Here is a 115,343-nt window from a genome sequence, read left to right as displayed (position 1 = left end):
AAAATGATGAGTATTTCGCTTATTTTAAAGAATATGTTGATAAGCTGATTGATGAGGAAGGGAATTTCTATTTTGAACGTGACCAGCTTGATGCGATCCAGCCTGGGCTTCTACTTCTTCCTTTATATCAATTGACAGGAGAAAAGCGTTACAAGGTTGCAGCTGAGAAACTACGTAACCTATTAAAAACAATCAATAAAACATCGGAACAAGGTTTCTGGCACAAGGATAAATATCCATATCAAATGTGGCTAGATGGGTTGTATATGGCTGGTCCGTTTACACTTCAGTATGGTCAGCAATTTGATGAGCCAGAATTAGTTGATTTGGTTTTATATCAAGAATCATTAATGAGAAAACATACAAAGGACGAAAAATCAGGTCTTTATTTCCATGGCTGGGATGAAAGCAAAAAAGCGCCATGGGCGAATCCTGAGACTGGCGCTGCACCTGAAATTTGGGGCCGTGCATTAGGCTGGTACGGGCTTGCGGTTGTTGATATTATCTCGTTACTACCAGAAAATCATCCGAAGCGCGCGGAATTAATCACTGTGATTGAGGATTATGTGAAGAGTCTCGTAAAATATCAAGACGAAGAAACAGGATTATGGTATCAAGTTGTTGATAAAGGAGAGCGTGAAGATAACTGGTTAGAGACTTCTTGCACAAGCTTATACGTTTATACGATTGCTAAAGCAGTAAATGAGGGCTATATTGATGAATCTTATTTCGCAGCTGCCAAAAAAGGCTATGAAGGGATTATTAATCATAAAATTGAAGAACAGGAAGATGGATCACTCTCACTTACCGGCATTTGTATCGGAACGTCGATTGGCGTTTATGATTATTATGTAGAAAGAGAAACGAGTGAGAATGACCTACATGGTGTCGGAGCTTTTGTTTTAGCAAGCATGCAAATTCACAATCATAAAGGATAATATCGAGACCTTCTTCTAAATTTTACCTTGGAAGACGAGAATCCTAGATTTTTCGTCTCCCAAGGTATTATAATTATAGTAGCAAAAGAAGAGAAGGTGAAAGTATGGTTTGGAACTGGAAATATGCTTTAGTCGTCGTCGTTTTCATTGCCCTTAGCGGATGTAGCAAACAAGAGAGGGAAACCTTTGATATATTTTTCTATTCAGAGCTATCAAGTCAATTACAAGAAGATACGAAAGAGCTTGTTTTCGATAGTGTTCACGGGCTAGGGGAAGAGGATGTTCAATTGTTTTTTCATCCAACGGTGCTTGAAAAGATGATTGTCGATATTGTTGCTCATGAAGGGGATGTTTTTGTCGTTGATCAGGCATTAATTAATGCTGCATTTGATGAGGAAGGGCTTATCCCTTTGGACGGAATTATTGATGAGGCCGATTTAGAGTCAATTCCGACTCAATATAAAAGTGAAAATGATGAAACGGGTGACGTTCATGTTCATGTTCTGCCCTTAGATAATGATTCGCTGTTATTACGCCATCTACAGGTCGAAGTGGAGGAGCAGCTGTTAGCATTTGTTCCAATTTACAGTGATAATCAGGAGCAAGCTTTACAGTTTTTACAGCATGTTTCTAAGAGAGAGGAGTAACTGCAATGGAAATGAGAGGAATCATGGGTGGCTTCTATCGGATCAGTATTTGGATCGCTAGATTCGCCTACGTTAATGTCCTCTGGGTGCTCTTTACTCTAATGGGACTTATCATTTTTGGGTTTATGCCAGCAACAGTAGCTGTTTTTACGATTACTAGAAAATGGGTACTTGGTGATTATGAAATTCCGGTTTATCGAACATTTTGGATGGAATATAAAAAGGAATTTGTTAAATCAAATGTAATTGGGATCGTGTTAATGCTATTAGGAATAATCCTTTATATTAATTTTATGTTTGTGCAAGAACCAGGAACGATTATGCTTGTCGTTCGATATTTCTTGTTAATTGTAAGTCTTTTCTATCTTGTTATGGTTTTATTCCTTTTTCCAACCTATGCAACTTATGAATTGCGAGCTCCCGTTTTGTTGAAAACAGCCCTTTTATTAGGACTAGCTTATCCACACTATACTCTATTCATGGTCGTAGGAGTTTTATTATTGCAAACGATTCTCATGTACGTGCCAGGGCTTATCCCTTTTTTCACTGTGAGCGTGCTGAGCTACATTTTAATGTGGATTGGTCAGAGAGTATTTAATCAAGTAAAGAAAAAAGAGGAAGCATTCGAACAAAGCTGATTTTAAAGGGCCTGTCTCAAAAGGGGAAATGGCTCCGTTCGTTACGCGCCTGTATGAGGAGCAAACCGCTCCTAACTACACACATTACTTCGGAGGTGTCCCAAATGGATTGGGGCACCTCCTTATTTGTGTTAGAAATAGCATTACGGTTTGTTAATAGAGAAAATGTGAATTATTGTTATTGAATAATTTGGAATAAATTCGTCGAAAATGGAGGTGTACATTTATTCCCTAAAAGTAGGAGTGAAATCATTGAGTAAAAATGAAAAGGATCTGAACTCTCGCCCAAAAGCAAAATCTGAAGAAGAAACGTTAACGAATCGGCAAGGTCATCCTGTTACAAATAATCATAATGTTCGTACCGTTGGGAATCGTGGCCCAACAACTCTTGAAAATTATGATTTTCTTGAAAAAATCAGTCATTTTGACCGTGAACGTATACCTGAGCGTGTCGTACATGCACGCGGTGCAGGAGCTCACGGTTATTTTGAAGCTTACGGAACAGCTGGTGACGAGCCGATTGCAAAATATACTAGGGCAAAACTATTCCAAGAAAAAGGGAAGAAAACCCCTGTTTTTGTGCGCTTTTCAAGTGTAGTGCATGGTGGTCACTCACCAGAAACACTCCGTGATCCACGTGGGTTTGCGGTCAAGTTTTATACCGAGGACGGGAACTGGGATTTAGTCGGAAATAATTTGAAAATCTTTTTCATTCGTGACCCACTAAAGTTTCCAGATTTAGTTCATGCGTTTAAGCCAGATCCTGTTACGAACGTACAGGACGGTGAACGGATTTTTGACTTTATTTCAAATACCCCTGAAGCGATGCATATGATCACATTCTTATTCTCACCTTGGGGAATTCCAGCAAATTATCGGATGATGCAAGGTTCTGGCGTGAATACATATAAGTGGGTAAACAAAGAAGGGAAAGCGGTCCTCGTTAAATACCACTGGGAACCAAAGCAAGGAATTCGCAATTTAACACAAGAACAAGCGGAACAGGTTCAAGCGAAAAACTTTAACCATGCAACACAAGATTTATATGAAGCGATTGAAAATGGTGATTACCCTGAATGGGAATTATTTGTTCAAATCATGAGTGATGATGAACATCCAGAATTAGATTTTGATCCACTGGATCCGACAAAGCTTTGGTATAAGGATGAGTTTCCTTGGATTCCTGTTGGTAAAATGGTGCTCAATAAAAACCCGGAAGACTATTTTGCTGAAGTGGAACAAGCTGCTTTTGGTACAGGTGTAATAGTAGATGGACTTGATTTCTCAGATGATAAGCTTCTGCAAGGAAGAACGTTCTCTTATTCAGATACGCAGCGGTATCGTGTTGGTTCAAACTATTTACAGTTGCCAATTAATGCTCCGAAAAAGCATGTTGCGACGAATCAACGTGGTGGTCAAATGGAATATCATGTAGACAAAGGAAAGAACCAAAATCCTCACGTCAATTATGAGCCTTCTGTTTTAGGAGGTTTAAAAGAAGCGGAAAATGGTGGCGAAGAATACACACCTCGTATTGAAGGTAATTTAGTACGAGAAACGATTGATCGTCGAAATGATTATGGACAAGCAGGAGAAACGTATCGTCGTTTTTCAGATTGGGAACGGGATGAATTAATTAAGAATTTAGTGGATACATTGAAGCCGTGTGATCAAAAGATAAAAGATATCATGGTGAATCATTTAATGCAATGTGATAAGGATTATGGGACTCGCCTGAAAGAAGGCTTAGAAAAAGCTAATCAAGCAATGCCTTCTCAAAATCCAATCGGTTCTGATGATGCACAAAAGGCAGTACAGCAGGCAGTAGAGCTTAGTCAGCCTTCAGATCCGTATTAATCTTTATTTTAGGTATTCTTTAGTCAGGGGACTAGAGAATACCTTTTTTATTCACGCAACGTCTTATGATGTTTAGTTTTTTAAACTTGGACTATAGTTTTTAGGGTCCTGACAACGTATCAGTAAACTATATAATGAAAGGGCTTACATGTAAGGGTTTTCACGTGAGCGACACAATATGAGAGGGGTTGTCGATTTGTTAAAGAAAAAAAGTTTATTCTTTATTTTTGCCCTATTACTCTTTGTCATTGTAGGTTGTACTAGTAATAATAGTACGACGGAAGAACCAGCCGAATCAGGAGATGACGCAACAACAGAAGTTGATAAATCACCGATTACGTATACGTATTTTGATGCTGGTAGTGCTGGAAACGATATTGAAACAAATCAAACGCGAATCGGTAAAATTTTTGAAGAAGAAACGGGTGTGAACTTTAGAATTGAACATCTGGTTGGTGATATGAATACAAAAATTGGGACAATGATTGCAAGTGGTCAATATCCGGATCTTCTTTCACCTGATGCCGCAATTGATAAAGTCCTTGACGCAGGAGCATTTATCCCATTAAATGATTTACTTGAGGAACATGGTCCAAACCTATTGGAAGCTTACGGTCCTCATTTAGATGCTATGAAAAAAGAGGATGGAAATATTTATTACCTTCCTTTTTCAGTAACAAAGGACTATATTCCAAACCCCAATATTGACCAAGGTGCATTTTGGATTCAACGTGGAGTTCTAAAGGAATTTGGCTATCCAGAAGTAAAAACACTTGATCAATATATGGACCTAATTGAGCAATATGAAGCAAAATATCCACAAATTGATGGAGGCAATACGATCGGTTTTACAGCTTTAACATATGATTGGAGATTTTTTGCTTTCTCTAATACACCAATGCATTTAGCAGGATATCCGAATGACGGTGAAGTGATAGTTGATATGGAAACGCATGAAGCAAAGGTTTATGCTAACAGTGATTATGCAAAGAGATATTTAAAGAAGCTTAATGACTTAAATGCTAAAGGACTTTTTGATAGAGAAGCCTTTGTTGCAAACTATGATGAGTATTTAGCAAAGCTTGCCTCAGGTCGTGTGTTAGGATTTTTTGATTATGGTTGGCAAGTAAACCAAGCACTCGTTAATTTACAAGATGCTGGTGATGATGATCGTCGTTTTGTCGCTTTACCAATTACGTTTGATGAAAACATTAAGGATCAATATTTGGATCCTAATTCATTCATCACAAACCGTGGTGTCGGGATTACAGTAAGTGCAAAGAACCCAGAGCGTATTATTCAGTATTGGGATAATATGATTAAAGAAGAGAATCAACGTTTAATCATGTGGGGATTTGAAGGTGAGCATTACGAAGTCGATGATAATGGCCGCTTCTATCGCACAGCGGAGCAAATCGAACAAGTGGCTAAAACAGAGTATCAGGAAGAATTGGGCATGGCTTATTTCGACTGGAGCTGGCCGCGTCTAAATGGAACGTTCTCTGATGGGAATGCTGTTGAACCAAGAAGACAAGCAGAGGTTGCTCGTGCTGCGTATACAGACGGCGATAAAGTTCTTTTAGAAAAGTACAATATTGAAGTATTTGCTGATTTATTTGCAGAGCCAGAAGAGCGTCCGTGGTACCCGACGTGGAGTGCAAATGTTGAGCAAGGCTCACCAACGGATTTATTTGCTCAAAAAGCAGGGGATTTAAAGAGAAAGTATTATCCAATGATTGTTTTAGCTTCTCCAGATGAGTTCGAGAGCAAGTGGGAAGAGTTTGTAACTGAGTATAATAAATTGGATATTGAAGGATATGAGCAATTCTTTACAGAGGTTGTTGAAAAGAGAATAAATAATGAATGGTAAAAAGAGCGGAAAGAGAGTGTGCAATGCCACTCTCTTTTTTTGTGTTTTTTTAGAGTAAGTAAAGAGGAGCTGGTGTAATGAAGATCGATGCAAGAACAAGGTTACTTGAATTTAAATTATATTAGTTATCTATTGATAATTATTATAATTAAGATTATAATAGGATTATAGAAAAAAAGGGAGTGAATCTTCATGACTTTAAAACAAGCATTAAACAAGCAATTAGCAAACTGGAATGTTCTAAATACAAAGCTTCATAACTTTCATTGGTATGTCAAAGGACCTGATTTCTTTACGCTGCATACTAAGTTTGAAGAGTATTATACAGAAGCGGCAGGCTATATTGACCAAATTGCCGAACGAATTCTTACTATTAAGGAAAGACCTATTGCTACACTAAGTGAATATCTTGAACTAGCAACGATTCAAGAGGCAACGAATAATGAAAGTCCTGCTGATATGGTTAGAGCCATTGCTGCAGATTTTGAACAAATTATTAATGAATCGTCGGAATTAATCCAAATTGCTTCTGAACAAGAAGACGAGTCAACTGCTGATATGTTTATCCAAATCAAAACATCACTTGAACAACATGTTTGGATGCTAAGAGCATATTTAGGATAGCCTTTAACGTTCCCTCACTTAAGAGAGGGGACGTTTTTCCGTTATTGTAAAGGCAATTATAGAAGGGGATTAGAAGAGAGAAGGCGAAAAAGTAGTTAACTAGAATGAGAGAGGAGAATCAATGTGGAGATGTTAATTAATGGTCAATGGATAGGTGGCAATCTTCCAGTTATAGAGGTTATTAATCCAGCCAATGGTGAATTAGTAGGAACCGTTCCAAATGGTCGTACAGATGAAGCTATTGCAGCTGTTGATGCGGCTTACGCTGCTTTTACAGACTGGTCACAAAAAACAGCTGGAGAACGTAGTGCAACTTTGATGCGATGGTTTTACTTAATTCAGGAACATGAAGAAGAAATTGCGAAGCTGATGACGAGAGAGCAAGGAAAACCTTTGAAAGAAGCACGGGGAGAAGTTGCATATGCTAATTCTTTTATTCAATGGTATGCAGAAGAAGGTAAGCGGGTATATGGAGAAACGATTCCTGCTTCGGCTGCAAATAAACGGCTTTTTGTGCAAAAGCAACCTGTTGGCGTAATTGCAGCGATTACTCCTTGGAACTTTCCGGCCGCTATGATTACAAGAAAGGTTGCGCCTGCTTTAGCCGCTGGGTGTACAGCCGTTGTGAAACCAGCAGAACAAACGCCATTAACAGCTCTGCGAATTGCAGAATTGGCTGTTGAGGCTGGTTTGCCAAATGGAGTGTTGAATATAGTGACAGGGGATGCGAGAGGAATTGCTGAAGCTTGGCAGCAAGATGAAAGAGTTCGGAAGCTAACGTTTACTGGCTCAACGGAGGTTGGCAAATTACTTATGAGTGGGGCGGCTCAAACGGTGAAAAAGATTTCACTTGAATTAGGTGGACATGCTCCGTTTATTATTATGGATGATGCTGATCTAGATGTAGCTGTCTCACAAGTAATAGGCTCTAAATTTCGTAATGCAGGCCAAACCTGTGTTTGTGCAAATCGGATTTATGTCGCTGAATCAATTGAGGAGGCGTTTTTAGAGAAATTTGAAAAGGCTGTTCATGCGTTGAAACTAGGAAACGGATTAGAAGACGGAGTGGAAGTTGGCCCCCTTATTGATGAAGAGGCGATAAAAAAGGTGGATCGACATATTAACGATGCGAAGCAAAGAGGAGCTAAAATAAGATTTGGTGGTAATCATGTAAAAGGGCTGTTTTTTGAACCGACCATTATTCATAACGTAAAGGATGACATGCTTTGTATCCAGGAAGAAACATTTGGCCCATTAGCACCTGTCCTCACTTTTAAGACAGAGGAAGAGGTTATCGCGCGGGCCAATAATACACCGTATGGATTAGCTGCCTACATAATGACTCGTGATATTGGTCGAGCGATTCGTTTAAGTGAAAAGCTTGAATATGGAATTGTTGGTGTCAATGATGGGTTGCCTTCTGTGCCACAAGCCCCTTTTGGTGGTTGGAAGCAAAGTGGGATTGGACGCGAAGGAGGACATCATGGCTTAGAGGAATATTTAGAGGTCAAATATATATCTGTCGCGTTCTAGTTTTACGCTAGGGGCAGAAAATAAGAAAAGCGGCATAGCCGCTTTTCTTATTTCAAAAATGAACGTAGCATCCAATTATGTTTCTCTAATGATTGATGAATCGCTAGAAGCATGTCCGCAGTTGTTTCATCACCAAGAGCATCAGCTGCTTCCATCCCTTCTTTTAGCTCGTCAATAAGGATGTTAAAGTCGTCTACAAGTTGTGAGACCATTTCTTCAGCTGTCTGCTTTCCACTTGCCTCTGAAATGGAAGCTGTTTCTAAAAACTCTTTCATCGTAGCAACAGGACTTCCCTTTAGTGCTAAAAGTCTTTCTGCTAATTCATCGATATGTGTCGAGGCTTCGTTATATAATTCCTCAAATTTTGTGTGTAGCGTAAAGAATTGTGGCCCCTTTACATACCAATGAAAGTTATGAAGCTTAATAAACAGTACACTCCAGTTTGCAATTTGCCTATTTAAAATGCCGGAAACTTTTTCTTGACTCACGTACCTTCCTCCTTTAATGGTTTCATTTTACTAATTCCCTATTAGAAGGAAGAATAAACACAACTAAAAAAATAGTCAGTAAGGAATTCTACTATAGAGTTAAATGATATCGCTCGAAGCATTTCCACCATGTATTTGCGTAAACATTTTTGCTACGGCCTTCACTAACTGCTCTGCTTCTTCTTTCGTCATTGAAGGACGTAGATAAAGAATGTGAACGGCATTGGTCGTTGTAGGGGTTACACTAGTTCTTAGCGAATCAACGATCGGGCTTCCGAAAGGACCTTGTAAGTCGGATGTGATGAGTTTTCCCTCAAGTGAGTTTTCACGTCCATTTATACCTTCGTATGCTTCATGTTGTCGACCAAGTCGTAGGCTGATATTTCCATCAATTAAATCTAAATCATAAATACCGAATGGGATTTCGTATTGCAAGGAAAAAAATGTATTCAAATCGACTGCAGAATGGACAAGCGGAAGACTATCCCCTTTTTTTATTCGTCGATAAAGCGATTCGACTGAAGGGCGATATTTCGATGGTGAGATATGAAAAGCTTTAAATACTTCTCTCCATTCGGCAATTCCTTTAAACTCAGATAAGTCTTTTGACTCAAGCTCAACTTTTAATGTTTCTTGAAAAAATTGTAAACGCCCCTTTAACATTTGTGGAGAATCGCTAATCACGATATCATGATAAGTAATAAGGCCAAGCTTTAATTTAGGTACGACAGAAGAAATAAATGGATCGATTTGGATGTGAACCAATGTTTTGCGCCTCCTCCGTTAATTTCTGTTTATTTTAGCATAAAAAAAAGAAAAGTTTGAAGAAAGGTGATGGGCTTAATGACACTCGCCCAATTAAAACAGGAACTGGTTGCATATAGTAAGACTATCGGAGTCGATAAAATTGGTTTTGCTTCTGCAGACCCGTTTTTACAATTAAAGGATCGACTAAAACTACAACAACAGCTCGGGTATCAATCAGGCTTTGAAGAACCAGACATTGAAAAGCGTGTCTACCCACAGAAAAAACTAGTGGAAGCGCGTTCAATCATATCGATTGCGTTGGCCTATCCATCTAAAATGGAGAACCCACCAAAAAGTACGCGAGAAGAACGAAGGGGGATTTTTTGTCGGGCATCTTGGGGGAAAGACTACCACGATATTCTCCGTGGGAAATTGCAACTACTCGAGGCATTTCTTAAAGAAAAAGCTCCAGAAGCTAGAACGGCTTCAATGGTTGATACAGGGGAGCTTTCAGATCGAGCGGTTGCAGAACGAGCGGGAATTGGTTGGAGTGGGAAAAACTGTGCGATTATTACACCCGAATTCGGGAGCTATGTTTACCTAGGTGAGATTATTACTACACTTCCATTTGAACCGGATCAGCCACTCACTGAACAGTGTGGAACCTGTAATAAATGTGTGGAGGCATGTCCAACTGGAGCACTTGTTCAAGGGGGGCAATTAGATTCTCAGAAGTGCATCGCCTATTTAACACAAACAAAAGGGTTCTTACCTGAACAATACCGAATAAAGATAGGAAATCGTCTCTATGGATGTGATACTTGCCAGCAAGTGTGTCCAGAAAACAAGGGGAAGGACTTCCACCATCATCCTGAAATGGAGCCAGATCCTGAACTAGCAAAGCCGAAGTTGATCCCGCTCTTAACGATAGGAAACCGTGAGTTTAAGGAAAAGTTCGGTCATGTATCGGGATCGTGGCGTGGAAAAAAGCCTATTCAACGTAATGCCATTATTGCCCTTGCCCACTTTAAGGATAAACAGGCATTGCCAAATTTATCACAAATCGTAAAAAGTGATCCTAGACCTGTCATTAGAGGAACTGCAGCTTGGGCAATTGGCAAAATTGGTAGCAAAGAAGAGGAATCGGTGCTTATTTCTGCGAAAAAGCAGGAAAAGGATGAGGAAGTACTACGAGAAATTGATAGAGGGCTGAAAATGCTCGAAAATAAGCATTAATTAGTTGGAAAAAAGGTCTTTGTCTAATGTAAGATGATGAAAAAGACTGGACAATCGGAAGGAAGGGTTGACATGACAACGCAATATTTTTTTGTTGATGAAATGGATAGTCCCCTTGGAACTCTTACGATCGTTGCAACGGACCATGGCGTTTGTCATATTCATTTCGGTTCACTCCAAAAGTGTACCGCTACGTTAAAGGCAAAATTGAAGAAGCAAGGGATGAAAGGTGAACTTATACGTTGTAACCATACCGTAACTCCAGTAAAGCAACAGCTGACAGAATATTTTAATGGTCAACGCTTCTCGTTTGATGTGCCAATTGATTTATATGGTACAGCATTCCAGAAAAAGGTTTGGGAGGCGCTACGAAAAATAGGATATGGAGAAACGCGTTCTTATAAACAGGTTGCTCAAGAAATCGGGGCACCAAAAGCGGTTCGGGCAATCGGAGGAGCAAACAATCAAAATCCGATTCCGATTATCATTCCATGTCACCGTGTAATAGGTAGTAATGGTGCGATGGTAGGTTACGGCGGTGGACTTGATAAAAAAGAACAGCTTCTTTCATTAGAAGGAGCTATAGAGAAAATCTCATAAACGAATCAACCAGGAGATGTCCAAAAGGTTAAGAACGAGCCTTTTAGGATATCTCCTTTTTTATTTGCTTGTAATTTGTAGTTGTATCATGTTTGCCAAGCTCTATGTCATAGACTGCTTAGGAGGGGAGAAAGGAGGAATTGAAATGAATGCTAAAATGATTGAACAAATTCATGAATTAGTTAAGCAGAGAAACGCTTCTTTTGTTGGTCATAGAAATGCCTTTTTTTGTCGGCAGGATGAAAAAGCGTGTATAGAACGGAAGCAGAATTCTTTAGAAAAACGCGGAGCTGAAGTTGTAAAATCGACTGTGAGGGGCGATGTTATACGTTCACAGAATATGAATCATACAACACAGATTGATTATGTAGTCCAGTATGAGCAGTTAATCGGGATAAAAGGGAAACTATACTTAGAAGAAACCGCTCAGCTTCGGCGGGCTACGTTTCAAGACGGTGAGTTAAAGGATGACAAGGAATTAATTGATAAGCAGTCATCTGAGCGCGAAGTCATTACCCCTGAGCCATGGCTTGAGTCAAGACAGCAACCTTTAAGAAATCAAAGTTTTCGTTCTGGGTATGATCGGCGCGAGGCTGTTCGTTATGCGGAGCGGTGGTGGAATGATTATAATCCAGAATATAAAAAGTTTACTGATAATTGCACGAATTTTATCTCGCAATGCCTACGAGCAGGTGGGGCTCAAATGACGGGATATCCAAATCGATCTAAGGGCTGGTGGTATCGTGGAGAAAATTGGAGTTTTAGTTGGTCAGTGGCTCATTCCTTACGTTGGTATTTAAGTGGAGCACAGCAAGGGTTAAAAGGAGAAGAACGAGATAGCGCAATGGAGCTTGAGCTAGGAGATGTCATTTGTTATGACTTTGATGGTGATGGTAGATTTCAGCATTCCACGATAGTCGTCGCAAAGGATGGAAATGGAGAACCGTTAGTCAATGCCCAAACCGCCAATAGTAGAATGCGCTACTGGAAATATGAAGATTCAACAGCCTGGACACCAAATATTAAATATAAATTTTTTCACATTGTAAATGCGTAGATTGTAGGAGGGCACTGAAAAAGGGTGGGTTTCCCTTTGATGTGACCCCCTAAAGTTAGAGTTTTATATTAAGCTGCTAATTGGCTGGTATGAATACGGTATTGAACCGGATTCATGCCTGCCAATTTTTGCTTTATGCGTTTGTTATTATAATAATTGATATAGTCTTCAATTCTCTTTTTTAATTTCTCAAATGAGCAGAGTGCCTCACCATAATACATTTCTTGTTTTAATAATCCGAAAAAGCTTTCCATAGGTGAATTGTCTAAGCAATTTCCTTTTCGTGACATACTCTGGAACACCTTATGTTTCTTTAGAGTTTTTACCCATTTTTTATGTTGATAATGCCAGCCTTGATCAGAATGAACAGTCGTTCTATACCTTGAATCTTTTACTATTTCTAAAGCTTCCTCAAGAGGTTTAAGAGCCAATTCTAAGGTTGGACGCATATTTATCTCATAAGAAAGAATTTCGCCATTAAACAAGTCCATAATTGGATTTAGGTACAGTTTTACACCATCTGAGCACTTGAATTCTGTGATATCTGTTGTTAATTTCTGATGACACACACTTGTGTGAAACCGACGATTGATAAGGTTCTTGGCAACAGTTCCAATTGTTCCTTTGTAAGAACTATATTTTCGTGACTTTCTACTAAATTTCTTGCATTTAAGCCCAAGTTTATTCATGATGCGTTGAACCTTCTTGTGATTCACTTTGAGCCCATCTTGTTTTAACTCCAAACAGATACGACGATACCCATAATTCCCATTATGTTCCTCAAACTTGGATTGGATGCATTCCTCGAGTTTCTGATTCGGATTCTCCTTCTTGATCTCTTTTATATGATAATGGTAGGAGGAATCAGGAATTCCGACTCTTTGTAGAACATCTTTTAGTTTGAACTTTTCTTTGAGTTCGAATGATAACGCTGCTTGTGCTTTTCGAGATAGCCCTCCGGATCCATCTGAAAAGCTCGCAACTTTTTTAAGTATTCTACCTCTAAACGTAGGAGCTCGTTCTCTCTTTCAAGCTTTTGTTCATACGTCATTTCTTTTTCTGTACGTTGTTTTTTTATATTTTTAGCTTTATCAGACATGGGTAGTCTTCCTTTCGTTCTATCCAGGGCTTCAGCACCATCTTCCAAAAAAACTTTCTTCCATGCACCTATCATCGAAGGGGTGGACAATCCAAAGTAAATAGCGGTATCCATCTCTGAAGATCCTGTTCTTTTCATAAAGCTTAATACATCGAGTTTGAATTGGACAGAAAAAGTTTCCCTCTTACTCTTTTTCATCAAACCTGTCGTCCCAAATTTATCGTAAACTTTCACCCATTTTTTTATGGCAGTGCTGTCATTCATACCGTGTTTTTTTGCCAACCTGTCAAACGATAAATGTCCTTTTTGATACTCATGTACTATCATTAATTTAAATTGGTCACTATATTTAGCCATAAAAAACACACCCCAAAGTCAGATTGTTAACTCTAACTTTTGGGGTGCAGTTCACTTTTTCAGTGCCCTTTAAGTAATGTGTGGAGCCATTACTCCTTCTTTGAGTTACAAGAAGTAGTTTTTCAGTGGGCTCGATTGTAGAGGCGTTTTCTACCCTATATTGGTAGAGACGCCTCTTTGTTGCTATAATAGAACATGCGAGGGCACTGAAAATTCAGTGCCCTCGATGACAAGTAATTTTTATACTAGATAATGAGGTGCAATTGTGGGATTACATATTGTTTTATACCAACCAGAAATTCCAGCAAATACAGGGAACATCGCTCGGACATGTGCTGGAACAAATACAGCATTACATCTAATTCGCCCTTTAGGCTTTTCAACAGACGATAAAATGTTAAAGCGTGCCGGATGTGATTATTGGCCAAATGTGAAAATTCATTACTATGACTCAATGGACGAGCTTTTTCAAACGTTTCCAGACGGTGAATTTTATTATATTGAAACCGTTGGAACGAAAAATTATAGTGAATTTGATTATACAGATGAGCAAAAGGATCATTTCTTTGTATTTGGCCGTGAAACGACAGGGTTACCACAAGACTTAATAGCAGCAAATGTTGAACGTTGCTTTCGAATTCCACAAACAGATAAAGTCCGCTCATTAAATGTGTCGAATACGGCTGCGATCATTATATATGAAGCGATACGCCAACAAGGATTTAAAGGTCTTTCCTAAATCAAAAAAGCGACCTTCTCTAAGAGATAGGTCGTTTTTTTGATTAGTTCTTATGTGGATTGTCTTCGTAGCCAGCTGTAAAAATAGCACATAAAAAGGCTACACAGATACCAAGGATAAGTAAAAGGTTCATGTTAACATCCTCCTTGTGGTACTCTAACGTATATTATAAAACAAAGCGCCTAAGAAAGAAATCAAAAGTACAAGAAAATCGTGACAAGGTCATGTCAATTCTTTCGTATTATTGATGAAGCCTGCAATTTTTATTCTAATAGTACATGCTGTATAATTTGGATAATAAAGAAAATGGGAGGTTACGAACGATGTATGTTGTTATGAATGAATTACACGTACCAAAAGAAGCAAAGGAACACTTATCAGGTCGATTTGGGAAAGCAGCAGATAATATGAAAAAGGTGCCTGGGTGCTTAGAGTTTATGTTTTTAAATAATGAAAATGAAGATGGAAAGCAAGTGGTTTTTACAAAGTGGGAATCGAAAGCAGATTATGAAAACTGGTTACATAGCGATGCATTTAAACGTGCTCACCAGGAGAAACGAGAATCAAAGGAAAAAGGACCGGCAACAGGCAATGAGTTAAATGCATATACAGTACTTTATCACTCAAAACCAACAGGAGAATGAGCCCTTTGGTTTTCATGCGTTTGCTTAAGGGTTTACGATTTAAGAGGGCACTGAAAAAGGGTGCTTTTCCCTTTTTCAATGCCCTCCGATTTAATTGCTTTTTGTAAAAGAACAGGAGACGCAGTATCATGTCTAATCGGTATATCACAAGTCATTTTCCACTTATATCAATCGTTTTATTTAGCCTAGCTTTCGCTTTATACACGCAGCTTTTTCTTCTTCAACAGCTTATGGACTTAGGTTTATATGAAGGGATGCGTGAGTTTTTTTCTGAGAATGGAATAAAGCTAACACTGTTATTTTTATTGCTTCTCTTTTTCTTTATGGTGTTTTCAGCCTTAAAATTAATTGCGGATACGACGATAGAGTTGTCGATGCTCTTTTTTTCAAAGGATGAGGAAGGTCTCGAACTAAATAAAGTAAAGGCAGGTTCATGGATTTATTTAATAGCCAGCATTCTGGCTCTTGTTCTTTCACAAGAAATTGTTTTGCTTTGTATTGCTTTTGTTGTTGCAAGTTTAATCTATTTTATTTACTTTGTTTATAAAGTAAGTGATTCCCTTTCAGCATCCGGCTTAATAGGCCTTGTCTTCTTCCATACGATCTTTTGGAGTACGTTTATTCTAGCTGTTATTTATGCACTTGTGAAACTTTACAATAGCTTAGTGGCAAGTTTACCTTTGTAAAAAAGAGGGAGGCTGTGCCAAAAGGTTGTTTTTTAACCTTTTGGCACAGCCTTCATGCAATGAGCGTAGCGGACGAAGCCATTGCTGTGCACGTTTTATGCTTTTGAGACAACCCCTCTTTGCTGCTTTATTATTGCATAATCTCTTTCCAAATTTGTAAATGAGGTGCTTGCTTATAAAGTGAGGATAATTCACTAGGAGTATCTTTTCCGATCCAAACACCTGCTGTAAAACGGTCGGTCAACCCAACAAACCATAAATCATGAAAGTCATTCGTTGTCCCAGTTTTACCGCCAACGTATGGGGCAGATATACGTGCCTTTGTTCCAGTACCACTATCAACAACCGTGCTTAACAAGTGGCGCATTTTATCATTTGTCCCTTGTGACCACATGGTAACAGCGGTTTTATCCCACGAATAAAGAATGTCCCCGTTTCGATCTTTGACTTGTCGGATCCCATACGACGGAATAAAGCTCCCATTATAAGCAAACGTCGTATAGGCACGAGTAAGCTCAAGTGGTGAGAAGCCATGGGTTAATCCTCCGAGAGCAGCTGGGAGCTGATAATCAGTTGTACTTATACGTTTAAAAGGCAGCTTTTCTAAATAGGTAAATGCCGTTTCAATTCCGACACGGTCAAGAATTCGAATAGCTGGTGTATTATACGAGTTTTTAAAGGCTGTCGAAATCGAAACCATTCCATACTGACCTCCACCAAAGTTCTTTGGACAATAGCTTCCTTGGCAGAAGTTATTTGCATTAATTTTACTTTGAATGGGAATGTCTAATTCTTCAAAGTAAGGAGCGTAAACGAGTAATGGCTTAATTGCTGAGCCAGGTTGGCGATAGCTCTGAAACCCGCGATGAAAATCAAACTTCTTAAAATCTTTCCCTCCAGAAATCGCAATGATTTCGGCGTTTTGATTATCAATGACGACCCCGGATCCTTGAACATCGCTCCGTAAATGATGATTAAACGATTCAATTACTTTTTGTTGCATCGATGGTTCGAGTGCTGTTTCAATTTGTAATCCTTGTTCAAGTAAGGATTGGACGCGAGCATCTAGCCTTTGCTTAATCGCTTGTTTAGCATCCTCTGATGCGGCTTGTGATAATTGAAGATCAAAACCTTCTGATACGGAAACAAGCTCGGTTAACTCATAGTGAATGTATGTCACGTAATCAGGATACTTATCGACACGCTTTTGAATGTTTAACACAATTGGTTCAGCAATTGCCTTATCATGCTCGTCAGCTGTAATTTTTCCTGCTTCAAGCATTTTATTTAAAATCCATTGTTGCCTTAATTTCGTTTTCTCACTATTTTTTAAAGGATCATAGTGGGTAGGATTATTAGGAATGGCACTTAAAAACGCAATTTCAGCTAAGGATAAATCTTTACTTTTCTTATTAAAGTAAAAATGGCTTGCTGCTCCAAATCCGTATACTTGATTATTAAAATAAATCGAGTTGACATAAAGCTCAAAAATTTCCTGCTTTGAATAATGTTTTTCTACTTCATGTGCATAGAGGAGCTCACTCATTTTTCGATTATAGGTTTGCTCATGCCCTAAGAAAACATTTCTGACAAGTTGCTGTGTCATTGTACTGGCACCTTCTTCAATTGTGCCTTTTTCGGCATTGATTAAAAAGGCACGGACAATTGCAGCAGCATCATATCCTTTATGTTCAAAAAAACGCTTGTCCTCCGTTGAAATAAAAGCATCAATCACCGATTTAGGGATTTCATCATAAGGTAAGTAAATTCTATTTTCATCTTTATAGATTGTAGAGATAAGACGACCATTCCGATCATACATCGTACTATTGGTAGAGAGGGTAATATCATTAAGTTTGACATGTCCATCTAATACTTCAGAAAGTGTCTGAACGTCTTTTACTTCAGCGGTAACCTCCACAATTAGAAACGAAAAAAATAAAAAAAGCAGTCCAATAAATAACCAGCCTGTACTAGTTTTTATCATCAGCAACACTCTCTTTCTACAATTCAATTTATTGTACCACTGATAGAAGCCCTCCGGATAGATTTTGCGTGTACGAAAATCAGTAGTTTTTTCTGGAAATAGTACGATTTTCATTACAATAGGAATGGATTATATATGAAACTAATAGACTGAACAGAGGTTAAGATTCCTTTGAAGTTTCTGAAAATTCAAAAGAGACGCATGTTCAACCAATCTTTCGCATAGGTTGTAATAATCTCGCGGTTGATCACGAGAATGGAGGTACGTCACATGGATATTTTAAAAAAGGTTGAAAATTACAGAGAAGAAGAAGAAAGATTGAAGTGGGAAGGGACTTTTAGGGAGTATTTGGAGCTATTAAAGGAAAAACCTTATGTTGCTCAGACAGCGCACTCTCGTGTCTATAATATGATTAAGGATGCTGGCGTTGAAGAGGAGAATGGTAGTAAGAAATACTCGTTTTTCAGTGACCAAATATATGGCTTGGAAGATTCAATTGAAAAGCTGGTAGAGGAGTATTTTCATTCAGCTGCCAAACGATTAGATGTGCGTAAACGGATTCTATTATTAATGGGACCAGTTAGTGGCGGGAAGTCTACACTTGTGACGATGCTAAAACGAGGCTTAGAGCAATATTCACGTACAGATGCCGGTGCGGTTTATGCGATTAAAGGTTGTCCGATGCATGAGGATCCGCTTCATTTAATTCCGCAACACCTGCGTGATGACTTTTTCGAAGAGTATGGCATTAAGATTGAAGGGAATTTGTCTCCATTAAATATGATGAGATTGGAAGAGGAATACGGTGGTCGAATTGAAGACGTCATTGTTGAGCGAATCTTTTTCTCAGAAGATAAGCGAACAGGGATTGGTACCTTCAGTCCATCTGATCCAAAGTCCCAAGATATTGCCGATTTAACAGGTAGTATTGATTTTTCGACGATTGCTGAGTACGGTTCAGAATCAGATCCGCGGGCGTATCGTTTTGATGGGGAATTGAACAAGGCGAATCGTGGAATGATGGAATTCCAAGAAATGCTCAAATGTGATGAGAAGTTTTTATGGCATTTATTATCACTTACCCAAGAAGGAAACTTTAAAGCAGGAAGATTTGCTTTAATTAGCGCTGACGAATTAATCGTAGCCCATACGAATGAAGCGGAGTATAGATCATTTATTTCAAATAAGAAAAACGAAGCCCTTCATTCACGAATAATTGTAATGAAAATTCCTTACAATCTTAAAGTTAGTGAGGAAGAGCGTATTTATAAGAAAATGATCCAAGAAAGTGATCTATCACATGTCCATATTGCCCCTCATGCCTTAAAGGTTGCTGCAACCTTTACGATTTTAACCCGCTTAGAGGAGCCGAAAAAGCAGGGCATTGATTTAGTGAAAAAGATGCGCTTATACGATGGCGAAAGTGTGGAAGGTTTTAACGCCCAAGACTTAGAGGAGTTAAAGAATGAGCACCCAGATGAAGGGATGAAGGGCATTGACCCGCGTTATGTCATTAACCGAATCTCCTCAGCAATTATTCGAAAACAGCTGACGTCTATTAACGCATTAGATGTACTCCGTTCCATTAAAGAAGGTCTTGACCAACATGCGTCTATTTCTCAAGAGGATAAAGAAAGATATATGGACTTTATTGCAATTGCAAGAAAAGAATACGATTCAATTGCAAAGAAAGAAGTTCAAAAAGCCTTTGTGTACTCGTATGATGAGTCAGCGAAAACGTTAATGAATAATTATCTAGATAATGTTGAGGCTTACTGCAATAAGAATAAACTTCGTGATCCATTAACAGGGGACGAATTATCTCCAGACGAAAAGCTGATGCGCTCAATTGAAGAGCAAATCGGAATTTCGGAGAACGCCAAGAAAGCGTTTCGTGAAGAAATTCTCATTCGAATCTCCGCCTATGCACGAAAAGGGAAGAAGTTTGATTACAATTCACATGAACGCTTACGTGAAGCGATTCAAAAGAAATTATTTGCCGACCTGAAGGACATTGTCAAAATTACAACGTCCGTAAAAACACCTGATGAATCTCAATTGAAGAAAATCAATGAGGTTATCGCACGATTAATCGACGAACATGGCTATAATTCAACGTCTGCAAATGAATTGCTTCGATATGTTGGCAGCTTGTTAAACCGTTAATTAGCTCAAAAGCACAAACGTGCTTGCAATGGCTCCGTTCGCTACGAGCCTTACGATGAGAAAGACCTCATCGTAAGGCCACTGAAAAACTACTTCTTGTAACTCAAAGAAGAAGTAATGGCTTCGCACATTACTTATAGGGCACTGAAAAAGGGAAACCCACCCTTTTTCAGTGCCTCTCTCATCGTAAGGCTTTTACAACATGTAGCGACTTCGCACATCCACTGTCAAATAGAATCATATAAAGCATCGGGGTTCGTTTGTCAAAACAGAATCTCTCTTTTTGTCTAGTCACTAAAAGACAGTCGTCCTTTTGACTTGTAGATAAGAGGGAAGAATGGTAAATTATAAAAAAAGAACCCGGAGGAAATAAAGTGGAAACAAACCAGAATGAATGGTTAGAATGGATCAAGGCAATCGTGATTGCTTTAATGCTTGCCCTCATTATAAGAACGTTTTTTTTTACGAGCTATGAGGTTCAAGGCGAATCAATGATGCCTAACGCTCATGATGGAGAACGCTTTATTGTAAATAAAGTTGGCTACGGATTCTCTAAGCCTGAACGCTTTGATATGATTGTATTTAATGCGACCAATGAGGATGATTACATCAAACGTGTGATCGGCTTACCTGGTGACCTTATTCGTTATGAGAATGATATTCTTTATGTAAATGACGAGCCTATTGAAGAACCTTTTTTAGACCAAAGAAAAGCCGAATACGGTGAAGGGCTTTATACAAATGATTTTGTCTGTTCGGATGTTGTCCCCGAAAACCATGTATTTGTATTAGGGGATAATCGCCCAAATAGTTTAGATAGCCGAAGAATCGGTTTTGTAAGTGAGGAACAAATCGTCGGAAAAGTTGACTTGCGATTCTGGCCACTTAAGGAAGTAGGGCCTGTTCACTAACTGAAGAATAAACATATAAGAAAGCAGTCACACCTTTTTTGTGGCTGCTTTTTTTGGTATATGATTCAATACACGGAAAAAGCCTGTCCCGTTAAAAAGTAAACAATTTGTCAGAATTTATTAGCAACTCTCTCCCCTGTCTGCATAGGATAAAGTAAGCTATCCTAAATGGCACTTCTTACATCACACGGCTCGAAACCATTATATGCACTACCCAGTCTAAATGTGAATCGCATAATCGAACTTTTATAGGTTCCGATACGTGCAATATTCAACTAGAATAGGGAGGGAAAACAATGGAAAAAAATAACAGACCTACCTTTGTCGTGTCCCAGGAGAATTGGACCCTCCATCGCAAGGGGTACCAAGACCAACGTCGTCACCAAGAAAAGGTCCAAGAAGCGATAAAAAAGAATCTCCCAGACCTGATTAGTGAAGAAAACATTGTCATGTCAAATGGACGTGATGTAATAAAAATTCCAATTCGTTCGTTAGATGAATACAAAATCCGTTACAACTATGATAAAAACAAGCATGTTGGCCAAGGAAATGGTGATAGTAAGGTCGGAGATGTTGTTGCGAGTGACCCAAACGCAAAGCAGCAACAAGGTCCTGGAAAAGGCCAAGGAGCTGGAGACCAAGCTGGAAAGGATTATACTGAAGCGGAAGTATCGATTTTAGAGCTTCAAGAAATGCTATTCCGTGAGTTAGAGCTACCAAACCTGCAAAAGAAAGAAGAAGATGAAATTGTGATCGAGGATATTTCATTTAATGATATCCGCAAAAAAGGCTTAATGGGCAATATCGATAAGCGTCGTACAATTCTCTCTGCAATTAAACGTAATGCACTAGAAGGAAGACCAGGGTTAAACCCAATTTATAATGATGACCTACGCTTTAAAACATGGAATGAAGTCACCCGCCCTGAATCAAAAGCAGTCGTACTAGCGATGATGGACACGAGTGGAAGTATGGGACGCTGGGAAAAATATATGGCACGAAGCTTTTTCTTCTGGATGACGCGCTTTCTCCGTTCAAAATATGAAACAGTCGAAATCGAGTTCATTGCCCATCATACAGAAGCAAAGGTCGTTACAGAAGAAGACTTCTTTTCAAAAGGGGAAAGCGGTGGAACCATTTGCTCCTCAGCCTACCGAAAAGCCCTTGAGCTAATTGAAAAGAAATACGACCCAAAGCGCTATAACATCTATCCCGTTCACTTCTCAGATGGCGATAACCTCACATCCGATAATGCACGCTGTTTAAAGCTTGTCGAGAAGCTAATGGACGTATCAAGTATGTTTGGGTATGGTGAGGTGAATCAATACAGCCGCCACTCCACATTAATGAGTGCATACAAAAACATCGAAGATCCACGCTTTCGCCATTACATCCTGAAGGAGAAAGGCGACGTGTACCATGCGATGAAGACGTTTTTTAAGAAGGAAGAAGAGGGCGCAATGGTGTAGCCAAAAGTGGCGCTTACGTTTAAAGAAGCAGTACTGTTATCACGGTACTGCTTTTTTTGTGTGCATTGTCCCAACGTAAGCGTTAAAGAACCCCACCTATATGTTAGGTGGGGGGGCATGTATGTTTTATTTATTTCCAAATTCCTTCTCAACCGTAGCTAAAGCAGCTCCGATGACCTGATGCATGTCAAAATATTTATAAGTAGCCAGTCTACCGCCAAAGATCACATCTTTTTCATTATCAGCTAACGCTTTGTATTTTCTATACATTTCATTGTTCTTATTATCATTAATTGGGTAATAGGGTTCATCACCTGGCTTCCATTCGGAAGGGTATTCTTCTGTAATCACGGTCTTATCTTGTGTACCAAATTCAAAATGTTTATGCTCAATAATTCGTGTGTATGGAGTATCTTTATCTGTATAGTTGACCACAGCATTCCCTTGATAATTATCTGTTTCAGCCAATACCTTTGTTTCAAAGTGAAGGCTTCTATACTCTAGTACACCGAATGTATAATTGAAATATTGATCAATCATCCCTGTATAAACGACTTTGTTTGCTAATGCTTCTAATTCCTTACGTTGTTCAAAAAAATCAACATTTAACCTTATATCAATGCCTTCTAACATTTTTTTAATAATACTTGTATAACCACCAATTGGAATTCCTTGGTAGCGGTCATTAAAGTAATTATTATCATAGGTAAACCGAACGGGTAGTCTTTTAATGATAAAAGCAGGTAATTCTTTAGCTGGCCTTCCCCATTGTTTTTCGGTGTACCCCTTAATTAATTTTTCGAAAATATCTGTTCCGATTAGGGAGATGGCTTGTTCCTCAAGATTTTTCGGTTCTGTGACACCAGCTTCTTTTTTTTGTTGTTCGATTTTCGCTTTGGCTTCATCAGGACTAACAACACCCCACAATTTATTAAATGTGTTCATATTAAATGGGAGGTTATATAGTTCGCCTTTATAGTTTGCAATTGGCGAGTTCGTATATCGATTAAACTCCGTAAATCGATTAACGTAATCCCAGATTTTTTTATCATTTGTATGAAAAATATGAGCACCATATTTATGGACGTTTATCCCTTCAATCTGCTCTGTATAGACATTGCCTCCAATATGGTCTCTTTTATCAATAACTAAACACTTTTTTCCTCTTTTATTTGCTTCATAAGCAAATACTGATCCAAATAAACCAGCACCTACTATTAGATAATCGTACATGTAGAATCTCCTTACTTACTGTATTATCTAAAATGAATTTCCCTAAGTTCAAGCAAAGATAAAGCAGGGATGGAAGCATTATAACAAAGGAAATCTAATAAATAAAGATTAGGAAAAAGTCATTAATGTTATTAGTTATTTGTTAGTAGTTCTATCAAACGCTAGATTTAGAGTTTATTGCAAATTGATTTAATAAAGTGCTATACTGAATTTTAAAACGGATTTACAATGTAGAGGGAATACAAAAAAGGTGAAATTATGAATATAGAAGCACTGCAACATTTTAATAAGGTGTATCAGATGAATAGTATCAACTCTGCTGCTAAGGAACTATTTATTACCCCTCAAGGTCTTAGCAAGACGATTAAACAGCTTGAATTGGAATTAGAGACTGAGTTATTTGATCGTGGCCCTAGAGGAATGGTCGCAACAGAGGCTGGCGAATTACTATATGCCAGAGCTCAGCATATCGTTTATCTGATGGAGGATCTAAAAAAAGAAATCAGTATTATTAGCGGTAGTAAAGGAACGTTAGATGTTGTAGTCACGTATTCATCCACAGCTGTGATACCTATTGAACTTTTATATGATTTTTCTAAGGAGTATCCTGATATCCAAATTAAGATTAGGGAGTTGCCAGATGATTCTTACCTAAATCAAATATTTCAAGAGGAAGTAGATATTGGATTAGTCACGGATTATGAAGATATTGAAAACTGTGAACATGAGTTAATTGTTTTAGGAGAAGCTGTAGCTGTTGTCTCGGAAAATCACCGTTTGGCCGATAGAGACGAAATTTCGATTGAGGATCTGAAGGAAGAGTCTTTAGTTGTCAAATCTGTTGGTAAGGGGAAGGACCATAGTTTTGTTGATATGTGCTTAGATAAAGGCTTTACACCAAATGTGGTTCATGAATTTGGCAGTATATTATCAGCTCACAGGTTATGCGAATTGAATGGATTTGTAGCCATATCGGTTGATTTCGTTGAAGCAACCTTGAAACAAAATAACTTAAAGGTCATTAAATTAGCAGAGAAAATTCCACAAAATATCTACTTAGTTTCTCGAAAAAGAGGTATTCAATCAAAGGCTATTTTATTATTTAAAAGTTATATTAAAGATAAAACAGAGAATAAGTAAGTCGATTTGATGTGCTAAAAAGCCCGTTAAATCGACTTTTTTCGTGACGACAAACGAAAAGTTACTACCCCTAAACTTTTGGTTTATAGTGCAATCGACAAATGTGAAGTAAGTTTAATGTGTAGTTATTAAACGTTTTCAATTTTTCTTTCCAGATTGTTAGCGCTTTTACTTGATGAAGGAGGGGGATTTTTAAATCGTTTGCAACAAAATATATTATTATCTAAATTATTGATTTAACTGGGGGTTAGAAGAAGCATGGCTAGAAAAAAAATGAGCAAGAAAAAATTTCGTATTATGTGGAGTTCGATTTTAACTGTTTTGCTAGTGATCGCAATTGGTACGAACATTGCATTAGCTTATTACTCAGATGTCATTACGTCGTATTTTACTAAAATTGACGTAACGAGTAATGAGTCAGTTGCAGCACGTGAATATTCAACAGAAGTTGCAGAAAATATTGCTGATGAAGGTATTATTCTTTTGCAAAATGAAGAAAACGCTTTACCTCTTCCTGAAGGAAGCAAAGTTAACGTGTTTGGTTGGAGCTTTACTGCACCGATTTATGGTGGAACTGGTTCCGGTGGGACAGATGCATCAACTGCCATTACACCTAGAGCAGGGTTTGAGGCAGCTGGAATTGAGATTAACGAGGAATTATATAATGCTTATACAGAAACAGATTTAACAAGACCAGTACTCGGAATTGAAGGTCAAGACTGGACAGTTCCAGAGCCTAAGCCAGAAGAATTTTACACAGACGAGTTATTAACTCAAGCGAAAGAATTCTCTGACACAGCTGTTCTCTTTATTGCTCGTTCTGGTGGTGAAGGTGCGGATCTTCCACAAAGCTTGTTTGGACCAGATACGTATGACCCAGAAGGTAGCCCACATTCACCTACTGGACAAAGATTTGGTTTTGAAGACGACCAAGATCCGAATAAACATTATCTTGAACTTACGAACAGAGAACTAGGAATGCTAGAAACTGTTACTGATAACTTTGAAAATATTATTGTCGTTGTTAACAGTGCAAATACATTTGAACTTGATTGGGTTAACGATTACGACCAAATCAAAAGTGTAATTAATATCGCAGGACCAGGACAAAGTGGATTTGGTTCTCTAGGTCAAGTGCTTGCTGGTGATTTGAATCCGTCTGGTAAAACAGTTGATATCTTTGCAAATGATCTTCAAGATGCACCTGCAGCAGCCAATTTTGGTGATTTTGATTACGTGCTTGAAAATGCGGATGGAACATTCTCAACTGCAACAGACGCTAAAGGTGTTCCACTCAAATATGTGGATTTAACTGAAGGGATTTATGTAGGATATCGTTACTATGAAACAGCAGCCGCGGAAGGCGTCATTAATTACGATGAAAAAATTCTTTATCCATTTGGTCACGGATTAAGCTATACAACGTTTGAACAAGAAGTGGTAGCTGACAGTGTCACTTGGAATGAAACAGAAATTTCTGTTGATGTAGAGGTTACAAATACAGGTTCTGTCGCAGGGAAAGAAGTCGTACAGCTTTATTACTCTGCACCGTACACTGGAAAAATCGAAAAAGCATCTGTTAACCTTGCTGCATTCGGAAAAACAGGTGAAATTGCACCAGGTGAATCAGAGGTTGTTACGTTATCCTTCCCAGTAGAAGAGATGGCAGCATACGATCACAACAAATTATTCAGTGACAACGGTGCGTATGTACTTGAAGCAGGCGAATATAACCTGATGTTGATGAAAAACTCTCACGAAAAAATCGCTGATGTAGCATCACAAACTCTTTCAGAAGTAGTTTATGACGAAACTGGACGTTCTTCGGACCAGCAAATTGCGGTTAACCAGTTTGATGAAGAAGTGACGGGTGAAGGAAGTATTGAAACCTATCTTTCTAGAGCAGAAGGTTTTGCAAATTTAGATACGATTGCTCAACATGAAACATTTACTGTTACGAATGAAGATGGCAGCACGAGAGAAGTGCAAGGTACATTAGTCGATGCGGCATTTGTTGATATGGTAAATAGCAAGCGTTATGATGTACCAGCTGATACACATGAAACTCCGCCTACGACTGGTGCAAAAAATGGTTTAGTGTTAAAAGATTTTGTAGATGTACCTTATGAGGACGAAAGCTGGGAACCGTTGCTTGATCAATTAACGGTAGCTGAATTAGTCGATGTCTTTAAACACGGTGGGTATAAAACGGCAGAAATTGCATCTGTTGAGAAACCAGTTACTAGGGATTACGATGGTCCATCAGGGATTAGTAATTTCATTTCAAGTACGCCATTCTCAGGTATTCCATTCCCTGCAACCGTGATGCTTGCTTCTACTTGGAACCTAGATCTTGCGACTGCAATGGGTGAAGCGATTGGTGCAGAAGCACAAACTTATGGTGTGACTGGTTGGTATGCTCCGGCAGCGAACATCCACCGTACGGCTTTTGCTGGAAGAAACTTCGAGTATTACTCTGAAGATCCGTTGCTTTCTGGTAAGATGGCAGCTGCAACGACTGAAGCGTATCAAGGTCAAGGTGGATTCGTTGTGATGAAACACTTTGCATTAAATGATCAGGAAGATAATCGTACGTATGGTGTCTTAACATGGGGCGATGAACAAACGATTCGTGAAATTTACTTGAAACCATTTGAGATTGCAGTAAAAGAAGGTGGAGCATTAGGAATGATGTCTTCATTCAACAGTATTGGAGACGTATGGGCTGGTGCTGATGAGAGTCTTCTTACAGAAGTGTTACGTAACGAGTGGGGCTTTAATGGTTTGGTTAACACGGACTTCTTTATCCAAGATGCATATCCTTACATGAATTCGGAACTTGCGGTTCGTGCAGGTAACGATATCCTTCTTACGGGTGTTGCACCATTCGGCGCACCAGAAGTGAATACAGAAAGTAATGACACTTTATGGGCGATGAGAGCTGCTGCTAAAAATGTACTTTACACAGTAGCAAACACGAATGCAATCGATGATAGAATGAGCACAGATAAACCACAATGGGTTGTCAACACAATTATTATTGATGTACTTGTAGGTTTAGCTATTCTACTTGGTTTCTTCTTTACCTTCCGTAACAGCAGGAAGAGAGACGAAGAACAACTAGCATAAGTAGCATCAGGAATCTTAGATTGTAAGTCTTGTAAACTTAATGAACAAAAATATATTTTAGCGGTACTCCTGTTAGGAGTGCCGCTGAAATTGCAAATGAGGCATCGACATGAAATATAGAGAGATAATTGAAAAAATGACATTGGAAGAAAAAGCATCCTTAATGTCTGGGAAAGATTTTTGGACAACGCAAGAAATCGATCGACTAGGAGTTAATAGTATCTTTCTTGCGGATGGACCCCATGGAATCAGAAAGCAAGCGGAAGCAGCTGACCACTTAGGTCTAAATGAAAGCATTCCGGCAACTTGTTTCCCAACTGCAGCAACCGTAGCGAATAGCTGGAACACCGATTTAGGAGAGAAAATCGGACGTTATCTTGGTGAAGAGGCAGTTGCTCAGAAGGTTAATGTTTTACTTGGTCCTGGTATTAACATGAAAAGGGATCCTTTGTGTGGAAGAAACTTCGAATACTTTAGTGAAGACCCATACCATGCAGGGAAACTAGCGGCTGGTTATATAAGAGGGATTCAATCACATGGCATTTCAGCATGTGTGAAACACTTTGCTGCAAATAACCAAGAAGAAAGACGGATGTCGATTGATACCATCGTTGACGAACGAGCATTAAGAGAAATTTACTTAACAGCTTTTGAAATTGCCATTAAAGAAGGAAAAACAAAGACAGTGATGTCGTCCTATAATATGTTAAATGGCGCCTATACAAATGAAAGCATTCATTTAATGAGAGAGATTCTTCGTGATGAGTGGAATTTTGATGGAGTGGTTGTCACGGACTGGGGCGGAAGTAATGACCGTGTTGCAGGATTACTAGCAGGCAACGAGCTAGAAATGCCAACAACAGCTGGAGAAACAAATCAAGAAATTATTCAAGCAATTAAAACAGGAAAAATTAAAGAAGATGTATTAGATGAATGTGTTGATCGATTACTTGATTTAATCTTTTCAACAGAAGAAGTATATAGCAAGCCGCATCATACAACATTTGATCAAGATGAGCACCATAAAGTTGCGCAACAAGTAGCGGAAGAATCAATTGTACTCCTTAAAAATGAAGGAAACGTACTACCGTTAAATAAAGGGATTAAGGTTGCTACAATTGGTGATTTTGCCAAAAATCCAAGATACCAAGGTGCGGGTTCATCGATCGTTAATCCTACTATTTTAGATAATACGTTGGAAAGCCTAGATGGAGCTGGATTAGTGAGCATTGGGTACGAACCAGGATTTGAACGTTACGGAAAAAAGAGCAAGAAAAAAATAGATCAAGCATGTGCACTAGCGAAAGAAGCAGATGTTGTTCTTTTATATATTGGTCTAGACGAAGCGACTGAAGCTGAAGGTCTTGATAGACAAAATATGCAGTTACCAGCAAATCAGATAGAGTTAATACATGCTTTGTATGAAGTGAACCCGAATATTGTAGCGGTTCTTTCAAGCGGGGCGGCAATCGAAATGCCATGGGTCGATAAAGTAAAAGGGTTATTACACGCGTATTTAAGCGGCCAGGCAGGAGCTAAGGCCATTCTACGGGTCTTGACAGGAGAGGTAAATCCTTCTGGGAAATTAGCAGAAACATACCCGATTCGATATGAGGATACACCGGCTTACCACCATTTCCCTGGTAAAGAAGTGAGTGTTGAATATCGAGAAAGCATGTATATCGGATACCGTTATTATGATAAAGCTGATATCAATGTTCGTTTCCCATTTGGATTTGGATTAAGCTATACTACGTTTGGGTACTCTGATATTCAAGTTACAAAGGACGGCGTGACATTCCAATTAACGAACAAAGGCGACGTCGCTGGTATGGAAATTGCACAGATGTATGTAGCTTGCCAATCTGACGCTATTTTCAGACCGAAGAAGGAATTAAAAGGATTTACAAAAGTATTTTTAAATCCAGGAGAAACGAAAACAGTCACCATTTCTTTTGATGATAAGACATTCCGTTACTTTAACGTAAAAACAAATCAATGGGAAATTGAAGAAGCAACCTATGACATTATTATTGGGGCATCAAGTGTGGACATGCGACTAGAGGATTCGATCTTTGTTGAAGGTACAAATGCACCACTTCCTTATGACAAAGAGAAGCTACCTACCTATTATTCTGGTAAAGATAATAACGTAAGTGAAGCTGAATTTGAAGCTCTTCTTGGGCGTAAAGTTCCTGTTTCTACTTGGGACAGAACGAAGCCTCTAGGCTATAACGATACAATTGCCCAGTGCCAGTATGCAAAGGGAGGATTTGCAAGATTTGCTTTTCGTTTTATATCTTTTGCCCATTGGTTCCTAAGAAAAATTGGAAAAAGAGAATTAGCGAACCTCATCATGATGTCCGTGTATCATATGCCATTTAGAGGAGTGGCTAGAATGACGGGTGGCGTGATTAATATGCCTATGCTTGATGGGATCTTATTGATTGTAAATGGAAATTTCTTTAAAGGCTTGCGTCACGTATTAAGAGAAAGAAGTAAGATGTTGAAAGTTGCTAAAGGCAATAATTAACACAGCCGTAAGTGACAAAGGAGAGGTAAAATGGGTATAGAAAAAGTAACAGAAAAAAAGCCAGCTTCAGGGCCTCTTAGGTTCTGGGCAAACTATAAAGAAAAGCATCCTACTATTGCACAGTTTCTCGTATTCTTTGTATTGAGTAATGGGATAACTGTGCTTCAACTTGTGTTAATGCCAGTATTTAAAAGTATCTTTGCACAAACCTCATTAGTAGACACGAGTTTCCGAATCTTGCAGGTTGGGCAAAATTTCGATGGCAGTCCTTATTATGTTTTCGATTATGCAGCAGGTGCCCTGTCAGCAGGTGGTGGAGGTGGGTTAGCCTACTTCCTAGCAGTCCAAATCACGATTGCGATTGCACAAATTATTAACTTTTTTGCCCAAAGAAGCATTACGTTTAAATCGAACAGTAACATTTGGAAGGCTGCTTTCTGGTATTTTATCGCTTATATCTTAATCACGATTGGTGCTGCTGTAGCTCAAGGCTTCTACAAGGCTCCTATCTATGATTTGTTTATGAATACGTGGGGAATGGGTTCATTTGGTGAGACTGCAGCGGATGTCATTACGATGATTATTAATAGTGCAATTGCCTTCTGGGTATTCTTCCCAATATTTAAAATAATTTTTAAACAAGAGCCTGAAAAGCAGGACTAGAAAAGGTAGTGTGAAAATGAAATTATTATCAGTAGTTATACCTTGTTATAATTCACAAGATTATATGAGTTATTGTATAGAATCCCTATTGCCTGGTGGAGATGACGTGGAAATACTGATAGTGAATGACGGCTCAGTTGATCAAACAGCAGCGATTGCTGATGAGTATGCATCAAAGTACCCCAACATGGTTAAGGCCATTCATCAAGAAAATGGTGGACATGGGGAAGCTGTCAATGCAGGAATACGACATGCATCCGGACTGTATTTTAAGGTTGTAGATAGTGATGACTGGGTTGATATCAGGGCCTACATGAAGGTTTTAAAAGCGTTACGAGAATTAAGTACGGACGGTAATGTGGTCGATATGGTCATAAGTAATTTTGTTTATGAAAAAGAGGGTGCGAAATACAAGAAAATTATGAAATATGATAATGTCCTTCCACAAGATGTTATTTTTGGTTGGGATGATATTAAACAATTTCGTAAAGGTCAGTATATCTTAATGCACTCTGTTATCTACCGAACTCAACTATTGATAGATTGTGGATTAGTCCTTCCAAAGCACACGTTCTATGTCGACAACTTGTATGTCTATGCACCACTGGAACATGTGAAGAGAATATACTATGTTAATGTTGATTTATATAGGTATTTCATCGGAAGAGAAGATCAATCGGTTCAAGAAAATATTATGATAAAACGTATCGACCAACAGATCAAAGTGAATAAGCTAATGATTGAGCATGTAGATATCGATTCGATTCATAACGAGAATTTAAGACACTACATGTTACGACATTTGGAAATTGTCACAGTTGTATCATCGATCCTATTAATCCGTTCTGGGACGGCGGAAAACCTTCAGAAGAAAACGGAGTTATGGAAGTATATTAAAGAGAAAGACGCCCGACTGTATCGTAGTTTGAAATACGGGTTTATGGGGAATTTAATTAACCTTCCAGGGAGTGCAGGTCGAAAGGTTTCTGTTGGAGCATATAAAATCTCTCAAAAATTAGTTGGATTTAATTAAACGACGGACTTAAAAATCTAATATAAAAACAATGAGAATATCATCATGATGTTCTCATTGTTTTTATATGAAAATTAGCAAAGAAAAGACGCTCCCTGGAAATCACTATTCCAGGGAGCCTAATTTGAGGTTTTCTGTTTTAATTATGGATATTAAGTGTTTATCTCTGTTAATATATGGGTGGGTAAAAAAGATCAAATGTAATCTCTTGTAAATTTTAATATTAGAAAATAGCTAGAATCTATTGTAAAATAGCTCTATCGTGGCTAAATGGTAAAACAAAAAAAGGCTTTCGGAAGTATCTCTTTGGTGGAGTGCCGCTGAAATTTAAATGAGGAATTGAAATGAAATATCAAGAATTAATTGCACAAATGACGTTAGAAGAAAAAGCATCTTTGATGTCAGGGAAAGATTTTTGGCAAACAAAGGATATAGAGCGTCTTGGAATTAATAGTATGTTTCTTGCTGATGGACCACATGGAATTAGAAGACAAGAGGTAGCAGCGGACCAATTAGGATTAAATGCTGGTATACCAGCAACATGTTATCCAACGGCGTCCACAGTAGCCAATAGCTGGAATACTGAATTAGGTGAAAAGGTTGGAGATTATCTTGGTGAAGAGGCCATTTCCCAAAGTGTAAATGTTTTACTTGGACCAGGAATTAACATGAAAAGAAACCCGTTATGTGGACGGAATTTTGAGTATTTTAGTGAAGATCCTTACCATGCAGGGAAAATGGCTGCTAGTTATATAAAAGGAATTCAATCTCATGGGGTATCTGCCTGTGTAAAGCATTATGCAGTGAACAATCAGGAAGAAAGACGAATGTCCATTGATACGATCGTTGATGAGAGAACGCTTAGAGAGATCTACTTAACCGCTTTTGAAATCGCAGTTAAGGAAGGAAAAACAAAAACGATTATGTCTTCCTACAATCGATTAAATGGTGATTATACGAATGAGCACCAGCATTTAATGAAAGACATTCTTCGAAATGAGTGGAAGTACAGTGGGGTTGTTGTCACCGACTGGGGAGGAAGTAATGATCGGATAGCAGGTTTGCTCGCAGGAAATGAACTTGAAATGCCCACAACAGCAGGCGAAACGGATCAAGAAATTATTGAAGCGGTTAAATCCGGAAAAATTGAAGAAGTACTACTTGATGAAAGTGTAGATAGACTACTTGATTTAGTTTTTTCAACGAGTGAAGTATTTGAAAGACCGTATAAAAAAGAGTTTGACATCGAGAAACATCATCGAGTAGCTCAAAAAGTAGCGGAAGAATCGATTGTCCTGCTAAAGAACGAGGATAATTTGTTACCACTTAAATTCGGTAAAAAGGTCGCCGTTATCGGTGATTTTGCCAAGGATGCGCGGTATCAAGGCGCAGGTTCTTCCATTGTGAACCCTACAATACTTGACCATACAATGGATTGTTTTGAGGAATCAGGTATTGTTAGTATTGGGTATGAGCAGGGCTTTGACCGATATGGAAAGAAAAACGCAGAACTAATCACTAGAGCGTGTTCACTTGCTGAAAAAGCAGACGTTGTATTTCTTTACATTGGTTTAGATGAAGTGACAGAGGCTGAAGGCTTAGACAGACAAAGTATGAAGATCCCCTCTAACCAGATTGATTTGTTACATGCTTTATATGAAGTGAATCAAAACATCGTTGCTATCCTTTCCTGTGGTTCTGCAGTCGAAATGCCATGGATCGATAAAGTGAAAGGATTATTGCATGGATACCTTGGTGGACAAGCGGGGGCACGGGCTATTTTAAGAGTTCTCTCAGGTGATGTGAATCCTTCAGGTAAATTGGCTGAGACGTATCCACTCAGCTATGAGGATACACCTTCCTACTGCAACTTTCCTGGTAACGAAGCAAGCGTGGAATATAGAGAAGCAATATATATAGGCTATCGTTATTATGATTCGGCGGATGTAGATGTCCTCTTCCCATTTGGTTATGGACTTAGCTACACCACTTTTGAATATTCGAATATACGTGTTGATAAAGATGGAGTCACATTTAAATTGACGAATACTGGGCATGTTGCAGGCATGGAGATTGCTCAGTTGTACGTTGGTTGTAAATCGGACGCTATCTTCCGCGCTAAGAAGGAATTAAAAGGGTTCGATAAGATATTTATCAATGCCGGCGAAACAAAAACAGTGGCTATCCCGTTTGATGATAAGACGTTTCGGTATTTTAATGTTAAAACCAATCAATGGGAAATTGAAGAGGCAGAATATGAAATCATGATTGGTGCATCGATCGCTGATATTCGTTTGAAGGAGACGATTTTTGTTGAAGGAACAGGGGCGCCACTCCCGTATAATAAAGAATTGTTACCTTCCTATTATTCGGCAAAAGCAAACAATGTGAGCCAAGATGAATTTGAGACGTTAATTGAAAGAAAAGTGCCAGTAGCGACTTGGGACCGAAGTAAGCCACTTGGGTACACAGACACGATTGAACAGTGTCAGTATGCTAAGGGATTATTTGGGCGACTAGTGTATTACTCAATTGTTTTTGCTCATTGGCTTCTATGGAAGGTAGGGAAGAGAAGTACGGCAAACCTGATTATGATGTCCATCTATCATATGCCGTTTAGAGGAATTGCAAGATTAACAGGCGGTATCGTGAATATGCCAATGTTAGATGGGATATTAATGATGGTAAATGGACATTTCTTTAAAGGTTTGCGTTATGTACTAAAGGAAAGAAAAAAGAAAGTAAAGTTGGCAAAGCTCCATTCATAGTTGAGCATTGACTAAAGCCGTTTTGATGATGAAGCATCAAAACGGCTTTTTTGTCTATAAACAATTTGTTTATCCTTTGAACTTTTGGTTCATTGTGATGTCTTGATAGTATTGTAGAATAAAATATAGAACGTGACAATGGTGGGGAACTTTATCTATTTGGAGAACGAATGTATATGTACGGAATCCACCTCTATATTACAGGAGTGCATTCATCATAGTCTAGCAAAGAAAAAAGGGGAACAGAGTATGAAATCAATTAAAACTAGGATGCTTTTATTTTTTATAGGGCTCATTTTATTAACGGTTATGGGCGTAGGAGGATTGTCTTTAATCGTAAGTTCGAATATCGTTCATGACGATGCGAACAAAGGATTGAAAAGTGCTGCAGTGCAAGGAGCAAAACTTATTGAAGCCCATATATCACAACAAAAGTCATACATCGAGACTTTGGCAGCAAATCGATTTGTCTTAGATGAAAGCGTTCCCTTAGAGGAGAAAATTGCATTTTTTGAAAGTGAAGCAGAAAGAACCGGTTTTGATTCTTATACTGTTGGTGATGTTAACGGAGATGTTCAAACGTTAAATAGTGATAACGCAAAATTCAGTATGGCGGGGTTCCCTCAATATGATCAAACTTTGGCTGGTGATTCAGTTGTTTCGGACGTAGTCATTATTGAGGACAAACCGTACTTGATCTTTTCAGCACCTTTGAAGCAAGGGGATGAAGTGGTCGGAGTCATTATGGGAACTAGAGAAGCGGTTAATCTAACAGAAATTGCTAAAAAGATAGGATATGGAGAAAGCAATTCAGCAAAAACATTTATTCTTAACAATGCCGGAACGTATCAATATCATGTAGATCCTTCTTTCATCGCAAATCAAATAAATCTACTTGAGCTAGTAAATCCAGAATCGCAAACAGGACAAGTTCAAGAAATGGACCAATCATTGAAGGAGTTAGCTACATTATTTGAAGAACGTATTAGTCAAGGGGAAGAGGGATTTGGATCTCATTCCTTTGGTGGTGTTCATACTCTAGTTGGCTATGCACCTATATTAGGGACTAACTGGGTAATGACGATTGAGGTGGATGAAGGAGAAGTGATGTCTTCTTTAAATACTATGAGAACTGGACTAATCATTGTAATCACCTTATTCTTACTAGTTGGAGTTGTTGCAACCTACTTGTTGAGTAACTCGTTAAGTAAACCATTAGTAGTCGTTTCTAAAGAAATTGATAAACTATCAAATTATGATTTAACCGAAACGAAAGATGGACGTTTCAAAAAATATTCGGAACGAAAAGATGAAATTGGAAAAATTACACTTGCGCTAGAAAAAATGCGAGAAAACTTTAAACGCTTAATTCAATCGACTGGTGATATTGCAAGTCAGGTCTCCGCGTCTTCTCAGCAGTTAACATCTACAAGTCAACAAACGGTGAATGCTGCGGGGGAAGTGGCGAGTACGATTGAAGAAATTGCATCTGGTGCAACTAGTCAAGCAAATGATACCGAAAAGGGTGCCGCTCAAATACAAGATCTAGCAGGTTTGATTGAGCAAGATCAGCAAATTGTCGCTAGTTTAGTTGAGTCTACAGACCAAGTTAGCTCACTGAAGGATGAAGGGTTGGCGAGCTTAAAAGAATTAATTAATAAAACGAATGTGAACACGCAATCCATTGAGGAAATAAAGGATATTATTACGACGACGAACCAAAGCGCTGAGAAAATTTCCTCTGCTAGTCAAATGATTAAAAGTATTTCTGAACAAACGAATCTTCTCGCCTTAAATGCAGCGATCGAAGCCGCTCGAGCTGGTGAAGCAGGAAAAGGATTTGCGGTAGTTGCGGATGAAGTCCGTAAGCTTGCGGAACAATCTAACGAGTTTACCGAAGATATCGTTAAAATTATTCAAGAATTAACGACTAAAACGGAAAGTGCCGTGACGACAATGAATCTTGTTGTCGAGAATACAAGCTCCCAAGTGGAAAGCTTAGAAGCGACGAATACGAAATTTGTTGGTATTGATGAAGCCATTGAAATCATGAAGGAAGCGATGGCTAGCATTACGGAATCGGGACAAGGAATGCAAGTGAAAAAAGATGAACTCATTGGACTCATTGATAGTCTTTCCGCTATTGCCGAACAAAATGCTGCAGGTGCAGAAGAAGCGTCTGCATCAGTGGAAGAACAAACCGCATCGATGCAAGAACTAGCAACATCCAGCCAAGAATTAGCGAAGCTGGCAGAAACGATGCAGGAAAGCATTTCTAAGTTCAAACTTTAACATGTATCTAGAGAGACGATTAAATGTGTTAGAAACCTTTAAACTACGAGGGCACAGAATAAGGGTGGGTTTCCCTTTTTTTGTGTCCTTTAAGTAACGTGCGGAGCCATTACTTCTTCTTTGAGTTACAAGAAGTAGTTTTTCAGTGGCTTCTAAACTACACCTTAATTATATGAAATGAAGGTGTAGTTTTTTATCCTGCATTCTCATCCAGGAGGTCAAATTATTTGAAAGAATAGGGGATATTAATCAATGAAAAAACAAGCTTTTAATCCATTTTTACCAAGCTATGAGTATATTCCGGATGGTGAACCTTACGTATTTGGAGAACGATTATATGTCTACGGTTCTCATGACAGGTTTAACGGAAAGCTATTTTGTATGAATGATTATGTTTGTTGGTCTGCCCCAATTGATGATTTAACGGATTGGACATACGAAGGGGTCATCTATCGAAAGGTTCAGGATCCTAAAAATCGATTAGGGCTTTATCAAATGTTTGCTCCAGATGTCACGAAAGGAGTAGATGGAAGGTATTATTTGTATTATACACTTGGCTTCCGTAGTATCATGGCCGTTGCTGTTTGTGATAAGCCGAATGGAGCATTTGAGTTTTATGGTTATATCAGTCTACCAAATGGAGAACTTTTATGGAATAAAAAAGGGGACCCGTATTTGTTTGATCCAGGCGTCTTCGTTGACGATGATAAAAAGGTCTACTTGTATTCAGGGTTTGCACCAAAGAAAGGAGTTCCTAGCATTCTTACTAACTTTAAAAGGAGAACCTTTAGTGGTGGATACGTCATCGAGTTAGAACCTGATATGAAGACAGTGAAAGGTGAGCCCAAACTGATTTTTCCTAAAGTAGGGGAAGCGGAAGGGACTGGTCTTGAAGGACATGAATTTTTTGAAGCCAGCTCCATAAGAAAAATAGAAAATACGTATTACTTTATCTACTCATCGATAAATGGACATGAATTATGTTATGCAACGAGCAAAAGTCCTATTGGGGGATTCGAGTATGGTGGAACGATTATAAGCAATGGCGATTTATTTATTAACGGTTTTTCAGAAGATAACAAGGCTTATAATTATATAGGGAATAACCATGGCAGTATTGTTTGTATTAAGGGGCAATGGTATGTGTTCTACCACAGACAAACGAACAGACATCATTTCTCCAGGCAAGCACTTGCGGAACCTATTGAAATAAAAGAGGATGGTTCAATCCCACAGGTGGAAATGACGAGTAGCGGGCTGAATAATGGTCCTTTATCCGGAAACGGTGAGTATGAGGCACGAATTGCATGCCACCTCATGTCAAAAAAAGGGGCAGGAAGATATGGTACATATTTCGGGAATATAACATTTAAGAACCATCCTTATTTTACACAAACGGGTAAGGACAGAGAACATCATCCGACACAATATATCGCCAACATGAAAGATGGAGCTGTTGCAGGTTTTAAATATTTTATGATCAAGGATGTAAAGGGAATGGCTGTACAAGTTAACGCAACAGGTGTTGGTGAAATGCTAGTGTCAACCGAACTCCATTCAGAACCGATTGCCAGCATAAAAATTACGAAAACCAAAGGCTATACGTATTTTCAAACGCGTGTAACTATGCCAAATGGGAAACAAGCATTATATTTCACTTATAGAGGGTCTGGTAAGATCGATTTTAAGTCGTTTATTTTAAGCAATAATATGCCAAGTGCCGGACCCTCAGAGGAGAAGGATTAAAATAGATGTTCCTTCAAATAAGTTGCCATTGACGAGGATGACGGTTGTCAATTTATTCCTATAGGGAAAGGGCGATGTGTAACGTCTGTGACACGGCTATGCGACGGTTTGTTCAGGTAGCGAAACCGATGGCGAAGAGGGGGAGGAACTTCCGCAATGTATCGCCATTGATCGGTATATCTACTGACCTTTAGAGAGTGTTCGCCTAGAAAGAAGCTAAGTACAAAACAGGAATGGTATCTCGAACGGTGCTTAAGGATGTCTTCAGAATTGCGGGAAGCGTATCAGTTAAAAGAGTCATTTCGAGAACGGTTCTCTCATTCAAAGGAATTAGGGAAGCAGGGTCGGATGGTGGAAAAGGGACTCTACGCTTTCTATCAAAAGGTCGAGGCGATTAGAGTTAAGGAATTTCATCGAGCGATTCAAACGTTGAAGAATTGGCAAAAGGAAGTATTGAATAGCTTTGCCTTTGGAATAAATAATGGGTTTATTGAAGGGCTAAACAATCAAACTAAAGTTAATAAGCGAAATGCTTTTGGTTTTCGACGATATGATCGTCTACTTCATCGGATTTTATTGCATCATCAATACAAGCATTATCAATTCGGGGTAGGATAAGAAAGCAATCCTCTCCTCACTACCCCAACATTTGAACCTCTATTTCGGTCGTTGATAAAATGTTCACCAACTTAGCGCATATATATTCATCAATCTCTGATTTAACTCGGGATCTGAGGTAACATTAAAATAATCATTAATTGTTCTTTTATCTTGATAAACATTAAAAATGTAATCTTCACCATTATAACTTACCTTATAAATTTCACTGGGACCATTAGTTTCTTTGCCTACGTAGTTAAGTTCAAACTGTTCCCACTGTGTTTCACTTTGTATATTTGCAATTAAATCTCTCTCATGTTGAATAATGCTAAACCAAATTAGACATGAAATAAAAACCAATAATATTGCTATTACAATAACAAAATCTCTTGTAAATGTATCCATGTAAGTAATCCTACTATGTTCTGTTTGTGTTTTAGAAATATTCGAAACCACCTAATCACTTCCTTTTTTAACTTTTTTTACTATTATGATTAGATTATACAATTTTTTATCTCATTACAAGGTACTAGTTGTAAAGCTTTTAACAAATTATTGAACAAAGAGGTCGGATAATGGAGGAATGTGACCGTCAAGTAGAAAGAAACAATTTTTGCTCATTGAAAATGCTTTAAATAATTTAGTTGATAACTAACAAATTATCGTTTGAAATAACCCCAATTAAAACTAAAGAATTGGGGTTATTCGTTGCTCAAATATTGTGTACGCTTAAATTTAATTAATTCACAAAATACATGTCTAAAGACTACCAGTAGCTTTCTAATATGCATGGCCGAATTCGCCTTCTCATAAGATAAGGCAGACTACGATTTTCTTGGGAGGGAAAGCAAGGGGTGAGATGGGATAATCCATTACTGTAATATGTGGTTAGATTGGGTTAGGTAAGAAAATGGAATGTCACCGGTAAATTAAAGGGGAAATAAAACTTAACCAAAAAAAGAGGACTGAAGAAACACTTAAAGCGGATGGATATGACGTAAATAAGGAAAACAAAAACATATATCACTATGTAAAACTAAAATAGTGATATATGTTTTTCTATTATTTGGTCATCTAATAAGACTTCTAATCGGGAAGAAATATATAAAGACTTTGCGGATGCGAAAGTAAAGCCTTATAAAAAACAAGCACTTAATGAATTGATAAAAAGTATTGGATGGATTGCAATTCCGTTGCCAATTTTTATTTACCCAAAGACAACTACATAGACGAAAAACAATACCAAGTTGAAGCTGAATATATAAATTTGTTCAGCTTTTTTATTAAGGTAAAGGGTTCTTTTCTTGAAGAAGGGATACATTTTGATCAAACTTTTATCAAAACACGCTCTTTTCTTTTAATTGTTTATCAAGGTTCTTGGTAAGTTTTTGATTAAACTTTATTCCAAGCCAATATCAAAATGAGCATGCAGAGATTATGTAGGTTTTTCTTTAGAATACAGGGGTGGAAACTTTACAAAACGTAATTGCTAAACCATTCTAGATTGGCTTACGATAAATAGGTGATTTTTTTTAATGTTAACCTTACTTTTCTTTATTAAGATGTAAGGGCTTACATAATAAGATAATACTATCTTAACAGAGAGGAGATGTATCATGAAAAAATCATTTTTAGCCCTTTGTACTCTTATTCTTATGTTTATGTTTGTTGGATGTAGTTCAAAAACGGAGGAAACAGGAGCAAAATCGGATACCAGTCAAGAACCTCAAAGTGAGAATGAAGAAAACATCGAATTACGCATGGCCTGGTGGGGTGGGCAGGAACGCCATGATCGGACCTTAAAAGTCATTGAATTGTATGAGGAACGGAATCCAAATGTCAAAATTGTAGCGGAATATTCCGGGTTTGATGGATATTTTGATAAACTATCTACTCAAATTGCAGCAGGGAATGCCCCTGATATTGTTCAGTACGGTGGAAACTTAAATGATTTTGTCAATCGTGGTGTAGTCTTACCATTAGATGAGTATGTCGGGAATTCACTAGATTTAAGTAAACACGATCAAAGTATGATTGACGCTGCAACCTTTGATGGCAAGTTCTATGGTGTCACACTTGGGACTAACGCTAGAGGGGTGCTTCTTAATAAAACATTATTTGAAGAAGCCAATGTCCCTTTACCAAGTGAAGAGTGGACTTGGGAGGACTTTAAAGAAATAGCGAATCAGCTTTCTGCTAATTTAGATGGTATTTATGGAACGAGCGATTTCCAAGAGGATGGCTTTGGAACATTTTTAGCACAGCAGGATAAGTATACGTACCTTGATGGAGAAGTAGGGTTTGAAGCTCAAGATACAGCGGATTGGTTTCAAATGTGGAAGGAGTTAAGAGAAAGTGGTGGAGCAGCTCTTGCAGAGATTCAAGTATCCGCATCGCAAACACCAGAACAGTCGCTTATTGTCCAACGAACTGTGGCAATGGAGGCCATTGCAAGCAATCAATTAGGAGCTTACACAAATGCAAGTGAGGACGAATTTGTTTTATATATTAATCCTTATCATAGTGAAACTGGAAAAAATGGTGTTGGCTTAAGACCGAGTCAATTTTTAGCGGGAACTGCAGACACGAAACATCCGGAAGAAGTAGCTAAGTTTTTAGACTTTTTTGTTAATGATTTAGAAGCAACGGCCATTTTAGGAAATGATAGAGGTGCACCAGTGAACTCGGAAGTGAGAGCATCATTACTTGATTCAGGAGATGAAATCGATCAGGCCATTTTTGCTTACATTGATTGGGTAAGTAGTACATCGGATGCTCCTTATATTCCAAATCTACCAGGATACAATGAAAATACGCAACTATTTAAAGAAACAAGTGAGAGAATTTATTTCGACCAAGCAACTGTTGATGAAGCAGCAGAAGCCTATTATAAAGAGTTACTAGAAAATATAGAAAAGTTTTCCGAGTAAGGATGAGAATAGTGACTCGTGATTGCTTATTTAAGTGAATGTGAGTCACTTTTCTTATCATCATCAGATGATGATGCCGGCTTTTTTAACCTTTAATAGGAGGGGTGGACGTGGATAACTATACGGAGAAAAGCAATACCGTGCTTGAAATAAAGCCTAGTCAAAGCAAAGAGAAAAGAATGAAGAAAAACGTTGTGATTGCCTATATGTTTCTTCTGCCATGGCTATTTGGTTTTTTTGGATTAGTATTAGGGCCAATGATTAGTTCGTTATATTTATCATTTACACGTTTTGATTTAATGAATCCACCTAAATGGATTGGTCTATTAAATTATCAACAAATGTTTTCGGACCAACGTTTTTGGGATGCGGTTCACGTGACACTAACCTTTGTCTTTATTGCGGTACCCACTCAATTAGTGGCTGCATTATTGGTAGCTCTGCTTTTAAATCGTGGAATGAGAGGGATCGGAATATATAGAACGGTTTATTATTTACCATCTTTATTAGGCGGAAGCGTGGCTATTGCCTTACTCTGGAAAAATCTATTCGGGTTTGATGGATTGGTTAATCAAGTATTAGCGTTTTTCGACATTGCTGGGAAGGGCTGGGTATCTCATCCTGACTATGCACTAAATACGTTAATCATTTTAGCAACATGGCAGTTTGGTGCTTCGATGGTTATTTTTTTAGCGGGGTTGAAACAAATTCCAACAGAGTTATATGAGGCTGCTTCTGTTGATGGGGCTAGTAATATGAGAAGGTTTTTCAAAATTACACTGCCTTTATTATCTCCGGTTATTTTCTTCAACTTAGTCATTGAATTAATTAAATCAATACAAGTGTTTACATCGTCATATATTGTTAGTGAAGGGACAGGCGGACCGATAAATTCAACCTTGTTTTATACCCTATATTTGTATCAGAAAGGATTTTCTCATTTTGAAATGGGGTATGCTTCTGCAATGGCATGGGTTCTTGTCATCGTGTTAGGGACGATGACAGCTATTCTATTCGTGACATCAAAGTACTGGGTTTACTATGAAGACGGGGGGAAATTATAATGAATCGGCAATCTACCTTTAAAAAAGTGAGTAGTCATTTACTTATAATTTCCGGCGGTATACTCATGCTGTACCCAGTGCTGTGGATGATTTCAAGTTCTTTAAAGCCAGAGTATCTTATATTCTCATCTCCAGGCTTGTGGCCAAAGGAGATGACGTTTGAGAACTATACTAAGGGTTGGAACGTTGTACGCGATATTACATTTGGTTCCTTTTTTAAAAATTCGTTTATGATTAGCTCCATTAGTGTGATAGCAAATTTGATTACATGTTCAATGGCAGCCTATGCTTTTGCTAGATTAAAATTCCCACTAAAAAAACTATGGTTTGCCTGTATGCTTATGACGATTATGCTACCGGCACATGTTACATTAGTTCCGCAGTATACAATCTTTCATCAGTTAAATTGGATAAACACCATTCTTCCATTAACTGTCCCAAAGCTGTTAGCAACGGATGCCTTTTTCATTTTCTTAATGATTCAATTTTTCCGTGGGATTCCAAGAGAATTAGATGAAAGCGCGACAATGGATGGCTGTGGTATCATCCAAATTTATGCTCGGATTATTATGCCTTTAGCCGTACCTGTTTTGATAACAACCGCAATCTTTACTTTTATTTGGACTTGGGATGATTTTTTTAGTCAAATTCTTTATTTAAATACTGTTGATAAATTTACAGTACCTTTAGGACTTCGTTTATTTTTAGATTCGCAAGGTGATTCCTCGTGGGGCTCTGTATTTGCGATGTCTGTCCTATCGTTATTGCCTATAACAACTGTTTTCTTTATTTTCCAAAAGTATATTGTTGAAGGGATTGCTACTACAGGGTTAAAAGGGTAAAATGCTAGCAACGTTTCTACAACTATATTGATAGAAAGGCCATCTACTATGTTTAGAAAATTAACCACAATTATGGTTATCAGCTTTGTTATGGTCAACGGACTTTTCTTATCTGGCCTCAGCTTTGTATCGTATAAGTATTTCTTTAATTTTACGTCGGAGGAAATCAGTGAAGCGAGGCTAACGCTGTTAAATGAAAGTGCAAAGAAGCTGTCGGGCTTTATTACAAGTGTAAGCGAGGCAGGGATGTATATTGCGATAAATCGAAACGTCATTCAAATGTTTTCGGATGAACCTGCTAGCTCTTATGAAGCCATTGCTGAACAGCGCGAATTAACACAGCTAGTAAATGGTGTGACAAGCTTAAAGACATATATTCATTCCATTGATATTTATACGGATCGTTATGAGAACTATCCTAAAATTCCTGGAAAAATCGTTCAGTCCAAAGAGAACATTGAGAATGAAAGATGGTTTAAACAATTATTTAATAAGATGGATGATGGGTGGGTTCCTAAACATCAATCCGCATTTTCTAATCAGGAGTTCATTAGTTATGTTCATCGAATCCTAAATCAACGTGGCCAGACTGTTGGCTATATAAAAGTAAATGTTTTGGCAGAGACTTTCTTTGACTATATGTCTAATAAAGAGTTATTAAAAGAATCGGATGAACCATTAATCCTTTTAAATACAGGGAGAAAGATTATTGCTCAAACCCACTCTCCGGAAAGTTTTCAAGTATTAGATGAGATCACGATCTCAGCACCTTCAGAACCGTATATGATGCTAACGGAAACTTATAATCAGTATTCTAATCACCATGAATTAATTAAACATGAGAATGAGTTCTTTCTCCTATTAATTTCGGAACCGAATTATGAGCAATGGAGCTTAGTGCAATTAATACCAGTTGACCCTTTATATCAAGAAACTAGAAAAATCGGCTTTACTATATTATTAATGGGTCTTTTAGGATTAGTTTTATCCGTTCCTATCGTTTATTGGGTAGGGAAGCGATTTACTGGACCGATTTCAAAGCTGATCACAGGAATGAAATATGTAGAAAAAGGGCGCTTTGATAAAAAGGTCGGTCCTTATTACATTGAAGAATATGATACATTGGCTAATAATTTTAATCATATGACAAATCAGTTAAATGAAACATTAAACAATCTAAAAAAAGAAAACGGTTTCAGAAGAGAGGCTGAAATACGCGCTTTGCAAAGTCAAATAATGCCTCACTTTCTATACAATACGTTAGATATGATCCGGTGGAAGGCAATGGACCACCGTGCTGATGATATTAGTCATATGGTCAATCAGTTAAGTAGGATGTTAAGAATTAGTTTAAGTGGGGGCAGGCAATTTATTCTACTAAGAGACGAATTAGAGCATGCGAAAAGCTATGTTGATATTCAGCGTGCGAGATTAAAGGAAGAGTTTATCTATGAAGTGAAAATACCAGCTTCGCTCAAGGATTTATATGTTCCAAAAATCATTTTACAGCCATTTATCGAAAATAGTATGAAGCATGGCTATATTGACCTGTCTAAAAAGGTTGTCCGCATTATCATTTTTGCGAAAATCGTAAAAGAAACGAATAATGACTGTCTTGAAATTACAGTGACTGATTTCGGATGTGGATTACCTGAAAATTGGAATTTGCACGATTCTAAAGGGATTGGTATAAAAAATGTTCAAGAAAGAATTTGGATGTATTGTGGACATCCGTACGGAATTAAATTATTTAATCATCAAGACGGAGGGACTGCTGTCCGCATTGTTCTTCCAATTATTAAAGAGCAAGCAGAGCTAGACGTTTGGATTAAAAAACAGCATAAGTGGTTTGATGGTACGAAGGGGGAAGGTCAATCATGAAGTCAGTATTAATCATTGATGACGACCAAGAAATAAGGAATGGTCTTATCAACCATGTACCATGGAGGAAATTAAATCTAACCGTTAAGGATACGGCATGTGATGGGCTTGAAGCGTTAAAGAAGATTAGGTTAAGTCCTCCAGATATTTTGATTACAGACATTTATATGCCGAAAATGACTGGTTTGGAATTAATTAAACGACTATATGAAGAATTTCCAGATATCCATATTGTTATCCATAGTGGCTATGACCACTTTGAGAATGCAAGAGAAGCGATTCGATATGGAGTGAAGCATTTCTTTTTAAAGCCATCCCCTATCCAGGAAATTGAGACCGTCTTACTCGATATTAGTCAAGAAATTGATATACAGGAAAAGCAAAAAACATTAATAAAGAACTATGAAACTCAAAGAAATGAGTACTTACGTTATACGAAGGATGCACTAGTAAGAGAACTGCTTAATACAAGGTATAAAGCCTCTGACATTCCTAGTGAAAAGTTAGCATTACTTAATTTGTCTAAAGAGCAAAATGTTATTGTAAGTACACTTACTGTGATCCGACCTCCATATTTAACGAAGGCCCATGAACGAGACTGGCAGCTTATGAAATTTAGTGCCGGAAATATTATTTTAGAAATGATCGAAACTCATGAGAGGTTTTCCGAGGTTGATATTCACGTTGTCGATTACTCGGATTCAACATTTGTACTCGTTTTTTTTGAAAATGAAAACACGAGCCATTTACGCGACGTAAGCTATGAACTATCAAGTGAGTTAATGAGGACGATTCTTTTTTTCTTAAAACTTTCAATCGTTGTAGGTATAGGAAGAATGAAAACGGGTGTTCATGAAATTATCGATTCATATCTTGAGAGTCAACGTGCTTTAGAAGCTGCGGAATATCAAGAATTTAATCGTGTTTATACATTCGAGGAGGTTCAAGAGCAAAGTGAAGTTGAATGTTCTTATTATCCTTTTGAACTGTTAAAAGACATTCATGAAGCTATTCTACTAAAGGATTATGAAGGATTAGTAAACATTTGGGGATGTTTTGTTAAAACTATTGAGACAGAGAAAAACATGTCTCTCTATATCGTTCAAACCATTTGTATAAGTACACTAAATGCTATTTTGATGAACTCTCACTCGAAAGAGCAACTAATGAATGAAACACTAGATATGTCACAGCTATTAACGAAGGTTTATTCACAGCGAACGATAAGGGAATTAACGTCTTGGATGGGGGAGCGAATAGATACTTGGGTCGGTCAAACGAAAGAAGAGTTAAATGGGAAAAAGAGTCACAAGTTGATAGTAGCTGTGAAAGATTACGTAAAAGAAAACTATGATCAAGAAATTACGTTAGCTGAAATAGCAGATACGTTATATGTCAATCGTAACTATTTATCACAATTATTTAAGAAGGTGACTGGTGAAACCTTTGTAACGTATTTGAATCGCTTTCGAATAGAGAAAGCAAAGGAGCGTTTAAGGGAAAAGAAATATATGGTTTACGAAGTGAGTGAGATGGTTGGATATCAAAACTCAACTTATTTCAGTCAAGTTTTCAAATCAGTAACAGGTATGAGTCCTTCAGAATTTTATTAAAAGATTAACTTATGAAAGGATGCGGAGAATGGTAACGAACGACCAAATCCAAATAAGAGATCCCTTTGTCTATGTTGATGAAGCAGAAGGAAGATACTATCTGTTTGGTAGTACCGATAAAAATATTTGGGGACCAGGTACCGGCTTTGATATGTACGTGGGGACAGATTTAGAAACGTGGGATGGACCCTTTCCCGTGTTTCGTCCAGAAGAAAGCTTTTACTCAGACGAAAATTTTTGGGCGCCCGAAGTCCATTACTATCAAGGGAAATATTATATGTTTGCTACATTTTTGCGGAAAGATAATCAAAAACGAGGGACAGGAATATTAGTTTCAGATAAAGTTACAGGACCCTTCGTTCCTCACAGTCCAGAGCCTGTGACTCCAAGAGAGTGGTTCTCTCTTGATGGGACATTATATGTTGATGAGGAAGGGGACCCTTGGATCGTCTTTTGTCATGAATGGGTTCAAGTTAGCGATGGAGAGGTTTGTGCCCAAAGATTATCAACGGATTTAAAGAAAGCAACTGGTGAACCGGTCGTGTTATTTCGAGCATCTGATGCACCATGGCCGACTTCGTTCAAACATAAGAGATTTCCAGATTCAGAGAACTATGTTACGGATGGAACGTTCATGTTTAAAACGATGAATGATGAACTCGTTATGCTTTGGGCTAGCTTCGTAAACAATGTATATGCCCAAGGGATTTCAAGGTCGGTCTCTGGAAATGTCACAGGACCGTGGGTACATGAAGAGCATCCGCTCTACTTAAATGATGGTGGACACGGGATGATATTTAGAACGTTCGCTAATCAATTAATTTTAACGTTGCATACCCCAAACAAAACACCGTTAGAGCGGCCGATTTTTATAACACTGTCTGAAATGAACGGAAAATTGATTACAGAGTAACTGTATCAATATGTGAGGAGTGAAGCAATGAGTATTGATAGACGGAAGCTTGTTCATCGACATTTTCCTAGACTAACGGAGGTTGATCCACTTTCGCCACTAAGTGTTGGGAATGGAGAGTTTGCTTTTACTGTAGATGTTACTGGATTACAGACATTTCCTAAAGCCTATGATGTACCTTTAGGAACACAATCTAATTGGGGCTGGCATTCTACGAAAAAGCGAAATTTATTTGATTTTAATGATATAACATTACAATCGCTTGACACCTATGGAAGGGCAATCGACTATCCACTTCATCCTAAAGAAAAATCAGAGGCTTATCATTGGCTTAGACAGAATCCACACCGATTACAACTAGGTCAACTCTCCTTTCGATTACGTAAAGAAAATGGACAAAATGCTGAAATAGTAGATATTCAAGATATTAAACAAACGCTTAATTTATGGGAGGGCTATGTATCTAGTCATTTTTCATTAGAAGGTAAGCCTGTGTTTGTAATCACAGCTTGTCATTCGAACAAAGATGAGATTGGAGTGAAAGTCGTTTCCCCTTTAATAGAACAAGGACGTTTACACGTTCAATTATCATTTCCGAACCCTGACATCGTTTCAGACGAGTGGGATGAGGCAACAGACCTGAATTGGCAATTTCCATTTCGTCATAAGACGTCAACTGTTAGGAAATCGAGTAATTCAATAACATTACGCCGAACCCTTGATGAGGATCAGTATAATGTAGCATTAACTTGGGATAATGGCGATATCGTGGAAACCGCAACACATGAGTATACACTCATACCGAGCAGTGGCGAGCATTTAACTTTTTCTATTTCATTTGCAGCAGATGAACCAATTCCTAGTAAGTATGAAGACATCCTGCAAGATAGTTGTACGTTTTGGAATACGTTTTGGATAGATGGTGCTGCAATTGATTTTTCGGAAAGTAGAGATGTGAGAGCACATGAACTAGAACGGAGAGTCGTTTTATCACAATTTTTAACAGCTATTCATTGCAGTGGCTCTGTTCCGCCACAAGAAACTGGCTTAATGTATAATAGCTGGTTCGGAAAATTTCATTTGGAAATGCATTGGTGGCATGCTGCACATTTTCCGATTTGGAATAGGACTAAGCTTTTGCAAAAGAGTCTGGACTGGTACAATTCAATCTTACCTAAGGCAAAGGATTTAGCAGCTTCTCAAGGATATGAAGGGGCACGTTGGCCGAAAATGGTCGGACACGATGGGGAACAAAGTCCTTCTACTATTGCTCCTGTATTAATTTGGCAGCAACCACATCCGATTATGTTAGCCGAACTTTGCTACACTTCTGAGCCAAATGAGGAGTTCTTGATGAAATTTAAAGAAATGGTGTTTCAGTCTGCAACGTTTATGGCTTCTTACGCGGTTTGGAATCAAGAAAGAAAAGAATATATGTTAGGACCTCCTTTAATTCCGGCACAGGAATGTCACAAGCCAGAGGAAAGTTTAAATCCGCCTTATGAGCTGGAATATTGGAAATATGGTCTTGAAATTGCGAGTGAATGGGCAAAACGTCTAAATGAACCAATTCCACAGAAGTGGCTAGAGGTAGCTCAAGGGATAGCGAAGCCTCGGCATGAGCAAGGTGTGTATTTGGCCCATGAGAATTGCTTAGATACCTTTACACTGTATAATCATGATCATCCTTCTATGGTGGGGGCTTTAGGGTTATTGCCGGGGACATTGATAGATGAAACCATTATGAGGCAAACATTACGAAAAGTAAAAGCGGAATGGGATTGGGAAAGTGCCTGGGGATGGGATTTTCCAATGTGTGCAATGACAGCAGCTAGGTTAAATGAACCAGAGTTAGCTGTAGAATTTCTCTTAATGGATGCAACGAAAAATACTTATTTACAAAATGGTCATAACTATCAACGTCAAGGGTTAACTAGTTATCTACCTGGTAATGGTGGGCTGCTAACGGCAGTAGCGATGATGGCTTGTGGCTGGCAAGGGAAGGAGACCGATTACTCACTTTTTCCAACGGATGGTAGTTGGAATGTGAAATGGGAAGGGCTTAAGAAGATTTTGTAGGTATTCGTTATTAACAGCATGACACGGTAGCGAAATGTTAGAATAGCTACCGTTTTTTCTATGACCTAAATAATTTAGGCTCGTTATAGCAATAGAAGTGGTTTAATTGCCATTGTTTATTGACAATCGTTTTAGCAAATTCTAATATTAACGTAATAATGAAAAATATTTCACAATGATTTAGTCAAATAGGGCTGTTTAAGATTATTTGTGGATATAATTGGTCATAATGATAGTTAAATTTAATTATAGAAGAACAGCTTGAATAATGAAAAGCGAGTGGGTGGGTTACTTGAAAAATGTAACGATGCGAGATATAGCAGATAAACTTGGGGTTAGTAGTGTAACAGTTTCTAAAGCTTTGAATGATAAAGAAGGCGTGAGCATCGAATTAAAAGAAAAAATTAAAGAAGTTGCCAAAGAAATGGGGTATCGCTTCAACACGGCAGCTAAATCAATGAAGGAAGGCATTTCTTATAATATTGGTATAATTATTCCTGAGCGCTTTACAGGGGATGCACAATCCTTTTATCTGAAGTTTCATCAGCATATCTCGAAGATGTTAGAGCAGTATCACTATTATGGGATCCTTCAAATCTTATCTGAGACGGATGAGAAGCAACTTAATCTGCCAAGAACGTATTATGAGAATAAGGTAGATGGCTTTATTATTTTAGGACAGGTTAGTAATGAATATATCAATTTGTTAACAGAAAATGAAATTCCTAAAGTTTTCTTAGATTTTTACACGGATTCGACCGATATTGACTCAATTGTAACGGATAACTTTTATGGAGTTTATGAGTTAACCAATTACTTAATAAACTGTGGACATCGAGATATTGCCTTTGTTGGGAATATTTATTCAACAAGCAGTATACAGGATCGCTTCTTAGGTTTTTATAAATCGTTATTAGAGCACAGAATATCTTTAGATCAAGAATACATTATTAGTGACCGGGATGAACGTGGGAAATTCATTGAACTAGAGATTCCAGAACGGCTACCGACAGCCTTTGTTTGCAATAACGACCAAATTGGCTACGAATTAATACGAAAGCTACAAAGCATGGGTTACTCTGTACCAGACGATTGTTCGGTTGTAGGATTTGATAATGATATTTATTCAACACTTTCTAACCCTCCAATGACAACAGTACAAGTGGATATTGAAGAAATGTCAAAAGTAGCTGTAAAGTTTATTATTGAAAAAATAAAAAATAGTAAAAAACATTATGGACGAGTATTAATTAAAGGTGAGATTATTCATCGTGGTTCAGTTAAACAAATTCAAGTAAACAACGAAAAATAAAAAAAAATTATTTCAGCCATCTGAACGGTATTCAGGTGGTTTTTTTATGTGAAGATAAATGGCTCACTAGATTTAAACAGATTACACAATTTATTAAGTAATCGTAAACTTTAAAATAAATATTACATAAACTAATCTATATTTAATTTTTACCTAAATCAGGTATACTGAATTTATCAAAGCGCTTCCAAAGGGAAAATTTAATCAGATTGGAGTGAAACCAGTTATTTTATGGATGCGTTTTCAAAGAAAAGGAGGGTTCATAATGAACAGGTTAAAGAAGTGTTTTATATGTTTTTTAGCAATATTACTAGTATTTCCAGCTGTATCTTTTACTGATCCTATAAGTACTTCTGCTGCTGAAGTCGAGCTTAAGATGGCCGATCCGAATGCTTCAAAGTATACGAAAGAACTATTTGCGTTTTTACAGGATGTCAGTGGTCAACAGGTGTTATTCGGTCAACAGCATGCAACAGATGAAGGGTTAACTTTACAAGAAAGCGGGAATCGAGTAGGGTCTAGCTGGAATTGGAAATGTATCAATGACATACGATGAAATTATGGAAGATTTAAATAAAAAATGGGCTGAGGGTAGAGCTCGCGTTGTTCAATAATTATAAGAAATAAGGGGGATGTCCCAAAAGGTTAAAAATGAACCTTTTGGACATCCCCTTTCTAACGTCTTGTTAGCTCAGGTATTAAAGTTTTTAAAGTATGTTTTTAACTAATAAACTCTGTTTAATTAAGTAAAAACAATTTACAAAAACATGATTTTGTTATATTATTTTAATAACAATAAAATAACAAAAATAACTAAAGTGAAGCATCTTATTCTAAAGCGGGAGAAGGAGAGTAAATATGGAACAGAACTTTTTGTATTTGGAAGATTGGAAGTTTAAAGCTAAAGAAGATAAGGAATGGATGACAGCTAAAGTTCCTGGCTGTGTTCATACGGATTTACTATCGAATGGAAAAATAGTAGCTCCTTTTGAGGGGACGAATGAGCGTGAGCTACAATGGATAGATAAGAAGGATTGGGAGTATGAAACGACATTTAATGTAACGGAAGAATTTCTCCTCTTTTCTCATGCAGATTTAATATTTGAAGGTCTGGATACGTATGCTGATGTCTATTTAAATAATAAATTGATTCTTTCAGCAGACAACATGTTTAGAACGTGGAAACGAGATGTTCGTGACTTACTTAAGCTAGAAAACAATCATTTAAAGGTTGTGTTTCGATCACCGATTAATGAGGATTTACCAAAGCTTGAGAAATTAGGATATCCTCTCCCAGCTACAAATGATCATTCAGAAGATGGTGGTCTTGGTGATAAGAAGGTTAGTATTTTCGCGCGTAAAGCCCCTTATCATTATGGTTGGGATTGGGGACCGCGTTTTGTAACAAGTGGAATTTGGAAAAAGGTGAAACTAGAGGGATGGTCCGACTATCATATAGAATCTCTTTTTATTAAGCAAAATCAGCTTTCCTCTGAATATGCCGAAGTAACGGCAGTCGTAGAAATAAAGGCTGCAGATATAGGTCAGGAAACGATTAAATTAACTATTGGCGAGCAGGAGATCGTGAGAGAGGTCGAACTTCAAAAAGGGATTAATCAGATTGAGGTTGATGTGAAAATCCTAAACCCTAAACTTTGGTGGTGTAGAGGGTTAGGTGAGCAGCATACGTATACTTGTAAAGCTGAACTTATCAAAAATAGTCGAGTACACAGTGAAAAAAAAGTACGAACAGGTCTTAGAACGGTAAGGGTAGTAAAGGAAAAAGACGAACAAGGTAAGACCTTTTACTTTGAATTAAATGGTGTTCCAGTGTTTATTAAAGGGGCAAACCATATTCCGAACGATAGCTTTCAAACAGAAGTGTCATATGAGCGTTACAGGCATGAAATTGCAAGTGCTGTTGAATCAAACATGAACATGCTTCGAGTTTGGGGTGGGGGAATATACGAGTACGATGAATTTTATGAGCTATGTGATGAATATGGGATTCTTGTTTGGCAGGACTTTATGTTTGCATGCAGTATGTATCCTGGGGATGAAGCTTTTTTAGAAAATGTAAAATATGAAGCTGAACAGAATATTAAGCGTCTTAGAAATCATCCAAGTATCGTTTTATGGTGTGGAAATAATGAAATTGATGCAGCATGGGCTCATTATGATGAAGACGCAGGCTGGGGCTGGAAGCAACAGTATACGCCAGAAATACGTGAGAAAATGTGGAGTGATTATGAAAAGATCTTTCATGATATTCTTCCTAACGAGGTTACGAAACATGCACCAGGTGCAGAATACTGGCCTTCCTCACCGATGGCTGAAATAACAGGGGATAAGAGTCAGCATTCAAACTCAAACTCGGCAACTGGCGATATCCACTACTGGGATGTTTGGCATGGATTAAAGCCGTTTGAGGAATATACGAATCATGTAGGAAGATTTATGAGTGAATATGGCTTTCAATCATTCCCTGAAGAAAAAACGGTTCGATTGTTTGCGGATAAGAAGGAAATGGAACTAGAATCTGAAGTGATGCTATGGCATCAAAAAAATGGTCGTGGAAATCAATTAATTAAAGACTATATGGATATGTATTTAAAGGAACCTAAAGACTTCCCGGCATTTTTATATATGAGTCAAATTCTTCAGGCTGAAGGAATTAAGGTTGCGATTGAGGCACATCGAAGAAATAAACCTTATTGTATGGGAACGCTATATTGGCAAATGAACGATTGCTGGCCAGTAGCATCTTGGTCAAGCATGGACTATTATGGAAGATGGAAGGCACTTCAATATTACACGAAGAAATCTTACAAAGATAAGTCATTATCGATTACAGCTACTTCTGATTCAACAGAAATTTACGCAATAACGGATGTACTTGAACCAATTCAAGGAACGCTACATGTCCAAGTACTTGATTTCAATGGCGAACAGCATTTCTCTAAAGAACAGCAAATAGATGTTAAGGCGAACTCAAGTCAGCTTGTTGCATCATTTTCTACAAAGGAGCTACTTCGAGAGCAAACGCCAAATAACATTGTCCTTTATGTAACTTTAACGGAACAAGGTGAAGTAATTGATAGCAAGGAGCACTATTTTAGTTCGCTAAAGGACATTTTGCTTTCAGTGCCAACGATTTCAGTACAGGAAATACAACAAGGTGAATACACGGAATTCGTATTTGAAACGGATGTTTTGGCTAAAAATGTGTGGCTTGATACCGATATTGAAGGGATTTTTACTGATAACTACTTCGATATCATTCCAGGTATTCCGAAAAAAGTACATTTCTTAGCAAGAGATTCTCACGGTGTAAAACCATTTACTGCTACCCGTCAACCGAAACTTTCTGTTCAATCAATGGCTAATTTTATAAACTTGTAGTAAAAGAAAAGCCCCCTAAAATAAAAGGAGGGCTTTTCTTTTATTGTATTACCTTCTTATAGGTCTGTTTATCACAAATAATAAATAGCTCTGCTTGATCAGGGATTGGTTCTTGTAGCTTTGAGAGAATAGTAAAATCGTTTCGGTCTGAAATCAGGGTTGCACCAAGATTTTTCAAGTCTTCAAAGGCATCATTGTACGTTTTCCACATTTGGTTTTTCTTAATTTTCCATAAGTCGACGCCGCTTTTTCGGCTTAACAGCTTCATAATAAGCTTACTTGACCCTTGGTGGACGGCCGACTTAGCCATTAAGTCTGATAAGGCTTCATCCGCTAGTACAAATTCATCGACGTTCGCATGTTGAAAATTTGTAATATGCTTTTCCTTTAATATTTCGACTATTGTATAAATGTCCTTTTTCATTTCTGTTGCATAGCTTTCAATTGCTGATACAAGTAGTAGTGATTTTCCATCGGCGGATATAGGGTCGAGTTCATGGTCTTTCGTGAAAATTAATACAGCTTTTGCTTGAAGAACGTTAGCTTTTTCAAGTGTCTCTTTATCTGTAACATCACCATTAATATAATGAAGCTGGTCCTGGTCATCTGGTGATGTGGGAGCCTGATCAATTAAGACAATGGCTGCTTTATCATCAATAGCCTTTATCTCATGTAATGTATGTTTTGCTTTACTGGACCAACCGATAATGACATAATGGTCTTTTCCTTTAAACCGCAATTTTCCTTCCTCCTTTAACCTCCTATAAACCCCAAACCCCTCCACAACTTTGCCGATAACGATACCAATTAATCCAATCCCAATAAAGTAGAGAAAGAGTCCATACAATTTTCCGATGGTTGTCTGTGGAACAAAGTCGCCATAACCAGTAGTCGTAACGGTTGTCATAACATACCAAAATCCGATAAAAGGATTGACGAATACCTCTGGTTCAAGCCAATGTATAATAAAAGAGCTAAGAATTAAAAAAATGGCGGTAATAAAAAAGAGAGTCATGTTTTTAATTTTCACAACGATTTTCATTAAGTCTAAAATAAGTAGCATGTTATACCTTCCCTTATTATTCGTTAGTATCCATTATGGTTATATATTTTATAAGTCATACATTAGGGGTTTTGTAAGGTGGAAAGATTTAGATAAGAAAAAAGATTGTATTTTTGAACAATTCTCTTACAATTGGAAGGGAAACAGAGTCTGTACACATTGGTTCTTATATTTCAGAAAAGAAAATTGGCCTTTAAACGCAAAATATTTTCTTTTCGAAAAAAATTTTTGCATTGTTTATTTTGAGAGAGTAAGGTATTACTAAGGATACGCTTGCATTTTATAATAATAGGATACAAGTATTTTTGGCATGGAAATTGCAATGTAGTAGGTTGATAGCTTATTTAACAGAGAGGGGTTTTCAACATGATGAAGTATAAGAACATATCAATTATAGGTGTACCGATGGATTTAGGTCAAAAACGACGTGGTGTCGATATGGGACCTAGTGCAATGAGGTATGCTGGTCTCATTGAAGAATTAGAGGAGCTAGGATTTTCTGTACGTGATTACGGCGATATCTCAATTAATCGTTCCATTAATCGCAATACAAAAATAGAAAATCTAGAAAACTTACATGAAGTTATTCATGCCAGTGAAGAGTTACAAAAGGTAGTCGAGGAAATTCAGGAGGAGGACAGTTTTCCTCTTATTTTAGGAGGAGACCATAGTATAAGTATTGGATCGATTGCGGGAATGAGTAAAAGGCATCAAAATTTAGGTGTTATTTGGTATGATGCCCATGTAGATTTAAATACAGAAAAAACATCACCATCGGGCAATATTCATGGTATGCCGTTAGCGGTCAATTTAGGGATTGGACACCCAATGCTAACCAATATTGCTGGGTACGCTCCGAAAATTAAGCCCGAAAATATTATTATCATTGGGGCTAGATCGATTGATGCCGGTGAGAGAGAATTAATCAAGGAGCAAGGAATTAAGGTCTACACGATGCATGAAATTGACCGTTTAGGGATGACCACAGTTATGCAGGAAACGATAGATTATTTTTCGGAACGGACGGACGGAGTACATTTAAGTTTAGATTTAGATGGAATCGATCCACTGGATGCTCCTGGCGTAGGTACACCAGTTTTGGGAGGGATTACGTATCGAGAAAGTCATCTTGCTCTTGAGATGCTTGCTGAATCTCAATTAATTACCTCAGCAGAGTTTGTCGAAGTTAATCCAATCTTAGACCATAAAAATCAAACCGCTGATGTGGCAGTAGCTTTAATTACATCACTTGTTGGGAAAAAGTTGCTCTAGTTTATAATGACTGAGGTTTTAAAAAGAGGAGGTCATGATATGACAGCTGAAGGAATGAAAAAGGAACAACCGGAAAATAAACAACATTTTACAGCGAAAGATTATTCAATGTTTATTCTGCCATCTTTACTCGGTATTTTATTATTTATGGTTCCGATTCAAACGAGTGATGGTATTTCAATCCCTGTTGCATTAATGGCAAAACAGGTAGAAGGCTTGTTCTATCAAGGCTTACCTGCGACGATGACGATTCTATTAATGGTTGTCGCAGTATTATCAATTTTGGCTTTGGCTGTTAAACCAAACTGGATTGTAAGCAGACCATTTTTACATCGGTTATTTGTCACTCATCCTGTTTGGGTAGTCGTGAGGATTTTTGGTGCAATATTTGCAGTGATGACGCTATGGGAAGTTGGTCCTGAATGGATTTGGAGTGAATATACTGGTGGTTTGCTATTATATGAGTTAATCCCATTGTTATTTACGGTATTTTTATTTGCAGGATTATTTCTACCTTTGTTATTGAATTTCGGTTTACTTGAACTTTGTGGTATTTTGTTAAATAAAGTGATGAGGCCTTTATTTACATTACCAGGTCGTTCTTCGATAGATTGCTTAGCTTCTTGGATGGGGGACGGGACGATAGGTGTTTTATTAACGAACAACCAGTACGAGCAAGGCTTTTATACGAAACGAGAGGCTGCTGTCATTGGGACGACATTTTCTGTTGTTTCGATTACTTTTAGTATTGTTATTCTTGCATATCTAGAGCTTGAACACTTATTTCTTCAATATTACTTTACAATTGTGTTAGCAGGATTTGTTGCTGCTGTTATATGTCCACGGATTCCGCCACTATCACGTAAGGCGGATACGTACATGGTAGAAAATAAAGCTCGTATAAATGAAAGCGATTTCAGAGGTTTGAGCAGATTCCAATTTGGGGTTATGAAGGCTGTCCAACGTGCGAAAATGAATCAGGGTTTTGGAGAGACGGCAAAAGGGGGCGTAAAAAACGTTCTAGATATGTGGTTAGGAGTCATTCCTGTCGTGATGGCATTAGGGACATTCGCTTTAATCATTGCGGAAAACACACCGGTTTTTGAATATTTAGGTATGCCGTTTGTGCCAATTTTAAACATGTTACAAGTGCCAGAAGCTGCCGAAGCAGCACAGACAATGGTTATTGGCTTTGCGGATATGTTTTTACCAGCTGTGATTGGAAGTGGAATTGAAAGTGATTTTACCCGTTTTGTTATTGCTTGTGTGTCTGTGACTCAGTTGATTTACATGTCTGAAGTCGGTGGCTTATTATTAGCATCAAAGCTACCAGTGAAATTTTTGGATTTAGTATTGATTTTTATCATTCGCACATTAATAACATTACCAATTATCGTAGCGGTTGCCCATATCATATTTTAAATGGCAAAACCCGTACTTAGAAGAAACGTCTCTTCTGAGTACGGGTTTTTTAGCTTAATTATTTTGTGCCGATATTTAATCGTTTCATACGATATTGTAGTGTTTGTCTACTAAGCCCAAGCTCTTTTGCTGTATTCGTAATATGATAATCATGACGGTGTAATGCTTTCTTAATATAAAACTCCTCAGCTTCATGTAAATAATCTTTTAAATTACGTAGCGTTTGAGCTTTATCCTCGGTCGAGCTCCCATGCACGCTAACGACAGGATTCAGGTGAGGGGACTGTGATTTGTTCCGAAAATGATAAGGTAAATGAATAGGCTCTATTATTTCTTCATCTACGATTAAATTCATGGCTCCCTCGATAACATGTTCAAGTTCCCGAACGTTGCCAGGCCAATCGTAGCTTTGGAAAAGATGGATCACCTCTGCGCTTAGTCCTTTAACCTCCATATGAAAGAGGTGGTTGTATTTACTTATAAAGTGGTCAGCGAGTAGAAAAATATCATCCTTTCTTTCGCGTAGAGCTGGAATAAATAAGGATACAACACTCAGACGATAATATAAATCTTTACGAAGTCGATTATTCGCGATAGCTTCTATTGGATCTTCGTTCATTGTTGAGAGAATACGAACGTTGATCTTTCTTTCGACAGTGTCACCAATTCGGCGGATTGATTTTTCTTGGATAGCGCGTAAAAGCTTAGCCTGGAGCATAGGACTAAGTGAGTTAATCTCATCAAGTAGTAACGTTCCACCTTCTGCTTCTTCAAATAATCCAGGACGTTCAGTTGCTCCTGTAAATGCACCTTTTTTCGTTCCGAATAAAAGTCCTTCGATTAATGTGTCGGGTATTGCAGCACAGTTTTGTGAAATAAACGGGGCTGAGGAGCGCTCACTTCCATTGTGGATACTCTGTGCGAAGAGTTCCTTTCCTGTTCCAGTCTCGCCTACAATTAGAACCGAAGATGGCGTTCGTGTTGCTCGTTTCGTATTTTCAATGACTTCTTGAATGGCTGGACTGTTACCAATAATACTGTCAAAGGTAAAACGTGTATTACCGCGTCTTTGCATATTATGTCTAATTAGCTGCTCTAGTTTGGTCACATCTTTTGCTATTTCAATCGCACCAATAACTCTACCGTTATCATAAATTGGAAAAGTGTGATTAATTGTTTTAATTTCTTTCCCTTTGTTATTAAAATACGTTTGTTTCTGGTTTCGAAACTCTTTCTCTTCATGTAACGCTTCAAGTAATGTGCTGCCTTGACCGTCCTCAAACATAAATACATCTAAGAAGTCCTTATTAATAACATCTTCTCTTGAAAGTGATTCTATTTCCATCATCTTTTCATTATAAATAATGGTTTTGCCAACATCATTAATGACATGAACTCCAACGTCATCAATTTTATTTAATAATGTTTCATATATTTTATTAAGGGTTTTGACTTGTTCAAGCTTAGGATGCTCCATAACAAAACTCCTTTGTCACTTTTTTAATAGTCTAAAAGCAAAAATTAAAAATAGCAAATATTTTTTTCTGTATTTTGTGTTTTTCCTCATTAATAGAAAATATTTTTCAGTGAAAAGTTAAATACCGTAAAAAAAAAGACAAAAAAATTTGCTTTATCTTGCAAAAAAATAAGCATTGATAAAAAAATTTGCGGGTGATCTATCTTTTATTACGTAGTGTACGGCTTTTTAAAATTGGCACGGATTTTGCATTATTAATCAATGAGAAAGTAAATAATGAAAACTCGCTTTCTAGTAAGTATCAAAAGAGGAGGATGGACTATGCAGAGAACAATGGAAATTATTAATAAGACAGAAAGCTTAGGGGCAAGAAACTATCACCCTTTACCAATCGTCATTTCCGAAGCAAAGGGAGCATGGGTAAAGGATCCAGAAGGAAATAGATATCTTGATATGTTGAGTGCATATTCGGCTGTTAACCAAGGACATTGCCACCCGAAGATTATCGCTGCATTAAAAAAACAAGCAGATAGAATCACACTTACGTCTCGTGCTTTTCATAATGATCAGCTTGCTCCCTTTTATGAAAAGGTATCAAAGTTAACAGGGAAAAATATGATTCTTCCAATGAATACAGGAGCAGAGGCGGTTGAAACAGCTGTGAAAGCAGCTAGGCGCTGGGCTTATGACATAAAAGGTGTACCAGATAATCAAGCTGAGATTATTGTTTGTGAAGATAATTTCCATGGACGTACGATGACCGCAGTTTCGCTTTCTTCAAATGATGAGTATAAACGTGGATTTGGGCCAATGCTTCCAGGGATAAAGGTGATTCCATATGGAGATCTTGATGCACTAAAGGGAGCAATAACGAAACATACAGCGGCATTCCTCTTTGAACCGATTCAAGGCGAAGCGGGGATCATTATTCCACGAGACGGCTTCTTAAAAGAAGCATATGACCTATGTAAGCAGGAACGTGTCTTGTTTATTGCCGATGAGATTCAAGCGGGCCTAGGGCGTACAGGTAAACGATTTGCATGTGATTGGGAGAATGTGGTACCTGATATGTATATTTTAGGAAAGGCGTTAGGTGGTGGGGTATTCCCGATTTCTGTTGTTGCAGCAAACAGCGATATTTTAGGCGTGTTTGAGCCTGGTTCGCACGGGTCAACGTTCGGAGGAAATCCACTTGCTTGTGCAGTTTCAATTGCTGCACTGGAGGTCATTGAGGAGGAGAACCTCGTCCAACGCTCATTAGAACTTGGCAGCTATTTAAAAGAAAAATTAGAGCAAATTGATAATCCAAACATTATTGATATTCGTGGTAGAGGTTTATTTATTGGAGTTGAACTTAACGAACCAGCTAGAAAGTATTGTGAGGAATTGAAGAAGGAAGGGTTGTTGTGTAAGGAAACTCACGAAACCGTGATTCGGTTTGCACCGCCGTTAGTGATAAAAAAGGAAGATTTAGATTGGGCAATTGAAAAGATCTATAAAGTATTGGGAAAATAATAGCCTTGTAAAGAACATGAATGAGGTGGATAACCGTGGGAGCAGTTGTTGAAAAAGGGAAAGAATCGAGCGTACTTGTATCAACGCAACATGTCGTACAACAGGCATTGAGAAAGTTAGGTTACAAAGAGGAAATGTATGAGCTCCTAAAAGAGCCTGTACGGATGCTAACGGTTCGGATACCAGTTCGTATGGATAATGGTGATATCAAGGTTTTTACAGGATATCGTGCTCAGCATAATGATGCAGTGGGTCCCACGAAAGGTGGCATTCGATTTCACCCGGAAGTGACGGAGGATGAAGTAAAAGCTTTGTCTATGTGGATGACCTTAAAATGTGGAATTGTTAATGTTCCTTATGGTGGAGGGAAAGGCGGGATTGTTTGTGACCCGAGACAAATGTCCTTTCCTGAGCTCGAACGTTTAAGCAGAGGCTATGTTCGGGCTATCAGTCAGCTTGTCGGTCCTACAAAAGACATTCCTGCACCCGATGTATTTACAAACTCCCAAATAATGGCTTGGATGATGGATGAATATAGTCGAATTCGCGAGTTTGATTCACCAGGCTTTATTACAGGGAAACCCCTTGTTTTGGGAGGCTCTCACGGGCGAGAAATGGCTACAGCAATGGGGGTCACTATTTGCATCGAAGAAGCAGCCAAGAAAAAACAAATGGGTTTAGCTGGGGCGAACGTTATTATTCAAGGCTTTGGTAACGCAGGGGGCTATTTGGCGAAAATTTTAAAAGAACGCGGGGCAAATATCATTGGTATTTCTGATGCTTATGCAGCTCTGTTTGATGAAAATGGTTTAGATATTGATTACTTACTTGAAAAACGAGACTCTTTTGGTACTGTAACAAATCTGTTCAAACAAACGATAACGAATAAGGAGCTTTTACAACGGCCTTGTGACATCTTAGTTCCGGCTGCCATTGCGAATCAAATTACACGAGAAAATGCTCATGACATTCAAGCAAAAATTATTGTAGAGGCAGCCAATGGCCCAACTACAATGGAAGCTACTAAAATATTATCGGAACGCGGTGTTCTAATTGTTCCAGATGTACTTGCGAGCTCTGGCGGTGTCACAGTTTCTTATTTTGAATGGGTTCAAAATAACCTTGGGTATTACTGGTCAGAAGAAGAGGTTGCAGAAAAATTAAGGAATAAAGTAGTTCATGCGTTTAATAATGTCATACAAACTGCGGAGTCGCACAAGATAGATACTCGTTTAGCGGCTTATATGGTTGGGGTTCGAAAAACGGCCGAGGCATCTAGGTTTAGAGGTTGGATATAGGGAGGAGTTAAAAGTGAGTAGCTATCGAACGATAGATAGTACGATTGATGGGGTTATTGAAAAAGTTTTGATTCGAGAAGGAATGTTTGTTCATGAATGGGAGCCGCTATTTCTTATAAGAACAATGAATGGCTCACAGCAAAAGATAGAAATAGGAGTTAGTGGTGAAATTGGGATTGTAAAGGTACTAGAGGGAGAGCCTGTTTGTTTGAATATGACATTAGCAATTTTAAAAGAAGATACATTGCCAACTGGTTGTGACTAATAAAGCTATAGGAGGAGATTATATGTTACCACTTTATCAACATGAACCATTTACTGATTTTTCAATTGAGGAGAACCGTTTAGCGTTTGAAAAAGCATTACAGTTAGTCGAAAGCGAGCTCGGAAAAGAGTACCCATTAATCGTAGGTGGAGAGCGTATAACGACAGAGGAGAAAATAACGTCTATTAATCCAGCAAATAAGCGTGAGGTAGTTGGAATTGTTTCGAAGGCGAACCAAAACATTGCTGAGAAAGCGATTCAGGTAGCCGATCAGGCCTTTAATACTTGGAGAAAAGTTAATCCTGAGGAAAGAGCAAACATATTAATTCGTGCAGCTGCAATGATTCGTAGACGTAAACATGAATTTTCAGCTTGGCTCGTCAAAGAAGCAGGAAAGCCATGGAAAGAAGCTGATGCTGATACAGCTGAGGCGATTGATTTTCTTGAATACTATGGTCGTCAAATGATTGTTCTAAAGGATGGGAAGCAAATTAATAGTCGTGTCGGTGAAAACAATCGTTATATTTACACGCCAATTGGGGTTTGTATTACGATTTCACCTTGGAACTTTGCATTTGCGATTATGGCCGGTACAACTGTTGCCCCAATTGTAACTGGAAATACCGTGTTACTAAAGCCGGCGAGCACGACACCAATCGTCGCTTATAAATTTGTAGAGGTTCTTGAGGAAGCAGGCTTGCCAAAAGGAGTTGTCAACTATATTCCTGGAAGTGGTGCAGAGGTTGGGGATTATTTAGTAGATCATCCGAAAACGAGCTTAATTACGTTTACAGGTTCAAGAGATGTTGGTGTTCGATTGTATGAAAGAGCGGCCAAGGTTCATTTAGGCCAGGAGCATTTAAAGCGCGTTATCGTTGAAATGGGTGGGAAGGATACCGTTGTTGTTGACTGTGAAGCCGATTTAGATTTGGCGGCGCAATCAATTGTCACTTCTGCTTTTGGTTTTTCAGGACAAAAATGCTCTGCAGGTTCACGAGCTGTTGTTCATGAGGCTGTGTACGATGAAGTTTTAGAAAAAGTTGTCGCACTGACAGAAGCATTAACTGTCGGTAAACCAACCACTCATGATATGTATATGGGTCCAGTTGTAGATCAAGGTGCATTTAATAAAATTATGAGCTATGTAGAGATAGGGAAAGAGGAAGGTCGTTTAATGACTGGAGGTCAAGGGGATGATTCAGAAGGCTTCTTTATTCAACCAACAGTATTTGCTGATTTAGAGCCGAAGTCACGATTAATGCAGGAAGAGATATTTGGTCCCATAGTAGCTTTTAGTAAAGCGAAGAATTTTGAAGATGCGATTGACATTGCAAACAATACTGAATATGGGTTAACAGGTGCAGTTATTAGTCATAATCGTGCCAATATCGAAAAGGCTAAACAAGATTTTCACGTAGGAAACTTATATTTTAATCGGAATTGCACGGGTGCCATTGTTGGCTATCATCCATTTGGTGGCTTTAAAATGTCCGGAACGGATTCGAAAGCAGGGGGACCTGATTATTTAATTCTTCATATGCAAGCAAAAACAATTTCGGAAATGTACTAATGAAGTAGGAAACGGAGCCTATCTTAAAAGTCATTGAAGCAGGGGTGTCTCAAAAGGTAAAAAGCTCTTTTGGGACACCTCCAGTTTACTTACAGTAGGGAGGGGGATATTATGGTCGTTGAAAAAATATCAAAAAACTTCTTTCTATCATTATCTAAAAACAAAATACTAAATAAGGGCGCGAGGAAGTGGGGACTACGTCTAGGTGCTTCGCAAGTTGTCGCAGGAGTTACAATTGATAGTGTCATTAATGCCGTTCGTAATTTAAACGAAAGGGGCCTAGTTTGTACCGTTGATCATTTAGGAGAGTTTGTTTTAAGTAAAGAAGAAGCACTTGAATCAACGAACATATGTATAAAGACAGTAGAAGCAATAGCAGCTACCGGTGTAAAATGTAATCTATCTGTCAAGCTAACTCAGCTAGGGTTAGATATTTCTCCAAGCTTTTGCTTGGAAAATATGCTAAATATCGTTGAAGTTGCAAATAAGCACAATATCTTTGTACGAATCGATATGGAAGATTTCTCGCGTAAACAAGCAACCTTAGAAATTTTAAAAGAATTACGAAAGAAATATAGCAATGTTGGAACAGTGATTCAAGCTTATTTACATTGTGCTGAAAAAGATGTAAAAGAACTAAAAGGGATTTCTCTTCGACTTGTAAAGGGGGCATACAAGGAGTTAGAGGAAGTGGCCTTCCAAGATAAAAGGGAAATTGATGAAAATTACATTAAAATTATTAAAGAACATCTTTTAAGTGGAAGCTATACGGCGATTGCTACTCATGATCATCAGATTATTGATTACGTAAAAGCGTTTTGTGAGCAAGAGAATATTCCACGGACACAATTTGAATTTCAAATGCTTTATGGGTTTAGAACCGACTTGCAGCAGCAACTAGCCGATGAAGGTTATACGATGCGAATTTACGTTCCTTACGGGAAAGATTGGTATGGTTACTTTATGAGAAGGTTGGCAGAAAGACCTCAAAATGTGTCCTTTGCATTAAGAGGATTTCTTTCAAAGTAGTAAGGTCTACTTTTCGGGAAGAACAGAAATAATTTCGACTATATGAGGGTGTCACAAAGGTTGATTTTTATCCTTTTTGTGATACCCTCTATTTCATTTGATAACATTCCTGAGTTTTTGTTCATTTTTTTGTAAATAACCTTTACAATTAAATTAATTGTTAAATTAATATATAAGGTGGGAATTGTTTGCTTACTCTTAAAGAAAGCCGAATTCTTCTTTTTTTTATAGTAGGTATCTTGTTGTTTTTCTCTAACTTTTTTAATATACATACTTATTTCCTGGGGATTTCAGACTACTTGTTTTGGCACACGATATTAGAATTATTGAGTATATCAATCACGCTCTCGATTTTTATCTATGGTTGGTTAGTACTTCCTTATACGAAAAATATGACTAATTTTATCGTAACGTTAGGTTTCATGATTGTGTCGGTTTTTGATATATTACATACATTATCTTATGATGGAATGCCTTTTACAGTCGCTGAACATTTACAAACGAGTGTTTGGTTTTGGGTTCTTGCCCGGATCACTGATACATTGCTCATTCTATTTGGCTTAGTTTATTTTAATAGAGATAAAGTGAAACAGGGCATTCATTATGCTAAATATTATGTTATTTTCTCGCTCATTGTGACTGTAGCTATCTCCTATCTCGTCATCACATATAGTGATCGTTTTCCTTTACTTATCGTTGAAGGTGAAGGAACAACCGCACTGAAAAATAGCATTGAATATGTAAGTGCAGGTATTCATTTAATTGGGCTTATTTACTTCTGGCGTACTTATAAGAAAACGAAGCAAACGTATCACGCTGACTTATTACTTGCCTGTTATTTTTTAATTCTTTGTGCTTTAACCGTAACACTTTATACAAGCATTCATTCTTTCTCTGTTATTGTTGCACATGTGTTTAAAGTTCTGGGGTATTTTTACATTATGAAATCTTTTTACTATCAAAATCTTAAAGTGCCTTTAGAAGAAAAACAGGTTACGGAAAAGAAACTTGTGGATGTTTCAAGTGAATTAGAATCACTTTTTAAATATACTCCAGATGCAATCGTGATTTTTGATCGGGAAAGTCGGTTAATTTTTCGGAGCAATGTTGCGTTTAAGGAAATGTTCGGCTTTGATCAAGAGCGACCTGTATTTCTTGAACAAATCGTTCCACAGACGAACGATGAGATAACATCATATGTAGAAGAGCTACATCCGAGCCGTTCTCTTATTAATTTCCCAACACAATTAAAACGGAAGAATGAGCAACTTATTGAAGTAAGTGTAACAATCTCTCCGATAAAATTAGAAAATCAACAAGTCGTTTATGCGGCGATTATTAGAGACGAAACAGATAAAAAGAAAGTAGAAAAGGAAATGAAAAAAGCGAGGCAAGAGCTTCAGGAGACGATTGAGCATCACCAAGGTACGATTTTTAAAGTGAAAAAAATAGAGGGCGAGTATCGTTTTACATTATGTGATGGAAAACTATTGCGAAAGTATTGTGATACACCAGAAGATATTATCGGTCGCACCGCGAGAGATTTTTTTCCTCCTGAAATCGCGTCAGTCATGGAGGAGCATTATGAACAAGCATGGAAAGGTGAGCCACTTACATATCAGTCGAATATTTTCGATGGAATCATCTTATTAATTTCTCTCATTCCGAAAAAGTATAACGGTCAAACGGTTGAAATATTTGGAACGATTACTGATATTACAACATTGATAGAAACAGAAGAATTACTCCGGAAAACTGAAAAGCTCACAGTGGTAGGAGAGTTAGCGGCAGGCTTTGCACATGAAATTAGAAACCCACTGACTACTTTAAAAGGTTTTATTCAGCTATTAGAAATAACGTCAGAAATTAAGAATAAAGAGTATTTGACGATTATGCATCAAGAGATCGATAGACTTGAGATGATTACAAATGAATTTATGGTTGTGGCAAAGCCGCAAGCAATCAAGTATCAGAGGGAGAATATTAATAACATAATAACAGAGGTTCTCCAGTTTATGGGGCCGCAAGCACTACTAATGAATGTAGAAATGAAGAAAGAAGGAACAGAGAGTAAAGCCCTCATCTATTGCGATAAGAATCAGTTAAGACAAGTATTTATTAATCTCATAAAAAATGCGATGGAGGCCATGCCGAATGGTGGGACTATTATCGTCAAGGTAGCCACAGACGATATGTTTATGGAGATATCCGTTATGGATGAAGGGAATGGTATCCCTGAGGAGATTATCGGTCGTTTAGGCGAACCTTTTTATACATTAAAGGAAAAAGGAACTGGATTAGGATTAATGGTTACTAAGAAAATTATTGAATCACATAATGGTTTTCTCGAAATAAAGAGTCAAGTAGGAGCAGGAACAACAATGACCATTAAGCTACCATTATGGAAAGAAGAGACTAGTAAAACTGAAATGAAAGCTTTCTCGTAATCGAGAAGGCTTTTTTTTACAAAAAAATTGAGCTGGTGTCGAAAAAGTATAGAGCTTTCTTAAAAAAATTTACAACTTCGATTAAATCAATCTCAACGACAGGTATCGTTGAGGAGATTATGATAAAATTCAACTACTAGATAGGGAGGAAAAAGGTAAGTAGAATTATTCGGCCTATTACACTGGGAGTGAGGAAGAGGAGAGAAGATTGAGTAGAGAGCGGGAAACGAATAAAAAACTAACCTTGTTTGCACTAACATGGCCGATACTTATTGAAGTACTCTTGCATATGTTAATGGGTAATGCTGATACGCTGATGTTAAGTCAGTATTCCGATAATTCAGTTGCAGCAGTAGGAGTTTCCAATCAATTATTTAGTTTTGTCATTGTGATGTTAGGCTTTATCGTAACGGGGACAAGCATATTAATTTCTCAGCAATTAGGGGCCAAACATTATAAGGAAGCTCGGCATGTTGTCGTTGTTTCATTGGCAACTAATTTACTTTTTGGGTTGGTTTTAAGCGTAGGACTCTTTTTCTTAAGTCCATTATTATTGCAATTAATGAATATTCCGAATGAACTAATGAAGGAAGCTGTTATTTATTTAAGGGTCGTTGGGGCTTTTTCGTTTGTTCAAGCGATGATTATGACAATAAGTGCAGTATTAAGAAGCTATGGATTTTCAAAAGATGCCATGTATATAACCATCGGCATGAATATTATAAATGTCGTTGGAAATTATCTTTTTATTTTCGGGCCTTTTGGTTTCCCAGTTTTAGGTGTAACGGGAGTAGCGATAGCAACAGTTACAAGTCGAACAATTGGATTAATTATATTTGTGCTTCTATTATATAAACGTATGGACAACCAACTACCATTATCTTATCTATTTACAGTTCCTAAAAAAGAGCTATCAGCATTAGTGAAAATCGGTGTGCCATCTGCTGCTGAACAGCTTTCATACAATATCTCTCAAATTGTGATTACGTATTTTATTGCTTCTATGGGGACGCAAGCTCTCACAACTAAGGTCTATACACAAAACATCATGATGTTTATTTTGTTATTTTCCTTTGCCATTGGTCAAGGAACACAAATATTAATCGGACATCAAGTTGGAGCAAAAAAATATGAAGACGCTTATAAACAGTGTATTCGTAGTTTAAACATTGCACTTGTACTAACAGTAATCATAGGGTTTATATTTTATATGATGAGCGGACCGTTTTTTGGCATTTTTACCGATAATCAAGAAATCATTGCATTAGGTACGAGCCTTATTTTGTTATCACTTCTATTAGAGCCTGGTAGAGCGTTTAACCTTATTGTGCTTAATGGCCTTCGTGCTGCAGGTGATGTGAAATTTCCAGTTTATATCGGTGTAGTCTCAATGTGGGGAGTAAGTGTAGCACTTTCCTATCTCTTAGGAATTAAGTTTGGATTAGGGTTAATTGGGATTTGGATTGCTTTCACCGCAGACGAATGGCTCCGTGGACTACTCATGCTCTGGAGGTGGCGGGGAAGGAAGTGGCAACGAATGTCGTTTGTTTCTGAGAAAGAGGAGCAACGAGAGGTTGCAGCAACAAAGTAATAAACTATACGAAAGAGGGCATTGAAAAAAGGGTGCTTTTCCCTTTTTCAATGCCCTCGTGCTAAAAGGTTGTTTTTTAACTTTTTGACACAGCCTGCAATGAGCATAATCGCTACATCTACGCACGCTTTACGCTTTTGAGACAACCCCTTTGGCTGGGAATTATTGTTTAGCTCTAAGGAAAAGAATAGCTCTTATTTTTGGGGCATCCAAATTTTATACTGACCGCTTAATGCAAGCATACTAAACATATATAAGCAATTGTCATAATATCGTCTTACCCCTTTTCGAACTGGAGTACGCCAAAATAAATCAACGTGCCAGGAAGCATAAGGACCATTAATGCAAGCTAATGAGGCCATTGCGTTCGTTGCAATCAAGCCGACAGGGTGAAGTGACTTCTCTTCAAAAGGCTTTCCTGCAATTGTGTAGCGGCGATAGTCTTCTGGTTCTTTATCAGCAAAAAAGGCTTGAATTTTAGTAGCTTCTTCAATTTCCCATTCGTCTCCTCTAAACCATTCATAATCGAGACCGATGTTCGCTGCAACACGATAGGAATCACTATAAAAGTGGCCAAAGCCTCTTTCATCATTTGGAGTGCCATCGTAAAATGCGTATTCAGGTGATAATCCTGTCTTTGGATGGCAGGAAATTTTTAAATATTCTCTACTTGCCTTTGCTGCCTCCGTCCAAAATGTGCGATCTTCTTCATTTGCCCATAAACTAAAAAGCTCGTAAAAATGTGGTAAATGATAGGAAGGATCCGAATACTCTACACTTGGGACAAATTTAATAAGCTTATTTTCGGGATTCCACATTGGATAGCCGTCGTTATTCTCTCCCTTATGTAAGCAATCACTTAATAGTTTTCTTGCCTGCTGGCTATAATTAAAAGGTTCCTCCGCTCCATCTCCCCATCGATGCGAAGCAAAAAATAATGCTAATGCAAAATACTCTTCACCATCGGGAGCAGGCCCATAAGCAAGTTTGGAGCCATCTGGCTTACATGACCAAGCGAAATAGCCGGCATTTTCCCCTTCTGTCATGTACATATAAGTTTTTGCCCACTTCCATAGTCTGTCGAATACATCCTTTTTATTGAGTTGAACAGCGATCATCATTCCATATGACATTCCCTCGGTACGAACGTCAAGATTTCCTGTATCGAGCATGTATCCTAGGTCATCGCCAACAGGATAATAAATTTTTGTGTCATCATCACCAAAAAAGATTTGCTCCCAAGTGTCCTCTACTCTTCTAGTAATCTCATGTTGTGAATATCCGTATTCTTTGAAAAAGTTTCGATATGTTCCGGTATAAAATGCACCTTTGTTAGCCATGTTTTTGCTCCTTTTTTGTACAATTTTTTGCTCGTGCTTATTAAAGCGGTTACAAATTAGTGATTTTGTGTAGTCTACCAGTCCAAAAACAGATTTGTAATAAGGGGAAGTAAAGAACTTATTTAAAAAAGTAAAGAGAATGAGTGGATCTAAAGTTTTTAGGGGGAGATCTAAAGTTTCTTCTCTTTAAAAAAGAGAAAGGGTTCGGTACCCTAAATATGAAGATTAAATAACGTTGTTTTGCTACTTTCTATTAGAAATTGAGCTCATAATAACGGGGAAGGAACACGTTTATAACGGTACCTCTTGGAATTGATTCTAGTCTTTTTCGTCGGTCAGGAATTGAACGTTCATCCCCTTTAGCAGCAGTCGTGGTGAATCGTTCGAATCAAGAGCAAGCGTTAAAGGTAGTAAAAGAGTAATGCAATCAATGTGGAGTTATTTGGAAATAATGGTTGATTTAATATGGTATACTATACAAGTATTGAAAATACTAGATTTTATTACTCACATATATTCACTTCTTTAGGAATTTTCGATCATTCGTTTTTGTTGAATAGTATTGAAAGCGTTTACCATTCTAGGAGGGAGAGGTCCTATGAATAAAGTTGTCATTGTGGATGATGAAATGTTCGTTCGTAAAGGAATTATTAATTTAATTGATTGGAATAAACTTGGGTATGAAGTCGTTGGCGAAGCTGATAATGGTGAGGATGCGATTAAAATAATCAATGACTTAAAGCCAGATGTCGTGATAACGGATATTAGAATGCCAGTCGTTGATGGCTTAGAATTAATAAAGAAAGTAAAAAAAATGAATGAACACATAAATTTTATCATTATCAGTGGTTATAATGACTTTTCTTATGCACAACAAGCGGTAAGATACGGGGTATTTGACTTTATTCTAAAGCCAGTAGATAAAGAAGAGTTTGAGGAAGTTCTCGAAAACTTAGCTGATTATATAATGAAAGAAAAAAAACAGCAGCTAAAAAGTGAAAATGCACTTGCTGAAACGATGTTTACAAGCTTACTTGGAAATCAGTTCAATGAATCCGATATTGTGCGGTGGTCTTCCTTATTAAACGTAACGGATTCAACAGCACTTTATTATTGTATTTGTGAAGTGAATAATGTTTTTCCAGAGGATGATATTGAAAAACTTAAACAAACACTATCCGAGACGGTGCAATTTGTTATTGGAGAAAATCAACAGCTTCTGTTTGAACAAGAAAAAAATATATATGGTCTACTCATTACTCCTAAACATTTAAAAGCCTTTCAAGGAAATATCAAAATCCTTGTCGATAGGATTCAAGATTCTTTGTTACGAAAGCTACCAAAACCGATCACGTTGTATGTTAGTGAATGTTTCTTAGGTCTTCCTTCTTTAAAACAAGGATACGATACCGCATCTCTATTAAGAAAATATAAATTTATTTTCTGTGAAGGCAAGCCGCTCTATTATGAAAGCTTAAAAAAAATCCAACTTAGTTACTCTGAAATGAATCATGAATTGTATCAAGCACTAATGGAACAAATTGAGGAAGGACGAACAACAGAGATTATTCAAACCGTCGAAGGAATTTTCGCAAAGTTTAAAGATGATCATGTTTCAAATGAAGCAGTTGTAACATCAATAAATCGCTGCATATATGGGATAATTCAAACGATTACTAGTATGAGCGATAAGGAAGAAACGATTTCACAAAACATCATTACACAGTGGGAAAGCTGTAATTTAACGCCGACCTACTTAAAAAAGCTTTTTACAGATTTTGTTTTAGAAGGTTCATCTATTATTCATAATTTACGTAAAAACAATTTAAAAGGAGATATTCATAAAATTAAAACATATGTAGAACTAAATTATGATCAAAATATTAGCTTAAAGAGTATTGCAAAAAAATATTATATGAATCCAGTCTACATGGGACAGCTATTTAAGAAAACATTTGGGGTTTATTTCAAAGAATTTTTATTAACGAAGAGAATAGAGGAAGCAAAAAAGCTCTTAAGAAAAACGGACTTACGAGTATACGAAGTAGCACAAAAAGTGGGCTTCGGTAGTACAGATTATTTCGTAACTCAGTTTGAAAAAATGACAAAAATGACTCCGACTGAATATCGAAATCAGTTACTGAACCAATGAGTGTAGCGCAATGATTCCATCTAAATTTAAGTTTAACAATATAAAATTAAGTAAAAAATTGCTCATTCTTTATATTTTTTCAGTGTTTCTTCCAATCATCTTAACGAATGTAATCTTTTATCAAGTGACGACTGAAAATATTAGAAATCAGAAGATGAAGGACCTTTCGTTAACATTGGAACAAATAACAAATGATTTTTTAGACGTAGTCGATCATGCAGGCGGGATCTCATCAGGATTGTATACAGATGCAAATCTTTATGACTTCTTTGAGGAAGACTATGTAAGGATTATCGATTATATTGAAGCCTATGATTCGTATATTAGAGAATTTAATAGATATAGTCCAATCTACTATTCAATTCAATCAATCAACTTTTATACGGACAACCCTTCTGTCATCTATGCTGGTGGCATTCATCCTATTATCGAGCCGGAGTGGTACGATGAAGTGACATCAACATCACATCCGATTGTCACGAGAACAAAATTTAGCAACACCTTTAGTGTTATAAGAGAATTGGATTATTATCCAAATCAAAGGAAATATCAAAAAATTATTAAAATTGATCTTAACCCAAATACGATAAAGGAAATCTTTGAAAGTGTTACGTTTCAAGGTAATGTCTATTTAGTAAATGAAAAAGACTATATCGAATATACTGCTGACAAAAATGTTGATTGGCGGGCTGGCACGACAGCCTTTGATTCATTAAAGCTATCATCAGATACGATCATCTTTGACGAAAATCATTTTAAAGGACATTATTTAAATGGATGGAAAGTTGTTGGAACGATAACAGAACAAGAAATATTAAATGAAGTATATCAATCTGGGAGATTTATCATTGTGTTAGCGTCTCTAAATTTCTTTATTCCTACCTTAATTATTATTCTAATATCTAGATCCTTGCATGTTCGAATATTACGTATTGTAAAACATATGAAAAAAGTGAAACGACAAGACTTTGAAACGATAAAACAAGGCGAGAAGGATAAGGATGAAATTGGTGAACTAACAAGTGAATTTAATCGAATGACTAGAACAATTAACCAGTTAATAAACGATGTTTACGTAGCTAACATTCAAAAAAAGGATTTAGAAATAAAAGAAAAACAAGCACAGCTTAGTGCTCTTCAAAGTCAAATAAATCCTCATTTTCTGTTTAATGCACTGGAGACAATCAGGATGCGAAGCATTATTAAAGAAGAGGTGGAAACTGCAAAGATTATTCAAAATATGGCGAAAATCTTTAGGAACTCACTTACTTGGGGGAAAGATTGGGTAACTGTTCGAGAGGAAATGAAATTAATTATTTGTTTTCTTGAGATTCAACAATATCGTTTTGGAGATAAACTAGAGTATCATATAGATATTGAAGATCAGGTATATAACTATAAAATTCCTAACATGGCGTTTTTACCCTTTGTTGAAAACGCTAGTATTCATGGAGTCGAACCTATTAAAGGGATAGGGAGAATTAATCTTCAAATTCAGTTAATTGATGATAGTATCGTTTATACATTAACTGATAACGGGATGGGTATGACAGAAGAAACGCTTCATCGTCTAATGGAATCTTTAAAGAATGAAGAGGAAATGGGGACGAGTGTTGGTGTGAAAAATGTCTACTATCGTTTGAAAATGTATTATGGGCAAGATTTTGAATTTACAATAAAAAGCTCCCCTGGGGAGGGAACAACTGTAAAAATAAGCCTGCCGTGTAAAAACGTTGGTCAACATCATTCAGAGTAGTTTAGAAGAGAGTTCTATATAGATGAGAGGTTGATTTCAGAGGTTATAATCCGCCTTCTGAGTCAGCCTCTTTTTTAGAATGAACGAGTTGATTCACTATTAATGTCGAAAAAATATTTCTACTAGAAAGAAATCACATAAGTTTTCCTAAATTCGAACTATAGTTTACCTAGTCATGATCTTTAAAAATCAACGTTATAATGAAAGTGCTTTCAAAGAATGAAAGCGATTAAATATAGGGGGGGACGTAAATTGTATAAGACAAAATATTTAAATTGTTTGTTCATGCTATTCATTCTATTTACAGTTGTAGCTTGTTCAAGTAATGAAAGCACAAGTGATGAGAATGATTCGAATGTAGAGTCAGAAGTAGACAAGTCGCCAGTAACGTATACATACTTTAATGCTGGTAGCGCAGGAAATGATGTTGATACGAAAGACACAAAAATTGGTAAGATTTTTGAAGAAGAAACAGGTGTTAATTTTAGAATCGAACATCTTGTAGGAGATGTGAATACGAGAATAGGGACAATGGTTGCTAGTGGCGAATATCCAGATGTTATTAGTCCTGACACAGCCATTGATACGATATTAGATGCAGGAGCCTTTATTCCATTAAATGATTTACTTGAGGAGCATGCGCCAAACTTACTTGAAGCTTATGGCCCTTATTTAGAGCGAATGAAAGATGAAGATGGCAATATTTATTTCATTCCTTTTGGTGCAACTCATAATTATATTCCTAATCCTAACATTGACCAAGGGGCGTTCTGGATTCAACGTGGAGTATTAAAGGAATTCGATTATCCAGAAATCACTACGTTAGAAGAATACATGGATTTAATTGAAAAATATCAACAGAAGTATCCAGAAGTTGATGGGAGCAAAACAATTGGCTTTACGGCTTTAACGTATGATTGGAGATTCTTTGCATTTGCTAATGCCCCAATGCACTTAGCAGGTTACCCAAATGATGGTGACGTTATTGTTGATATGGAAACGTATGAAGCAACGGTGTATGCGGATAAAGAACCTACTAAACGTTACTTAAAAGAGTTAAATGAACTAAATGCAAAAGGTTTATTCGATAAAGAAGCTTTCGTTGCAAACTATGATGAATATTTAGCAAAAATAGCTTCGGGTCGTGTGCTTGGATTCTTTGACTATGGATGGCAAGTAAACCAATCGCTAAATAATTTATTGGAAGCTGGCGACGATGATAAGCGTTTTGTTGCATTACCAATCGTTTTAGATGAAGGAATTAAAGATCAGTATCTTGATCCTCCTGCGTTTATCGCTAACCGTGGAATTGGAATTACAGTAAGTGCCGAAAATCCAGAGAGAATTGTTCAGTTCTGGGATCACATGATTAAAGAAGAGAATCAACGTTTAATCATGTGGGGCTTTGAAGGAGAGCATTATGAAGTTGGTGAAGACGGTCGTTTCTTCCGTACTGATGAGCAATTATCATTAACGGCAAAACAAGAGGAAAGAGAAAAATCGGGTATGGCTTATTTTGAGTGGAGCTGGCCTCGTATTAACGGAACCTTTTCTGATGGAAACGCAGTTGAACCAAGAAGGCAATCTGAGGTCGCTCGTGCAAATTATACAGATGGAGATAAGAAATTGTTAGAACAATATGGTGCAGAAGTATTCGCAGATTTCTTTGCAGAACCAGATGAGCGTCCTTGGTACCCTGCATGGGATTCGAATCTTGAACAAGGATCTCCAGCCGATATTTTTGCTCAAAGAAGTGAAGATTTAAAGCGAAAGCATTTTCCACGTATAGTTCTTGCGGACCCAGCTCAATTTGAAGCAGAGTGGGAAACGTTTGTAACAGAATATCAGAAATTAGATGTAGCCGCTTTTGAAGAAGCGATGACCCAGGTTGTAGCAGATAAAATGGAAGCAGCACAGTAAAAAAAAGGTCAGTTAAAGGTTAAGAGGGGGATGTGATGGTCACGCCTCCTCTTTTTTAAAAAAGGTTTAAAGGTGTAGAACAGGAGGGAAAGCGCATGAGTATTGTAAATCAAACACCAACACCAGTACAAACTCCGTTACCGAGTAAAAGAAAGAAAAAGCCAGGCATTAAATATTTCTTTAAAAAGTGTTCTGAACAAAAAGCACTTCTTGCGATGAGTGTTCCATTTATTATTTGGATTTTTATATTCAAGTATATCCCTTTATACGGTTGGACGATGGCATTTCAAGATTTTAAACCTGCTAGACCGATACTAGAGCAAACCTGGGTTGGATTTAAACATTTTAGCTTCTTGTTTACAGATCCACAGTTTTATTTAGTTTTACGAAATACTTTAGCAATGAGTGGGATTAATCTTGTGTTAGGCTTTGTGACCGCGATTGGTTTAGCTGTTTTATTAAATGAGCTTCGTCATATGCCTTTTAAAAGAGTCGTTCAAACAATAAGTTATATGCCTCACTTTTTATCGTGGGTAGTTGCAGCAAGTATCGTTTCCTACGCTCTTTCTATGGAAAACGGGATTATCAACATTATATTAACGAATCTAGGAATTATTAAAGAACCGATAATGTGGTTAGGGATTGGGGAGTATTTCTGGGGAATTATCGGTGCCTCAGATGTTTGGAAGAACGTTGGTTGGAATACGATTATTTATTTAGCGGCGATTGCTATGATTGATACGGAGCAATATGAAGCAGCTGAAATAGATGGTGCATCAAGACTACAACGTATTTGGCATATTACGATTCCTGGAATGAAACCAGTAATTGTGATTTTGTTGATTATGAACCTTGGTTACATTTTAGAGTCAGGCTTCGAAGCTCAGTACTTATTAATGAACCCAATGAATATGGATTATGCAGAAAATTTAGATATCTTCGTGTTGAAGTATGGGATGTCGATGGGCAACTTCTCACTTGCAACTGCAGCAGGGATTTTTAAAACCGTTGTCAGCTTTATTTTCCTTTTTGCAGCAAATCATATTGCCAAAAAATTAGGACAGGCAAGATTATTTTAAGGAGGGAACAACATGAAATTACCTAATTTAGTTGGAAGACGAAGATCATACGATGATTTAATTTTCGATATCTGTAACTATACATTCATGATTTTTTTATGTGTGATTATGCTGTATCCTTTCTTGAATACGTTAGCAATCTCACTTAATAGCGCAAGTGATTCGGTCCGAGGTGGTATCTTCCTCCTACCTAGAGAGTTTACGTGGTACAACTATGAACATGTATTTACTCAGGCAGCTGTTCTACATTCAGCGATGATTTCGGTATTAAGAACGGTAATCGGGACAGCAACTTCAGTATTTTGTACCGCTATGCTGGCATATACAATTAGCCGTCAGTATTTTGTGTTACGCAAGTTTGTAACGATTGTGTTCGTTCTCACAATGTATTTTAACGGGGGATTAATTCCAACGTATTTGTTAATGCGTGAATTGTCATTAATCGGAAGCTTTTGGGTTTACATTTTGCCCGGAATTATCGGAGTTTTCAATTTAATCGTTATTCGTTCATTTATTGAAGGACTTCCTGATAGTATTTTTGAATCTGCTCGTATGGATGGTGCAGGGGAGTTTACACAGTTCTTTAAAATTGTTTTACCGCTATCTCTACCTGTTATTGCAACCGTTTCATTATTTGTTGCCGTGTTTCAGTGGAATCAATGGTTTGATGTGTTTTTATACAATTCGTCGTTTCCAAGCTTAAGTACATTACAATATGAACTTATGAAAATTTTACAAAACTCAAATGCATCGATGTCTTCTCGGTCAGCAGCGGATGCCTTCTCTAATGCTGGAAATGCATCAGCAAATGTTGTCAGTCCAACCTCTGTACGGGCAGCGATGACGATAGTCGTAAGTGTACCAATAATTTTGGTGTATCCGTTTTTACAAAAGTACTTTGTTAAAGGACTAACGTTAGGTGGAGTAAAAGGCTAACATTTATTGATTTAACGCTATTAACAGGAAGGATAGGTTTTTATGCCAAAAAATATCTTTTTTAACGCTCATCATTCACCAATCGGTTCATATTCTAGCTTTACGTTAGGCTTTCCAGGTGCAGGAGGCGGTTTAGATTTAGAATTAGGTCGTTCCCCGAGACAAAATATCTTTATCGGGGTTGAATCGGCAACAAGGGCAGGGGAGTATGATGCTCTCCCGTTTTTTGCAAGTGCAGATGATGAGAGCAAGCGCTATGATATCGAAAATCCTGATCCTGATCAAAATAAACCGAAAATAATCTTCCCATTTTCAAAGGAGGAGGTAACACGCAATTTCCGTTTAGGAACAGATACGTGGGAGGCTGGGGATTTATCATTTACACTTTATTCACAAACGCACTCTGTTCCCGACCCAGCAACAGCGTCTGAGGAAGAGATGAAGCTAGCAATTGTACCAGCGATCGTTGCGGAACTTACGATTGATAATACAGACGGTTTGAACAGCCGTCGCGCTTTCTTTGGTTACCAGGGAAGTGATCCATATAGCTCAATGCGCCGTTTAGATGATACTTGTGAAGGCATTTCAGGTGTGGGTCAAGGAAGGCTAACGGCCATTACCTCTGCTGATCCGGGTGTAAAATCAGCCCTTCATTTTAGTCTAGAGAATATTTTGACGACACCACTGGAGGAGAATTGGAGCTTTGGTTTAGGGCCTGTCGGATCACTTATTATGGATGTGCCAGCAGGTGAACGAAAAACATATCGATTTGCTATTTGTTTTCACCGTTCCGGTTTTGTAACTGCGGGTCTTGATGCATCGTACTATTACACCCACTATTTTTCAAATATTGAAGCTGTTGCAGCGTACACGTTAGAAAATCTTGAATCTATCAAGAAAAGAGCACAGGAGGCAAATGCACTCGTTGAAGCTGCTCGGTTATCTGAAGACCAAGCCTTTATGATGGCACATTCAATTCGCAGTTATTATGGTTGTACTCAATTTTTAGAGGTAGATGGTCAACCATTTTGGGTTGTAAATGAAGGCGAATACCGCATGATGAATACGTTTGATTTAACGGTTGACCAGCTTTTCTTTGAGTTAAAGATGAATCCGTGGACGGTCAAAAATGAGCTTGATATGTTTGTGAAGCGTTTTAGCTATGAAGATCGCGTGCGTTTTCCTGGAGACGGGACTGAATATCCTGGTGGTCTTAGTTTTACACATGATATGGGTGTGGCAAATACGATTTCTCGTCCACATTACTCTTCTTATGAATTGTATGGGTTAGATGGTTGTTTTTCTCATATGACACATGAACAACTAGTCAACTGGTTACTTTGTGCATCTGTTTATGCTGAGCAAACAGGTGATCAAGAATGGTTGAATGAGAATTTGGATGTTTTTGAACGTTGCTTTGAGAGCATGTTAAACCGTGACCATCCAGACAAAGCGGAGCGTAATGGAATAATGGGATTAGATTCAACGCGCGTTATGGGTGGTGCAGAAATCACAACATATGACAGCCTTGACGTTTCTCTTGGTCAGGCTAGAAATAATATTTATTTAGCGGGAAAAAGCTGGGCTTCTTATGTGGCTTTAGAAAAACTATTTAATGAGAACGGAAAAGAGGAATTAGCAAAGGTTGCTGGAGAACAAGCGGAAAAATGTGCGCAAACCATTGTTAGTCATATGACTCCAGAGGGATATATTCCAGCTGTCATAGGCGAAGGGAACGATTCAAGAATCATTCCAGCGATTGAAGGGCTCATTTTCCCTTACTATACAAACTGTAAAGAAGCTCTTGATCCTAATGGACGATTTGGTCGGTATATTAACGTATTAAAGACACATTTGAAAACGGTGCTAACAGATGGTGTATGTTTGTTTGAAGATGGAGGTTGGAAAATCTCTTCAACAAGTAATAACTCATGGCTCAGTAAAATTTATTTAAGTCAATTTATTGCTAGAGAAATTCTTGGATGGGATTGGGATGAAAAAGGCGCAAAGGCCGATGCAGCTCATGTTGAGTGGCTTACCCACCCGACACTTTCAATCTGGAGCTGGAGTGATCAAATCATTTCTGGTGAAATAGCTGGAAGTAAATATTACCCTCGTGGTGTAACGAGTATTTTATGGTTAGAAGAATCAAAAGGAGGTCTGTAACATGATTGGAAATTCCCCAACAGTTCCATCTCTCCATTCAGTCTATCAAGATTATTTTAAAATTGGAGCGGCCGTTAATTCTGTAACAATTGACTCTCAAAAGAGTTTACTAGCAAAGCACTTTAATAGTATTACTGCCGAAAATGAAATGAAATTTGAACTGCTTCATCCTACTGAACATCAATATACATTCGAAAGAGCGGATGAAATCGCCGCTTTTGCAAAACAAAATGGAATGAAAATGCGTGGTCATACGCTTGTTTGGCATAATCAAACACCAGATTGGGTATTTACAAATGAAGCAGGGGCCCCAGCAAGTCGGGAGCTTCTTCTTCAGCGAATGGAGCACCACATTACAACAGTAATGGAGCGGTATAAAGAGCAGATTTATAGCTGGGATGTTGTAAATGAAGCAATCTCTGATGATGCTTCAGAATTTTTACGACCATCTAAATGGTTAGACATTATCGGCGAGGATTTTATTGCTAAAGCGTTTGAAGTTGCCCACAAAGTTGACCCGAATGTATCACTTTTTTATAACGACTATAATGAAAGCCACCCTGAAAAGCGTGAGAAAATTTATCGTTTAGTTAAGTCACTGGTCGAGAAAGAGATACCAATTCATGGTGTTGGCTTGCAGGCTCATTGGAATCTATCAAGACCTACGCTAGAGGAGATAAGAGCAGCCATTGAGCGTTATGCTTCTCTTGGGCTGCAAATTCAAATCACTGAAATGGACGTTTCTGTATATGATTGGGAGGACCGAAGAACAGATTTAACTCAACCAACAGAGGAAATGAAAGAACGTCAAGAGCAGCTTTATGAACAAATCTTTCAACTGTTTAGGGAATACCGCGATGTCATTTCAAGTGTCACATTTTGGGGAGTAGCCGATGATTACACATGGTTAGATGATTTTCCGGTAAGAGGAAGAAAAAACTGGCCGTTTGTTTTTAACGAACAGCACCATGCGAAGGGCTCCTTTTGGAAAATCGTAAACTTTAATCAGAAATAGATTGGGGGAAACGCACCATGGTTATAAAAACGAAAGAAGCACACGGATACGAAGGTTGGCTTCGTTACCGTAAAGTAGTTAATGAAGCTTGGTTAAAAAAAAATGAGCGATTTTTTCGTGGTGTGGTAACTCTAGACGACAGTTTGCTGTTACATACTGCAAAAGAAGAATTGTTACGTGGCGTTGCAGCTATGCTAAATAAGAACTTAGTTGATGCTACTAATCAAGAGCAGGTGGTGATTCTAGCTACCTGTAGTCATTATGAGGACGTTCATCATGCAATTGAGCGAGCTACTTTTAATGAACTAACAGATGATGGATATATCGTTAAAACAACCGAAGAGAAGGACAGCCTTCTTATCGTAGGGAAATCGGATAAAGGTGTACTATATGCAGTATTTCATTTATTGCGTTTAATTCAAATGGAAGAAAACTTGGAGCATCTAAACATTGTTGAAAATCCTAAGAATTCATTAAGAATGCTTAATCATTGGGATAACATGGATGGTAGTATTGAACGGGGATATGCGGGGGAATCAATATTCTTTGAAAACAACCAATTCGTTTCAAATTTAGATAGAGTTAAGGATTATGCGCGTTTACTTTCTTCGGTGGGAATGAATAGTATCGCTATAAATAATGTCAATGTCCATGCAGTTGAGTCAAAACTTATCACGCCGGAGTATCTTCCAGATGTAGCCAAAATAGCTGATATTTTTAGAGCTTATGGAATTACAACGTTTTTAAGTGTGAATTATGCTAGCACAATTGAAATAGGCGGTCTAGAAACCGCAGATCCGTTGGACGCAAATGTTCGTAGATGGTGGCAGGAGAAAACGAAAGAAGTTTATGATTATATTCCAGATTTCGGTGGCTACTTAGTTAAAGCTGATTCTGAAAACCGCCCTGGTCCGTTTACGTATGGTCGAAATCATGCAGATGGTGCGAATATGCTAGCAGAAGCATTGGAGCCTTTTAAGGGAATTGTGTTATGGAGGTGCTTTGTCTATGATTGTCATCAGGATTGGCGTGACCGCACGACCGATCGAGCGAAAGCTGCCTACGATCATTTTAAACCATTAGACGGAGATTTTAACGAGAATGTTATTTTACAAATTAAAAATGGTCCGATGGATTTTCAAGTTCGTGAGCCGGTCTCACCTTTATTTGGAGCGATGCCAAAAACAAATCAAGTATTAGAGTTTCAAGTAACACAAGAGTACACTGGGCAACAGAGACATCTTTGTTATTTAGTTCCGCAATGGAAAGAAGTTCTTGATTTTGATACGTATGCGAAAGGCATGGGTTCAACAGTAAAATCAGTTGTTGATGGTACCGAGTTTGGTTATAAGTATTGTGGAATTACAGCGGTCTCAAATGTCGGCAATAATGATAATTGGACTGGACATACGTTAGCGCAGGCAAACTTGTTTGGCTATGGTCGACTCATTTGGGATCCCGATCTTTCTTCTGAAACGATCACGAATGAATGGGTAAGGTTAACATTTGGACATGACGATTTCGTTGTTGAGCAAATTAGTTCAATGCTTCTTGACTCTTGGTCTATTTATGAAAATTACACAGCTCCTTTAGGGGTTGGTTGGATGGTTAACACAGGTCACCACTATGGCCCAGATGTCGATGGTTATGAGTATTCCCCCTGGGGGACGTATCATTTTGCAGATTGGAAAGGAATTGGAGTAGATCGAACTGTTGAGACCGGAACAGGTTATACAGACCAATATTTTCCAGAGAATGCAAAGATGTATAACTCAGTTGAGACATGTCCTGATGAGCTTCTCCTCTTTTTCCACCATGTTCCTTATACTCATAAGTTAAAATCGGGAAAGACAGTTATTCAGCATATTTACGATACGCACTTTGAAGGTGTCGAGCAGGCGTTAAGTTTGAAAAAACGTTGGCAGCAGTTAGAAGGGAAAGTTGATGAAACGCGCTATAAGGATGTGCTGGCTAGACTTGAAGAACAAAGTGAACATGCCAAAGAGTGGCGTGACAAAATCAATACGTATTTTTATCGTAAATCAGGAATAGATGATGAAAAAGGTAGACAAATTTACTAGTTCTAATTTTTAGCAGAGTAGTTCCTTTAAAACAAAGTCCAAGGCAATGGCACGAGTCGCTACGCGTCATACGATGGAAACCCACATCGTATGACTTTGAAAGATGTAGCGACTCTGAGCATTGCAGGGTGTTCCAAATGGTCAAAAGCAGGGCCTTTTTGGGAGGGCACCCTTATTTGTATTTATAGTGCTTTTCTTTGTTGAAGAGCAGCATCTGCATCTGCTTGCTGTTGTTTTTCTGCATCAGTTAAATAATATTCTTCGCTGAATGAGTTTTGTGGCTCTTCTAATGTTAAGTAGCAAATAACAAAACTAATGAAAGCACCAGAAGCAAGGATGAAGAAAAATTGTTGTGGTGTCACAAATGTATATAGTGTAAGGTAAATCGTTGCACCAACATTTCCATAAGCTCCGGACATCCCAGCAATTTGTCCCGTTACACGCTTCTTTATCATTGGGATAACTGCGAATGTTGCCCCCTCAGCCCCTTGGATAAACATCGATGTTAATACTGTAATAGCAACAGCTAATATTAATGGCCAGCTAGAGTTCATTAATCCCATTAAAACTAAGCCAACTGAAATTCCAAACATATAGACTAGCATGACTTTGCGGCGGCTTCCCATTCTATCAGATAATACCCCACCTAAAGGACGAGCGACGAGGTTGACGAAAGCGAAAGAAGAAGCAATCAGCCCTGCTGTAGCTGGAGTTAAAGAGAAAGTTAATTGGAAAAACATAGGAAGCATTGATACAATCGCTAATTCTGCACCAAAGTTTGCAAAATACGTACTATTTAAAGCCCCTACATTTTTAAACTTATATTTGTCTTCTTCAGGAACACCCGCTTTAAGACGCGGGACATTAACTTTTAAAATATTATAAATTTGATAAACTACGACTAAACTAATAACAGTCCAAATAATATAAAGTGCTTCATCAGAGATAAACCCAAGTCCTTCGAGTCTCCATGCACTTACGGCAAGTGCACCACCAAGTGGTAACGTCCAGGCAATTAGTTGAACTAAATCACCCCAGCTACTAATTTCTAAAGCTGAAGCCTTTTTCGGTCTTACTAATGCTTTCCCTTTAGGTGTATCTCTAACGAAAATGTAAAAGATAATTCCATAAACGAAGCAAACGACACCAGTTAGTGCAAGAGCATAACGGTAGCCATTGTCGCCACCTAAAATCGTTAAAGCAAACCATGGTAGTAGCATAGCCGCCGCCGCCGAACCAAAATTCCCCCAACCGCCATAAACACCTTCAGCAAAACCGACACTCTTAGGAGGGAACCATTCAGCAACCATTCGAATCCCAACGACAAAGCTAGCGCCAATACTACCTAAGATTAAACGCGAAACCATTAATTGTGTCCAAGTATCTCCAAATGCAAAGGTAATTGCGGGAACAGACATTAAAATTAATAATGCAGAGTAGACAACACGAGGGCCATATTTATCTAATAATGACCCAATAATGATCCTTGCAGGAATGGTTAGTACAACGTTACAGATACCTAAAGCAGCAATATGCTGTGGTGTGAGCCAATTCATGTCAGCCATCATTGTCGTCGCTAAAGGTGCCATACTGTACCAAGCAAAGAAAGAAACAAAAAATGCAAACCATGCAAAATGTAACATCTTGATACGATCATTTTTGAACTTAAATAAATCTGTTACAGTCATTTGAAACCCTCCTAGAAAATACATGTTTTACTTTCCTTCTTAGTTTTACATTAAGTTTTTTGATTTGTCTGAATCTTTGTTAGATACGTTCACAACTGTCATGGTCAATAAAACGTAATTATAGGTGCTTCAAGTAAAGATGAGTCATTCATATAAACCCTCCTTAGAAATGCATCTTTGATGTTGTTATTTTTGCATGGATATTTTAAGCTGTCTGTAAAAATGAAAGGAAAGTTAACATTGAATTTTCCATTAGCATAAAAGACATTAGAGGGCACTGAAAAAGGGTGGGTTTCCCTTTTTCAGTGCCCTCGAAAATCCGTCTTTTTTAGTGCTCCTTAGAATAAGACACTCTTTTTTTTGATGAAAAACAGAAGAAAAAGATGAAATCGATTGCATTTCGTAATAAGGCAGGTTGTCATTGAAACTAATCAGGTGATAAAATAAAGAAGTACTAGCATCTACTAGGGGGGAAAGTATTGTGAGATTAGTCACTCGTTCAGATTTTGATGGTCTTGTAACGGCAATGCTATTAAAACAGTTAAATATAATTGATGAAATGAAATTTGTTCATCCTAAAGATATGCAGGATGGTAAAGTAGAAATTACTGAAAATGATATATTAACGAATGTTCCTTATGTGGAAGGCTGCGGAATGTGGTTTGATCATCATGCGAGTGAACTAAAGCGAGCAGAAGAAGAGGTATTTACCTTTAAAGGCGAAGTCCGATTGGCAGATAGTGCTGCACGAGTCGTCTATGAATATTTCGGTGGTCGTGAGAAGTTTGGACCTCATCTAGAAGATATTATGGAAGGTGTAGATAAAGCCGATTCAGCAAGATTTAGTAAACAGGATATTTTGTATCCAAAAGGATGGGACTTAATCTCATTTATAATGGATGCGCGAACAGGTTTAGGTCGGTATCATGATTACACGATTAGTAATTATCAACTAATGGAAAAGCTTGTAGATTTATGTGCTGAGAAAAACGGAATTGAAATTCTTGAGGATCCTGATGTTCAAGAACGCGTAAAGCGTTATTTTGAGTTAAATAAAGTGTTTCAAGACATGCTAAAGGAGCATTCAAGAATTGATGGAAATGTTATTATAACGGATTTACGAGGCGTAGAAGAGATTTATCCTGGTAACCGTTTTCTAATATATGCTCTTTACCCAGAGCAAAATATTTCCCTATGGATTGTTGATGGTTTTCGCAACCAAAATTGTGCAATAGCTTGCGGGCATAGCATTATTAATAAAACTTCAAATACACATGTAGGGCACCTAATGAGAGAGTATGGTGGCGGTGGTCATGAGGCAGCTGGTACGTGCCAAGTACCGTATGATCAAGCAGACGAAGTTATTCAACAGCTTATAGATACGATGAAAAAAGATGGTTAATATTAAAGGAGAATGAGAGGTTATAAACCTTTTCATTCTCCTTTTTTCATACTAAATATTAGCGTTTTAATTTAGGGAATCTTAAATATGTCCCAGCTCTCCAAAACCATTCGAAGGGGCCAACGTAGTAGTTGTGTAACCACCACTTACTTCCTAAAATTTGTAATGTGAAGAAAAGTAAGCTTATTATGACACCGAAGAAATAACCGATACTACCAAAAAGTCCCAAGCCGTAGCCGTAAAATAAGGATGTAAACACGATGGATTGCAGTAGGTAGTTTGTTAGAGAAAGTCTTCCAACGTAAGTTAAAGGTTTTAGCCACTTTTTCCCTTTTTCTGTTGTTGCTATAAGGACAATACTTGTAGCGTAAAACATCGCAATCATCGGTCCACCGATCATGGAATGGAGCATTTCCATTTGGTCTGTATCATTAATAACATATGCCAGTTTACTAGGAAACCCTACACAAAGTGTAATCCACCAAATCCGCTTAAACATGGGAAGGTGTTTAGTCGGTTCTATTAACCATTTTTTTCGTGCGACATAAGCACCTAAAAGAAACATTCCGAGAACAGAAATCATAGAAGGCACGAAAATTATAATGTCTCCAATCCATCCCATCCCCAATGGATCCGCATGAAGTCGGAATGAAATAACATCTGTATATGCACCTGTAGCGAGGACAGCTTTCTCCTCGATAGAGTAAGTTGTAAGAGACTGATTTATATCATCCATAGAATCGTCTTCTTCAGGTGTGGCAATCGATAAAGCCATAAGCATTAGGAATAAAAAGGACCAGATAAGTAATCCGCGTTCACTTAATTTCAAAAAGAAAAATAGAAGAAACGAAGAAAGGGCGTACATAAACAAAATATCTCCATCCCAAATAAATAGACCATGAAGATAACCAACAATGAGTAAGATAAACATTCGACGCCAATAAAGTAGTGAAAATGGAAGCGTTTGTTGCTCTAACCGTTGTTTCAAGAAGGCCATTCCATAGCCGAATAAGAATGAGAATAAAGTATAAAAGCTAGCTTTGGCAAAGATAAGAATGAAATTTTCGGCAATTTTATCGAGCAGACCGAACGGATAATAATTATGCAAATCCGGAATAAGAAAAAGACCATATTGAAAATTCATACTGTTTGAGAGAAGTATACCGAGTAATGCAAGGCCTCTCATCATATCGAGTGTGTCTATTCTCTCTTGCTCTAAAATAGATTGAGGGCGATGTGTCATAGTTTCCTCCTTTTAATGTTTACTTTCTTTGCCATTGTAATTTATTGTCTTTTTTTTCACAAGAACGATTTACTAAAATTGAAAATAGTCGAAACTAAAATGAACAACCCAAATTCTTTTGAATCTAAAAAGAGTTAGGTAAAATAAAAGTAGAAGCATTTATAGAAAGGGAGATACTGCTATGAATACAATGATTGAGTTAATTCAAAGTCACCGTTCGATACGGAAATTTACAAATGAAAAGGTTTCTAATGAACAAATTAACATGATTGTAGAGGCAGGTAGGTGGGCTCCGTCCTCTCACCATGTTCAAGCATATAGCATTGTAGTTATAAACGAGAAGGAAAAAAAACGAAATTTGGCGTCATTAGCTGGAAATCAAAGCTATGTTGAAAGTTGTCCGGTATTCTTTGTTATTTGTGCTGATTTTTATCGTTTACACGAAGTTAGTACCTTACTTAATAAGCCATTTGAGGTAGGTGAAATTGAACAGGTTCTTGTTGGTGCAGTGGATGCAGCACTTGTTGCTCAAAATATGTTGTTAGCTGCAAGGGCAAACGGTATGGGAGGAGTAATGATTGGAGGGATACGTAATGAACCAGAAAAAGTAGCGAATCTTCTTAACCTCCCGAAATATACATTTCCAGTCATGGGACTTTGTATCGGCTACCCAGATCAGGACCCAGCTCAGAAACCTAGACTTCCACTAAAGGCGGTTGTTCATGATGAACAATATAATACGGTTCAATTAAATCAAGTGTTGCGGGAATATGATGATGTCATGAGTGACTATTATAGGAAACGTACTAAAGGAAAGCGTATAGAAACGTGGACTTCTCAAATGGCTAACCATTTTACAACGCCGAAACGCCCGCAGGTCGGGGAGTTTCTCAAAAACCAAGGCTTTCTTAAAAAAGAGTAGCAAAGCTGATTGTCCTAGTCTTGACAAGAATAACGTTTTTCTATAAACTCTCAGCATATGTTTCTGACCAACTAGTAAAAAAGGAAGTAAATATTTAGAGAAAAAAAAGCCTCCTTTTCTTGAAAAAGGGGCTTTTTGTGAATGAGGTGTAGGATGAAAACATTTAAGCAATCTGATGCATTAAACCGACTTCCGAAGCAGTTTTTTGCAAATCTTGTCAAGAAGGTTGTTGATTTAAAGAGAGAACATGATGATGTGATTAATTTAGGACAAGGAAATCCGGACCAACCAACACCGGAACATATTGTTGAAAAGTTGAAGGAAGCATCTGATAATCCACTTTATCATAAATACTCGCCATTTGATGGATATCCTTTTTTAAAGCAAGCAGTTTCAGATTATTATAAAAGAGAATATAACGTAGACATTGATCCAAATACAGAGGTAGCGGTTCTTGCTGGAACAAAAACAGGACTTGTAGAAATAAGTCAATGTTACTTAAATGAAGGTGACATAGCACTTGTTCCGGATCCGGGTTATCCAGATTATTGGTCTGGTGTCGCTTTGGCTGGAGGGAAAATGCATGAAATGCCCTTACGTGTCGAAAATAATTTCCGCCCAGATTTTTCCGAAATAAATGAAGAAGTTCTCAATTTAGCGAAATTAATGTTTTTAAACTATCCAAATAATCCAACAGGTGCCATTGCTACAAGGGAATTATTTGAGGAAGCCATTTCGTTAGGGGAAAAGCATGATATTTGCATTGTTCATGATTTTGCTTATGGGGCAATAGGATTTGACGGAGATAAGCCACTCAGTTTTATGGAGATTCCTGGTGCGAAAGAAGTTGGCGTCGAGATGTTTACTTTATCAAAAACATATAATATGGCGGGGTGGAGAGTCGGTTTTGTTGTTGGGAACCCTAGCGTTGTTCAAGCAATCGAGCTTATTCAAGAGCATTATTATTGCAGTATGTTTGGTGGAATTCAGGAGGCAGCAGCGCATGCGTTATTATCTGATCAGACATGTGTAGAGGAGCTTGTTAACACATATGAATCTAGAAGAAATGCGCTACTAGATGCTGCTCATAAGATTGGTTGGGACGTTCAAGCACCAAAAGGCTCCTTCTTTGCTTGGTTTCCTGTTCCAAAGGGCTATACCTCTGAGACGTTTGCAGACCTTTTATTAGAAAAAGCAAGAGTTGTCGTTGCTCCAGGGGTTGGATTTGGTACCTACGGTGAGGGTTACGTTCGAATAGGATTATTAACGAGTGAAGTAGAGTTACGGACAGCAATGAGACGTATAGAAGAGTTAAATATTTTTGAGCGTATTACAGCGAGATAAAGGAAATGATAAGAATTGAGGAGACTTTTAAAAGGGTGTCCTCTTTTTTTTCGTACATTAGTTCTAGACGATTAATGTTCGGCTCAGCTAAGATGGAAAGTGTAAATGTAAAAAATGAAGGAGGAAAAAACATGGAAAAGGTAGGGAATATTTTTTGTATAGGTCGAAATTATGCCAATCATGCGTCCGAATTAGGAAATGAAATTCCGAAAGAACCTATTTTATTTTCAAAGCCGACTCATGCTCTTACATATGCTGATGGAGAGACCATTTGTTTTCCTAATGGCCAAGGTGACATTCATCATGAATTAGAAATTGTGCTCTATATAGACCGCGAAGTAAACAGAGGGGATCGGGTAGATGACGTCGTAGGAAAAATGGCGTTAGGACTTGATTTAACACTACGTGATGTACAAACCGCTTTAAAAGATAAAGGGCATCCATGGCTACGTGCAAAAGGTTTTAAAAACTCTGCAATTATGACAAAACTATGGGATTTTCCAGGGGAAGAGGCTTGTAAAAAACAAACATTTTCGTTAACCAAAAATGGTGTTACTGTTCAAAAAGGAAACATTCAGGATATGATGTTTAACTTTCAAGCGATTATTCATGAGTGTTTAGATGTCTTTGGCTTAGGGGAGGGGGACCTCATTTATACTGGGACTCCTGAAGGTGTAGGCCCCATTGCAGATGGGGATGAATTTATTTTTTATTGGGGGGGAGAGGAGAAGGGACGTTTTCGAGTTTCGAAGTGAAGCTATTACATAAAAGCTAAAGAAAACCCACAACGACTCGTGGGTTTTCGTAAGTTTCTAATCTCTTTGCCCAAATTGAAACGGAACCACCGTTAACAGAAAAATTTCCCCAACCATCATTGTTGATTGTAACTGTACCTGAAACATTTCCTGTAATGTCACTCCATACTTGGCCAGCCTTCTGTTTACCAACATACATCCATTTATTTCCACCAGGTCCATCGGAGAGGAGCGTCGCAAGTCCTGAATTAGCATGTGCGCTATTTCCTTCACGTGTCCAACCAATGATATCATGATGATCTAAGTAGTCGTGTTGTGTACCATAAGCATATTTTTGTCTGGCTTCTAAAATAGGGTCTATTTTTGATTTCATCGCTGGTACATCATGAGTTGGAATTCCATAATAGTCACCATAAAATACAGAACCATATCCATGTTGGCGAGTTAACGTTAATGCATACGCTAATGGTTTAAACCATTCTTCTACAAAGGATTCAAGAGCCTGTTCGGGCTGGGAATCATGATTATCGACAAAGGTTACAGCATGTGAAGGATAACGTTGAACGACTGTACCGTTAAAGATATTACGCATATCGTAATTTCCACTACTTTTTGATGCGCTATACAGATTATAGTGTAAAGGCACATCAAAAACAGAGTGATTCCAATCGGTCTTGCTTAAGTAATTTTCAAGAGCACCGATGTCGTTTTTCCAAAACTCAGCAACGGCAAACATGTCCTTTCCTGTTGCCTGTCGAACATGATTAATCCAATCTCTTGTAAAGCTATACTTAATATGTTTTACAGCATCAATTCTGAACCCATCCAGTCCAAGTGTGTTTGTATACCATACCCCCCAATTTTGTAATTCGTCTACAACATCAGGATGGTCCATATCGATATCCGCATACATTAAATAATCGTAATTTCCATTTTCAGTATCTACTTCCCAATCCCAATTCTTTCCTGTGCCTCTAAATTTATAAATCCGATTTTGAAGTTTACGAGATTCATCCCAGTCTGTACCATCAAAATGATACGAGCGCCACTTAAAGCTAGAGTAGGTATTTCCGCGACCAGGAAAATCAAATTTTGTCCAAGCTTGAATATCATAATCACCGGTAATTTCTTGATTTCGATTAGAGGGATTTACTTCAACTGCTCTAACCCATTCGGTTCCGTCGGCTCCGCCTTTATGGTTCATCACAACATCGCCATATACTTGAATTCCGTTATTTTTAAGGGATGAAATGGCAGAGTGTAACTGATTTTTTGTTCCGTATTTTGTCCTTATTGTTCCTTTTTGATTAAATTCACCTAAATCATAAAGATCATAGGCACCGTAACCAACATCGCCTTGAGTTGAACCTTTCCAAGCTGGCGGAATCCAAACCGCTGTAATTCCACTGTTTCTTAAATTGGTCGCATCGTTTCGAAGACGGTTCCAATGCTCACCATCATTAGGTAGGTACCATTCGAAATACTGCATCATTGTCCCGTTCGTTCCGTCATGATGAGCTACAACGCTGCTAGGTACATATGGGATTGAAGAAAAGACTAATAAAATCACTAAAAACGTGCTGATGATAAACCTAAAATTCTTCCTCATCAAAATCCCTCCATTCACAATTTATGCAACCGTTTGCAAAATAAGATACAATGACACCTCCTTTGTTGTGAAAAGGTTGCATTGCTACGGTTATATTAACCGCTATTTCATAATATCACCATTTTACTATTTTGTGCAAACGCTTTCTTTTGATTGGTTACTAAATAGTGAGCAATCAAAAGCGCGGCTGTCTCAAAAGCTTAAAGTGTGCACAGCAATGGCTTCGTTTCTCTATACGTTGAGACCCCACTCATCGTGTAGCGACTTCAATGCTAAAGGCTGTGCCAAAAGGTTGTTTTTTAACCTTTTGACACAGCCTCGTTTAACGTGTTATCAGATTTTCATTCAATTAATTTGAGTGGTCGATCGTCGGTTGTCCTGCTTTTTCTTCACGCATATGTTTAAGGAATAGATGTGTTTCTGCAATGACAACGCCAGATAGACCGAGAAGCCCGATTAAGTTTGGAATCGCCATAAGGCCATTCATGATATCGGCGACACCCCAAACAAGGTCAAGACTTGATCCAGCCCCTAATACAACAGCTAAAACAAAGACAATTCGGTAAACCTTAATGGCCTGGTTTGACTTAAATAAGTATACAAAACATTTCTCTCCGTAATAGGACCAACCAAGAATTGTAGAATAGGCAAAAAAGATAAGCCCAATTGCAACAATAATCGAACCGATCGGACCAAGGAAAAATTCAAAGGTTGCAGATGTTAAAGCTGCTCCTGTTACATCACCCATATAAAGATTTCCCATAACAAGCGAAATACCAGTAATTGAACAGATGACAATCGTATCAATAAATACTTGTGTCATAGATACAAGAGCCTGGCGCCCAGGATAATCCGTTTTTGCAGCAGCTGCTGCAATTGGAGCTGAACCGAGACCGGCTTCATTTGAAAACACTCCACGCGCAACCCCATATTGAATAACTGCTCCAATGGCACCACCGGCTACCGCTTGACCAGTGAAAGCGTCTGAGAAAATAAGTCCGATCGCACTAGGCACGAGTGATGCATTGCTTATAATTAAAATGAGACCAGCGATAACATAAAAGAGAGCCATAATAGGAACGATAAAGGCAACAGTACGCCCAATGCTACGTATACCACCTAAGATAACAAGTCCTGTAAATACAGCCAGTACTACTCCTGTTATCCATGGATTAATGCCCCAATTGCTTTCGATAACGGCAGCAACTGAATTTGATTGAACCGTATTTCCGATTCCAAAGGCAGCAATTGCCGCGAAAATGGCGAAAATGACGCCAAGCCATTTTTGACCGAGACCTTTTTCTAAATAATACATTGGTCCTCCAGCCATTTCTCCGTTGCTTGCTTTCTCACGATATTTTACAGCAAGGATAGCTTCAGCATACTTTGTTGCCATTCCGAATAGAGCAGAGAGCCACATCCAGAAGACAGCACCTGGTCCACCAATAACGACTGCTGTAGCCACACCAGCAATATTACCAGTTCCGACGGTCGCAGCAAGAGCAGTCATTAGTGATTGGAAATGTGAGATATCACCTTCAGAATTCTTATCTTGCTTACGGCTGAAAGCGAGTTTCAAAGCATAAGGCAAAGTAGAAAATTGTAAAAATGAAAGACGAAATGTTAAATAAATCCCAGTACCTACTAATAAAATAAGCAGGGGTGGTCCCCAAATAAAACTACTAATTTGATTGATCACTTGCATTAATTGGCTATTTTCACCCATTAGCATTCAACCTCCTTTAATTAATAATATAACGATATTGAACAAAGATGTCACTGATATGAAATATATTTTAATTTATATATTCTTAGAAAGAATTTAAAACTAAAATTGAATGGAGGAGAGGAAAATGACCCGGACAAACATTTTTGCTCACCGTGGCTTATCGAGCTTGTATCCAGAAAATACAATGGCAGCTTTTCGAGCAGCGGCTGAACTAGGAATAGAAGGAATTGAACTTGATGTACAACTAAGCAAGGATGAGGTTCCTGTTGTCATTCATGATAGTGAACTAGAGAGGACGACAAACGGAACGGGTTTAGTCAAATCAGACACAATAGACCAATTAAAACTATTATCGGCAGGGGAGTGGTTTTCGGAAGAATTTAAACATGAGAAAATTGCTACTTTGGAAGAAGTGTTAGCATGGGCACAGTCAAAGAAGATCATCATTAATATTGAAATCAAGACAGACGTCTTAAAAAGGGAGCTATTAGTACAAAAGGTTCTTCCGTTGATTTCAAAGTATGAGTTGCTTCATAGGGTAATTGTATCATCCTTTGACCATAACCTTATTCGGTTGATTAAGAGGAGAGAGCCGAAGCTAGAAACGGCAGTAATTGTAGTAGCTTCTTTAATAAGTCCAGACCTATATCTTGCTGATGCAGCGGTTGAAGGTTATCACTGCCATTCTGCTTCGATGTCAGAAAAGGAAATGATAGACTTGATGAGTAAAGGGGTCAGGGTACGACCTTATACGGTTAATGACAAAAATGAAATGGTCTCAATAATGAAGATAGGGTGCGATGCATTTTTCACCGATTACCCGCAGATTGCAGTTGAGGTTAGAGAAGAGCTAATCGATCAGTAGAATAAGCAATGTTACTGGTGTCCTGAAAGAAATAGTGTTATTTCAGGACACCAGTTAATAAAAAGAGAGGTTTTTAAATTTCTACTGGATGAATGCCCCAGATTTCATTAGCATACTGAGAAATGGTTCGATCGCTTGAAAACTTTCCTGAATGGGCAATATTCGTGATGCTCTTCTTTAACCACGTTTGTTGATGACGATAGGTTTGGTCAACAAGCTGCTGCGCCTCCACATAACTATCAAAGTCTTTTAGAACAAAAAATTCATCGTTTTTCATAAGAAGGGAGTAGTAGATATCTTTAAACTCTACGTCATCATTACTGAAAAATTGTGTAACTAATTGATCTAAAACTGTTCGTAAACGTTGATCAGAATTATAGACGTCACGTGCTCGATATTGCCCGTTCCTCTGGTATTCAAATACTTCTTCGGATGTTAAACCAAACGTAAATAGATTGTCTGGGCCAACCATCTCGGCTATCTCGACATTCGCTCCATCACGTGTACCAAGTGTTAAAGCCCCATTCATCATGAGCTTCATATTACCTGTGCCCGAGGCTTCTTTACTTGCAGTGGAGATTTGTTCACTGACATCCGCTGCTGGAATGATTCGTTCAGCAAGACTAACATTGTAATTTTCTAAAAAGATAATCTTGATTTTATCCTTTGCCACTGGATCATTATTAATTTTTTCTGCAGCAGATGTAATTAATTTAATAACGTTTTTAGCAAAATGGTATCCAGGTGCAGCCTTTGCTCCGAAAATGAAAGTTCTCGGTGTCATTTGCAAATGAGGATTCTCTCGACAAAGGTGGTATAAATGCAAAATATGAAAAATATTTAGTAATTGCCTTTTGTAGCCATGAAGTCGTTTAATATGTACATCGAAAATTGATTGTTCATCAATAACGATACCATACTGTTTATAAATAAATGAGGCAAATGCTTGCTTATTTCTAAGCTTTACATTAGAAATAGCTTCTTGGAAGCTCGAGTCATGGGCAAACTTTAACAATTGAATTAATTCTTTTGGTTCTTTAATCCAGCCTTTCCCGATCGTAGTTGAAAGGAGATTTGCAAGCTCTGGGTTCGCATTAAGAAGCCAGCGTCTGTGCGTTATCCCATTCGTTTTATTATTAAACCTTTCTGGAAAAACGGTATAGAATGGCTTCATTACTCGTTTTTTTAATATATTTGTATGAAGTTTCGCAACCCCATTAATGCTATAGCTACCGACCATTGATAAATGAGCCATATGAATGGTTCCATAGGAGATGATCGCCATTTGATGTATAGAATCTCTAAGCTCAGGAAAGTCATGCCAAAGCATTCTACAAAAACGTTCGTTAATCTCTTCAATAATCATATAAATTCTTGGCAGCAACGTCTGGAACATTTCCTGTGGCCAAGTTTCGAGCGCCTCATTTAGTGTCGTGTGATTTGTATAAGCCACCGTAGATGTCGTTATAGACCATGCCTCATCCCACCCTAATCCTTCTTCATCAAGTAAGAGTCTCATTAATTCTGGAACGATTAAACTTGGATGGGTGTCGTTTATTTGTAAAGAAATATAATCAGGAATTTGTTGGATTGAAAGATTAGACTTTTTATGTTTTTGTAAAATGCTCTGGAGTCCAGCGGAAACAAGAAAATACTGTTGTTTTAATCTTAGAAGCTTACCTTCATAGTAAGAATCATCTGGATACAAAAACTCAGAAATCTGCTCAACAGAACGCTTATAATCTAAATAGTGATAATAATCATGTCCGTTTGGTGATTGAAAATGAAAATGATTACTCATCGATTCTGCGCTCCAAAGCTGCAGAGTGTTAACGACATCATTTTGATAGCCGACAATTGGTACATCGTACGGGATTGCTAATACCCGTTCATAATCCCTATGTTCAAAGCAAAGCTTTTGGTCTCTTTGAATCGTGTGTACGGTTCCACCGAATCGGATCTCAACGGCTTCTTCCTCACGTTTTGTTTCCCACATATAGTCATCCTTTAACCAATAATCAGGAAGCTCTACTTGATAGCCATTCACCATTTTTTGTTGAAACAAGCCATATTTATACCGAATTCCGACACCGTGTCCAGGAAGCTTTAGTGAGGCTAAAGAATCGAGAAAGCACGCTGCTAGTCTTCCAAGCCCACCATTTCCAAGTCCTGCGTCATGTTCTTCGCAAAAGACTTCCTCGCTATGAAAGCCAAAATCAGTTAAGGCTTCACGACAAATGTTTAACCAGCCGACATTTAATAGATTTGTTTCGATTAGTCGACCTAATAAGAATTCCATTGAAAAATAATAGACTTGCTTATGGTCCTGGTCTTGATAGGCTTGCTGTGTTCGCTGCCATTTTCGGTGTAGCTCATCCTTTAGCATCAGACTGATCGCTTGAAAGGCTTCTTTATCTGTTGCTTCTTCAACATTCTTCCCAAAGGTAGTTGTTAATTTATCACAAAATTCTTTCTGAAAGACTTCTTTCGTCATCGTCATGTTACCAACGCTCCTTGTTTACTCGCTAATGTACGATAGAGGTTCACATATTCCTTTGCGGATTCCTTCCAACTGAAATCAGATTGGTAGACATTTTGCAGGATTTTTTGCCAATGTTCTTTGTTCCAGTAGAAGTATATGGCGCGGCGAATGGTATAGAGTAAATCATGAGCATTATAGTTTGTAAAACTAAACCCATTTCCTTCACCGGTAAATTCATTATATGAATTTATCGTATCATTTAAACCTCCCGTTTCCCGTACAATCGGTACACTCTCATAACGTAAAGCTATAAGCTGGCTTAAGCCACAAGGTTCGAATTGAGATGGCATGAGGAAAAAATCGGAGGCAGCATAATAAAGCCTTGCTAAATCTTCGTTAAATGTTCGTTCGATATGAAATTTATTTGGATACTTTTGTTTAAAAAAACAAAAGGCTTCTTCTAATTCATGTTCTCCAGTCCCAAGTACAAGTAATTGGATGTTTTCCGATTCAAGTAGTTCATCAAGAATATGAAGGATTAGTGGAATCCCTTTTTCAGGGACAAGTCGAGTAATAATCGTAAACATAGGTATTGATACGTCTGTTGTTAAGTTTAATTGATGTTGTAAAGTTTGTTTATTTAAGCGTTTCTGGTCAGGTTGGTTCAGGTAATTGAAAGGAAGGGCTGGATCAGTCGCTGGGTTAAATTCGTTATTGTTAATACCGTTAAGAATACCAGTCATGGCCGATTCACGCGTTAATAAAATTTCATTCAAGCCCTCACCAAAATAAGTAGATTTGACTTCATTTGCATAGGTTGGACTTACAGTTGTAACCCAGTCCGCATGAACAAGTGCGGCTTTTAAAAAGTTAATCTGTTCGTCCATGATGAGGCTATTAAAATAGGCCTCATCAAGGTGGATGAGTTCATGAAATATAGACAACGGAAAATTTCCCTGATAACGAAGATTGTGAATGGTGAAAATGGTTTTAATAGAGTTAAGGTCATAGGATGCTTTAATATAGACAGGAAGTAGTCCTGTTTGCCAATCGTGACAATGAAGAACGGCAGGTTTGAGCTGTAAGTTGTGGAGCGTGCTTAAGACGGCATGGGTGAAAAAGACGTATCGTTCAGCATCATCAAACTGTCCATAAAGAGAGTCTCGCTTGAAATAGTATTCGTTGTCGATAAAAATATAAGTAACTCCCGATAACGCTAATTTAAAAATCCCACAATATTGTTGTCTCCATTGAACGTTAACTTGGAAGGAACCAATAAATTCTAGTTGTTCTTGCCAAGCTAAGGGCATCGCTGAATGCTTTGGTAAAATTACGCTAACATTGATATCTACAGCGTTTGCGATTTCATTTGGCAAGGAACCTATGACATCTGCCAATCCTCCGGTTTTAAAAAAAGGGGTCGATTCTGAAGCAACCATGACTACGTCCATAAAAAATGCTCTCCTTTTATATAAAATTATGTAAACTAGGAAGAAGAATTATTGCAGGTTCGTCAAATCAAATCACATGATTTGATTCGACGAAGCGAGGATGATTACATTACTTTTCTCTTGGCAATGACATATGGTTTCTCCGGTAGACCAATAAATGATCGTTGTGGTGAAAGTAAACTATCTTTATCTAGAATTGCATTCTCAATTTTTGTCCCTTCATGTATATGACACTGCTGCATGATAATTGAGTTTCGAATTATTGCATCTTTATGAACATGAACCCCTCTGAATAGAATGCTATTTTCAACGGTTCCTTCTATAATACAACCATCTGCTATAATAGAACGCTGTACTTTTGCACCTTTTAAATAAGAAGAGGGTGGCTCATCCTTTATTTTCGTATAGATTGGTTTTCGGTTTAAAAATAATTGTGTATAAACGTCAATATCTAGTAGTGACATACTATGAGTATAGTAACTATTGAGGGAATTTACAAAAGCAAGATAACCTTCATAAGCAAAGCTAGATACTTTCAAATTATCTAAATTCGAAAAGATCCCATCCATTAATAAGCTTTGTTTTTTCCTTGCAATGCAATCATCAACAAGCTTAAGAAGCAAATCCTTTCGAATAATATACATTTTCATAAAAACATGTTGATTTTTATTGTCCTCTAGCATGCCAATGACATTTCCCTTGTCATTAAATTGAAGCTTTGGTTCTTGTTCATAGTCTGGGAGGGTTGCTGAAGAAACAGGTTGATAAATAACAGTTACATCTGATTTGTTTAAAAGATGTTGTTGAAAGACATCTTGATAATTAATGTGGCAAATAAATTGACTTCCGGAAATTAGGACGTGTTCTGCCTGACCACGTGAAAAGAAATCACGATTATTATGAAAATGCTGAAGCTCTCCTTGTGATATATCTGTTGGGTCATGCCAATCTGGAGGGAGAATAAAGAGGCCGCCACGTTTGCGATCAAGGTCCCATGGCTTTCCTGTTCCTAAGTGATCCATTAATGAGCGGTATTTTTTTCTTGTAAAAACTGCAATATCTTGAACACCCTCGTTCACCATATTAGAGAGAACAAAATCAATAAGGCGATAACGACCACCGAATGGTACGGATGCCCCGCATCTGAAATAGGTAAGCTCATTTAGTAAATCCTGTTCACCATCTAAATTAATAACCCCCATTAATTGTTTCATCATTCATGTCATCCTTTCATATTTAAACTTGTATTAGCCGTGTGAATAGAACATTTCCTGTAAGGGGGTTTCTTTGCTGATAACGAGTATGTCATCACCCTGTGAGGTGATTTTTGTACCATCAGGAATGAAGGTACCTTCCTTTACAATGACTTTATTTAGTGACACGTTTTTGCCGATTATGACATCAGGCATTAAGACAGAATCCTCTATGAAGCTATTTCTTTGAACCTCAACATTATTAAACAAAATAGAGCGAGTAATTGAACCATTTATGATGCAGCCTTCGTGAATGAGCGAATTAGATACAAAAGCATCTTGGGAAAGATAGTGAGGTGGTTGATTAAGATTTTTAGAGTAAATTGGCCAATCTCCATCGTGAAGTTGAAGTGTAGGGGCCTCATCTAGTAAATCCATATTTGCTTCCCAATAGCTGTTTACAGTTCCAACATCCTTCCAATATCCTTTGAAAGAGTAGGCGAATAACTTACGTTGATCAGCTAACATAGCTGGAATAATGTCTTTACCAAAATCATGACTAGAATGTTCGAGTAACGCATCAACTTCTAAATATGATTTAAGTACAGACCAATTAAAGATGTAAACCCCCATTGAAGCTAGATTGCTATTTGGGTAAGGAGGTTTTTCTTCAAATTCTGAAATGGAACCATCGATATTTGTATTCATAATGCCAAACCGTGAGGCTTCATTCCATGGAACTTCAATAACAGAGATCGTTGCTTCAGCGTTTTGTTTCTTGTGATAATCTATCATTGCTTGATAATTCATTTTATAAATATGGTCACCAGATAAAATGAGGACATAGTCAGGATTAAACTGTTCAATATAGCAAATATTTTGGTAAATCGCATCCGCAGTTCCTCGATACCATGAGCCCCCCTTCTTTTCAACAAATGGTGGTAGGCAAGTTAACCCTCCTTTTCCTCGATCTAAATCCCATGACGCTCCGTTTCCTAAATGCCGATGGAGTACGAGATGTTCATATTGAGTAAGGACGCCAACCGTATCGATACCCGAATTCGTACAATTGCTAAGTGGAAAATCGATAATCCGGTATTTTCCTCCAAAGTAAACAGCAGGTTTAGCTATTTTTGTTGTAAGACTCCCTAATCGCTTTCCTTCACCACCAGCTAATAACATAGCAACACATTCTTTTTTCACATACATGCCCCACTCTCATTTAATTTTATCTACATGAATACGAGTGTTTGTCACAACGAATTCATGTATGTATATGATTAAGAGAGCGTTTACCATTCCGGTCTTTTCATTTATTTTTTAATTTAATTTATTCTAGAAAGATTAGGATTGCGTGAAATCGCGTGTTAATAGGGTTTTTTAAGATATATTATTATCTTCTTATAATGAAAAGTTATTGTAGAAGTTATAAACAACCGATAAAGTATAGATTTAAAATGGCAGATATAGTAAAAAAGACTCTACTTAGGAACGGTAAATTAAAAAAGAATCAGGAGAAATCAGAAATTATGTAAAAAGGTGTAGTCTAAATAGGCACTAATGTACTAAAATATAAGTAAATAAAAAAGACTAGGGTGAGGCTTATGTCAGTGCAGCTGAAACCACTTTACGACAAAGATCAAACTTGCTTATTTTGTGAAAAAATCTACCAAACAAAACGACTTCGTTCAAAGTTTGTTCGTGTTAAACAGGTTCATAGCGATTTTTATACTGAATATAAAGATCCGGATTTAAATCCGCTTTTTTATGAGGTAAGTGTTTGTCCTCATTGTGGCTTCGCATCCTCCGATACGTTTTCGTCGAATTTTCCTTCTGGAACTACGAATGTTATCGCGGAACAGTTTAAGGATTGGAAAATGCAAGACTTTGGGAATGAGAGAAAGGTTGAGGATGCCATTCGCGCTTTGAAATTGGGGATTTTGTCGGCTATGTTAAAAAGAGAAAAGCATGTCGTGATTGGTGGGTTATGTCTAAGGTTAGCTTGGTTATTTCGGTTGATTTCGAGTGAAGAGCAGGAGATTCGATTTCTTAAAAAGGCACAAGAGCATTATGCTAAGTCTTACGAGGAAGTAGATTATAAAGATACACAAATGACTGATATGCGACTACTTTATTTAATAGGTGAGTTACATCGGCGTATTGGAAATCAATCGGAAGCTATCCAATTTTTTTCCCGGGTCATTCAACATAAGCATAAAGCGACCGAACCGAAAATTGTAGAAATGGCTCGAGAACAATGGTATCTTATTCGTGAAAAAAACGATGAAGAAGCTACAATTTGATAGAAAAGTCACAATTTATAAGCGAGCTATGGTAAACTTATATAAAAATAATTTGCATTTCGACAGGATTTTACTGAGCGAGAAGCTTTGGAGGAATAGAAGTGAATGTGAAACATATAAACGCTATTTGCCGAGCTACGAAAGAAATATTATCTAGTCATTTTGGTGTAGAGGTAACTCCTTTAGCTCCTAGTGCAGGTACAGGGAGTGTCCCTTCAAATGATATTTCTGTTATTTTAGGTGTAAAAGGGCAATTAACAGGTCAAATTGTTTGCTCTTTCTCTGAAGATACGGCTAAGAAGATTGTAGGGATTATGATGGGCGGAATGCAAATAGAGCAGTTAGATGAAATGGGTTGGAGTGCTGTTCAAGAGTTTGGAAATTGGGTTGCTGGAACGACAGCAACGGAACTCTCAAAAGAGGAATGTATTATTGACGTTACGACACCGATTATCAGTGAAGGGGAGTCAAAGTATCATTCAGGTAATCCTTTTGTTACAGTTCCACTAGATAGTCCTATTGGTGGAATTGATGTTCATATTGCTGTAAAAGAAATGTAACGAATAACGGTTGGGGTTGAGTTTACTATCGACTTCTACCGTTTTTTTATTTGAAAAAATTGTATCCCGTGGAAAACGGTCAAAGTATACAACCAATAATAAACGATGTAAAATAGTAATTCAGAATTTCTTGTTATTTTGTGCTACATTTGAAAAGAATTATGACCAGGCAAAGGAGATGGGTGAATGTCTGAGATTGTGGATGTATCAAAATTTGAGAAAAAAATGATTATTCGAAACATCGAAGAGAAAGATTTCGATGCAATTATAGAAATGCAAAAATTATGTTTCCCGAACATGGAACCATGGGAACGCGAGCATTTAAAGAGCCACATTGATATTTTTAAAGAAGGACAATTTTGTGTTGAATATGATGGTGAGATTATTGGTTCATGTTCAAGTTTAATTATTAACTTTGACGAGTATGATGATCAGCATACATGGGATGAAGTAACTGATAATGGATACATTACAAACCATGATCCAGAAGGGTATAATCTATACGGAATTGAAGTCATGGTTCATCCTAAATACCGTCGCATGAAGATTGGGCGTCGGTTATATGAGGCAAGAAAAGATTTAGCACGTGAATTAAATTTAAAAAGTATCATAATCGGTGGGCGAATTCCGAATTATTATAAATACGCAGACAAATTAACACCACGTCAATATGTTGAAGAAGTTTCATTTCATAACATTTATGATCCAGTATTGACGTTCCAAGTAATGAATGGTTTTACGTTAAAACGTATTAATCAAAATTATTTAGAGGACGATAAGGCGTCTATGCGTTATGCTACCTTGATGGAGTGGAATAACATTGATTACCGTCCAACTACACCTAAGCGACAATTTAAGACGTCTTTTCCTGTAAGGATTACAACAATTCAGTATGAAATGAAGAAAATTTACTCATTTGAGGATTTTGCTGTACAGTGTGAGTATTATACGGATGTAGCTGCTAGCTATAATTCGGATTTTGCTGTATTTCCTGAAATTTTCACCCTGCAATTGTTATCGTTTCTACCAGAGAAAAGCCCAAGTCAGGCGATTCGTCGTTTAACCGAATTTACGGAAGATTATATTGAGTTGTTTACGAACTTAGCTGTTAAATACAATGTTAATATTGTTGGTGGCTCTCACTTTGTTGAAGAAGAGGGGAAAATATATAATATTGCTTATTTATTCCGTCGCGACGGGACGATTGAGAAGCAATATAAGCTCCATATTACACCGAACGAGCGTAAATTCTGGGGAATTACAGGTGGTGATAATGTCAATGTGTTTGATACAGATTGTGGAAAGGTTGCGATCCAAATCTGTTATGACATTGAATTCCCTGAGTTAGCACGTATTGCCGTCGATAAAGGAGCAAATATTATTTTCACTCCTTTCTGTACTGATGATAGGCAAGGTTATTTACGTGTACGCTATTGTTCTCAGGCGAGAGCGATTGAGAATCAGGTATTTACTGTCTTATCAGGAACTGTCGGAAACTTACCGGATGTTGAAAATATGGATATTCAATATGCACAGTCTGGTATTTTTAGTCCGTCTGACTTTACCTTTGCCCGTGATGGGATTGTTGGTGAGTGTAATCCGAATATAGAAACGGTCGTTGTTGGTGATGTTGATCTTGAAAGTTTAAGAAGACATCGACGAGCTGGCAGTGTGAATCAATTGAGAGATAGAAGGCATGACATTTATGGTATAACATACAAACAAAAGTAGTTTAATGAAGCTCCAAAAAGATTTAATCTTTTTGGAGCTATTTTTTTCGTTTTTAGATAGAGGATAACCTTAAAGTGGATTCGGTTCAGGACTGATCATCATCTATCCTCGTATAAAAATATGTTTATCCAGCAGGGTGGGTGGAAAAAATAGAAAAAGCAGCCAGAAGGGGGAGATACTATGAAGGTCGAACATCAGCAGAGAGGTCAATCTGTTTTATATTTTATCGGAACCTTAATGTTTATTGTTTCAATGGTTTTATTATTTCAAACGTTTGAAAAAAAAGAGGAAGTGACCAATTGGACCTTAGAGGTAATAGGTACGGATGAACATCATCCGACAGGAAAAGCTGTTGATATTCAGCTCTTTTTAAGGGATGAAATGGGGGTTCCAATAGAGGATGCATCCATTACTTTAATAATGGATCGTCCTAGTACAGTACACAATATAGAGAAAGTTATGCATCATGTTGAAGACGGCTTATATGAATCTGAAGTAATATTTTCGTTGCCAGGGACATGGATTGGCATAGTTGAAGTAAACAGAGGAAAGGATTATTACCAGAATCAATTTTTATATCATGTCAACGGACGAATTGTTTCTAAACAAAATCGAGATCCAGCTGATGTTTTTCAATTAGACCAACCGTTACCGAATGACATAAAGAGAGAGTTAAAATAAGAATGTCATCAAGACTTAAAAGCTTCCAACGCTATTAAGTCTTTTTTATTTAAACGAAGGTTTCAAGTTCCTTTCTAATAATCGGGAAAATACGCTATGATAGAAGTAATGATTGTGTAAGGGAGAGAAGTCAATTGTCAAGTTCGAAGGTAACGGGTAGTTTTCAACTAATGAAGTCACTAAATCGCTCACTTATTTTAAATACAATTCGGCAGTATGAGCAAATATCTAGAGCCGATATTGCAAAGAAGACAAAACTAACCCCACCAACGGTTACAAATATTGTAGGTGAACTTATAGAAGTAGGTCTTGTAAAGGAAAGTGAAGTGGGTGAATCAAGGGGAGGACGTAAGCCTATTTTATTAACGATAGATCCAAATCACTCCTTTATTATTGGATTAGATGTAGGTGGACTTCTAGTTCGAGCAGTATTAACAGACTTAAATGCAAATATTAAAACACAAAAAACGGTAGATTTACCGAATGAGCTAGATAATGAATCACTATTAATGAGCTTAACGAAGGTTATTGAAGAGATTATTGCTGAAGGAAGTGTTCCTCCTGATAAATTATTAGGTATTGGTGTTGGAATGCATGGGATTGTTAACCATATCAAGGGTGTTTCTGTTTTTGCACCTAATTTTAAATTAACAGATATTCCAATTAAGGCTCATTTGGAGCATCGTTTTCAATTACCTACGTTTGTTGAGAATGACGCTAGAGCGCTTGCTTTAGGTGAAGCATGGTTTGGAAATGGGCGCGAGTTAGATAATGTAATTTGTATCAACGTTGGTGTTGGTATTGGAGCGGGGATTATATTAAATCATGAATTGTTTCATGGCCAAAATGGAATCGCAGGAGAATTTGGTCATATGATAGTTGATTTAAATGGGGAAAAGTGTACATGTGGTAGCTATGGTTGCTTACAGACGATCGCTGGAGGCGGAATGTTACGAAAGCGGGCACTTAAAGAAATTGAGTTAGGGAGAAAGACGAAGCTGACTGAGAAAATGGGTACTAATTTAGATAAAGTAACTGGTGCACTCATCCATCAATGTGCTTTGGAAGGCGATGAATTGTCAGCGCAAATATTAGAGGAGACAGGGCGTTATCTAGGAATAGGTGTAACTAATTTAATAAATTTATTCAATCCGACTCGCGTTATCATCGGCGGAGGAGTATCTAAAGCGGGTGATTTCGTTATCGAGCCACTTCGGGAAGTAGTGAAGCAGCGTGCATTAACACCGAAAGCGCGCGAAACAGATATTGTCGTTTCGAAGCTTGGGGAGTACGGAACTGTAATTGGAGCAGTTACTCTTGTGCTAAAAGATATATTTTCTCCTAATTTAAAATCTAGGTAAGAAAAGTTTTTATAAATCATCCATTCCTAAAGGGCTTTTTTGTGGTATAATCTTAATAAATTAATTTAATTAAGTTAGAGTGGGGTGGATTTGATGGCGGATTTACTAAAGGATTTTAATCTTTTATTTGAGAGTTCTAGTCACAAACCGCGTTTGTTTTTTGCACCAGGACGCGTGAATCTAATAGGAGAACATACAGACTATAATGGTGGATATGTATTTCCGGCCGCGTTAACGATTGGAACTTATATGGTTGTACGTGAACGTGAGGATGGTATGTTCCACTTAGCAAGTAGAAACTTTGAGCAGCGGGTTTCTTTTTCGCTACAAAATTTGACCTATCAAAAGGAGGATGATTGGGGCAATTATCCAAAAGGGATAGTGAAAGAGCTTGTAGCAGAAGGTGTCGGGCTAAAAGGAGCTGACATCTTATATGAGGGTACAATTCCTAATGGAGCAGGACTTTCATCATCTGCTTCTATCGGGATGGTCACAGCTTATGGCTTAGCTACTTTAGGGAATGCAGAGATTACTCGTGTAGACCTTGCAAAGCTGTGTCAACGAATGGAAAATCGTTTTATCGGAGTAAACAGTGGGATTATGGACCAGTATGCGGTTGGCCTTTGTAAAGAAAAGCACGCTATTTATTTAAACACAATGACAATGCATGCTGAAGACGTGCCATTAGAGTTACATGGACATAAAATTGTGATAACAAATACGAATAAACGAAGAGGACTGGCAGATTCAAAATATAATGAGCGAAGAGCGGAATGTGAAGAAGCGTTAGCCCGAATTCAAAAGCAAAAACCGATGATTCAAACGTTGAGTGATTTGTCCGTTAATGAGCTATCTGAGGTTGAAGAATTCATTAATGACGAGCGACTTTATCGTCGGGTAAAACATGTCGTAACAGAAAATAATCGCACAACTAACGCAAAAGAAGCGTTAGAGGCGGGGAATCTGACTATATTTGGTGAACAAATGATCGGCTCACATCTTTCCTTAAAGAATGATTATGAGGTAACAGGAAAAGAATTAGATTCCTTATTTGAGGCTCAAAGAAAGGTAGAGGGTTGTGTCGGGACTCGAATGACAGGGGCTGGTTTTGGTGGTTGTACCGTTAGTATTGTAAAGGAAGAAGTAGTTGAAACATTTCAATTACAGGTCGCAAAAGAATACGAAAAAGCGACAGGACTGGAACCAACGTTTTATATATGTGAAGCAGGTAATGGAGTTCATGAATGTGAATTGGAGGGACAAAACTAATGGCCATTTTAATTACTGGTGGAGCGGGCTACATCGGGAGTCATACTGTACTCTATTTTCTTAATCAGGGTGAGGAAGTTATTGTTCTTGATAATCTTGAAAAAGGACATCAGCAAGCAATTCTTGGTGCAACTTTTTATAAAGGGTCTTTGCATGATGAAGCGTTACTTACTGAACTATTTGAAAAGCATAAAATTGATGCTGTCATTCACTTTGCAGCTTCTTCACTAGTTGGTGAGAGTGTAGAAAAGCCCCTTGAGTATTATGAAAATAATGTGATAGGTACACATAAACTTGTTAAACAAATGGTAAAGCATGACGTGAAGCATATTGTCTTTTCATCTACTGCAGCAACGTATGGAGAACCAAAATCGATTCCAATAAAAGAAACGGATCCGACTTCCCCAACTAGTCCATATGGTGAAACGAAATTAGCGATTGAAAAGTTGTTTCATTGGTGTGATGGAGCATATGGCTTAAAATCGGTTTGCTTACGTTATTTTAATGCGGCAGGCGCAGATCCTGAAGGAAGAATTGGTGAAGATCATACGCCAGAATCACATCTCATTCCGATTGTTCTGCAAGTGGCACTAGGCCAGCGTGAGCATGTTCAAATATTTGGTGGTGATTACGATACGAAGGATGGCAGCTGTGTCCGCGATTATATTCATGTTATGGATTTAGCTGAAGCTCATTATTTAGCTTTACAGAAGCTACGTCGTGATGATAAGACGGCGATTTACAACCTTGGTAATGGGAAAGGCTTTACTGTTAAAGAAGTTATTGAGACATGCCGTTCTGTCACTGGACATCCAATTCCTGCTGTCGTTTCAGCAAGACGACCTGGGGATCCAGCAACATTAATTGCTTCGGCTGAGCAAGCCAATAAAGAACTAGGCTGGAAACCAAAATACCCTCAGCTTGAAGCGATTGTTCGACATGCTTGGAATTGGCATGAAGCAAAACCAAAGGGCTATGAAACGAATTAATTTACCAAAGTGTACTTGAAAATTTTGGTTAGGGATATCTTTTCATTCTCTCTAGACTCCGTTATAATAAAGGAAGCTATATGTGAGCGGAGAATAAGAACGGACTGCAGCAGCCAGTAAGGTGTTGTAGTCTTTCTTTGTTTAAATGTGTTTATAGATAGGAGTGAATGGGGATGGCTCATACGTTTTCAAGCGAATTAAGAAGCAATTATATTCAGTCATTGCAGTCAAGTGAATTGGATGTACTAATTATTGGTGGAGGGATTACAGGAGCAGGGATTGCTTTAGATGCACAAACCCGTGGCTTGAAAACTGGACTTGTGGAAATGCAAGATTTTGCAGCTGGAGCATCGAGTCGCTCAACGAAACTTATTCATGGTGGCTTAAGATATTTGAAACAGTTTGAGGTAAAGTTAGTCGCTGAAGTAGGAAAAGAACGGGCGATCGTTCATGAAAATGCCCCCCATGTGATAACTCCTCAGTGGATGCTGTTACCTATTTATAAAAATGGGACGTTTGGTAAGCTCTCTACTTCTGTTGGGTTACGAATGTACGATAATTTAGCAGATGTTCGCAAGGAAGAACGACGATATATGTTAAATAAAAAAAAGACACTCGAAAAGGAGCCCCTCTTAAGACAAGATAAGTTAAAGGGAGGTGGGCTGTATGTAGAGTATCGAACTGACGATGCAAGATTAACCTTAGAAATTTTGAAGGAAGCTGTACGTCATGGGGCGAAGGCAGTTAGCTACATGAAGGTTGAGTCCTTTCTTTATAAGGACGGACGAACAGTTGGGGTTATCGTTGTTGATCAGCTTAGTGGGGAAGCTTATAAGCTGTATGCGAAAAAAATAGTAAATGCTGCTGGCCCCTGGGTGGATACTCTTAGAGAACAAGACCGTTCAAAACAAGGAAAGCAAATAAAACTTTCAAAAGGGGTTCATCTTGTATTTGATCACGCAAGGTTCCCTCTACAACAGGCTGTTTATTTTGATGTTGGGAAAGATGGAAGAATGATGTTTGCCATTCCTAGAGAGGGAAAAACGTATGTAGGGACAACTGATACGTTTTTTGAAGGGGATATTGCTCATCCGCGTATGACAGTTGCTGACCAAGAGTATATCCTTAGTTCAGTTAATGACATGTTCCCATCGCTTCATTTAACGTCTGAAGATATTGAATCAAGTTGGGCTGGGCTACGACCACTCATTTATGAGCAAGGGAAGAAGGAATCGGAAATTTCCAGAAAAGATGAAGTCTTCATTTCTGAGTCTGGATTAATCTCCATTGCTGGAGGGAAATTAACAGGCTACCGCAAAATGGCTGAACGTGTCGTTGATATAATGGCAAAGGATTTTGGTAATAAAAAAGGATGTGAAACCGATTCAATTACGTTATCCGGAGGTCATGTTGGTGGTGCTGAAGGCTTTGAAGCATTTCAACATCAAAAAATCGGTGAAGGCCTTGCGCTTGGGTTAGAAGAAAAACGAGCGAAGGAACTAGTACAACGCTATGGCTCTAATGTGTCTAAAATATTTGCTAGAATGAAAACGAGTAAACGACAATCTGAAGCTTTTCATCTCCCGACTTCTCTATTTGCGGAATTAAGGTATGGAATTGAAGAAGAAATGGTTGTTACGCCACTCGATTTTTTCCATCGACGTACTGGGGCTATTCTGTTTAACATTTCTTGGGTTGAAAGATGGCAGGAACCAATTACCCGGTATTTGAGAGATTTATTTGAGTGGAGTGAAGAAGCAACAGCGAAGCATGAAGAAGAGCTAAATAAGGAATTATATTTTGCTAAAAAAGCGATTGTTGATAGCAATTTGTCATGAATGTTGTAATTGTTGCGTAAAATGAAAAGGTTTTACTGACTAAAAGTAGAATTAATAATAGAAAATTGAGGCTGGTAGGAGGAGATTAAATGGGTTGGAAAGAGTTATATGAAAAATGGGATACATATAGTGCGTTAGAACCTGAATTAAAAGAGGCTTTGCAGAGAATAAAAGGAAATGATCAGCAAATTGAAGATTGTTTCTATAAAAATTTAGAATTTGGTACTGGTGGCATGCGTGGAGAAATTGGGCCAGGAACCAACCGAATGAATACTTATACGATTCGTCGTGCCGCTGAGGGCTTGGCACATTATATTGAAGCACAAGGAGAAGATGCGAAGGCAAGAGGTGTTGCAATTGCGTTTGACTCCCGACATAAATCCCCTGAATTTGCGATGCAATCAGCTTTAACTCTCGGTAAACATGGTATAAGAACATACTTATTCCATGATTTGCGACCGACACCAGAACTTTCATATGCAGTACGGCATTTAAACGCGTTTGCAGGAATTGTTATTACAGCAAGCCATAATCCTCCTGAATATAACGGCTTTAAAGTGTATGGACCTGATGGAGGACAGCTTCCTCCCGAACCAGCCGAAGAGCTGATTCAATATGTAAATAGTATAGAAGACGAGCTCCGTATTGAGATTGGTGATGAGAATGAGCTAAAAAGTGAACGCTTATTACAAATTATTTCAGAAGAAATTGATGAGGCGTATAATGAAAAACTTCAAACGATTCTTGTACAACCAGATTTAGTGAAACAGCAAGGGAAAGACGTGAAGATTATTTTTACACCTTTACACGGTACAGCGAATGTTCCGGTAAGAAGAGTACTTGAAAGTGTTGGCTTCACTAACGTCACGGTCGTTGCTGAGCAAGAACTACCTGATCCCGATTTTTCAACGGTATCTTCTCCTAATCCTGAAGAACATGCAGCATTTAAACTTGCCATTGAATATGGAGAAAGAGAAAATGCGGATGTGTTACTTGCGACGGATCCGGATGCTGATCGTGTTGGTGTAGCAGTAAGGAACCGCGATGGGCAGTATGTCGTGCTTACAGGTAATCAAACGGGGGCGCTTATGCTTGATTATTTATTAACACAAAAGCAACAGCAACATGCGCTACCTGAAAATGGTGTAGTCTTAAAGACAATTGTTACGTCTGAAATTGGTCGAGCAATTGCTAATCAATTTGATTTAATGACAGTCGATACGTTAACAGGCTTTAAATTTATCGGTGAAAAGATGAAGCAATATGAACAATCTGGAGAGAATACATTCTTATTTGGTTATGAAGAAAGCTATGGCTACTTAATTGGCGACTTTGTCCGCGATAAGGATGCTGTCCAAGCTTGTTTATTTGCTGCCGAGCTTGCTGCTTATTATAAATCAAGAAATATGAACCTTTATGATGGATTACTTGAGCTATTTGACAAGTATGGTTATTATTTTGAAGGATTAGAATCGTTAACTCTAAAGGGAAAAGCAGGTGTTGAAAAGATTAACAGCATTTTAACCTCTTTTAGAGCAGATCCTCCGGCTACATTAAATGATACACGTATTGTCGAGGTGGAAGATTATAAATCTAGCGAGGCTCATAACCTTCTTACGGGGGAAAGAATAGAGATTCAACTTCCAAAATCAAATGTATTAAAGTATAAGCTTGAGGATGGTTCATGGTTTTGTATACGCCCATCTGGGACAGAACCGAAAGTTAAGTTCTATTTTGGTGTAAATAAAGAAACATATGAAGGAAGTAAGCTAGCACTTGAGTCGTTAAAAGATGCAGTGATGAATCAAGTCCAGCAATTAACATAAAGAAAATTTTTTAGAGGTGTTTTCAACAGAGCAACTGTTGAACACCTCTTTTACAAATGAAGAAAGAAACAAAACTTTATTAAATTAATTTACTAACTTTAAGAAATCATGTAAGATAGAAGTAAGAAAAGCCCCCCAACTTGGGAGAATAGGGAAGAAAGGATGTCTTGCATGGGTGTAAACATTCATGAACAAATTGAACGGCTCCTGCAATATGGATTACAAAAAGAGCTTATTTCACCTTGGGACTTAGAGTATAGTAGAAATCAATTATTACAAGTGTTGCAGCTTGATGAACCTGAAGTTGTAGAGGCAAAGAATGAAAAGCTTGAGACACCAGTCGAGATATTAGAAAAGATAATGGAATGGGCTGGAGCAAATGGGCGTCTTGAAGAGGATACTGTAACCTATCATGATTTGCTTGATACAAAAATTATGGGGTGTTTGACGGGAAGACCATCTGAAGTGATTCAAGCATTTTATCATAAATATGATAAAGAAAGCCCAAAGGAAGCAACAAAAGCATTTTATGAATTTTCCAAAAATGTGCATTATATTCGTACAGATAGAATTGCAAAAAATGAACATTGGTATGCGCCGACAGATTATGGAGATTTTGAAATTACAATTAATCTCTCCAAGCCTGAGAAGGATCCGAAGGCGATTGCAGCTGCTAAGAATTTAAAATCAAGTTATTATCCCGAATGCCTACTATGTAAAGAAAATGTTGGATATGAAGGAAGAGTCAATCATCCAGCACGTCAAAACCTTCGGGTGATTCCTTTGACATTGACGCAAGAGCAATGGTATTTACAGTTCTCTCCATATGTTTATTATAATGAACACGCTATTGTCTTTTTAGGAGAGCACAAGCCGATGAAGATTTCTCGTAAGACGTTTGCAAGATTGCTTCAATTTGTAGAACAGTTTCCACATTATTTTCTCGGCTCGAACGCAGATTTACCTATCGTAGGTGGTTCGATTTTAAGTCATGACCATTTTCAAGGTGGAAGTCACGATTTTCCAATGGCCAAGGCGCCAATTGAAAAGCAGTTTGAACTTAAATTATTCCCGAAAGTCAAGGCTGGTATTGTAAAATGGCCAATGTCTGTAGTCCGTCTTCAAGGTACGTCACAGGAAGAACTCATTGAAGCTGCTAATATGATTCTAGAAAAATGGAAGAATTACGAGGATCGTTCTGTGCAAATTCACGCTTTCACGGATGAGACACCACATAATACG

Annotated in this window: 84 protein-coding genes and 1 pseudogene (2 of these 85 cut by a window edge); 67 read left to right on the top strand and 18 right to left on the bottom strand. The window is 37.8% G+C overall.

Annotated elements, in window-relative coordinates; translation table 11 throughout:
* The 7 genes from B1R93_RS04635 to B1R93_RS04605 all read left to right on the top strand — a co-directional run.
* Positions 1-938 carry the 3' portion of a glycoside hydrolase family 88/105 protein gene (locus B1R93_RS04635; protein WP_088102788.1) on the top strand. Its footprint begins 163 nt before the window's first position, so only the last 938 of its 1,101 coding nucleotides appear in the window; the start codon falls outside the window, past its left edge; the stop codon is at positions 936-938.
* A gap of 104 nt (positions 939-1,042) precedes the next feature.
* Positions 1,043-1,585, top strand: a complete 543-nt coding sequence (locus B1R93_RS04630; RefSeq protein WP_088102787.1) for a hypothetical protein — start codon at positions 1,043-1,045, stop codon at positions 1,583-1,585.
* Between the two features lie 5 nt (positions 1,586-1,590).
* Positions 1,591-2,223, top strand: coding sequence for a YesL family protein (locus tag B1R93_RS04625; RefSeq protein WP_088102786.1), 633 nt, complete (start codon positions 1,591-1,593; stop codon positions 2,221-2,223).
* Positions 2,224-2,475: 252 nt separating this feature from the next.
* Positions 2,476-4,080, top strand: a complete 1,605-nt coding sequence (locus B1R93_RS04620) for a catalase (RefSeq protein ID WP_245308188.1) — start codon at positions 2,476-2,478, stop codon at positions 4,078-4,080.
* 196 nt (positions 4,081-4,276) lie between these two features.
* Positions 4,277-5,950, top strand: a complete 1,674-nt coding sequence (locus tag B1R93_RS04615; protein ID WP_245308187.1) for an ABC transporter substrate-binding protein — start codon at positions 4,277-4,279, stop codon at positions 5,948-5,950.
* Positions 5,951-6,142: 192 nt separating this feature from the next.
* Complete coding sequence (locus B1R93_RS04610) at positions 6,143-6,574, top strand: Dps family protein (protein ID WP_088102783.1); 432 nt, start codon at positions 6,143-6,145, stop codon at positions 6,572-6,574.
* 129 nt (positions 6,575-6,703) lie between these two features.
* Entirely contained in the window at positions 6,704-8,107 is a 1,404-nt protein-coding gene (locus B1R93_RS04605; protein WP_088103405.1) for an NAD-dependent succinate-semialdehyde dehydrogenase, read from the top strand.
* A gap of 47 nt (positions 8,108-8,154) precedes the next feature.
* On the opposite strand, the gene B1R93_RS04600 is transcribed toward B1R93_RS04605, so the two are convergent.
* Positions 8,155-8,595 (bottom strand): Dps family protein, encoded by a 441-nt coding sequence (locus B1R93_RS04600; protein WP_088102782.1) that lies wholly within the window; start codon positions 8,593-8,595, stop codon positions 8,155-8,157.
* Between the two features lie 99 nt (positions 8,596-8,694).
* Positions 8,695-9,360 (bottom strand): B3/B4 domain-containing protein, encoded by a 666-nt coding sequence (locus B1R93_RS04595; protein ID WP_245308186.1) that lies wholly within the window; start codon positions 9,358-9,360, stop codon positions 8,695-8,697.
* Positions 9,361-9,438: 78 nt separating this feature from the next.
* On the opposite strand from B1R93_RS04595, the gene queG reads away from it, so the two are divergent.
* From queG to B1R93_RS04580, 3 genes are all read left to right on the top strand, one after another.
* A complete protein-coding gene (gene queG, locus B1R93_RS04590) occupies positions 9,439-10,578 on the top strand; it encodes a tRNA epoxyqueuosine(34) reductase QueG (RefSeq protein WP_088102781.1) in 1,140 nt (379 codons plus the stop codon).
* A gap of 72 nt (positions 10,579-10,650) precedes the next feature.
* Positions 10,651-11,178 (top strand): methylated-DNA--[protein]-cysteine S-methyltransferase, encoded by a 528-nt coding sequence (locus B1R93_RS04585; protein WP_088102780.1) that lies wholly within the window; start codon positions 10,651-10,653, stop codon positions 11,176-11,178.
* Between the two features lie 145 nt (positions 11,179-11,323).
* Positions 11,324-12,235 carry an amidase domain-containing protein gene (locus tag B1R93_RS04580; protein ID WP_245308185.1) on the top strand — a complete coding sequence of 304 codons (912 nt, stop codon included), beginning with the start codon at positions 11,324-11,326 and terminating at the stop codon, positions 12,233-12,235.
* A 68-nt stretch (positions 12,236-12,303) separates the two neighbouring features.
* On the opposite strand, the gene B1R93_RS04575 is transcribed toward B1R93_RS04580, so the two are convergent.
* Together B1R93_RS04575 and B1R93_RS04570 are read right to left on the bottom strand one after the other, a co-directional pair.
* Positions 12,304-13,230, bottom strand: coding sequence for an IS3 family transposase (locus B1R93_RS04575; RefSeq protein ID WP_133058600.1), 927 nt, complete (start codon positions 13,228-13,230; stop codon positions 12,304-12,306).
* Positions 13,131-13,691 carry a helix-turn-helix domain-containing protein gene (locus B1R93_RS04570; protein WP_088102778.1) on the bottom strand — a complete coding sequence of 187 codons (561 nt, stop codon included), beginning with the start codon at positions 13,689-13,691 and terminating at the stop codon, positions 13,131-13,133. The genes B1R93_RS04575 and B1R93_RS04570 overlap by 100 nt, the downstream gene beginning before the upstream one ends.
* Positions 13,692-13,956: 265 nt before the next feature.
* Here B1R93_RS04570 and trmL point away from each other — a divergent pair, with 265 nt between their 5' ends.
* The 3 genes from trmL (at position 13,957) to B1R93_RS04555 (ending at position 15,760) form a co-directional block, all read left to right on the top strand.
* The gene (gene trmL, locus B1R93_RS04565) at positions 13,957-14,430 is read left to right on the top strand and encodes a tRNA (uridine(34)/cytosine(34)/5-carboxymethylaminomethyluridine(34)-2'-O)-methyltransferase TrmL (RefSeq protein WP_088102777.1); all 474 of its coding nucleotides are present in this window, start codon (positions 13,957-13,959) and stop codon (positions 14,428-14,430) included.
* A gap of 323 nt (positions 14,431-14,753) precedes the next feature.
* On the top strand, positions 14,754-15,074 hold the full coding sequence (locus B1R93_RS04560) for an antibiotic biosynthesis monooxygenase family protein (RefSeq protein WP_088102776.1): 321 nt from the start codon (positions 14,754-14,756) through the stop codon (positions 15,072-15,074).
* Positions 15,075-15,202: 128 nt separating this feature from the next.
* Positions 15,203-15,760 (top strand): YufK family protein, encoded by a 558-nt coding sequence (locus tag B1R93_RS04555; protein ID WP_088102775.1) that lies wholly within the window; start codon positions 15,203-15,205, stop codon positions 15,758-15,760.
* Positions 15,761-15,890: 130 nt separating this feature from the next.
* Here B1R93_RS04555 and B1R93_RS04550 read toward each other — a convergent pair whose 3' ends face one another.
* Entirely contained in the window at positions 15,891-17,747 is a 1,857-nt protein-coding gene (locus B1R93_RS04550; RefSeq protein ID WP_088102774.1) for a transglycosylase domain-containing protein, read from the bottom strand.
* Positions 17,748-18,017: 270 nt separating this feature from the next.
* Here B1R93_RS04550 and B1R93_RS04545 point away from each other — a divergent pair, with 270 nt between their 5' ends.
* The 3 genes from B1R93_RS04545 to yhbH all read left to right on the top strand — a co-directional run bounded on the left by B1R93_RS04545 (position 18,018) and on the right by yhbH (position 22,293).
* Positions 18,018-19,913 (top strand): PrkA family serine protein kinase, encoded by a 1,896-nt coding sequence (locus tag B1R93_RS04545; protein ID WP_088102773.1) that lies wholly within the window; start codon positions 18,018-18,020, stop codon positions 19,911-19,913.
* A gap of 374 nt (positions 19,914-20,287) precedes the next feature.
* A complete protein-coding gene (lepB, locus tag B1R93_RS04540) occupies positions 20,288-20,824 on the top strand; it encodes a signal peptidase I (protein ID WP_088102772.1) in 537 nt (178 codons plus the stop codon).
* A 296-nt stretch (positions 20,825-21,120) separates the two neighbouring features.
* Positions 21,121-22,293, top strand: a complete 1,173-nt coding sequence (yhbH, locus tag B1R93_RS04535) for a sporulation protein YhbH (RefSeq protein ID WP_088102771.1) — start codon at positions 21,121-21,123, stop codon at positions 22,291-22,293.
* 126 nt (positions 22,294-22,419) lie between these two features.
* Here the strand turns inward: yhbH and glf are convergent, their stop codons facing one another.
* Positions 22,420-23,526, bottom strand: a complete 1,107-nt coding sequence (glf, locus tag B1R93_RS04530) for a UDP-galactopyranose mutase (protein WP_088102770.1) — start codon at positions 23,524-23,526, stop codon at positions 22,420-22,422.
* Between the two features lie 258 nt (positions 23,527-23,784).
* Between glf and B1R93_RS04525 the strand changes: the two genes are divergently transcribed.
* From B1R93_RS04525 to B1R93_RS04485, 9 genes and pseudogenes are all read left to right on the top strand, one after another.
* Positions 23,785-24,666, top strand: a complete 882-nt coding sequence (locus B1R93_RS04525) for a LysR family transcriptional regulator (protein WP_088102769.1) — start codon at positions 23,785-23,787, stop codon at positions 24,664-24,666.
* A 258-nt stretch (positions 24,667-24,924) separates the two neighbouring features.
* Positions 24,925-27,795 carry a glycoside hydrolase family 3 N-terminal domain-containing protein gene (locus B1R93_RS04520; RefSeq protein WP_088102768.1) on the top strand — a complete coding sequence of 957 codons (2,871 nt, stop codon included), beginning with the start codon at positions 24,925-24,927 and terminating at the stop codon, positions 27,793-27,795.
* Between the two features lie 109 nt (positions 27,796-27,904).
* Positions 27,905-30,328, top strand: coding sequence for a beta-glucosidase (locus B1R93_RS04515; protein WP_088102767.1), 2,424 nt, complete (start codon positions 27,905-27,907; stop codon positions 30,326-30,328).
* Between the two features lie 30 nt (positions 30,329-30,358).
* Positions 30,359-30,991, top strand: coding sequence for a hypothetical protein (locus B1R93_RS04510; RefSeq protein WP_088102766.1), 633 nt, complete (start codon positions 30,359-30,361; stop codon positions 30,989-30,991).
* A gap of 16 nt (positions 30,992-31,007) precedes the next feature.
* Complete coding sequence (locus B1R93_RS04505; protein ID WP_088102765.1) at positions 31,008-32,024, top strand: glycosyltransferase family 2 protein; 1,017 nt, start codon at positions 31,008-31,010, stop codon at positions 32,022-32,024.
* Positions 32,025-32,368: 344 nt separating this feature from the next.
* A complete protein-coding gene (locus tag B1R93_RS04500) occupies positions 32,369-34,792 on the top strand; it encodes a beta-glucosidase family protein (protein WP_088102764.1) in 2,424 nt (807 codons plus the stop codon).
* A 249-nt stretch (positions 34,793-35,041) separates the two neighbouring features.
* Entirely contained in the window at positions 35,042-37,084 is a 2,043-nt protein-coding gene (locus B1R93_RS04495) for a methyl-accepting chemotaxis protein (RefSeq protein WP_165763725.1), read from the top strand.
* A gap of 252 nt (positions 37,085-37,336) precedes the next feature.
* On the top strand, positions 37,337-38,830 hold the full coding sequence (locus B1R93_RS04490) for a family 43 glycosylhydrolase (RefSeq protein ID WP_088102762.1): 1,494 nt from the start codon (positions 37,337-37,339) through the stop codon (positions 38,828-38,830).
* A 210-nt stretch (positions 38,831-39,040) separates the two neighbouring features.
* A pseudogene (locus B1R93_RS04485) lies at positions 39,041-39,448 on the top strand (ISL3 family transposase); the annotation flags it as partial.
* Between the two features lie 63 nt (positions 39,449-39,511).
* On the opposite strand, the gene B1R93_RS04480 reads toward B1R93_RS04485, so the two are convergent.
* A complete protein-coding gene (locus B1R93_RS04480) occupies positions 39,512-39,835 on the bottom strand; it encodes a hypothetical protein (RefSeq protein ID WP_133058599.1) in 324 nt (107 codons plus the stop codon).
* Between the two features lie 1,211 nt (positions 39,836-41,046).
* Here B1R93_RS04480 and B1R93_RS04470 point away from each other — a divergent pair.
* From B1R93_RS04470 to B1R93_RS04425, 10 genes are all read left to right on the top strand, one after another.
* A complete protein-coding gene (locus B1R93_RS04470; RefSeq protein WP_088102758.1) occupies positions 41,047-42,360 on the top strand; it encodes an ABC transporter substrate-binding protein in 1,314 nt (437 codons plus the stop codon).
* A gap of 179 nt (positions 42,361-42,539) precedes the next feature.
* Complete coding sequence (locus B1R93_RS04465; protein WP_088103402.1) at positions 42,540-43,424, top strand: carbohydrate ABC transporter permease; 885 nt, start codon at positions 42,540-42,542, stop codon at positions 43,422-43,424.
* Positions 43,424-44,266, top strand: coding sequence for a carbohydrate ABC transporter permease (locus B1R93_RS04460; RefSeq protein WP_088102757.1), 843 nt, complete (start codon positions 43,424-43,426; stop codon positions 44,264-44,266). The genes B1R93_RS04465 and B1R93_RS04460 overlap by 1 nt, the downstream gene beginning before the upstream one ends.
* Positions 44,267-44,314: 48 nt before the next feature.
* A complete protein-coding gene (locus B1R93_RS04455) occupies positions 44,315-46,147 on the top strand; it encodes a cache domain-containing sensor histidine kinase (RefSeq protein WP_088102756.1) in 1,833 nt (610 codons plus the stop codon).
* Positions 46,144-47,760 (top strand): response regulator, encoded by a 1,617-nt coding sequence (locus B1R93_RS04450; RefSeq protein WP_088102755.1) that lies wholly within the window; start codon positions 46,144-46,146, stop codon positions 47,758-47,760. The genes B1R93_RS04455 and B1R93_RS04450 overlap by 4 nt, the downstream gene beginning before the upstream one ends.
* Positions 47,761-47,788: 28 nt before the next feature.
* Positions 47,789-48,673 carry a glycoside hydrolase family 43 protein gene (locus B1R93_RS04445; RefSeq protein WP_088102754.1) on the top strand — a complete coding sequence of 295 codons (885 nt, stop codon included), beginning with the start codon at positions 47,789-47,791 and terminating at the stop codon, positions 48,671-48,673.
* Positions 48,674-48,700: 27 nt separating this feature from the next.
* Positions 48,701-50,752 carry a glycoside hydrolase family 65 gene (locus B1R93_RS04440; protein WP_088102753.1) on the top strand — a complete coding sequence of 684 codons (2,052 nt, stop codon included), beginning with the start codon at positions 48,701-48,703 and terminating at the stop codon, positions 50,750-50,752.
* 268 nt (positions 50,753-51,020) lie between these two features.
* A complete protein-coding gene (locus B1R93_RS04435) occupies positions 51,021-52,064 on the top strand; it encodes a substrate-binding domain-containing protein (protein WP_088102752.1) in 1,044 nt (347 codons plus the stop codon).
* Positions 52,065-52,329: 265 nt separating this feature from the next.
* Entirely contained in the window at positions 52,330-52,620 is a 291-nt protein-coding gene (locus B1R93_RS04430; RefSeq protein WP_088102751.1) for a glycosyl hydrolase, read from the top strand.
* Between the two features lie 302 nt (positions 52,621-52,922).
* The gene (locus B1R93_RS04425) at positions 52,923-55,466 is read left to right on the top strand and encodes a beta-mannosidase (RefSeq protein ID WP_088102750.1); all 2,544 of its coding nucleotides are present in this window, start codon (positions 52,923-52,925) and stop codon (positions 55,464-55,466) included.
* A 40-nt stretch (positions 55,467-55,506) separates the two neighbouring features.
* Here the strand turns inward: B1R93_RS04425 and B1R93_RS04420 are convergent, their stop codons facing one another.
* On the bottom strand, positions 55,507-56,529 hold the full coding sequence (locus B1R93_RS04420) for an ion channel (protein ID WP_088102749.1): 1,023 nt from the start codon (positions 56,527-56,529) through the stop codon (positions 55,507-55,509).
* A gap of 369 nt (positions 56,530-56,898) precedes the next feature.
* Between B1R93_RS04420 and rocF the strand changes: the two genes are divergently transcribed.
* The gene (rocF, locus tag B1R93_RS04415; RefSeq protein ID WP_088103401.1) at positions 56,899-57,801 is read left to right on the top strand and encodes an arginase; all 903 of its coding nucleotides are present in this window, start codon (positions 56,899-56,901) and stop codon (positions 57,799-57,801) included.
* A gap of 39 nt (positions 57,802-57,840) precedes the next feature.
* Positions 57,841-59,223 (top strand): YjiH family protein, encoded by a 1,383-nt coding sequence (locus B1R93_RS04410; RefSeq protein WP_088102748.1) that lies wholly within the window; start codon positions 57,841-57,843, stop codon positions 59,221-59,223.
* Between the two features lie 58 nt (positions 59,224-59,281).
* Here B1R93_RS04410 and B1R93_RS04405 read toward each other — a convergent pair whose 3' ends face one another.
* Positions 59,282-60,700 (bottom strand): sigma-54 interaction domain-containing protein, encoded by a 1,419-nt coding sequence (locus tag B1R93_RS04405; protein WP_088102747.1) that lies wholly within the window; start codon positions 60,698-60,700, stop codon positions 59,282-59,284.
* Positions 60,701-61,021: 321 nt separating this feature from the next.
* On the opposite strand from B1R93_RS04405, the gene B1R93_RS04400 reads away from it, so the two are divergent.
* The 7 genes from B1R93_RS04400 to B1R93_RS04370 all read left to right on the top strand — a co-directional run bounded on the left by B1R93_RS04400 (position 61,022) and on the right by B1R93_RS04370 (position 70,415).
* Positions 61,022-62,215, top strand: coding sequence for an ornithine--oxo-acid transaminase (locus tag B1R93_RS04400; protein WP_088102746.1), 1,194 nt, complete (start codon positions 61,022-61,024; stop codon positions 62,213-62,215).
* A gap of 35 nt (positions 62,216-62,250) precedes the next feature.
* Positions 62,251-63,513, top strand: a complete 1,263-nt coding sequence (locus B1R93_RS04395) for a Glu/Leu/Phe/Val family dehydrogenase (protein ID WP_245308183.1) — start codon at positions 62,251-62,253, stop codon at positions 63,511-63,513.
* A 13-nt stretch (positions 63,514-63,526) separates the two neighbouring features.
* Positions 63,527-63,778 carry a biotin/lipoyl attachment domain-containing protein gene (locus B1R93_RS04390; RefSeq protein WP_088102744.1) on the top strand — a complete coding sequence of 84 codons (252 nt, stop codon included), beginning with the start codon at positions 63,527-63,529 and terminating at the stop codon, positions 63,776-63,778.
* A gap of 22 nt (positions 63,779-63,800) precedes the next feature.
* Positions 63,801-65,348, top strand: coding sequence for an L-glutamate gamma-semialdehyde dehydrogenase (pruA, locus tag B1R93_RS04385; RefSeq protein WP_088102743.1), 1,548 nt, complete (start codon positions 63,801-63,803; stop codon positions 65,346-65,348).
* 111 nt (positions 65,349-65,459) lie between these two features.
* Entirely contained in the window at positions 65,460-66,377 is a 918-nt protein-coding gene (locus tag B1R93_RS04380) for a proline dehydrogenase family protein (RefSeq protein ID WP_088102742.1), read from the top strand.
* Between the two features lie 299 nt (positions 66,378-66,676).
* Positions 66,677-68,824 (top strand): MASE3 domain-containing protein, encoded by a 2,148-nt coding sequence (locus B1R93_RS04375; RefSeq protein WP_207634115.1) that lies wholly within the window; start codon positions 66,677-66,679, stop codon positions 68,822-68,824.
* Between the two features lie 208 nt (positions 68,825-69,032).
* Entirely contained in the window at positions 69,033-70,415 is a 1,383-nt protein-coding gene (locus B1R93_RS04370) for an MATE family efflux transporter (protein ID WP_088102740.1), read from the top strand.
* A gap of 194 nt (positions 70,416-70,609) precedes the next feature.
* On the opposite strand, the gene B1R93_RS04365 is transcribed toward B1R93_RS04370, so the two are convergent.
* A complete protein-coding gene (locus B1R93_RS04365) occupies positions 70,610-71,755 on the bottom strand; it encodes a family 8 glycosyl hydrolase (RefSeq protein ID WP_088102739.1) in 1,146 nt (381 codons plus the stop codon).
* A gap of 598 nt (positions 71,756-72,353) precedes the next feature.
* On the opposite strand from B1R93_RS04365, the gene B1R93_RS04360 reads away from it, so the two are divergent.
* The 8 genes from B1R93_RS04360 (at position 72,354) to B1R93_RS04325 (ending at position 84,860) form a co-directional block, all read left to right on the top strand.
* A complete protein-coding gene (locus B1R93_RS04360) occupies positions 72,354-73,907 on the top strand; it encodes a response regulator (RefSeq protein WP_088102738.1) in 1,554 nt (517 codons plus the stop codon).
* Between the two features lie 10 nt (positions 73,908-73,917).
* Positions 73,918-75,663: a sensor histidine kinase gene (locus tag B1R93_RS04355; RefSeq protein ID WP_088102737.1), complete on the top strand. Its 1,746-nt coding sequence runs from the start codon at positions 73,918-73,920 to the stop codon at positions 75,661-75,663.
* A gap of 285 nt (positions 75,664-75,948) precedes the next feature.
* Complete coding sequence (locus B1R93_RS04350; protein WP_245308225.1) at positions 75,949-77,583, top strand: ABC transporter substrate-binding protein; 1,635 nt, start codon at positions 75,949-75,951, stop codon at positions 77,581-77,583.
* A gap of 95 nt (positions 77,584-77,678) precedes the next feature.
* Complete coding sequence (locus B1R93_RS04345; RefSeq protein ID WP_088102735.1) at positions 77,679-78,662, top strand: ABC transporter permease; 984 nt, start codon at positions 77,679-77,681, stop codon at positions 78,660-78,662.
* Positions 78,663-78,674: 12 nt separating this feature from the next.
* Positions 78,675-79,598, top strand: coding sequence for a carbohydrate ABC transporter permease (locus tag B1R93_RS04340; protein ID WP_088102734.1), 924 nt, complete (start codon positions 78,675-78,677; stop codon positions 79,596-79,598).
* 42 nt (positions 79,599-79,640) lie between these two features.
* Positions 79,641-81,764, top strand: coding sequence for a glycoside hydrolase family 52 protein (locus tag B1R93_RS04335; protein WP_088102733.1), 2,124 nt, complete (start codon positions 79,641-79,643; stop codon positions 81,762-81,764).
* Between the two features lies 1 nt (position 81,765).
* Complete coding sequence (locus B1R93_RS04330) at positions 81,766-82,779, top strand: endo-1,4-beta-xylanase (RefSeq protein WP_088102732.1); 1,014 nt, start codon at positions 81,766-81,768, stop codon at positions 82,777-82,779.
* Between the two features lie 17 nt (positions 82,780-82,796).
* The gene (locus B1R93_RS04325; RefSeq protein ID WP_088102731.1) at positions 82,797-84,860 is read left to right on the top strand and encodes an alpha-glucuronidase family glycosyl hydrolase; all 2,064 of its coding nucleotides are present in this window, start codon (positions 82,797-82,799) and stop codon (positions 84,858-84,860) included.
* Between the two features lie 182 nt (positions 84,861-85,042).
* Here B1R93_RS04325 and B1R93_RS04320 read toward each other — a convergent pair whose 3' ends face one another.
* Positions 85,043-86,548 (bottom strand): NarK family nitrate/nitrite MFS transporter, encoded by a 1,506-nt coding sequence (locus B1R93_RS04320; protein WP_088102730.1) that lies wholly within the window; start codon positions 86,546-86,548, stop codon positions 85,043-85,045.
* 481 nt (positions 86,549-87,029) lie between these two features.
* Between B1R93_RS04320 and B1R93_RS04315 the strand changes: the two genes are divergently transcribed.
* Positions 87,030-87,950, top strand: a complete 921-nt coding sequence (locus tag B1R93_RS04315; protein WP_165763724.1) for a DHH family phosphoesterase — start codon at positions 87,030-87,032, stop codon at positions 87,948-87,950.
* A 58-nt stretch (positions 87,951-88,008) separates the two neighbouring features.
* Here the strand turns inward: B1R93_RS04315 and B1R93_RS04310 are convergent, their stop codons facing one another.
* Positions 88,009-89,193 (bottom strand): DUF418 domain-containing protein, encoded by a 1,185-nt coding sequence (locus B1R93_RS04310; RefSeq protein ID WP_088102728.1) that lies wholly within the window; start codon positions 89,191-89,193, stop codon positions 88,009-88,011.
* A 181-nt stretch (positions 89,194-89,374) separates the two neighbouring features.
* Here B1R93_RS04310 and nfsA point away from each other — a divergent pair, with 181 nt between their 5' ends.
* From nfsA to B1R93_RS04295, 3 genes are all read left to right on the top strand, one after another.
* A complete protein-coding gene (gene nfsA / locus B1R93_RS04305; protein WP_088102727.1) occupies positions 89,375-90,115 on the top strand; it encodes an oxygen-insensitive NADPH nitroreductase in 741 nt (246 codons plus the stop codon).
* 153 nt (positions 90,116-90,268) lie between these two features.
* Positions 90,269-91,459, top strand: a complete 1,191-nt coding sequence (locus tag B1R93_RS04300; RefSeq protein ID WP_088102726.1) for a pyridoxal phosphate-dependent aminotransferase — start codon at positions 90,269-90,271, stop codon at positions 91,457-91,459.
* A 131-nt stretch (positions 91,460-91,590) separates the two neighbouring features.
* Complete coding sequence (locus tag B1R93_RS04295) at positions 91,591-92,214, top strand: fumarylacetoacetate hydrolase family protein (protein WP_088102725.1); 624 nt, start codon at positions 91,591-91,593, stop codon at positions 92,212-92,214.
* Between the two features lie 16 nt (positions 92,215-92,230).
* Here the strand turns inward: B1R93_RS04295 and amyS are convergent, their stop codons facing one another.
* Together amyS and B1R93_RS04285 are read right to left on the bottom strand one after the other, a co-directional pair.
* Positions 92,231-93,823, bottom strand: coding sequence for an alpha-amylase (gene amyS / locus B1R93_RS04290; protein ID WP_088102724.1), 1,593 nt, complete (start codon positions 93,821-93,823; stop codon positions 92,231-92,233).
* A gap of 349 nt (positions 93,824-94,172) precedes the next feature.
* Positions 94,173-95,549 carry an alanine/glycine:cation symporter family protein gene (locus B1R93_RS04285; RefSeq protein ID WP_088102723.1) on the bottom strand — a complete coding sequence of 459 codons (1,377 nt, stop codon included), beginning with the start codon at positions 95,547-95,549 and terminating at the stop codon, positions 94,173-94,175.
* A 127-nt stretch (positions 95,550-95,676) separates the two neighbouring features.
* On the opposite strand from B1R93_RS04285, the gene B1R93_RS04280 reads away from it, so the two are divergent.
* Positions 95,677-96,417 carry a glycerophosphodiester phosphodiesterase family protein gene (locus B1R93_RS04280; RefSeq protein ID WP_165763723.1) on the top strand — a complete coding sequence of 247 codons (741 nt, stop codon included), beginning with the start codon at positions 95,677-95,679 and terminating at the stop codon, positions 96,415-96,417.
* A 73-nt stretch (positions 96,418-96,490) separates the two neighbouring features.
* Here B1R93_RS04280 and B1R93_RS04275 read toward each other — a convergent pair whose 3' ends face one another.
* From B1R93_RS04275 to B1R93_RS04260, 4 genes are all read right to left on the bottom strand, one after another.
* Entirely contained in the window at positions 96,491-98,917 is a 2,427-nt protein-coding gene (locus B1R93_RS04275) for a glycogen/starch/alpha-glucan phosphorylase (protein ID WP_088102721.1), read from the bottom strand.
* Positions 98,914-100,350, bottom strand: a complete 1,437-nt coding sequence (gene glgA, locus B1R93_RS04270) for a glycogen synthase GlgA (protein ID WP_088102720.1) — start codon at positions 100,348-100,350, stop codon at positions 98,914-98,916. The genes B1R93_RS04275 and glgA overlap by 4 nt, the downstream gene beginning before the upstream one ends.
* Before the next feature lie 104 nt (positions 100,351-100,454).
* Entirely contained in the window at positions 100,455-101,567 is a 1,113-nt protein-coding gene (gene glgD / locus B1R93_RS04265; protein ID WP_342587499.1) for a glucose-1-phosphate adenylyltransferase subunit GlgD, read from the bottom strand.
* 30 nt (positions 101,568-101,597) lie between these two features.
* On the bottom strand, positions 101,598-102,752 hold the full coding sequence (locus tag B1R93_RS04260) for a glucose-1-phosphate adenylyltransferase (RefSeq protein ID WP_088102719.1): 1,155 nt from the start codon (positions 102,750-102,752) through the stop codon (positions 101,598-101,600).
* A gap of 395 nt (positions 102,753-103,147) precedes the next feature.
* Between B1R93_RS04260 and B1R93_RS04255 the strand changes: the two genes are divergently transcribed.
* From B1R93_RS04255 to galT, 10 genes are all read left to right on the top strand, one after another.
* Complete coding sequence (locus B1R93_RS04255) at positions 103,148-103,846, top strand: DUF2225 domain-containing protein (protein WP_088102718.1); 699 nt, start codon at positions 103,148-103,150, stop codon at positions 103,844-103,846.
* A gap of 101 nt (positions 103,847-103,947) precedes the next feature.
* Positions 103,948-104,406: a chemotaxis protein CheX gene (locus B1R93_RS04250; RefSeq protein ID WP_088102717.1), complete on the top strand. Its 459-nt coding sequence runs from the start codon at positions 103,948-103,950 to the stop codon at positions 104,404-104,406.
* A gap of 186 nt (positions 104,407-104,592) precedes the next feature.
* Positions 104,593-106,137, top strand: coding sequence for a bifunctional GNAT family N-acetyltransferase/carbon-nitrogen hydrolase family protein (locus B1R93_RS04245; protein WP_088102716.1), 1,545 nt, complete (start codon positions 104,593-104,595; stop codon positions 106,135-106,137).
* A gap of 180 nt (positions 106,138-106,317) precedes the next feature.
* Positions 106,318-106,818, top strand: coding sequence for a FixH family protein (locus B1R93_RS04240; protein WP_088102715.1), 501 nt, complete (start codon positions 106,318-106,320; stop codon positions 106,816-106,818).
* 134 nt (positions 106,819-106,952) lie between these two features.
* On the top strand, positions 106,953-108,179 hold the full coding sequence (locus B1R93_RS04235) for an ROK family transcriptional regulator (RefSeq protein WP_245308182.1): 1,227 nt from the start codon (positions 106,953-106,955) through the stop codon (positions 108,177-108,179).
* Between the two features lie 93 nt (positions 108,180-108,272).
* Complete coding sequence (locus tag B1R93_RS04230) at positions 108,273-109,448, top strand: galactokinase (protein ID WP_088102714.1); 1,176 nt, start codon at positions 108,273-108,275, stop codon at positions 109,446-109,448.
* Positions 109,448-110,437, top strand: a complete 990-nt coding sequence (galE, locus tag B1R93_RS04225; RefSeq protein ID WP_088102713.1) for a UDP-glucose 4-epimerase GalE — start codon at positions 109,448-109,450, stop codon at positions 110,435-110,437. The genes B1R93_RS04230 and galE overlap by 1 nt, the downstream gene beginning before the upstream one ends.
* A 173-nt stretch (positions 110,438-110,610) precedes the next feature.
* Positions 110,611-112,275: a glycerol-3-phosphate dehydrogenase/oxidase gene (locus tag B1R93_RS04220; RefSeq protein WP_088102712.1), complete on the top strand. Its 1,665-nt coding sequence runs from the start codon at positions 110,611-110,613 to the stop codon at positions 112,273-112,275.
* A gap of 89 nt (positions 112,276-112,364) precedes the next feature.
* Positions 112,365-114,101 (top strand): phospho-sugar mutase, encoded by a 1,737-nt coding sequence (locus tag B1R93_RS04215; RefSeq protein WP_088102711.1) that lies wholly within the window; start codon positions 112,365-112,367, stop codon positions 114,099-114,101.
* A gap of 171 nt (positions 114,102-114,272) precedes the next feature.
* On the top strand, positions 114,273-115,343 hold the 5' portion of the coding sequence (gene galT, locus B1R93_RS04210) for a UDP-glucose--hexose-1-phosphate uridylyltransferase (RefSeq protein WP_088102710.1). It continues 453 nt past the right edge of the window; only the first 1,071 of its 1,524 coding nucleotides appear in the window; it begins with the start codon at positions 114,273-114,275; its stop codon lies beyond the right edge, outside the window.

The organism is Halalkalibacter urbisdiaboli (genome assembly GCF_002156385.1).
Taxonomy (GTDB): domain Bacteria; phylum Bacillota; class Bacilli; order Bacillales; family Bacillaceae_D; genus Halalkalibacter_A; species Halalkalibacter_A urbisdiaboli.
This window is presented reverse-complemented; position numbering and strand designations above follow the sequence as displayed.

Coding starts and splice junctions, on each gene's coding strand:
- B1R93_RS04630 (WP_088102787.1), top strand. CDS start 1,043: ATGGTTTGGAACTGGAAATATGCTTTAGTCGTCGTCGTTTTCATTGCC.
- B1R93_RS04625 (WP_088102786.1), top strand. CDS start 1,591: ATGGAAATGAGAGGAATCATGGGTGGCTTCTATCGGATCAGTATTTGG.
- B1R93_RS04610 (WP_088102783.1), top strand. CDS start 6,143: ATGACTTTAAAACAAGCATTAAACAAGCAATTAGCAAACTGGAATGTT.
- B1R93_RS04605 (WP_088103405.1), top strand. CDS start 6,704: ATGTTAATTAATGGTCAATGGATAGGTGGCAATCTTCCAGTTATAGAG.
- queG (WP_088102781.1), top strand. CDS start 9,439: ATGACACTCGCCCAATTAAAACAGGAACTGGTTGCATATAGTAAGACT.
- B1R93_RS04585 (WP_088102780.1), top strand. CDS start 10,651: ATGACAACGCAATATTTTTTTGTTGATGAAATGGATAGTCCCCTTGGA.
- B1R93_RS04580 (WP_245308185.1), top strand. CDS start 11,324: ATGAATGCTAAAATGATTGAACAAATTCATGAATTAGTTAAGCAGAGA.
- B1R93_RS04570 (WP_088102778.1), bottom strand. CDS start 13,691: ATGGCTAAATATAGTGACCAATTTAAATTAATGATAGTACATGAGTAT.
- B1R93_RS04560 (WP_088102776.1), top strand. CDS start 14,754: ATGTATGTTGTTATGAATGAATTACACGTACCAAAAGAAGCAAAGGAA.
- B1R93_RS04555 (WP_088102775.1), top strand. CDS start 15,203: ATGTCTAATCGGTATATCACAAGTCATTTTCCACTTATATCAATCGTT.
- B1R93_RS04550 (WP_088102774.1), bottom strand. CDS start 17,747: ATGATAAAAACTAGTACAGGCTGGTTATTTATTGGACTGCTTTTTTTA.
- B1R93_RS04545 (WP_088102773.1), top strand. CDS start 18,018: ATGGATATTTTAAAAAAGGTTGAAAATTACAGAGAAGAAGAAGAAAGA.
- yhbH (WP_088102771.1), top strand. CDS start 21,121: ATGGAAAAAAATAACAGACCTACCTTTGTCGTGTCCCAGGAGAATTGG.
- glf (WP_088102770.1), bottom strand. CDS start 23,526: ATGTACGATTATCTAATAGTAGGTGCTGGTTTATTTGGATCAGTATTT.
- B1R93_RS04525 (WP_088102769.1), top strand. CDS start 23,785: ATGAATATAGAAGCACTGCAACATTTTAATAAGGTGTATCAGATGAAT.
- B1R93_RS04520 (WP_088102768.1), top strand. CDS start 24,925: ATGGCTAGAAAAAAAATGAGCAAGAAAAAATTTCGTATTATGTGGAGT.
- B1R93_RS04515 (WP_088102767.1), top strand. CDS start 27,905: ATGAAATATAGAGAGATAATTGAAAAAATGACATTGGAAGAAAAAGCA.
- B1R93_RS04510 (WP_088102766.1), top strand. CDS start 30,359: ATGGGTATAGAAAAAGTAACAGAAAAAAAGCCAGCTTCAGGGCCTCTT.
- B1R93_RS04505 (WP_088102765.1), top strand. CDS start 31,008: ATGAAATTATTATCAGTAGTTATACCTTGTTATAATTCACAAGATTAT.
- B1R93_RS04500 (WP_088102764.1), top strand. CDS start 32,369: ATGAAATATCAAGAATTAATTGCACAAATGACGTTAGAAGAAAAAGCA.
- B1R93_RS04495 (WP_165763725.1), top strand. CDS start 35,042: ATGAAATCAATTAAAACTAGGATGCTTTTATTTTTTATAGGGCTCATT.
- B1R93_RS04490 (WP_088102762.1), top strand. CDS start 37,337: ATGAAAAAACAAGCTTTTAATCCATTTTTACCAAGCTATGAGTATATT.
- B1R93_RS04480 (WP_133058599.1), bottom strand. CDS start 39,835: ATGGATACATTTACAAGAGATTTTGTTATTGTAATAGCAATATTATTG.
- B1R93_RS04470 (WP_088102758.1), top strand. CDS start 41,047: ATGAAAAAATCATTTTTAGCCCTTTGTACTCTTATTCTTATGTTTATG.
- B1R93_RS04465 (WP_088103402.1), top strand. CDS start 42,540: ATGAAGAAAAACGTTGTGATTGCCTATATGTTTCTTCTGCCATGGCTA.
- B1R93_RS04460 (WP_088102757.1), top strand. CDS start 43,424: ATGAATCGGCAATCTACCTTTAAAAAAGTGAGTAGTCATTTACTTATA.
- B1R93_RS04455 (WP_088102756.1), top strand. CDS start 44,315: ATGTTTAGAAAATTAACCACAATTATGGTTATCAGCTTTGTTATGGTC.
- B1R93_RS04450 (WP_088102755.1), top strand. CDS start 46,144: ATGAAGTCAGTATTAATCATTGATGACGACCAAGAAATAAGGAATGGT.
- B1R93_RS04445 (WP_088102754.1), top strand. CDS start 47,789: ATGGTAACGAACGACCAAATCCAAATAAGAGATCCCTTTGTCTATGTT.
- B1R93_RS04440 (WP_088102753.1), top strand. CDS start 48,701: ATGAGTATTGATAGACGGAAGCTTGTTCATCGACATTTTCCTAGACTA.
- B1R93_RS04435 (WP_088102752.1), top strand. CDS start 51,021: ATGAAAAGCGAGTGGGTGGGTTACTTGAAAAATGTAACGATGCGAGAT.
- B1R93_RS04430 (WP_088102751.1), top strand. CDS start 52,330: ATGAACAGGTTAAAGAAGTGTTTTATATGTTTTTTAGCAATATTACTA.
- B1R93_RS04425 (WP_088102750.1), top strand. CDS start 52,923: ATGGAACAGAACTTTTTGTATTTGGAAGATTGGAAGTTTAAAGCTAAA.
- B1R93_RS04420 (WP_088102749.1), bottom strand. CDS start 56,529: ATGCTACTTATTTTAGACTTAATGAAAATCGTTGTGAAAATTAAAAAC.
- rocF (WP_088103401.1), top strand. CDS start 56,899: ATGAAGTATAAGAACATATCAATTATAGGTGTACCGATGGATTTAGGT.
- B1R93_RS04410 (WP_088102748.1), top strand. CDS start 57,841: ATGACAGCTGAAGGAATGAAAAAGGAACAACCGGAAAATAAACAACAT.
- B1R93_RS04405 (WP_088102747.1), bottom strand. CDS start 60,700: ATGGAGCATCCTAAGCTTGAACAAGTCAAAACCCTTAATAAAATATAT.
- B1R93_RS04400 (WP_088102746.1), top strand. CDS start 61,022: ATGCAGAGAACAATGGAAATTATTAATAAGACAGAAAGCTTAGGGGCA.
- pruA (WP_088102743.1), top strand. CDS start 63,801: ATGTTACCACTTTATCAACATGAACCATTTACTGATTTTTCAATTGAG.
- B1R93_RS04380 (WP_088102742.1), top strand. CDS start 65,460: ATGGTCGTTGAAAAAATATCAAAAAACTTCTTTCTATCATTATCTAAA.
- B1R93_RS04365 (WP_088102739.1), bottom strand. CDS start 71,755: ATGGCTAACAAAGGTGCATTTTATACCGGAACATATCGAAACTTTTTC.
- B1R93_RS04360 (WP_088102738.1), top strand. CDS start 72,354: ATGAATAAAGTTGTCATTGTGGATGATGAAATGTTCGTTCGTAAAGGA.
- B1R93_RS04355 (WP_088102737.1), top strand. CDS start 73,918: ATGATTCCATCTAAATTTAAGTTTAACAATATAAAATTAAGTAAAAAA.
- B1R93_RS04350 (WP_245308225.1), top strand. CDS start 75,949: ATGCTATTCATTCTATTTACAGTTGTAGCTTGTTCAAGTAATGAAAGC.
- B1R93_RS04345 (WP_088102735.1), top strand. CDS start 77,679: ATGAGTATTGTAAATCAAACACCAACACCAGTACAAACTCCGTTACCG.
- B1R93_RS04340 (WP_088102734.1), top strand. CDS start 78,675: ATGAAATTACCTAATTTAGTTGGAAGACGAAGATCATACGATGATTTA.
- B1R93_RS04335 (WP_088102733.1), top strand. CDS start 79,641: ATGCCAAAAAATATCTTTTTTAACGCTCATCATTCACCAATCGGTTCA.
- B1R93_RS04330 (WP_088102732.1), top strand. CDS start 81,766: ATGATTGGAAATTCCCCAACAGTTCCATCTCTCCATTCAGTCTATCAA.
- B1R93_RS04325 (WP_088102731.1), top strand. CDS start 82,797: ATGGTTATAAAAACGAAAGAAGCACACGGATACGAAGGTTGGCTTCGT.
- B1R93_RS04320 (WP_088102730.1), bottom strand. CDS start 86,548: ATGACTGTAACAGATTTATTTAAGTTCAAAAATGATCGTATCAAGATG.
- B1R93_RS04310 (WP_088102728.1), bottom strand. CDS start 89,193: ATGACACATCGCCCTCAATCTATTTTAGAGCAAGAGAGAATAGACACA.
- nfsA (WP_088102727.1), top strand. CDS start 89,375: ATGAATACAATGATTGAGTTAATTCAAAGTCACCGTTCGATACGGAAA.
- B1R93_RS04300 (WP_088102726.1), top strand. CDS start 90,269: ATGAAAACATTTAAGCAATCTGATGCATTAAACCGACTTCCGAAGCAG.
- B1R93_RS04295 (WP_088102725.1), top strand. CDS start 91,591: ATGGAAAAGGTAGGGAATATTTTTTGTATAGGTCGAAATTATGCCAAT.
- amyS (WP_088102724.1), bottom strand. CDS start 93,823: ATGAGGAAGAATTTTAGGTTTATCATCAGCACGTTTTTAGTGATTTTA.
- B1R93_RS04285 (WP_088102723.1), bottom strand. CDS start 95,549: ATGGGTGAAAATAGCCAATTAATGCAAGTGATCAATCAAATTAGTAGT.
- B1R93_RS04280 (WP_165763723.1), top strand. CDS start 95,677: ATGACCCGGACAAACATTTTTGCTCACCGTGGCTTATCGAGCTTGTAT.
- B1R93_RS04275 (WP_088102721.1), bottom strand. CDS start 98,917: ATGACGATGACGAAAGAAGTCTTTCAGAAAGAATTTTGTGATAAATTA.
- glgA (WP_088102720.1), bottom strand. CDS start 100,350: ATGGACGTAGTCATGGTTGCTTCAGAATCGACCCCTTTTTTTAAAACC.
- glgD (WP_342587499.1), bottom strand. CDS start 101,567: ATGATGAAACAATTAATGGGGGTTATTAATTTAGATGGTGAACAGGAT.
- B1R93_RS04260 (WP_088102719.1), bottom strand. CDS start 102,752: ATGTATGTGAAAAAAGAATGTGTTGCTATGTTATTAGCTGGTGGTGAA.
- B1R93_RS04255 (WP_088102718.1), top strand. CDS start 103,148: ATGTCAGTGCAGCTGAAACCACTTTACGACAAAGATCAAACTTGCTTA.
- B1R93_RS04245 (WP_088102716.1), top strand. CDS start 104,593: ATGTCTGAGATTGTGGATGTATCAAAATTTGAGAAAAAAATGATTATT.
- B1R93_RS04240 (WP_088102715.1), top strand. CDS start 106,318: ATGAAGGTCGAACATCAGCAGAGAGGTCAATCTGTTTTATATTTTATC.
- B1R93_RS04230 (WP_088102714.1), top strand. CDS start 108,273: ATGGCGGATTTACTAAAGGATTTTAATCTTTTATTTGAGAGTTCTAGT.
- galE (WP_088102713.1), top strand. CDS start 109,448: ATGGCCATTTTAATTACTGGTGGAGCGGGCTACATCGGGAGTCATACT.
- B1R93_RS04220 (WP_088102712.1), top strand. CDS start 110,611: ATGGCTCATACGTTTTCAAGCGAATTAAGAAGCAATTATATTCAGTCA.
- B1R93_RS04215 (WP_088102711.1), top strand. CDS start 112,365: ATGGGTTGGAAAGAGTTATATGAAAAATGGGATACATATAGTGCGTTA.